Source organism: Methylothermaceae bacteria B42 (assembly GCA_001566965.1).
Taxonomy (GTDB): Bacteria; Pseudomonadota; Gammaproteobacteria; order Methylococcales; family Methylothermaceae; genus Methylohalobius.
Genome location: LSNW01000032.1, coordinates 1 through 114,471 on the forward strand (window position 1 = coordinate 1; position 114,471 = coordinate 114,471).

The 114,471-nt window shown below is 51.8% G+C and carries 110 protein-coding genes, 4 tRNA genes and 2 pseudogenes (1 of these 116 only partly in view); 67 read left to right on the top strand and 49 right to left on the bottom strand.

Going from position 1 to position 114,471, the window contains the following annotated elements; translation table 11 throughout:
* A pseudogene (locus tag AXA67_11145) lies at positions 1–184 on the bottom strand (hypothetical protein).
* A 14-nt stretch (positions 185–198) separates the two neighbouring features.
* Here AXA67_11145 and AXA67_11150 point away from each other — a divergent pair.
* Positions 199–2,007 carry a hypothetical protein gene (locus tag AXA67_11150; protein ID KXJ39622.1) on the top strand — a complete coding sequence of 603 codons (1,809 nt, stop codon included), beginning with the start codon at positions 199–201 and terminating at the stop codon, positions 2,005–2,007.
* Positions 2,008–2,034: 27 nt separating this feature from the next.
* Here AXA67_11150 and AXA67_11155 read toward each other — a convergent pair whose 3' ends face one another.
* Entirely contained in the window at positions 2,035–4,206 is a 2,172-nt protein-coding gene (locus AXA67_11155; GenBank protein KXJ39623.1) for a ribonuclease E, read from the bottom strand.
* 376 nt (positions 4,207–4,582) lie between these two features.
* Here AXA67_11155 and AXA67_11160 point away from each other — a divergent pair, with 376 nt between their 5' ends.
* Positions 4,583–5,548, top strand: coding sequence for a 23S rRNA pseudouridylate synthase (locus AXA67_11160; GenBank protein ID KXJ39624.1), 966 nt, complete (start codon positions 4,583–4,585; stop codon positions 5,546–5,548).
* A 4-nt stretch (positions 5,549–5,552) separates the two neighbouring features.
* On the opposite strand, the gene AXA67_11165 is transcribed toward AXA67_11160, so the two are convergent.
* Together AXA67_11165 and AXA67_11170 are read right to left on the bottom strand one after the other, a co-directional pair.
* A complete protein-coding gene (locus AXA67_11165; protein ID KXJ39625.1) occupies positions 5,553–6,521 on the bottom strand; it encodes a hypothetical protein in 969 nt (322 codons plus the stop codon).
* Positions 6,518–7,465, bottom strand: a complete 948-nt coding sequence (locus tag AXA67_11170) for a sulfotransferase (protein ID KXJ39626.1) — start codon at positions 7,463–7,465, stop codon at positions 6,518–6,520. The genes AXA67_11165 and AXA67_11170 overlap by 4 nt, the downstream gene beginning before the upstream one ends.
* Before the next feature lie 172 nt (positions 7,466–7,637).
* Between AXA67_11170 and AXA67_11175 the strand changes: the two genes are divergently transcribed.
* From AXA67_11175 to AXA67_11190, 4 genes are all read left to right on the top strand, one after another.
* On the top strand, positions 7,638–8,810 hold the full coding sequence (locus AXA67_11175; protein ID KXJ39627.1) for a hypothetical protein: 1,173 nt from the start codon (positions 7,638–7,640) through the stop codon (positions 8,808–8,810).
* A 373-nt stretch (positions 8,811–9,183) separates the two neighbouring features.
* Positions 9,184–10,752, top strand: a complete 1,569-nt coding sequence (gene pntA / locus AXA67_11180; GenBank protein ID KXJ39628.1) for an NAD(P) transhydrogenase subunit alpha — start codon at positions 9,184–9,186, stop codon at positions 10,750–10,752.
* Positions 10,753–10,765: 13 nt separating this feature from the next.
* Complete coding sequence (pntB, locus tag AXA67_11185; GenBank protein KXJ39629.1) at positions 10,766–12,163, top strand: NAD(P) transhydrogenase subunit beta; 1,398 nt, start codon at positions 10,766–10,768, stop codon at positions 12,161–12,163.
* Between the two features lie 7 nt (positions 12,164–12,170).
* Positions 12,171–12,374 (top strand): hypothetical protein, encoded by a 204-nt coding sequence (locus AXA67_11190; GenBank protein ID KXJ39630.1) that lies wholly within the window; start codon positions 12,171–12,173, stop codon positions 12,372–12,374.
* On the opposite strand, the gene AXA67_11195 is transcribed toward AXA67_11190, so the two are convergent.
* From AXA67_11195 to AXA67_11220, 6 genes are read right to left on the bottom strand one after another with little or no spacing between them, the layout of a single operon-like run.
* Positions 12,371–12,967 carry a hypothetical protein gene (locus tag AXA67_11195; protein KXJ39631.1) on the bottom strand — a complete coding sequence of 199 codons (597 nt, stop codon included), beginning with the start codon at positions 12,965–12,967 and terminating at the stop codon, positions 12,371–12,373. The two genes, AXA67_11190 and AXA67_11195, sit on opposite strands and share 4 nt — an antisense overlap.
* 14 nt (positions 12,968–12,981) lie before the next feature.
* A complete protein-coding gene (locus tag AXA67_11200; GenBank protein KXJ39632.1) occupies positions 12,982–13,749 on the bottom strand; it encodes an NGG1p interacting factor NIF3 in 768 nt (255 codons plus the stop codon).
* Positions 13,746–14,414 carry a hypothetical protein gene (locus AXA67_11205; GenBank protein KXJ39633.1) on the bottom strand — a complete coding sequence of 223 codons (669 nt, stop codon included), beginning with the start codon at positions 14,412–14,414 and terminating at the stop codon, positions 13,746–13,748. Before AXA67_11205 ends, AXA67_11200 begins: the two co-directional genes overlap by 4 nt.
* Positions 14,414–14,902 (bottom strand): flavin reductase, encoded by a 489-nt coding sequence (locus AXA67_11210; protein KXJ39634.1) that lies wholly within the window; start codon positions 14,900–14,902, stop codon positions 14,414–14,416. Before AXA67_11210 ends, AXA67_11205 begins: the two co-directional genes overlap by 1 nt.
* Positions 14,899–16,497, bottom strand: a complete 1,599-nt coding sequence (locus AXA67_11215) for a DNA mismatch repair protein MutS (GenBank protein ID KXJ39635.1) — start codon at positions 16,495–16,497, stop codon at positions 14,899–14,901. The genes AXA67_11210 and AXA67_11215 overlap by 4 nt, the downstream gene beginning before the upstream one ends.
* Positions 16,490–17,431, bottom strand: a complete 942-nt coding sequence (locus AXA67_11220; protein ID KXJ39636.1) for a hypothetical protein — start codon at positions 17,429–17,431, stop codon at positions 16,490–16,492. Before AXA67_11220 ends, AXA67_11215 begins: the two co-directional genes overlap by 8 nt.
* A gap of 213 nt (positions 17,432–17,644) precedes the next feature.
* On the opposite strand from AXA67_11220, the gene AXA67_11225 reads away from it, so the two are divergent.
* Positions 17,645–17,824: a hypothetical protein gene (locus tag AXA67_11225; protein KXJ39637.1), complete on the top strand. Its 180-nt coding sequence runs from the start codon at positions 17,645–17,647 to the stop codon at positions 17,822–17,824.
* A 169-nt stretch (positions 17,825–17,993) separates the two neighbouring features.
* On the opposite strand, the gene AXA67_11230 is transcribed toward AXA67_11225, so the two are convergent.
* The gene (locus AXA67_11230) at positions 17,994–18,806 is read right to left on the bottom strand and encodes a hypothetical protein (GenBank protein ID KXJ39638.1); all 813 of its coding nucleotides are present in this window, start codon (positions 18,804–18,806) and stop codon (positions 17,994–17,996) included.
* Here AXA67_11230 and AXA67_11235 point away from each other — a divergent pair.
* Together AXA67_11235 and AXA67_11240 are read left to right on the top strand one after the other, a co-directional pair.
* Positions 18,805–19,092 carry a hypothetical protein gene (locus tag AXA67_11235; GenBank protein KXJ39639.1) on the top strand — a complete coding sequence of 96 codons (288 nt, stop codon included), beginning with the start codon at positions 18,805–18,807 and terminating at the stop codon, positions 19,090–19,092. The two genes, AXA67_11230 and AXA67_11235, sit on opposite strands and share 2 nt — an antisense overlap.
* A 52-nt stretch (positions 19,093–19,144) precedes the next feature.
* Positions 19,145–20,500, top strand: a complete 1,356-nt coding sequence (locus AXA67_11240; GenBank protein KXJ39640.1) for a hypothetical protein — start codon at positions 19,145–19,147, stop codon at positions 20,498–20,500.
* On the opposite strand, the gene AXA67_11245 is transcribed toward AXA67_11240, so the two are convergent.
* The 3 genes from AXA67_11245 to AXA67_11255 are packed head-to-tail and all read right to left on the bottom strand — an operon-like array spanning position 20,476 to position 23,699.
* Positions 20,476–22,350, bottom strand: coding sequence for a hypothetical protein (locus AXA67_11245; protein ID KXJ39641.1), 1,875 nt, complete (start codon positions 22,348–22,350; stop codon positions 20,476–20,478). The genes AXA67_11240 and AXA67_11245 overlap by 25 nt on opposite strands.
* A gap of 3 nt (positions 22,351–22,353) precedes the next feature.
* Complete coding sequence (locus AXA67_11250) at positions 22,354–23,091, bottom strand: ABC transporter permease (GenBank protein ID KXJ39642.1); 738 nt, start codon at positions 23,089–23,091, stop codon at positions 22,354–22,356.
* Complete coding sequence (locus AXA67_11255) at positions 23,088–23,699, bottom strand: hypothetical protein (GenBank protein ID KXJ39643.1); 612 nt, start codon at positions 23,697–23,699, stop codon at positions 23,088–23,090. Before AXA67_11255 ends, AXA67_11250 begins: the two co-directional genes overlap by 4 nt.
* A gap of 186 nt (positions 23,700–23,885) precedes the next feature.
* Here AXA67_11255 and AXA67_11260 point away from each other — a divergent pair, with 186 nt between their 5' ends.
* The 6 genes from AXA67_11260 to AXA67_11285 all read left to right on the top strand — a co-directional run bounded on the left by AXA67_11260 (position 23,886) and on the right by AXA67_11285 (position 31,898).
* Positions 23,886–24,518: a hypothetical protein gene (locus tag AXA67_11260; protein KXJ39644.1), complete on the top strand. Its 633-nt coding sequence runs from the start codon at positions 23,886–23,888 to the stop codon at positions 24,516–24,518.
* Positions 24,508–26,877: a hypothetical protein gene (locus tag AXA67_11265; protein ID KXJ39645.1), complete on the top strand. Its 2,370-nt coding sequence runs from the start codon at positions 24,508–24,510 to the stop codon at positions 26,875–26,877. Before AXA67_11260 ends, AXA67_11265 begins: the two co-directional genes overlap by 11 nt.
* The gene (locus AXA67_11270) at positions 26,874–27,680 is read left to right on the top strand and encodes a hypothetical protein (GenBank protein KXJ39646.1); all 807 of its coding nucleotides are present in this window, start codon (positions 26,874–26,876) and stop codon (positions 27,678–27,680) included. Before AXA67_11265 ends, AXA67_11270 begins: the two co-directional genes overlap by 4 nt.
* 33 nt (positions 27,681–27,713) lie before the next feature.
* Positions 27,714–29,006: a hypothetical protein gene (locus AXA67_11275; protein KXJ39647.1), complete on the top strand. Its 1,293-nt coding sequence runs from the start codon at positions 27,714–27,716 to the stop codon at positions 29,004–29,006.
* A 22-nt stretch (positions 29,007–29,028) separates the two neighbouring features.
* Positions 29,029–29,880, top strand: a complete 852-nt coding sequence (locus tag AXA67_11280; GenBank protein ID KXJ39648.1) for a hypothetical protein — start codon at positions 29,029–29,031, stop codon at positions 29,878–29,880.
* 155 nt (positions 29,881–30,035) lie between these two features.
* The gene (locus AXA67_11285) at positions 30,036–31,898 is read left to right on the top strand and encodes a cell division protein FtsH (GenBank protein KXJ40168.1); all 1,863 of its coding nucleotides are present in this window, start codon (positions 30,036–30,038) and stop codon (positions 31,896–31,898) included.
* A gap of 208 nt (positions 31,899–32,106) precedes the next feature.
* On the opposite strand, the pseudogene AXA67_11290 reads toward AXA67_11285, so the two are convergent.
* The 5 genes and pseudogenes from AXA67_11290 to AXA67_11310 form a co-directional block, all read right to left on the bottom strand.
* Positions 32,107–32,637: pseudogene (locus tag AXA67_11290) on the bottom strand (hypothetical protein).
* Between the two features lie 38 nt (positions 32,638–32,675).
* A complete protein-coding gene (locus AXA67_11295) occupies positions 32,676–33,428 on the bottom strand; it encodes a hypothetical protein (GenBank protein ID KXJ39649.1) in 753 nt (250 codons plus the stop codon).
* The gene (locus AXA67_11300; protein ID KXJ39650.1) at positions 33,388–33,978 is read right to left on the bottom strand and encodes a histidinol-phosphatase; all 591 of its coding nucleotides are present in this window, start codon (positions 33,976–33,978) and stop codon (positions 33,388–33,390) included. Before AXA67_11300 ends, AXA67_11295 begins: the two co-directional genes overlap by 41 nt.
* Positions 33,975–36,047 (bottom strand): glycine--tRNA ligase subunit beta, encoded by a 2,073-nt coding sequence (gene glyS / locus AXA67_11305; protein ID KXJ39651.1) that lies wholly within the window; start codon positions 36,045–36,047, stop codon positions 33,975–33,977. Before glyS ends, AXA67_11300 begins: the two co-directional genes overlap by 4 nt.
* Positions 36,047–36,979: a glycine--tRNA ligase subunit alpha gene (locus AXA67_11310; GenBank protein KXJ39652.1), complete on the bottom strand. Its 933-nt coding sequence runs from the start codon at positions 36,977–36,979 to the stop codon at positions 36,047–36,049. Before AXA67_11310 ends, glyS begins: the two co-directional genes overlap by 1 nt.
* 25 nt (positions 36,980–37,004) lie before the next feature.
* Between AXA67_11310 and AXA67_11315 the strand changes: the two genes are divergently transcribed.
* The 8 genes from AXA67_11315 (at position 37,005) to AXA67_11350 (ending at position 43,196) form a co-directional block, all read left to right on the top strand.
* Positions 37,005–37,535 carry a hypothetical protein gene (locus AXA67_11315; protein ID KXJ39653.1) on the top strand — a complete coding sequence of 177 codons (531 nt, stop codon included), beginning with the start codon at positions 37,005–37,007 and terminating at the stop codon, positions 37,533–37,535.
* Entirely contained in the window at positions 37,525–38,565 is a 1,041-nt protein-coding gene (locus AXA67_11320; GenBank protein KXJ39654.1) for a hypothetical protein, read from the top strand. Before AXA67_11315 ends, AXA67_11320 begins: the two co-directional genes overlap by 11 nt.
* 14 nt (positions 38,566–38,579) lie before the next feature.
* Positions 38,580–38,804, top strand: a complete 225-nt coding sequence (locus AXA67_11325; protein ID KXJ39655.1) for an addiction module protein — start codon at positions 38,580–38,582, stop codon at positions 38,802–38,804.
* Positions 38,801–39,106 carry a plasmid stabilization protein gene (locus tag AXA67_11330; protein KXJ39656.1) on the top strand — a complete coding sequence of 102 codons (306 nt, stop codon included), beginning with the start codon at positions 38,801–38,803 and terminating at the stop codon, positions 39,104–39,106. Before AXA67_11325 ends, AXA67_11330 begins: the two co-directional genes overlap by 4 nt.
* 88 nt (positions 39,107–39,194) lie before the next feature.
* A complete protein-coding gene (locus AXA67_11335; protein KXJ40169.1) occupies positions 39,195–40,457 on the top strand; it encodes a gamma-glutamyl-phosphate reductase in 1,263 nt (420 codons plus the stop codon).
* Positions 40,457–41,074, top strand: a complete 618-nt coding sequence (locus tag AXA67_11340) for a nicotinic acid mononucleotide adenylyltransferase (protein KXJ39657.1) — start codon at positions 40,457–40,459, stop codon at positions 41,072–41,074. Before AXA67_11335 ends, AXA67_11340 begins: the two co-directional genes overlap by 1 nt.
* Before the next feature lie 486 nt (positions 41,075–41,560).
* Positions 41,561–42,499, top strand: coding sequence for a hypothetical protein (locus tag AXA67_11345; GenBank protein ID KXJ39658.1), 939 nt, complete (start codon positions 41,561–41,563; stop codon positions 42,497–42,499).
* 157 nt (positions 42,500–42,656) lie between these two features.
* A complete protein-coding gene (locus AXA67_11350; GenBank protein ID KXJ39659.1) occupies positions 42,657–43,196 on the top strand; it encodes a hypothetical protein in 540 nt (179 codons plus the stop codon).
* Positions 43,197–44,425: 1,229 nt separating this feature from the next.
* On the opposite strand, the gene AXA67_11355 is transcribed toward AXA67_11350, so the two are convergent.
* The 5 genes from AXA67_11355 to rpsU all read right to left on the bottom strand — a co-directional run bounded on the left by AXA67_11355 (position 44,426) and on the right by rpsU (position 48,849).
* Positions 44,426–44,502, bottom strand: a tRNA-Met gene (locus AXA67_11355).
* Positions 44,503–44,508: 6 nt separating this feature from the next.
* A complete protein-coding gene (locus AXA67_11360; GenBank protein KXJ39660.1) occupies positions 44,509–46,320 on the bottom strand; it encodes an RNA polymerase subunit sigma-70 in 1,812 nt (603 codons plus the stop codon).
* A 73-nt stretch (positions 46,321–46,393) separates the two neighbouring features.
* Positions 46,394–48,127: a hypothetical protein gene (locus tag AXA67_11365; GenBank protein KXJ39661.1), complete on the bottom strand. Its 1,734-nt coding sequence runs from the start codon at positions 48,125–48,127 to the stop codon at positions 46,394–46,396.
* A gap of 29 nt (positions 48,128–48,156) precedes the next feature.
* Positions 48,157–48,576: a glutamyl-tRNA amidotransferase gene (locus tag AXA67_11370; GenBank protein ID KXJ40170.1), complete on the bottom strand. Its 420-nt coding sequence runs from the start codon at positions 48,574–48,576 to the stop codon at positions 48,157–48,159.
* 39 nt (positions 48,577–48,615) lie between these two features.
* Positions 48,616–48,849: a 30S ribosomal protein S21 gene (gene rpsU, locus AXA67_11375; protein KXJ39662.1), complete on the bottom strand. Its 234-nt coding sequence runs from the start codon at positions 48,847–48,849 to the stop codon at positions 48,616–48,618.
* A gap of 398 nt (positions 48,850–49,247) precedes the next feature.
* Between rpsU and AXA67_11380 the strand changes: the two genes are divergently transcribed.
* Together AXA67_11380 and AXA67_11385 are read left to right on the top strand one after the other, a co-directional pair.
* Positions 49,248–49,323 (top strand) — tRNA-His (locus AXA67_11380).
* A 20-nt stretch (positions 49,324–49,343) separates the two neighbouring features.
* Positions 49,344–49,420, top strand: a tRNA-Lys gene (locus AXA67_11385).
* A 76-nt stretch (positions 49,421–49,496) separates the two neighbouring features.
* Here the strand turns inward: AXA67_11385 and AXA67_11390 are convergent.
* From AXA67_11390 to AXA67_11425, 8 genes are all read right to left on the bottom strand, one after another.
* Entirely contained in the window at positions 49,497–49,805 is a 309-nt protein-coding gene (locus AXA67_11390) for a hypothetical protein (GenBank protein ID KXJ39663.1), read from the bottom strand.
* A 73-nt stretch (positions 49,806–49,878) separates the two neighbouring features.
* Positions 49,879–50,346, bottom strand: a complete 468-nt coding sequence (locus AXA67_11395; protein KXJ39664.1) for a hypothetical protein — start codon at positions 50,344–50,346, stop codon at positions 49,879–49,881.
* Positions 50,347–50,586: 240 nt separating this feature from the next.
* Positions 50,587–52,980, bottom strand: coding sequence for a hypothetical protein (locus tag AXA67_11400; protein ID KXJ39665.1), 2,394 nt, complete (start codon positions 52,978–52,980; stop codon positions 50,587–50,589).
* Positions 52,977–53,177 carry an excisionase gene (locus AXA67_11405; GenBank protein ID KXJ39666.1) on the bottom strand — a complete coding sequence of 67 codons (201 nt, stop codon included), beginning with the start codon at positions 53,175–53,177 and terminating at the stop codon, positions 52,977–52,979. Before AXA67_11405 ends, AXA67_11400 begins: the two co-directional genes overlap by 4 nt.
* A gap of 150 nt (positions 53,178–53,327) precedes the next feature.
* A complete protein-coding gene (locus AXA67_11410; GenBank protein ID KXJ39667.1) occupies positions 53,328–53,903 on the bottom strand; it encodes a hypothetical protein in 576 nt (191 codons plus the stop codon).
* Positions 53,904–54,007: 104 nt separating this feature from the next.
* Positions 54,008–54,262: a toxin YoeB gene (locus AXA67_11415; GenBank protein KXJ39668.1), complete on the bottom strand. Its 255-nt coding sequence runs from the start codon at positions 54,260–54,262 to the stop codon at positions 54,008–54,010.
* The gene (locus tag AXA67_11420) at positions 54,255–54,491 is read right to left on the bottom strand and encodes a hypothetical protein (protein ID KXJ39669.1); all 237 of its coding nucleotides are present in this window, start codon (positions 54,489–54,491) and stop codon (positions 54,255–54,257) included. Before AXA67_11420 ends, AXA67_11415 begins: the two co-directional genes overlap by 8 nt.
* Before the next feature lie 2 nt (positions 54,492–54,493).
* Complete coding sequence (locus AXA67_11425; protein KXJ39670.1) at positions 54,494–55,708, bottom strand: hypothetical protein; 1,215 nt, start codon at positions 55,706–55,708, stop codon at positions 54,494–54,496.
* Between the two features lie 105 nt (positions 55,709–55,813).
* Between AXA67_11425 and AXA67_11430 the strand changes: the two genes are divergently transcribed.
* Positions 55,814–55,884: transfer RNA gene (locus AXA67_11430), tRNA-Ser, on the top strand.
* Positions 55,885–55,943: 59 nt separating this feature from the next.
* Here the strand turns inward: AXA67_11430 and AXA67_11435 are convergent.
* Entirely contained in the window at positions 55,944–56,747 is an 804-nt protein-coding gene (locus tag AXA67_11435; protein KXJ40171.1) for a hypothetical protein, read from the bottom strand.
* 64 nt (positions 56,748–56,811) lie between these two features.
* Between AXA67_11435 and AXA67_11440 the strand changes: the two genes are divergently transcribed.
* A complete protein-coding gene (locus tag AXA67_11440) occupies positions 56,812–57,360 on the top strand; it encodes an inorganic pyrophosphatase (GenBank protein KXJ39671.1) in 549 nt (182 codons plus the stop codon).
* Here the strand turns inward: AXA67_11440 and AXA67_11445 are convergent.
* Positions 57,357–57,791, bottom strand: a complete 435-nt coding sequence (locus AXA67_11445; protein KXJ39672.1) for a molybdopterin converting factor — start codon at positions 57,789–57,791, stop codon at positions 57,357–57,359. The two genes, AXA67_11440 and AXA67_11445, sit on opposite strands and share 4 nt — an antisense overlap.
* 3 nt (positions 57,792–57,794) lie before the next feature.
* A complete protein-coding gene (locus AXA67_11450; protein ID KXJ39673.1) occupies positions 57,795–58,025 on the bottom strand; it encodes a hypothetical protein in 231 nt (76 codons plus the stop codon).
* Between the two features lie 104 nt (positions 58,026–58,129).
* Here AXA67_11450 and moaC point away from each other — a divergent pair, with 104 nt between their 5' ends.
* Together moaC and AXA67_11460 are read left to right on the top strand one after the other, a co-directional pair.
* On the top strand, positions 58,130–58,606 hold the full coding sequence (gene moaC / locus AXA67_11455; protein KXJ39674.1) for a cyclic pyranopterin monophosphate synthase accessory protein: 477 nt from the start codon (positions 58,130–58,132) through the stop codon (positions 58,604–58,606).
* 65 nt (positions 58,607–58,671) lie between these two features.
* On the top strand, positions 58,672–59,580 hold the full coding sequence (locus AXA67_11460) for a hypothetical protein (protein KXJ39675.1): 909 nt from the start codon (positions 58,672–58,674) through the stop codon (positions 59,578–59,580).
* A gap of 272 nt (positions 59,581–59,852) precedes the next feature.
* On the opposite strand, the gene AXA67_11465 is transcribed toward AXA67_11460, so the two are convergent.
* The gene (locus AXA67_11465; GenBank protein KXJ39676.1) at positions 59,853–60,314 is read right to left on the bottom strand and encodes a hypothetical protein; all 462 of its coding nucleotides are present in this window, start codon (positions 60,312–60,314) and stop codon (positions 59,853–59,855) included.
* A gap of 207 nt (positions 60,315–60,521) precedes the next feature.
* Here AXA67_11465 and AXA67_11470 point away from each other — a divergent pair, with 207 nt between their 5' ends.
* Positions 60,522–61,295 (top strand): hypothetical protein, encoded by a 774-nt coding sequence (locus AXA67_11470; GenBank protein KXJ39677.1) that lies wholly within the window; start codon positions 60,522–60,524, stop codon positions 61,293–61,295.
* A gap of 110 nt (positions 61,296–61,405) precedes the next feature.
* Here the strand turns inward: AXA67_11470 and AXA67_11475 are convergent, their stop codons facing one another.
* Entirely contained in the window at positions 61,406–63,694 is a 2,289-nt protein-coding gene (locus tag AXA67_11475; protein ID KXJ39678.1) for a 5-methyltetrahydropteroyltriglutamate--homocysteine methyltransferase, read from the bottom strand.
* Between the two features lie 100 nt (positions 63,695–63,794).
* Here AXA67_11475 and AXA67_11480 point away from each other — a divergent pair, with 100 nt between their 5' ends.
* Together AXA67_11480 and AXA67_11485 are read left to right on the top strand one after the other, a co-directional pair.
* Positions 63,795–64,739 carry an XRE family transcriptional regulator gene (locus tag AXA67_11480; protein KXJ39679.1) on the top strand — a complete coding sequence of 315 codons (945 nt, stop codon included), beginning with the start codon at positions 63,795–63,797 and terminating at the stop codon, positions 64,737–64,739.
* A 102-nt stretch (positions 64,740–64,841) separates the two neighbouring features.
* The gene (locus AXA67_11485; protein ID KXJ39680.1) at positions 64,842–65,189 is read left to right on the top strand and encodes a hypothetical protein; all 348 of its coding nucleotides are present in this window, start codon (positions 64,842–64,844) and stop codon (positions 65,187–65,189) included.
* 240 nt (positions 65,190–65,429) lie between these two features.
* On the opposite strand, the gene AXA67_11490 is transcribed toward AXA67_11485, so the two are convergent.
* Genes AXA67_11490 through AXA67_11505 form a run of 4 tightly spaced genes read right to left on the bottom strand, consistent with a single transcriptional unit; the run spans position 65,430 to position 67,547 of the window.
* Entirely contained in the window at positions 65,430–65,723 is a 294-nt protein-coding gene (locus AXA67_11490) for a hypothetical protein (GenBank protein KXJ39681.1), read from the bottom strand.
* Positions 65,723–66,148: a hypothetical protein gene (locus tag AXA67_11495; GenBank protein ID KXJ39682.1), complete on the bottom strand. Its 426-nt coding sequence runs from the start codon at positions 66,146–66,148 to the stop codon at positions 65,723–65,725. The genes AXA67_11490 and AXA67_11495 overlap by 1 nt, the downstream gene beginning before the upstream one ends.
* Positions 66,145–66,774 carry a hypothetical protein gene (locus AXA67_11500; GenBank protein KXJ39683.1) on the bottom strand — a complete coding sequence of 210 codons (630 nt, stop codon included), beginning with the start codon at positions 66,772–66,774 and terminating at the stop codon, positions 66,145–66,147. The genes AXA67_11495 and AXA67_11500 overlap by 4 nt, the downstream gene beginning before the upstream one ends.
* Positions 66,774–67,547: a hydroxymethylpyrimidine/phosphomethylpyrimidine kinase gene (locus AXA67_11505; protein KXJ39684.1), complete on the bottom strand. Its 774-nt coding sequence runs from the start codon at positions 67,545–67,547 to the stop codon at positions 66,774–66,776. Before AXA67_11505 ends, AXA67_11500 begins: the two co-directional genes overlap by 1 nt.
* Positions 67,548–67,868: 321 nt before the next feature.
* On the opposite strand from AXA67_11505, the gene AXA67_11510 reads away from it, so the two are divergent.
* On the top strand, positions 67,869–68,345 hold the full coding sequence (locus AXA67_11510) for a hypothetical protein (GenBank protein ID KXJ39685.1): 477 nt from the start codon (positions 67,869–67,871) through the stop codon (positions 68,343–68,345).
* Positions 68,346–68,424: 79 nt separating this feature from the next.
* Here AXA67_11510 and AXA67_11515 read toward each other — a convergent pair whose 3' ends face one another.
* Together AXA67_11515 and sucA are read right to left on the bottom strand one after the other, a co-directional pair.
* Positions 68,425–69,636: a dihydrolipoamide succinyltransferase gene (locus tag AXA67_11515; protein KXJ39686.1), complete on the bottom strand. Its 1,212-nt coding sequence runs from the start codon at positions 69,634–69,636 to the stop codon at positions 68,425–68,427.
* A complete protein-coding gene (sucA, locus tag AXA67_11520; protein KXJ39687.1) occupies positions 69,637–72,474 on the bottom strand; it encodes a 2-oxoglutarate dehydrogenase subunit E1 in 2,838 nt (945 codons plus the stop codon).
* A gap of 429 nt (positions 72,475–72,903) precedes the next feature.
* Here sucA and AXA67_11525 point away from each other — a divergent pair, with 429 nt between their 5' ends.
* The 3 genes from AXA67_11525 to AXA67_11535 all read left to right on the top strand — a co-directional run bounded on the left by AXA67_11525 (position 72,904) and on the right by AXA67_11535 (position 79,131).
* Positions 72,904–74,025 (top strand): hypothetical protein, encoded by a 1,122-nt coding sequence (locus AXA67_11525; GenBank protein ID KXJ39688.1) that lies wholly within the window; start codon positions 72,904–72,906, stop codon positions 74,023–74,025.
* A gap of 1 nt (position 74,026) precedes the next feature.
* Positions 74,027–75,100, top strand: a complete 1,074-nt coding sequence (locus tag AXA67_11530; protein ID KXJ39689.1) for a hypothetical protein — start codon at positions 74,027–74,029, stop codon at positions 75,098–75,100.
* 887 nt (positions 75,101–75,987) lie between these two features.
* Positions 75,988–79,131 (top strand): hypothetical protein, encoded by a 3,144-nt coding sequence (locus AXA67_11535; GenBank protein KXJ39690.1) that lies wholly within the window; start codon positions 75,988–75,990, stop codon positions 79,129–79,131.
* A 718-nt stretch (positions 79,132–79,849) separates the two neighbouring features.
* On the opposite strand, the gene AXA67_11540 is transcribed toward AXA67_11535, so the two are convergent.
* A complete protein-coding gene (locus AXA67_11540; protein KXJ39691.1) occupies positions 79,850–80,821 on the bottom strand; it encodes a hypothetical protein in 972 nt (323 codons plus the stop codon).
* Here AXA67_11540 and AXA67_11545 point away from each other — a divergent pair.
* Positions 80,799–81,752 carry a hypothetical protein gene (locus tag AXA67_11545; GenBank protein ID KXJ39692.1) on the top strand — a complete coding sequence of 318 codons (954 nt, stop codon included), beginning with the start codon at positions 80,799–80,801 and terminating at the stop codon, positions 81,750–81,752. The genes AXA67_11540 and AXA67_11545 overlap by 23 nt on opposite strands.
* A gap of 69 nt (positions 81,753–81,821) precedes the next feature.
* Here AXA67_11545 and AXA67_11550 read toward each other — a convergent pair whose 3' ends face one another.
* Positions 81,822–82,247: a hypothetical protein gene (locus AXA67_11550; protein ID KXJ39693.1), complete on the bottom strand. Its 426-nt coding sequence runs from the start codon at positions 82,245–82,247 to the stop codon at positions 81,822–81,824.
* A gap of 303 nt (positions 82,248–82,550) precedes the next feature.
* Here AXA67_11550 and AXA67_11555 point away from each other — a divergent pair, with 303 nt between their 5' ends.
* Positions 82,551–82,946 (top strand): conjugal transfer protein TraR, encoded by a 396-nt coding sequence (locus tag AXA67_11555; GenBank protein ID KXJ39694.1) that lies wholly within the window; start codon positions 82,551–82,553, stop codon positions 82,944–82,946.
* Between the two features lie 75 nt (positions 82,947–83,021).
* Here AXA67_11555 and AXA67_11560 read toward each other — a convergent pair whose 3' ends face one another.
* Positions 83,022–83,276, bottom strand: a complete 255-nt coding sequence (locus tag AXA67_11560; protein KXJ39695.1) for a hypothetical protein — start codon at positions 83,274–83,276, stop codon at positions 83,022–83,024.
* Between the two features lie 102 nt (positions 83,277–83,378).
* Between AXA67_11560 and AXA67_11565 the strand changes: the two genes are divergently transcribed.
* From AXA67_11565 to AXA67_11600, 8 genes are all read left to right on the top strand, one after another.
* Entirely contained in the window at positions 83,379–86,252 is a 2,874-nt protein-coding gene (locus AXA67_11565) for a hypothetical protein (GenBank protein ID KXJ39696.1), read from the top strand.
* Positions 86,253–86,277: 25 nt separating this feature from the next.
* Positions 86,278–87,213, top strand: a complete 936-nt coding sequence (locus AXA67_11570) for a branched chain amino acid aminotransferase (protein KXJ39697.1) — start codon at positions 86,278–86,280, stop codon at positions 87,211–87,213.
* Positions 87,214–87,330: 117 nt separating this feature from the next.
* Positions 87,331–89,049, top strand: a complete 1,719-nt coding sequence (locus tag AXA67_11575; GenBank protein KXJ39698.1) for a type II secretion system protein GspE — start codon at positions 87,331–87,333, stop codon at positions 89,047–89,049.
* Positions 89,049–90,266: a general secretion pathway protein GspF gene (locus tag AXA67_11580; protein KXJ39699.1), complete on the top strand. Its 1,218-nt coding sequence runs from the start codon at positions 89,049–89,051 to the stop codon at positions 90,264–90,266. Before AXA67_11575 ends, AXA67_11580 begins: the two co-directional genes overlap by 1 nt.
* Positions 90,267–90,286: 20 nt before the next feature.
* Positions 90,287–90,757: a hypothetical protein gene (locus tag AXA67_11585; GenBank protein KXJ39700.1), complete on the top strand. Its 471-nt coding sequence runs from the start codon at positions 90,287–90,289 to the stop codon at positions 90,755–90,757.
* On the top strand, positions 90,744–91,295 hold the full coding sequence (locus AXA67_11590) for a hypothetical protein (GenBank protein KXJ39701.1): 552 nt from the start codon (positions 90,744–90,746) through the stop codon (positions 91,293–91,295). The genes AXA67_11585 and AXA67_11590 overlap by 14 nt, the downstream gene beginning before the upstream one ends.
* A 152-nt stretch (positions 91,296–91,447) precedes the next feature.
* Positions 91,448–92,125 carry a hypothetical protein gene (locus AXA67_11595; protein KXJ39702.1) on the top strand — a complete coding sequence of 226 codons (678 nt, stop codon included), beginning with the start codon at positions 91,448–91,450 and terminating at the stop codon, positions 92,123–92,125.
* Positions 92,115–93,062, top strand: a complete 948-nt coding sequence (locus AXA67_11600) for a hypothetical protein (protein ID KXJ39703.1) — start codon at positions 92,115–92,117, stop codon at positions 93,060–93,062. Before AXA67_11595 ends, AXA67_11600 begins: the two co-directional genes overlap by 11 nt.
* Before the next feature lie 694 nt (positions 93,063–93,756).
* Here the strand turns inward: AXA67_11600 and AXA67_11605 are convergent.
* Positions 93,757–94,965 (bottom strand): hypothetical protein, encoded by a 1,209-nt coding sequence (locus AXA67_11605; protein ID KXJ39704.1) that lies wholly within the window; start codon positions 94,963–94,965, stop codon positions 93,757–93,759.
* A 538-nt stretch (positions 94,966–95,503) separates the two neighbouring features.
* Between AXA67_11605 and pyrG the strand changes: the two genes are divergently transcribed.
* The 8 genes from pyrG to AXA67_11645 all read left to right on the top strand — a co-directional run bounded on the left by pyrG (position 95,504) and on the right by AXA67_11645 (position 103,036).
* Positions 95,504–97,147, top strand: a complete 1,644-nt coding sequence (gene pyrG / locus AXA67_11610; protein ID KXJ39705.1) for a CTP synthetase — start codon at positions 95,504–95,506, stop codon at positions 97,145–97,147.
* A complete protein-coding gene (locus AXA67_11615) occupies positions 97,144–97,977 on the top strand; it encodes a 2-dehydro-3-deoxyphosphooctonate aldolase (GenBank protein ID KXJ39706.1) in 834 nt (277 codons plus the stop codon). The genes pyrG and AXA67_11615 overlap by 4 nt, the downstream gene beginning before the upstream one ends.
* A gap of 31 nt (positions 97,978–98,008) precedes the next feature.
* On the top strand, positions 98,009–99,295 hold the full coding sequence (eno, locus tag AXA67_11620) for an enolase (GenBank protein ID KXJ39707.1): 1,287 nt from the start codon (positions 98,009–98,011) through the stop codon (positions 99,293–99,295).
* A gap of 181 nt (positions 99,296–99,476) precedes the next feature.
* Positions 99,477–99,758, top strand: coding sequence for a cell division protein FtsB (locus tag AXA67_11625; GenBank protein ID KXJ39708.1), 282 nt, complete (start codon positions 99,477–99,479; stop codon positions 99,756–99,758).
* A 50-nt stretch (positions 99,759–99,808) separates the two neighbouring features.
* Positions 99,809–100,447: a 2-C-methyl-D-erythritol 4-phosphate cytidylyltransferase gene (gene ispD, locus AXA67_11630; protein KXJ40172.1), complete on the top strand. Its 639-nt coding sequence runs from the start codon at positions 99,809–99,811 to the stop codon at positions 100,445–100,447.
* Positions 100,448–100,933 carry a 2-C-methyl-D-erythritol 2,4-cyclodiphosphate synthase gene (gene ispF / locus AXA67_11635; GenBank protein KXJ39709.1) on the top strand — a complete coding sequence of 162 codons (486 nt, stop codon included), beginning with the start codon at positions 100,448–100,450 and terminating at the stop codon, positions 100,931–100,933. It abuts the gene before it with no gap.
* Positions 100,934–100,947: 14 nt separating this feature from the next.
* The gene (locus AXA67_11640) at positions 100,948–101,964 is read left to right on the top strand and encodes a hypothetical protein (protein ID KXJ40173.1); all 1,017 of its coding nucleotides are present in this window, start codon (positions 100,948–100,950) and stop codon (positions 101,962–101,964) included.
* Between the two features lie 268 nt (positions 101,965–102,232).
* Entirely contained in the window at positions 102,233–103,036 is an 804-nt protein-coding gene (locus tag AXA67_11645) for an undecaprenyl-diphosphatase (GenBank protein ID KXJ39710.1), read from the top strand.
* Here AXA67_11645 and AXA67_11650 read toward each other — a convergent pair.
* Both AXA67_11650 and AXA67_11655 read right to left on the bottom strand, forming a co-directional pair.
* On the bottom strand, positions 103,030–103,539 hold the full coding sequence (locus AXA67_11650; protein ID KXJ39711.1) for a hypothetical protein: 510 nt from the start codon (positions 103,537–103,539) through the stop codon (positions 103,030–103,032). The two genes, AXA67_11645 and AXA67_11650, sit on opposite strands and share 7 nt — an antisense overlap.
* Positions 103,536–104,132: a septum formation inhibitor Maf gene (locus AXA67_11655; GenBank protein KXJ39712.1), complete on the bottom strand. Its 597-nt coding sequence runs from the start codon at positions 104,130–104,132 to the stop codon at positions 103,536–103,538. Before AXA67_11655 ends, AXA67_11650 begins: the two co-directional genes overlap by 4 nt.
* A gap of 76 nt (positions 104,133–104,208) precedes the next feature.
* On the opposite strand from AXA67_11655, the gene AXA67_11660 reads away from it, so the two are divergent.
* From AXA67_11660 to AXA67_11720, 13 genes are all read left to right on the top strand, one after another.
* Entirely contained in the window at positions 104,209–104,709 is a 501-nt protein-coding gene (locus tag AXA67_11660) for a hypothetical protein (GenBank protein KXJ39713.1), read from the top strand.
* A gap of 28 nt (positions 104,710–104,737) precedes the next feature.
* Positions 104,738–104,932 (top strand): 50S ribosomal protein L32, encoded by a 195-nt coding sequence (gene rpmF / locus AXA67_11665; GenBank protein KXJ39714.1) that lies wholly within the window; start codon positions 104,738–104,740, stop codon positions 104,930–104,932.
* Between the two features lie 71 nt (positions 104,933–105,003).
* Positions 105,004–106,035 (top strand): phosphate acyltransferase, encoded by a 1,032-nt coding sequence (locus AXA67_11670; GenBank protein ID KXJ39715.1) that lies wholly within the window; start codon positions 105,004–105,006, stop codon positions 106,033–106,035.
* Positions 106,032–106,991 carry a 3-oxoacyl-ACP synthase gene (locus tag AXA67_11675; protein ID KXJ39716.1) on the top strand — a complete coding sequence of 320 codons (960 nt, stop codon included), beginning with the start codon at positions 106,032–106,034 and terminating at the stop codon, positions 106,989–106,991. Before AXA67_11670 ends, AXA67_11675 begins: the two co-directional genes overlap by 4 nt.
* A gap of 34 nt (positions 106,992–107,025) precedes the next feature.
* A complete protein-coding gene (locus tag AXA67_11680; GenBank protein KXJ39717.1) occupies positions 107,026–107,973 on the top strand; it encodes a malonyl CoA-ACP transacylase in 948 nt (315 codons plus the stop codon).
* Entirely contained in the window at positions 107,966–108,703 is a 738-nt protein-coding gene (gene fabG / locus AXA67_11685; GenBank protein KXJ39718.1) for a beta-ketoacyl-ACP reductase, read from the top strand. Before AXA67_11680 ends, fabG begins: the two co-directional genes overlap by 8 nt.
* A gap of 292 nt (positions 108,704–108,995) precedes the next feature.
* Positions 108,996–109,229, top strand: coding sequence for an acyl carrier protein (locus AXA67_11690; GenBank protein KXJ39719.1), 234 nt, complete (start codon positions 108,996–108,998; stop codon positions 109,227–109,229).
* Between the two features lie 56 nt (positions 109,230–109,285).
* A complete protein-coding gene (locus AXA67_11695) occupies positions 109,286–110,530 on the top strand; it encodes a beta-ketoacyl-[acyl-carrier-protein] synthase II (GenBank protein KXJ39720.1) in 1,245 nt (414 codons plus the stop codon).
* 282 nt (positions 110,531–110,812) lie between these two features.
* Positions 110,813–111,655 carry a hypothetical protein gene (locus tag AXA67_11700; GenBank protein KXJ39721.1) on the top strand — a complete coding sequence of 281 codons (843 nt, stop codon included), beginning with the start codon at positions 110,813–110,815 and terminating at the stop codon, positions 111,653–111,655.
* Positions 111,652–112,662: an aminodeoxychorismate lyase gene (locus AXA67_11705; protein ID KXJ39722.1), complete on the top strand. Its 1,011-nt coding sequence runs from the start codon at positions 111,652–111,654 to the stop codon at positions 112,660–112,662. Before AXA67_11700 ends, AXA67_11705 begins: the two co-directional genes overlap by 4 nt.
* Entirely contained in the window at positions 112,659–113,291 is a 633-nt protein-coding gene (locus tag AXA67_11710) for a thymidylate kinase (protein KXJ39723.1), read from the top strand. The genes AXA67_11705 and AXA67_11710 overlap by 4 nt, the downstream gene beginning before the upstream one ends.
* Positions 113,288–114,247, top strand: coding sequence for a hypothetical protein (locus AXA67_11715; GenBank protein KXJ39724.1), 960 nt, complete (start codon positions 113,288–113,290; stop codon positions 114,245–114,247). The genes AXA67_11710 and AXA67_11715 overlap by 4 nt, the downstream gene beginning before the upstream one ends.
* Positions 114,244–114,471, top strand: the 5' portion of a protein-coding gene (locus AXA67_11720; GenBank protein KXJ39725.1) for a pilus assembly protein PilZ. 123 nt of this gene lie beyond the right edge of the window; the window shows 228 of its 351 coding nt (coding positions 1–228); it begins with the start codon at positions 114,244–114,246; the stop codon falls past the right edge of the window. The genes AXA67_11715 and AXA67_11720 overlap by 4 nt, the downstream gene beginning before the upstream one ends.

A 114,471-nucleotide genomic window follows, 5' to 3' on the forward strand; every position in this document is an offset into this window, starting at 1 on the left:
TCACCATCATGAACGCCATGATTAAAAATAACACCCCTTGGACGCCAAAAATGGCTTGACAGGGAACACGGTTGCTCTCCCTTTGGGAGAGGGGTTGGGGAGAGGGTGTGACGGCGCTGTCCTTGCCGTTACCGGAACAGACCAACCAAAGGGGTACCAGCAGTTGAGTTATTGTCAAAACCATAGGCGGATCAATTGATGCAGTTGAATTTAGGTGAGTTGCTACAATCGCTATTGTCTGATTTCTTGCCCGGTGGAAAGGGTGGATTCCACCCTCAAATTGAAACTCCTCCGCAGCAATCATTCCAGCAACTTCTTCAGGGGACACAAGAAGCCATCCAATCAACGCAGCCGGATATACCCTTAGCTTTAACGATTAAGCAACTGAAGCCGGTCCATGGCCTGCCAATGGAACCTCAAGACTTCAAACCTTTATCCTTGGAGACCCTTGAAACTACGGAAGTAAAGAAACCTTATTTCTTGACAGAGTTTCAGCGTCCCGGGACTGGGGAGTTCCATGAAGAAGCAGGGATATCAATGGCACAAGAACCAGGGGATCCAGCTCAGATCCTGTTGCCTGCCCCTCCCACTTTCTTACCCTCGGCAACGCTATCGGAGGAAGTCGGTGAATCCGTTCCGCTACCAATAAACGAGGCGCATATTCCAGATGATGGAGAGTTTGCTGAACTTGATTTAACGCAAATTGAGGACTGGGGTTCGGCGGCAGATGGTTTTCTTGATGAGACAGCATTGTCCTCTCGGTCAAATGAGTCGCATGTGTTGAAACTGGGTACGCCAGAGGCAAATCCTGAGCCGGAGCCGGGCAAGCTGGCTTCTAAGCTTATGCGAGAAGATACGGCATTGCCCGAACCGTTGAACAACAAGTTCTCCAATCTGGAACAGGCAACATCAGCTTCGAGGTTTGAGCCGGAAACAGGTAAGCCGGCTTCTAATCCCGTGCTGGAAGAAGCGGTATTGTACCATCAGTTGAAAAAGTTCAACCATTTGGACAGGGCGGTGCCAGCATCGGGTCCTGGGCCGGAAACTGGTAAATTCGTTTCTAACCCGGTACCGCAACCAGCGTTATCTGCGGAATCAAACAACCCGCCCGGTTTGAACATCCCAACACAAAACTCCCTTCCTGGAACGGAGGATAGTGCACCGGTTCCTGCAACTATGTCCGAAGAAGCGGCGTTACCGCAACAGTCCGATAAGCCATCTGTTCTAAAAAATAGGATGGCGCAAGTTTCAAGTCTGGCGCAGGAAATTGGACCGGATGCTAGTTCCGCACCGGAAGAGGTGGCCACGCCAGTGCAGTCAGACAAAATTTCTGATTTGAAAGTAACGGCTCAAGCGCTACATCCTGGGGCGGAATCCGGAAAGCCAGCATCAGATTTTGTGACTCCGGCAAATGCTGCTGCTATGCTGAATGGTGAGGAGGCGCCCGCGCAACAAGTTTCTCAGGTGACAGAAACTGCTGTGAAACAAACTGCCGAAACAGATGGCATGCCAATGCAATCTTCACCTGTTCCAAACCGGCAAGTGTCGCCATCGGAGAAGGGCAACTTTTTATCCTTGGAGCGCCCCTTGGGAGGGCAGGGATGGGCGGAGGAATTGGGTGAGCGTTTGTTGTGGATGCAGAATAAATCGGTACATGTGGCCGAGCTTCGCCTCAACCCGGCCCATTTGGGTCCGGTGGAAGTGAAAATTCAGGTGAATAAGGAGGAAACCCTGGTTCATTTCACCGCGCAACATGCGCCGGCACGGGAGGCAATTGACGCAGCGCTTCCCCGCTTAAGGGAGATGTTTAACGCGCAACAATTATCGCTTGCCCAAGTGGAGGTTTCTTCCCACAATGGCTCTGATCAGAAGCAACCACACCAAGAACAGCACCATTCTTCCGCGAGCCGATGGCCGAATTGGAGCGAAGAAGGGGAAGATTTCGCGCGGGAAAAAGAAGAAAGGCGGCTATCCCAAGGACACCGCCTTTTGAATATCTATGTTTGAAGTGCCTTGAGCCCCGGCAATTTCCGGTTATTCCTCTTCGCTGGAGGCTTTGGCAGGTTCTTGAGGTTTTGGTTTTTCGGCCTTGACTTCATTCGGCGGAGCGTTGTCCGCTTGGGGAGGAGGGAGCAACGCTGCCGGGGTTGGCGAAGGCTTTTTGTCCTGAGCAGGTTCTGAAACAGTCGGCTGCGCCGGGTTTTGAGTTTCGGGGCCGGTTTGTCTTGTTCCCTCGGAAGCAGAGTTCTTGTTTTGTCCTCCCTGAGTATGACGTCTTCCACCCCGACGGCGGCGGTTGGTGCCTCTGCGGTTGCTTTGGCGTTTGCGGGGCGGTTCATGTGCGGGTTGCTCTTCGGGAGAAGCGTCTTGCCTCGGTTCCAGGGTATTTTCCGCGGTTTTTCTGGGGCGGCGGGTTTGTCCGCGACGGCGTCCGCCACGGGTTGTGGGAGGCCGGCGTTGAGGTCTTTCAGCCGTTGTTGTTTCCTGCAGGGGCTGTTCGGCAGGTTTTTCTTCGGGTTGAGCCTCTGCGGTTTTGCCGCCACCTACCAGCTTGCGCCAGAAACGTTTGATTAAATCTTTTGAAGAAGCTTTGCTTTGCACCGGCGCGGGCGTTGTCGGCAGGAAGTCCTTGACCGCTGGTTGTTCGATTTTTTTGGCGGATTCGCTGGCAAAGTCGGGAATCTGGCTTTCTTCCTTGGGAATTTGTTCGTAGCTGATTTGCTCGACTTCTTCACCGTCGCGCATCCGCTGGATTTCATAGGCCGGCGTTTCCAGATGCTTGGAAGGCACAATGACAACACTGACTTCATGGCGTTTCTCAATCTGTTCCAGCATGTGCCTTTTTTCATTGAGCAGAAAGGTGGCTGGTTCCAGGGGCAGGTGGACTACCACTCGTCCAGTATTGGGCTTGATGGCTTCCTCCTCAATAATCCTGAGGATTGACAATGCCAAGGACTCTGTCCCGCGTATGGTTCCCTGGCCCTGACAGCGGGGGCATGGAATCAGGCTGGATTCTCCCAACGAAGGACGCAGCCGCTGGCGGGACATTTCCAGCAGGCCAAAGCGTGAAATGCGCCCAATTTGCACCCGGGCCCGGTCGCTTTTGACGGCTTCCCGCAATTTGTTTTCCACCGCTCTTTGATTACGGGAAGCGAGCATATCGATAAAATCGATCACAAATAACCCGCCCATGTCCCGCAACCGCAATTGGCGGGCGATTTCTTCGGCGGCTTCCAGGTTGGTGGTCAACGCGGTTTCTTCAATATTGCCGCCTTTGGTGGAGCGGGCCGAATTGATATCTATGGAGGTTAGGGCTTCAGTATGGTCGATGACAATGGCACCGCCCGAGGGGAGAGGCACTTCCCGGCGGTAAGCAAGCTCAATTTGGGATTCAATCTGGAACCGGCTGAACAATGGCACCGTATCTTCATACAGCTTGGCTTTGCCAATTAAGTTGGGCATGACCTGCTGCAGGAAGTTGCGTACCATGCGGTAGGTGGCCGGGTTATCGATGAGAATTTCGTCGATGTCGGCGCGCAAGTGATCGCGCAAGGCACGGATGATGACGTTACTTTCCTGGAAAATCAAAAAAGGGGCTTGTCTTTCCTGGGCTGAGCGCTCAATGGCGTCCCACAACTGCAGAAGATAGTTGAGATCCCATTGCAATTCCTCGGCGGTTTTGCCTTCCGCCGCGGTGCGGACAATCAGCCCCATGCCTTCGGGAATATCCAGGGAAGCAACTATATCTTTGAGATCACTGCGGGTTTCAGATTCAATCCGGCGGGAAATGCCGCCGGCCCTGGGGTTGTTGGGCATGAGCACCAGGTAACTGCCTGCCAGGGCGATATAGGTGGTCAATGCAGCGCCTTTGTTGCCGCGTTCTTCCTTTTCAATTTGGATAACCAATTCCTGGCCTTCCTGAATCAGCTCCTTGATTTGCGCCCGGCCTTCCTCCGGGTTTAAAGGCCGGGAGAAGTACATCGGGGCTATTTCCTTTAACGGCAAAAATCCGTGCCTGTCAGCGCCGTAATTGACGAAGACCGCTTCCAGGCTGGGCTCGATTCGAGTGATGATACCTTTGTAAATGTTGGCTTTTTTCTGTTCGCGGGAAGGAACCTCAATGTCAAAATCGTAAAGTTTTTGCCCTTCAACCAGAGCAACCCGTAGCTCCTCTGGTTGAGTGGCATTGATAAGCATTCTTTTCATGCAGATTATCCTTTTGCGTCCAGGGGAACGAGCGAGAAGTACTGCTAGTCACAGTTTGATGTTCCTTTATGCTGTTAAGGAGGGCAGTGAATGCGTCGGCATGAAGTAGCTTCGACGGATTGGTAGAACTGCCTGGACTTCTCAAGCTTCGTTCATTTTTATGTTTATTGTTCAGGCCACTCGTTTGAATGTTAGATCGTTTACAATGGCCTGATTGTAAATTGTTTTGTTTCTGTTATGACACGATTACCGGTGCATGGTTCAAGTATAGGGTATTGGCGGCAATCTTTATCCCAAGTGGGCGCTAAAAGAGTTTCCCCGGGGATTCAGGCTAGTGTCAAGCGTCACATTATAACGACAAGCATCGGTAAAATCCATGATTCATCAAATGTTTATGGAAAAAAATAAACCGCAGGTCCAGTTGCTGAAAATCAGCCCTGATGATGCTGGTCAGCGCATTGATAACTTTCTTTTTTCCCGTTTGAAAGGGGTGCCCAAAAGCCGGGTGTATCGCTTGCTTCGTAAAGGCGAAGTTCGCGTCAACAAAGGGCGGATCCGGGCCCATTACCGGATTCAAGCCGGGGATGTTATCCGGATACCCCCATTGCGGATGGTTCCAGAAGCACCGGCAGCCATTGCCCCTAAAAACGTGGAAAAATTTTTGGAAAGCCGGATTTTATACGAGGATGCGTATTTGCTCGCCCTGAATAAACCCGCTGGAATGGCGGTCCACGGTGGTAGTGGGCTGCAAGGCGGGGTGATTGAATATTTGCGCCATATCCGGCCAAGGGAAAAAAGTCTGGAGCTGGTACATCGGTTGGATAAGGATACTTCCGGCTGTCTTTTGATTGCCAGAAAAAAGCAAGTATTGCGTCAGCTGCACGAAATACTCAGGGAGGATTACATCGATAAACGCTATCAGGCATTACTCTCCGGCGCTTGGAAAGAGCGCTTTAAGCGTGTGGATGCCCCGCTGCGGAAATTTGTTCAGCGCGGCGGGGAACGGTTTGTCAAAGTGGATGGAAGCGGAAAGGCTTCAGTGACGGAATTCCGACGTCTGGAAGCTTTTGCTGACGCTACCTTGGTCGAAGCCCGGCTATTGACCGGCAGAACCCATCAAATCCGTGTCCACGCCGCCCATTTGGGGCATCCCATTGCCGGAGACGAGCGCTATGGCATGGAAGAAATTAACCGGGCGTGGCACCGTTTTGGGCTCAAACGGTTATTTCTTCATGCATGGCGATTGACTTTTAACCATCCTGTTACTGGCGCTAAGCTCCAGGTGGAAGCCCCCCTGGAGCCAGAATTGTTATCCTTGTTGACCCAGCTGGAAAAAGCGTAAACGGTTATGCTGCTTGTTGCTGAAATCTGCCAGTATTCATGGGATCGCCCGGTGGGCCAAGGGGTGGTGTCTTCTCCAGCACCTGGAAAGCGTCGTGACGAATATGATTGCGCCGCATTTCTTCCCGGAGCAGGTCTTCAGTGACAATGCCTTGTTCCAGGCATTCCCTGAGCAGGCCAAAAAACAGATTTTCCTGGTTTCGATCGGGGTGAAGCCGGTAGGTGCCCAAAAAAGCATGATCGCCAAACAGGCGGCGCCGGGTGCGCATGAGCCAACCAATGGGAGGGAACAGGCGAAACCGGTCCGCCGGCGTCCAGTCGATGGGCAGGCCGGTTTTCCAAGGTTGGGTCAGGCGGCGGGTGTTGTGCAAGAGTTTGGTGTTGGGTGTCAGGCGGTCAAAATCGTTCCATTCAGGTTCCAACAGGCCGATATTCTCTTTGGGTTCGTTGCGCAGTCCAATCCAGTCTACATAATCTAATTCAAAGGCAAACATGGCCCGGAATTGTTCCTCGCAGCGCCAATGGGTGAGCTTGGCGCAATCGAGGAGCATGACGCTGCTGGCGTAACATTTATCGATCCACCATTTGGGGCCGGAACGGGGGCGGCACCAAATGGTCTTGCCTTGCATATCCCGGGACAGCAACTCCCAAACATCAGAAACCGCGAAGATATCCGGATCCACAACCACTGCCTTGCCCTGATAATTCATCAGTTCCGGGGGCATGAAACGCAGTGGGGTAAAGGATTGCAGGTCTTCGTTATGCCATATCCGCTCCACGCCATCACGCAGAAAGGGTTTGCCCTCCATTTCCTGGAAGAAAGGATAATCCTTGTGATGGATGATGCGGACATCGAAGCGGTCGCCATGGGCGGAATTGCGCTTCATGGAATATTGAGAGACTAGCGCGCCAACCCATTGTTTGTGATTTGTGTGAATAAAAACACAATAATCGCTGGCCGTTGATTTGTTCATACGTTCACCACCTGTTTAGGTTGCATGGAAGAGGTATAGCCGAAGCTTGGGTCCAAAAGGCTTTCGACCAAGGCATTAATTTGAGCGCATTGATTATCATCAAAATAGTCCTGCCAGCCACCTACTTTGGCTCGGCGGACTTTATAGGAATTGAGGTTGGATTTATCCTTGGGCACTAGTCGGCTGCCGCTGAAGCGGAATTTCTTTTCCTGTTCCAGTTTGCGCATATTCTCAATGGATGAAAATTCAACCGCGTCCAAAATCGTCTTTTCATCGCCTGGGGTGCCGAGGAACTGGGTCATTCGTTTTAACTGATTGGCGGTATCGGCGCGCAGATCCTCATAACGAACAATTAGCAGATGTTCGATTTTAGAAACCTCCCGTGCCCAAAGATTCATGAAGTCAATGATTTTTGGCAGGCCGACATCGGTGTCCATGACAAAATCAAAGATGGAAATGTCTGCGCCGTGGGGTGGATAGCGGTTGAGCTTTTTCTTGCCCGGCCGCATCCGGTATTTCCATTGAAAGAACTGGGAGACGGCGACATCCCGGGGGTCGCGTACGAGCAAGATGGTTTTTTTGTGATAGTAATCGGACTTATTGCCGTGGTTGCCGGTATAGTCCTTTAAATAATTATCATGGGTAAAGAAAATCTTTGGAATTGCGGGCCGCAGCCGGTGCATGTTGTCAAAACCCAACAGTTGATAGCCAGGCAATTGATGCAAGGTCTGATAAAAACGCGACAACATGACTCGCAGCCAGGTTCTGCCGCTTTTGCCATAGGACACAATTACGGCGTCGCAACGCCTGAGTTTGCTTGCCTCATTCCTACCCCTGAGCCAGCGTTCCAATTGAATTCGCTGTTGGGAAGGAAGGAAGAAACAAGCGCCTAAGATGGCATTGCGAGTCAGAATTTTGCTCAAATTTTGTACAAGGGGATGCATGAATTATTTCGCCGAATAAGATTGTGGGTGGATATTAGCTTTTATTTTACACTTACTTTTTGTGAAATTGATGACAAGTTGTGGTGGATTTGCATAAAAAATACAATTTGTTGTTTTTTGTTTGCTATAATTTGGATGTGAAGAAATATGGTCTAGACGGGGTAAAGTGCCCATGTGGTTCTTGTTTGGCAATGCACTGAAGCGGGAGATCTCATTCAACCCATATCCCAAGGTATGGGTGCTGCTAAACCAGCGGGCTGGAGAAAACACCCAGGTTTTGGCGTTGGCGGAAGCTTTGGGCTGGCCATATGAAGTAAAACGCTTCACTTATCGCACAGGCGTTCCCTATTTGTGTTTACAAGCCTCCTTGGCAGGCATTATTAAGGCCAAATCCGATTCGCTTAACCCGCCCTGGCCCGATCTGATTATCAGCGCGGGCGCTCGTAACGAACCGATCTGCCGTTGGGTTCAGCAGGAGGCCAAAAAATTGGGCCATCAAGTACGGTTGATACATATTGGAAGGCCCTGGAACCGGCTTGACAAGTTTGATCTGGTCATCACTACCCCGCAATACCGTCTGCCCCAGCGGCCCAATGTTTTACACAACAGTTTGACGTTACATCGGGTGACGACAGCCCGTCTTGAAATAGAAGTTCAGCGCTGGCAATCGCGCTTGGCGCATCTGCCTCGCCCCAGAATTGCTGTTATGATTGGTGGTTCTAGCGGTCCATATGTCCTCGACGAAAAGGCAGCACGCCGGCTGGCAAACCAAGTCAATGAGTTGGCAAGGAAAATGGGTGCTTCTTTGTTGGTGACCACCAGTGCCAGGACCCGGCCTGGGATTTTAGATGCAATCAAAAACGTGGTGACGGTACCCACCTATTTTTTTGAGTGGTCACAGGGTCAAAAAGACAATCCTTACTACGCCTTTCTAGGGATGGCCGATCATATAATAGTTACGGGAGACAGCGTTTCCATGCTAACGGAAGCGGTGGCCACGGGCAAGCCGGTACATATCTTTGATCTGCTGGATGAGAGTGACTTTCCGTCGCTGCGTGACTGGAATCTTGAAACAATGCGTGCTTGTATTTACCGGTGGGCGATGCAATGGATGCCCAGGCGGTTAACCCGGGATGTTTCCCTGGTTCATCAACGGGTCATCAGGGAAGGACAGGCGGTTTGGTTGGGCCAAACTTTTGTAAACGGCCCCAGAGTCTCGAGTCTAAAGGATAAAGATCTGGCCATCGCCAGGGTTCGGTCTCTGTTTTACGATCGAGAATTCACTCCTGTTGGAAAAAGAGTCAAACCGGTAGTTCGGGAAACGAAACCGGCGATGACCGCCTGAGTGCCTGCTTTTATAGTGCCAAACTGGCTTTGCAGCCGCCAGTTTGGCATCGTTTTAATCCGTTTCTCCTCTATACTTAAAAAGCCATTCCTAAGCTAGCTTTTTCCTCTGCATCCTTAAGAGCTTACGCGACATTTTTAACCTGTCACCTCCTAGCTAACAAGACCACACCCGCCCTTCAATCAATCTTTTGCGTGTTTAAATGACGTGGTCCTGTCTTGGCTAACCAAAACCCTTGACCCTGGTTTGGGTTTCTGCTTACGATGGGAAGGGTTTGTTCTTTGCTGGCCACTGTCGTTTAGTTCTGGTAAAGAATGAGCTGGAAAGGAGAGAAAAACTTAAAAATCTGACAATAAAGAGGAGCAAGATCGCAATGAAAATCGGAGTTCCAAAAGAGGTACACGAGGGCGAACGCCGGGTGGCGACGACCCCTACCGTGGCCGAGCAGTTGCAGAAATTGGGCTTCACTGTAGCCATTGAAGCGGGCGCGGGCGCCGAGGCCAACTTTTCCGATGACGCTTACCGGGAGGTGGGGGTTGAGATTATCGACGACGCCCGCAAGCTCTGGGAAGCGTCGGACATCGTGCTTAAGGTTCGCCCCCCAGAGGTGCATCCTTTTTGCGGCCCGGAAGCCGAATTGCTGCGGGAAGGGGGTAATCTCATTAGTTTCATCTGGCCGGCCCAGCACCCCGAGTTACTGGAAAAATTCAAGGAAAGAAAGGCCACCGTACTGGCCATGGATTGTATTCCCCGGATTTCCCGTGCCCAGAAAATGGATGCTTTGAGCTCCATGGCCAATTGCGCGGGTTATCGTGCAGTGATTGAAGCCGCCGAACATTTCGGCAGTTTTTTTACCGGCCAGATTACCGCTGCTGGCAAAGTGCCCCCTGCCAAGGTCTTGATTATCGGCGCTGGCGTGGCTGGTCTGGCGGCTATTGGCGCGGCGGTCAGCCTGGGGGCGATTGTGCGGGCTTTCGATGTGCGGCCCGAGGTAAAAGACCAAGTGGAGAGCTTGGGCGCTGAATTCCTGCAAGTGGAAATGGAGGGAGAAAGCGGCACCGGCGTGGGCGGCTACGCCAAGGAAATGAGCGAAGAATTCATCAAAAAAGAAATGGAAATCTTCGCCCGCCAGGCGATGGAAGTGGATATCATCATCACCACGGCTTTGATTCCCGGCAAGCCGGCGCCAAAATTGATCACCAAGGGCATGGTGGAGTCCATGAAGGACGGCAGCGTGATTGTCGATCTGGCGGCGGAGCAGGGTGGCAACTGCGAGTTGACCGAGCCCGGCAAGGTGGTCAAGAAATTTGGCGCTACCATTATTGGCTACACGGATCTGCCCAGCCGCATGCCGACGACTTCCAGCCAGCTTTACGCTACCAATCTGCGCCATTTGTTGGCGGAGCTATGTCCCGAGAAGAATGGCGAAATCAACGTCAATATGGATGATGTGGTCATTCGCGGCGCGACGGTTGCCAAAGACGGTGAAATCACCTGGCCGCCGCCACCGATCCCCGTGTCCAAGGAAGAAAAGCCCGCCCCCGCCGCCGTGGCGCCTCCGGCAGCGGAAGAGAAAAAGGAGGAAAAGAAAAAACTGCCCAAAGAGTGGGTGACCGCTATTGTGATGGCCATTGGCGGTTTGGCGCTTTATGGTGTGGGCATGGTGGCGCCGCCGGAGTTTTTGTCGCACTTCACGGTATTCGTATTGGCTTGTTTTGTGGGTTACATGGTGATCTGGAATGTTACCCCCGCTTTACATACTCCCTTGATGAGCGTCACCAATGCCATCAGCGGCATTATCGTTATCGGCGCGTTGATACAAATTTCATCGCCTGGAATCCTGCTCAAGCTGTTGGCCGGGATTGCGGTACTGATAGCCAGCGTCAATATCTTCGGGGGCTTTTGGGTGACTCAACGCATGCTTGGCATGTTCAGAAAATAAGGGAGGAAGAAAAATGCCACAAGGCGTAATAATTGTTTCGTATATTGCCGCCACGATATTGTTTATCTTGGCGCTGGGGGGGTTGAGTCATCCTGAAACCGCTCGCCGGGGAAATCTATTCGGCATCATCGGGATGACCTTAGCCATTGTCGCCACTTTACTATCAGATCAGGTGACCTCGTATTCTTTCCTGATCATCATGATGGTGATTGGCGGCAGTGTCGGGATTTATGTGGCCCGCAAGGTGGAAATGACCCAGATGCCGGAGCTGGTGGCCATCCTCCACAGCTTGGTGGGTCTGGCCGCGGTCTTGATCGGGTTTGCCAACTTCATCGACCCGACGGCCGAGTTCGAAGGCGCCGCCAAGACCGTCCACGAAGTGGAGATCTATCTCGGCATCTTGATTGGGGCTGTCACCTTCACTGGGTCGGTGATTGCGTTTGGTAAATTATGCGGCAAGATTTCCGGAAAACCGGTTTTGTTGCCAAGTCGTCACTGGATCAATCTGGCTATGTTGGTGCTGGTTATTTTGCTGGGTAAGTGGTTCCTGGGCACGGAAAGCACCGGCGCCGGCATTATGGCGCTGATATTGATGACGTTGATCGGCTTTGCCTTTGGCGTGCACATGGTGATGGCCATCGGCGGTGCCGATATGCCGGTGGTGGTTTCCATGCTCAACAGCTACTCGGGATGGGCGGCATCGGCGACTGGATTCATGCTGTCCAATGACCTTTTGATTGTGACCGGCGCGTTGGTGGGTTCCAGCGGGGCCATCCTGAGTTACATCATGTGCCGGGCCATGAACCGGAATTTCCTCAGCGTGATAGCCGGTGGTTTTGGCACCGAGGGCGGTGCCCCTGCCGCGGCAGCCGGGGAAGCTGGGGAGGTGGTGTCCATCGATCCAGAGGAAACGGCTGAACTGTTGGAAAACGCTAAAAACGTCATTATCGTGCCGGGTTACGGTATGGCAGTGGCTCAAGCCCAATACACGGTTGCTGAAATCGTCAAAACCTTGCGCGACAAGGGCGTTAATGTGCGTTTTGCCATTCACCCGGTGGCGGGGCGGATGCCAGGCCACATGAACGTACTGCTGGCGGAGGCTAAAGTCCCCTACGATATCGTCTTCGAAATGGACGAAATCAACGAGGACTTTCCCGATACCGATGTGGCTATCGTGATTGGCGCCAACGATATCGTCAATCCTTCCGCCGAAGAAGATCCCAACAGCCCGATTGCCGGCATGCCGGTTCTGGAAGTATGGAAAGCCAAGACCTGTATCGTGCTCAAACGCAGCATGGCAACAGGATATGCCGGGGTGGATAATCCGCTGTTTTTCCGGGAAAACACCCGGATGTTGTTTGGGGACGCCAAGGACAGTCTGGAAAAAGTCTTGGCGGAACTTAAAAAATAATCGTCGTTTGATTGCTCTAAATCAGGGCGGGCCGGCAACGGCCCGCTTTTTAGTGGGCATCCGGCAAATGCCGGTTGCCGTGTTGGCCAGCTTTCAGGGAAAAAGGGAACGGAGGCGAATGGGCATGCTGGGTTTTCCAGACCCAGGCGATGAGCGCGGCAGCAAAGAGCAAGCCGACAATAATGCGGATTCTCCGGCCGGTCAAGGCTAATCTTCCGGAGGCGGCAGGCGTTCCACCAGGGAATCCCACTGGATGCTGACTTCCGGCAGAATGCTTATAGGCGTTTCTCCGGTCATTTCTTTTACCTCCGGCTTGCCGTACCGTCCTTGATTATCCAGGCGATAGACAAGTATCATCCGCTCGACGGGATCCACCAGCCAATATTCCTTGACCCCGGCCCGTTCATAAACCTCCCGTTTGCGCTGGTGATCGTGGTAAGCGGTAGAAGGGGAAAGCACTTCCACCACGAAGTCCGGCGCGCCCCGCACGCCGCGCCGCTCCAGTTTGGACTGGTCGCAGACGACCAGAACATCCGGTTGGACAATGGTATCGACTTGTTCGTTGGCTTCATCTTGCTTGGGAAGCAGCACATCCACGGGGGCGATATAGGGGCGGCAGGGTTTTCCCGCTAATTGATTCCCTAATTGGCGATAAATTTCCCCGGCGATATCCTGATGGTCCAGGGTAGGGGCGGGGGCCATCAAATAGGCCTTGCCGTCGATGAGTTCGTAACGGACATCCTCGGGCCAGGTGAGGTAATCGCGGTAAGTGTAGCGGGTTTGGTTGTCGAGTGCTGGTTGCATGGCGTCCTCCTGCTTCAGGCGGGATTATCGCACGGCAGATAAACGCATTCCACTTCGAAAGTATCGGCGATTTTAGCCATCAAGGCCTGAATGCCAAACTGTTCCGTGGCGTGGTGGCCCCCGGCAAACATGTGAATTCCGGCTTCCTGGCTTTCGTGCCAGTCGTGCTCGCTCATTTCCCCAGTTACATACGCGTCGAGTCCCGCTGCCAGGGCCTCCCGCCACTGGCTGTTGGCGCCTCCGGTAATAATGCCCAGGGAACGAATATGCGCGTCAGGATCGGGGCTGGCCAGGATAACCGGGTGATCCAGGATTTGTTCCAGCTGCTTCTGCAATACTTTTGCAATCACAGGTTGAGATAGCCTGCCCTGCACGCCTGTGGTAGCATCTTGATATTCACCAAAAGGTTCAAGATGCTGCAGTTTGATTTTTTGAGCCAAGGTGGCGGCATTCCCGATTTCCATATGGCCATCCAAGGGCAGATGATAGCCATAAAGATTGATCTGGTGGCGCACCAGGGGGAACACGCGGCGGGCGAAAGGGCCTATTAACGGCCTGGCCCCATGAAAACGCCAAAACAGGCCGTGATGAACGATGAGCGCTTGGGCTCCTTGTGCCACCGCGGCATGGGCGGATTGCACGGTTGCTGATACGGCAAAGGCGATTTTGGCAATGGTTTCCGTCCCTTCAATTTGCAGGCCATTGGGCCCGTAATCCTGGTAATTTTCGGGGGTGAGCAATTCGGTCAAAAAGCGGGTGAGGTCATCGCGCTTGATTGTCATGGGAATTTGGCGGTCAGTTGAGAAACCAGGGATTCTAGCGAAGGGAGCGTGGCAATGGCCAGCGCCTCGATTTCGCAGGCGACCGGAGCGGAATCGGGGATTAATACAGGTTTCGTGCCGGCCTGGTGAGCCGCGAGGATGCCGGGTCCTGAATCTTCCACAGCCAGGCAATGGACGGGAGGAGTTCCCAGCATTTTAGCGGCTTGTAGATAGATATCGGGGGCCGGTTTCCCCGACGCCACTTCATCCCGGGTGACGGTCAACGGAAAATCATCCAGTATGTCTGCCAGCGCCATGCATTTTTCCGCATATTGCCGCTGGCTGTTGGTGGCGAGGGCATAAGGGATTTGGGCGTTCTTAAGAAAATCCATCAATTCCCGGTAGCCGGGCTTGGTGGCGATACCGTGGGCTTCTACCCATTGACGCCATAAGCGGGTGCTTAAATCATGAAAAGCGGGGATGTCGAAGTCAGGTCCAAACGCTTGTTGCAACTGGTTTTGCACGGCTTCAATGTGACAGCCCTTGAGTGATTGGCAAAGGGAATCACTGAGATCAAAGCCCAGTTCCCGGGCCGCTTGTTGCCAGGCTCTGGCGTAGGTGGGTTCGGTGTCCAGTATCAGGCCATCGAGGTCAAGGATCACTGCTTCAAAGTGGGGTAGGGCCATCAGAAAGACTTGGGATACAGATTTTGGGCGCCGTCTAGATTGCCGGTATCGCGGTACAACAATGGTTCTCCCAGCCTCTGAATAGCGCCATTAAGAACCCGGCCAAACACTACAATATGATCCCCGGCGGGACACTCGTGATGGAAATCACAATCCAGCCATGCCAAGGCTTGTTCCAAAATGGGCGCGCCGCACTTGCCCGGCCGCCAGGGGATATTGGCGAGTTTATCGATATCTCCGCTCTGGCCAAAGTGGGCGGCGAGATCCAGTTGATCGGCGGCCAGTACATTAACGATGAATCCGCCTCCCGCTTTGAGGAGGGGAAAGGATCGGTGACGGGGGTTGATACTCAAGGCAATCAGCAGGGGATCAAAAGAAACCTGCATGACCCAGGCGGCGGTGAAGGCATTGTGTTTTTCGCCATCGGCCACGCCAATTACATAAACGCCGTGGGTGAGGGTGCGGCAAACCTCGGCGGGGCGGGTCATGATTTTTCTTCCTTCAGATAACGCTCAATATCTTCCTTGGAAAAGCCTACGGCTTTGGCGACCCGGTCCGCGTGGCTGACTCGGGAAATACCGTCAATCAAACGGTAGGTGGGATGATCCTGCACGAATTCCACCTGTTTGGCCTGGCCAATGCCTTGCTGCATGAATTTATCCACCAGTTCATGATTATGGGTGACAAGAATGGTGGTGCAGCCTTTTTTATGAAAGCCTTCCATGATGTTGTAAGAAATTTCCAGCCGTTCCTCATAGGTGGTGCCTTCCGCCAATTCGTCCAGAATTACCAGGCTTTTTGGGGTTGCGGCGAGGAAGATTTTTTTGGTGTGCTTGAGCTCGGTGGCAAAGCGTCCCTCGCCATCGACTAGTTGGTTAACTTCGGGCACTTGATAGAAAATACGGTCGGCAACGGTAAGTTTGGCTTCCTGTGCCGGGATATAGCAGCCAATCTGGGCCAGTAATTGAGACTGTCCCAGGGTTTTGCAAAAGGCTGTTTTCCCGCCGCTATTGGGGCCGGTGATAAAAGTGATCCGGTGTTCGTCCAACTGGATGTCATTGGGAACGTAATCCGGATTGCCTTTGCCCAGAATGGGATTGCGCAGCGCCTTGGCAATGAAGCGGTGGTGATGGTCTTTGAGTAATTCCGGCAGGGTGGCGGGATTGCCGAAGTGCCGGGCGAAATGGTCAAAGCCCAGGAGCTCGTCCAAATAGCCTAAAGCTTCCAAGGTAGTATGAATCTCTTCATCTTCCCGGAAAATGCGGCGCAGCGGATAAATGAATTTATCCCGGTCGAAATTCCCGACAATAGGCGGATAAGCGGCCACCAGCGGCAGCAAAAATAAGCCGAATATGCCGGGTGCTATGCCTAAAATGGGAGTTAATCCCGCCCAAAGCAGCAATAGTGCCCCTGTGGTGCCGGCAACCAGGAGCGGTTTGAATAACTGAGGCCGGAATCTAATGGCCGGGAGCCAAACCGGCTTTTCATCGGCGGTCATAATCCGCTTTTCGGTGCGATACACAGGACCGCGCATTAGGGCGTGGGAGCGAGTTTTGGAAAAATTGGCAAGGGTTTCGATAAGCTGTCGCAGATAGGCGCTTTGGGGTTTAGGCAGATTTAGGGCGTCTTCGGCCAGTTGCAGCATGAAACGGGTGCCCTGGTTATAGGCTTCGTACCCAAAGCCCTTGATTTCCCTGGGGGAGGCCGGGGAACCGATGGTGCCAAGGAAAATGCTGTAGAGAAGTTTGTAAAACTCAGGTTCCAGTTGCGCGGCATTTTCGATGAGTGCTTCAATATCCCGGCGAAGGTTCTCGTTTTCCGCCAGTTCTCGCAGAGCCTCTTGCCTGCCGCTAATCAATTCGTCGTCAGTCAATGGTTGGGATAATGAGCGGTGCAAGGTGGCTTGGCCTATCTGGGTGCGCGCTTCGTTGACCTTGTCAAACAAAGCTTCAACTTCCAACGCCTCGAAGGTAGATTGATCGATTACCCGATCCGGGGTTTCTGGTCGGCTGGTTTTTATGACCGGTCCTTCCCGCCATTGCTTTAGAAAAGGTGGATAAAGTTTGCGTAAACTCTCAAGCATAAATTCCTCCTCTAGCCTCATTAACTTTAATGTATTCTCCCGGCGCTTCCCGGCTGGCACCGACAATAAGACGCAAATCTCCCTCAGGGTTCTGTTCTAAATGTCCCGTGATTTCCACCCATTCTCCTTGTTTGGCCTGGCCAATATAAGTCGCAGTGAAACTAAAAGCTGTTTTGATTTGGGGGTGATTGAGCCTGTAACACGCAGGGGTGGCGAAGCTTTCCGAGTCATCGATAATTTGCGCTTGGATTGTTGTCAAGCCTATTTTACGCCAGGGTCGCGGGTCTGGTGCCTGTATTTTTTCTTCAACCAGGATCAGATCGAATTTTGTGCCTTCAATGGCGCCTTTATTGAATTTTCGGCGTTCATGCCAAACGTACTCCTCGAAGGACAGTGAACACCCCCGGCGACTGTAGGTTTCGCGCCAGTCCGGTTCTGCCAGGATTCCCTGCTGCAACAAGGTTTTGACCGCGCTGCGGGCTTGTTGAAACGCGGATTTTCCATACACCACCAAGTCGATATCCGATCCGATGCCGTGACAGCCAATGAGCAAGGATCCAGTGACACCCAAATAGGCGCTATCCAGGCCATTTTCATCGAATAAGCCAAGAAGAGTGGTTAATTTAGTGGTCACGGGATCGGGTCGGGTACGTTTTAAAAGTGCTTGCAATGCTTCCCGGGGCCGGATGTGATGGCGAATAGCTTCCACAGGTACCGCTTGCAAGAGTATGTCACGTTTGGAGGAATAATAGAGATAGTGGGGATAATGGGTTTTGAGTAATTGGCTGGCTGCTTCGGTGGGGGTTTTTTTATAATGATTCCCTTCGCGGATATAGCGCAAGCAGGCGATCACCCGGCCTTCTTCGACGCCATTTAGAGTGACTGCAAAGAGCAACCCTTCGTGGGTTTCAATAAAGTCGCGAGCCAAAAACATGGGAACGTGGTTTGCAGGATAGGATTGTTACGGCCATCGGTATAGGGTGATAAATTTTGTCAGTAAATTTGACAAAAATGGTCAGGTTGTACGTGAAATAACAGTAGATATTTTATAAACAATTGATTAATTGTGAGTGTTTGGATAAGGCATAAAACATGCTTAAGTTTCTGTGAGGAAGCGATTTCCACGTGATTTTCGGAGGATCCATTCATGAAAAACAATATCATTGCGCTTATTCGTTCTTTCCAAGGATACACCTATGAAGTTGCCGGTATACTAACCGCTTATTTTGACGATCCCGAACAAGCCCGTGCTTGCGCGGAAAAGATTCTGGAAGAATGGAAAAAACAGGTGGAAGTGAATGGTTCGAGTCTGACCGTGTATATTTAACATATTGTTTTAATAGCATATATTTTTATTTTTTGGTTTTCAAAATCTTTTCTTTTCGGAGGCGGCTTAGTTGATGCATGCCTAAATTGTCCTTAGTCTTCTTCCTCCTAAGGGCATGTTGACAATTTCTTCCCCACTTATATACGGAGGATGGAAATGTCAGAAAAATTTACATTCTCGGTGTTTGCTGGGATTGTAAATGTTCAAGATAGGCGCTCATTGCATGATCTTTCAGACCATCACTCCCGGGTTTCCCCAAATCATCCAACCGGCCACGAAGCCTGTCCCAGAACATTTCCCAAGGGGACATGCCAAAATGTAGCATGCCTTGGGCGTCAAAGTAACAAAGTTGCCCGACATGACGGTACCTGAGGGCGAAAATACCTGGAATTGGCACCCTTGTGACTACATCATTATTATTTCGGAAACGAAAGCAAACCTTTTTGCAGGCGCGATCAAAAGCACTGGCAAATTCATCGTCACCGACCCTAGGCGAGCCATAAGTATAAATTCCTTGAATCAGGACTTGGTCAACGGGGTCAAATTTCATTCTTGCCGCGCTCAAGGTTGCCAGGGCTGCACCAAGACTGTGGCCAGTGAGCCAGACGGGCTGGCCTTGATACATCCCATAGAAAAAATCAAGAAAAGCTGGCCAAACCTGATCCAGTGCATGTAAAAAACCAACATGAACCTGACCCACTGGTCCCGGATACAAAGCCACATTTGCATCAGCGAGGATATCTTCCAATTGATCTAATTCTGTCCCGCGAAAAGCAATCAGCAGCATTTTATCCTGGCTGGCCAGATAGCCTTGGGTGCCGCCCTGGTTAAGATAGCGAGATTCCGTAAACCCCCACAGGTCCAAGGTTTCCGAAATTTTATCATCGTCCTCATAAATTAGGTTGGCGGCATGCCCAAGTGCCAAAGCATTAGTGCTGTCATAGCTTTTGGCCAGTGGATTGAATTGACTGAAGACACCCATGGATTCCCCCCTGCAAGACTCATTGGCCCTGCATGTTAGCATTGTCCCGGGCAGTTTTGGTAGCCATTGTCCTAAACCCAAGCTGACTTTAGATCAGCCTGTTTTGATCATCATGGTGGAAACCCCTTGTCAGCCCTTTTGGTTAAGTGAAACGAAGCGCCAAAATATGAGAGAATTTAAAGATTCTGCTCAAATTTCATACCTAAATTATGCAAGTGATTCGAGCACCGAGGGCGTCAATCAAGATTTAGGCAATGCCGAATCACTTGCAGAATTTAGGTTATAGCAAACGGAATTTTTAATCTGCCATAAAAATAAATAAGTGAGGTACTTTTGTCGTGTCGACCTGGCTTTCTCTATTACCTGCGCTCGTTGCCATTCCGCTGGCATTTTTTACCCACCGGATTCTTCTGGCCCTGGGAATTTATGTGTTTTTGGGGGCGCTGATTATCGAGCAAGGGTGGTTGCCCGATGCTTCCGCCCGTTTCGTCCTGCTTTTTTGGCAAGTGATTTCGGATCGTGACAATTTATTCATTATCGTTTTCAGTTTGCTGATTGGCAGCTTGATCGGCGTGATCCAACGGGCTGGCGGGGTGGAAGGCTTTAACGCCTGGATCGACCGGCGCAATCTGGCGGATACCCCCCGCCATGTTTCTTTATTGACTCTGGCCACCAGCATGGTGCTGTTTGTGGAAACCTATTTTGGGGTGCTGGTTGCGGGGCTGCTGGGTTTATCGTTATTTGACCGTTTTAAGGTTCCCAGACTTCGTCTCAGTTATATCCTTGATACCACTTGTTCCCCCAAATGCATGATGATTCCCATTAATGCCTGGGGCGCTTATATCATCAGTATGTTTGTCGATGAAGGGGTCACCGAGCCGGTTTCCTTGTTAATACGGTCGCTGCCTTTTATTTTCTATGGTTGGGTTTCTTTATTATTAGTGGCCTTTGTTGCTACCACTGGTTGGGAGATACCCTGGAAACTGCCAGTATCGCCATCGTTGGCAGGGGAAGAGCCCATCCATTTCAGTGATTTGATTGAATCGGACCCCCATGCCCCAAAGCGGGCACGGCACTTATGGGGACCTATCGCCCTACTGGTGTCTTCTGTTTTGATCTTGCTGTTGATCACCGGCGATGCGCCCTTGGCAATTTTCACTGCCGTGGCGGTGACACTGATTGCGACCTTGGTTTGGTATCAAAAAGAAGGCGCCCTTTCGTGGCAATCGGCGATGAAACCCTTGGGTCAAGGCATCGTCATGATGTGGCCATTGATGCGCCTGTTGGTATTTGCGTTTACCGTCGGCGCGACGACCCGAGTGCTCGGAACGGGAGAATACATGGCTTCCGCCCTGCAGGGGGAAATCGCGGCTTTTTGGCTGCCCTTTCTGGTATTCGGGATTGGCTGTCTGGTTTCTTTTGCCACTGGCACGTCCTGGGGAACCTTTGCCATCATGATTCCCATTGTGATTCCCCTGGCCGAAGCCTTTCAAATTTCACCGGCATTACTCGTGGGCGCGGCATTGAGTGGCGGTTTGTTTGGCGATCACAGTTCTCCGGTCTCAGACAGCACCATGGTTGCCGCGTTGGCCGCGGGGGTAGAACCCATCGACCATATCCGCCACCAGCTTCCCTATGCGTTATTGGGGGCCGGGATTTCCTTGTTGCTTTATTTGCTGGTAGGAATGTTTTGAATCGCGGGAAGGCGGTACCGGTTTTTCCACCATCTTCCTAGCAGTAATAATGCCGTCAACATCAGAGGCAACAGCAAGATATTGATGAATTTCAGCCAATTGCCCAGGCGCTCGATATCTTCGTTCAATTGATGTTGCAGGTGGCGAAGGTCTTTGCGGATTTGTAACCGCTGTTGCTGGAAGGTTTCCAATGTTTGTTGCTGCTGTGGGGTAAGATTTTGATTGGGCGTTTGTTTGGCGGCTTCAAGGGCTGCCATCTTTTTTTCGGTGGCTTGCAGTTGCTGTTGAAGTTGGGCCACTTTTTCCCGTAGCGCCTTTTCCGCCTGCCGGCGCAGGTTTTCCACTTTCTCAAAGGGTTTGGCTAGGTTGGCGTGGCTGCGGATGGAAATCAGGTCGGGATTGCCGGTGAGATAATCAATCGCATTGATGACAAAGGGGCCATTATCGGCGACAGGCACAATCATCCGCTCACCGTCCGGGCTCTTTTGAATCTTGGCCCACAGGCGGTTGGCAAGCAGGTCAGAGTCCGCCACCACAATCAGTTGGGCGGATTGTTTGCCTTGGGATACATGGGTTGCGGTATTTTCCGGACTGGGAGGTTTTGCAAAGGCGCTGGGGAATTTTCCCTCAATCCGGGCCGCCAAAATGTGGTTTTTACCGTCTGCCTGGAAGGCGTCATAAAGAATGCCAGGATCAAACAGATAGTCCAGGGCCGCGGTTGGAATGAGCATGGCGTCCCGGCTGGAAGAGAGCAGGGGGAGAAAGTTCAGGTGGGAATCGTTCAAGGGGGAAAGCGCCCCGGCAGAGGAAAGCAGTAATTTATCCAGGTGCGCCAGGATAGGTTCATCGGCAAAGGCGCTGGAATCCAGCCCCAATAATCCAAGGTGGCGGACCGCAGGACGCCCCTCGGCCACTTTGACGGGCATGGCATATTTATTGTCGCCCACAAATCTGCCAGGAATCATTTCAAATCCCCAGGCTTTGAAGAGTGGGTTCAAATCGGAGTTCTTCTTGCGTCCGGGCTGCACAAACGCGGGCGGGCCGTCCAATTCCGCGTAAGGATCGACAAAAAACAGGCTGCGGCCGCCGCGGAGCAGATACTGGTCGATGGCATAGAGCGCAGGTTGTTCCAGGGATCTGGGATGAATCAGCAGCAATAGCTCCGTCTCCTTGGGGATGGCTTTGAAATCCTTTGGCAACCAGGTGACATCGTAAAACCGCTGAATTTGTTCTACGATCACCCAAGGTGGTTGCGGTTGGCGGTTGAAAGGATTGATACCCCCTTGAACCAGCAAGTCCGGTTCCGCATACAGCGCAATCTTGGGTTTGTGCTCCCGGGAGACCTGGACCAATAGCTCGCTGATGTCATACTCCAGATAGCTGTCCCGTTCCTGGTTGAAAAACGGGATAGTGGTTGATTTGTCCTTGCCGGCCAGCGCTACCAGACCAAAGTAAACTTCCGGCGCGCCAGGCGCCAGGCGCACCGGACGCAAACCCCGTTCAACGGCCTTATCTTCTGCTTCAGAAAAAGGTTCCGGGTTGATTACCCGCAGCCGTATTTTGCCATTGCCGATGCGATCATATTCTTGCAGCAGTTCCCGAATCCTTTGGGCGTAATTGCGCAGCAGCGGCATATCCCGGGTAGCTTGATTGGAAAAGTAAAATTCCAATATCACTGGCTGTTTCAGCGAAGCGATAATGTTGCGGGTACCCTTGGAAAGGGTGTATTGCTTGTCTTCCGTCAGATCCAGCCGTGCCCCCTGAAGCAGCCACTGATTGACAAACAGCGCCAGGACAGCGATGGCCGCAATCAAAAACAGACCCGGTTTCCCGGTGAGCCAAGACTTCATGACTTACCCTGCCTTTTTCATTTCGATGACCAGGGCGCAGGCGCTCAGCCAACCTGAAATCATGATCAGGAAAAACAAAATATCGCGCAAATCCAGTACACCCTTGCTGATGGTGTGAAAATGCGTCAGAAAACTCAATGAGGCGATACCGTCCACCAGCCAAGTGGGGGCCCAGTGATAAAACGCCTCCAGGACCAAGGGAAAACCGGCGGCAACAAATACGAAACACACTACTACCGTCAATATAAAGGCGATCACTTGGTTGGAGGTCGCCGCAGACAGGCATTCGCCAATGGCCAGATAGGCCCCGGCCATCAGCCAGCTTCCCAGATAAGCCGCCAGAATCACGCCATTATCCGGATTGCCGAGCCAATTCACCGTGATCCACAAAGGAAAAGTCAACACCAAGGCCAGCCCCACGAACAACCAGGCGGCGAGAAACTTACCAAGCACCGCGTCCCGCAAGGTCAAGGGGAGGGTGAGAAGCAATTCAATGGTGCCGGTTTTGCGTTCTTCCGCCCACAGGCGCATGGCCACGGCGGGGATCAGAAACAAATACAGCCAAGGGTGATAATCGAAGAAGGGCCTAAGATCGGCTTGATTACGCTCGTAAAAGCCCCCCAGATAAAAGGTGAACACCCCGCTCATAATGAGAAAGATCACCAAAAACACATAAGCAAGCGGCGTGGAAAAGTAGGAAGCCAATTCCCGCTGGCAGATAATCCATGTGCCCGCTCTCATGCTTGCGTGCTTCTAAGAGATTCCAAATAGCGTTTCAGTTCCCGTTTGCCGCGCTCGTAGACGGCTTTGTCCCGCTGGATTTTGGTCATACCCAGGATGCCTTCAATAACGGCAATGATAAATAAAGCAGAATCTTGGACATTAACGGAGGCATCGACGATTCCTTTTTCTTGACCTTTCTGTAACGCTTCGCCTGCGGCATTTTGCCAAAATTGGAAAAAACCCTCAATCCGTTTTCTGAAACCTTCGTCAATGGGAGACATTTCCTGGGCGAGTTTGTTCAAAGGGCAGCCTAGATAAAAAAAAGCATCCGGCCAGATTTGCCCAATGCTGTCAAACAGTTGATATAGTCCATCCAAAGGATCGTCATAGTTTTCTAAAGGATCGATCCATAATTCCTGGATTCGCTTTTCGATCAACTCCTCCAGTACCGCATAACCCAGGGCCTGTTTGCTAGGGAAATGATGATACATCGCGCCTTTTTTAAGGCCGGTCTTCTCTAATACCCGGTCCACCCGCATGCCTTGAAAGCCATGTTGATGCATTTCCTCGAAAGCGGCCTTGAGGATTTTGAGGCGGGTATTTTCAGGGTTGCGTTCCGTAGACATGGATGGTTCACCAAAGCGGCTTAGAGTTTAAAGGCGTATTTATAAAAATGCTAAAAATATTATAGACAGACCGGTTGGTCTGTGATAGCTTTATTGCAAACAGACTAGTTGGTTTGATATAGGTTCAACTTGGAACACGTCTTTAAATGTGCCTATCGGGACAGTCATTCAGCCACGGAGAAAATCATGTTCGATTTGTACACCTACGCCACCCCCAATGGCCAACGCGCCTCCATCATGTTGGAGGAAACCGGCCAGCCTTACACCGTACATTGGGTCAACCTTATCCAGGGCGAACAACAGCAACCGGCTTTTCTCAAGCTGAATCCCACTGGCCGCATTCCGGTTTTAGTCGATCACAACGCCAGTGGCGGGCAGCCGCTGGTGCTGACCCAATCGGTTGCCATCGTTCAGTATTTAGCGGAGAAAACGGGGACTTTGCTTCCAAAAGGCCAGGACATGAGAGCCCGGGTCTATGAATGGATGCAATTTCATGCCACTGATATCGGCGCTACTTTCTTAAGCGCCTTTTACTTGCAGCGGCGCAGCTTTCTCGGTTTGTCTCTCTCCGCTACCTTATTGAAAAAGCGGGCGTTCGAGTTGTACCGTCATTTCGACGCTCAGTTGACCAAGCATCCCTTCCTCGCCGGCCCCGAATACACCATTGCCGACGTTATCGCTTTTCCGGGTGTTTTGGCCCAGGAAAAGCGGCTGGGTGATTACCGCCACTTAAACCGCTGGCTACAAGCACTGAAACAACGTCCCCAAATACAACGGGGCCTGGCAGCTTCATCCCGGGAGGGCGGTCATGCGGGCTAGGCTTCCATTCTCCCAATATTTCTTTTTGGCTGTCACAGCCAAACCCAAAACTATCGTTTTTCTGGGTTTTGTATTTATCGCAATTTCGGCTTTTCTCATGCTCAAATTGCAGAAGGATACAAGGCTGGATGCTTTTATTCCCGTTTCGGACCCCTCTCTGCAATTGCGGGACCGAACCCGCGAGTTGTTCGGGCTCGAAGACCCCATGGTGATTGCGTTGATTGACGATGGCAAATTCGGGGTCTTCAATCCCTATGCCTTATTTTTACTGGACTGGCTCACCCGTGAGATCGGAAAGCTTCCCAACATTGATTCCGACCGCGTTACCAGCCTGGCCACGGAAAAAGACATCACCGGCACCGAAGAGGGCATGGAAGTAGCGCTTTTTTTCGATGAGCCTCCTACCAACCAGACTGACGCCGATAAGATCCGTGCGCAAGTAATGGATTTTCCCCTCTATCTCGGCAGTCTGGTTGCCAAAAACGGCAAAGGAACTCTGATCCTCGCCGAACTACAGGATCAGAAAAAGGCCCAGCAAACCTACCATGACCTCCTGGGTCTGGCGGCTCGTGCGCCTCTAAAGCCAGGGGAAAAGCTATATGTTGCCGGTGAAGGGGCGGTAGCGGGTTACATGGGGGCTTATATCGATGCAGACGCAGTAAGGCTTGATCCTATCGCCGCCATCGTAATTACCTTGATCTGTCTGTTGGCGTTCCGGACATTACGGGGGATGCTGCTGCCCAATCTGGTGGTTCTGGCCACTGCCGGCAGCGCCATTGGCCTGATGGCCGCTTTCGGTGTCCCTTTCTTCGTGATCACCAACGCTCTGCCGGTGGTATTGATCGGCATCGCCGTTGCCGATTCGATTCATATTCTCAGCGAATATTATCAGCGTCTGGCCGATCATCCGGATGCTGATCCGCGCTCTCTCACAGTGGCTACCATGGTGGCCATGTGGCGGCCCATCACCTTGACCTCCCTGACCACCATGGCGGGTTTTTTTGGGCTGACCCTCGCCTCGGTGATGCCGCCGATGAAATTTTTTAGTTTGTTTGCCCTGGTAGGGGTCTTCGTAGCCTGGGTCTATTCCCTGATTGTCGTGCCCGCATGGCTTGCTCTGCTTCGTCCCAGACTCAGTCGAGCCTACAGACTCGGCCAGGGTGTTGATAGTTTTGGTAAGGGGCTGTCCGGGTTGGCCCCCCTGGTGATCCGTTTTCCGAAGACCCTTATTTTGATTTCCCTGGGAATTATTATCATCGGTGGCATCGGTGCTTCGAAAATCAAACTGGATGAAAATCTGATTCGCACCTTCGATCCCGAAGAACCCCTATTCATCGCCGACAGTGTTCTGAACCGCTGGTTTGATGGCACCCATTACTTGGATATCTTGATTGAAACCCCAGCTCCGGAAGGCTTGTTCAAGCCGGAAAATCTCGAGCGCATCGAGGCACTGCAAGCCTTCGTGCAAACGCTTCCCCACGTTCAGGGCAGCACCTCGCTGGTCGATTACCTGAAACAAATGAACCGGGCCCTGAACGAAGGTCAACCACAAGCCTACCACCTTCCGGGGGAGGCTGATCTGGCCGCCCAATACTTTCTCCTCTACAGCGCCAGCGCGAGTCCGGACGATTTCAATGACATTACCGACTACGATTACCGCCTCGCCAATGTGCGGGTCCGGCTTAACGATGGCCGTTATTCGGTGGCCAAGGCCGTGGTTCAAGCCATTCAAGCCTATATTGATCATAATATCAATCAGCCAGGGATTCACGCAGCCTTGAGCGGCCGGGTGAATGTCGACGTCCATTGGATCCGGCGCCTGGGCGAAACCCATTTTATGAGCATGGCCATATCTCTTGGCCTGGTATGGCTGATGGCATCTTTAAGTTTCCGTTCGCTGGTGGCGGGTTTCATGGCCATGCTGCCGGTGGTGGTGACCATTCTGATGATCTATGCGGTGATGGGTTTCAACGGAATCTGGCTGTCGATCAGCACCACAATGTTTGCCGCCATCGCCATCGGGTTGGGTGTGGATTTTTCCATTCACACCCTGGAACGACTGCAAACCCTGATACGAAAGGGTAACACTCTTGATCAAGCCATCGCTAACCTTTATCCCTCTACGGGCCGGGCGTTGCTGTTCAATTTTGCCGCCCTTGCCCTAGGATTTGGTGTTCTATCTACCAGTAAGGTTGTCGTCCTACAGGAATTTGGCTTGCTGGTGGCAGTCGCCATCGCCACCAGTTTTCTCACCAGCATGACCCTGCTGCCAGCATTGGTCAAAGTACTCCGTCCCCGTTTCATGATCGGAAAAGATCGTGCTTTACCATTCATCAAACCCCAAGGAGATATCCCATGAATACCCTTCTTGCGCTTTTAGCCCTAACCTTGCTCATGGTTACCGATGACGCCGTTGGCACGGAATTGCCCAGTGGCGACGAAATCGCCCGCCGTATCAACGAACGGGACGAAGGCATTGCCGTCTCCCGCACGGTAACGATGGAAATGACGGAAGCCAGCGGCAAGACCCGGATCCGCGAAACCCAGGGGTTCAGGAAATATTATGGCGAGGAAAAACGGACCGTAATTTTTTATTTGAGCCCCAGGAGCATCCGAGACACCGCCTTTCTTACCTACGATTACGCCGATCCTGAACGGGACGACGATCAATGGTTGTACCTGCCAGCCTTGCGCAAAGTCCGCCGAATTTCGGCATCCGACCGGGGAGATTACTTTTTGGGTACCGACTTCACCTATGAGGATATCAAGCTGGAGACCCGGGTTTCACTCAAGGATTACCAGCGCAAAACCGTGGGAGAAGATCAAGTCGACGGTGCCCACTGCCTGCGCTTGGAGAGCCTGCCTGTTTCCCGGGAGATTGCCGAGGAACTGGGTTATAGCAAGGTATTGCAATGCGTCGACGACCAAATCTGGATGGTGCGGCGGGCAAAAATGTGGGATCTCAAGAATCAGCCATTGAAAACCATCCACTTTCGCGATATTCGTCAGGTACAGGGAATCTGGACGCCGCATTTGATCGAGGTGGTCAACCACAAGACCGGACACCAGACTCGCTTCCGTTTTGCCAACGTGGACTATCAAACGGGGGTAGAGGACCAGATCTTTACCCAAAATACCCTAAAACGCGGTTGGCGCCGCTGATTGGCGAGTGGCTGCGTGAAATACAATGTCGTCATGCTAGCGGGAATGCTTTGGCCATTGGCAACGACGGCCGTTGACATGGCGGCTTCGCTAACGGCAACTGGACAGTGGGCGCAAGGAATCGGCACAGGCGAGACCCAGGCCCTGAACGGGAGCCTACGGCCGGAACTCGACTTATTCTTCTTGGATGACTGGCGTTTCACTGTGTCCGTGCGTTTGCGCTCGGAAGCCAGGGACGGCATGCAGCCAGGTGACATCGGGCGTGGTGCTTACAGCCCTTATAGCAAGCCTGCCTTGCTCCATGAGACGACAGAACTGGCGCTGCGTCAATTTTTTTTCCAGGGTCAAATCGGCGATACCCACCTCACTATCGGCAAACAACAGGTAGTCTGGGGTAAGGCAGACGGACTCAAAGTGCTCGATGTCGTCGATCCCCAGTCATTTCGGGAGTTCATCCTGGAGGATTTTGACGACTCGCGGATCCCTTTGTGGACAGTGAATATTGAAAGGCAAATCGGTGACTGGACATGGCAATTGCTTTGGATTCCCGACCCCACCTTTCATGCGATTCCCAAACCAAGCGCCACTTATGCCTTTACTTCTCCCGAGCTGGTTCCCACCGCTCCACCCGGCGTCACCGTGAAGCTGAACGATCCCAAACGCCCGAGCCGGTCTCTGAAGGATTCCGATGCCGGCCTGCGGGTGACAACCTTTTGGCAGGGCTGGGACCTCACCTTGAACTATCTCTATCAGTACGACAATCTGCCCGTGCTTCGCCAGAGCATTGCCTGGGTGGAAGGAAAGCCAGTGGTAACGATCACGCCGGAATACGAACGCACCCATGTCCTGGGGACTACCTTCAGCACCGCCATGGGCGACTGGGTGATCCGCGGAGAAATGGGCTACTTCAGCCGTAAGTTTTTTATCGGCAGAGATACTGCGCACCGCGGGGTGGTGAAAAGCCCGCTTTTGCACTACGTGCTAGGGCTGGACTGGAATGGGCCGGCCGATATTTTCTTCAGTGGCCAGTTGATTCAAAGCTGGATGCTGAAACGCGCCCATCGATCTACCCGCGACCAGCTGGACACCAGCTTGACGCTGTTGATGCGTCGGCTTTTTTTATACGACACCCTGACCGCCGAGGTTTTGGTCATCGCCAACCTCAATCATGGCGATGGCATCGTCAGGCCGAAACTCGGCTATCAGTGGCTAGACAATCTTGAAATCTGGCTCGGTGCCGATGTGTTCTTCGGTGACCGTGACGGAGTTTTCGGCCAGTTTGGCGCTAACGACCGGTTGGTGCTGGGCATTGAGGCCGCATTTTAACCCACCTTGAGAGGTTATCACTATGAAACGAAAGCAATTATTTGCCGGCCGGGTCGCCATTGTCACCGGTGCTTCCAGCGGCATTGGCCGGGCCACCGCCTTGAAATTCGCCCGCCAGGGGGCGACCACCATTTTGGCCGCCCGTTCCCGCAACAAACTCGACCGGCTAGCCGAGGAAATCGCATCCTTTGGAGCGCCCGTCCGCGTCATTCCCACCGATGTCGCTTCCAAAGAACAGGTTGATGCCATGACTCAAGCAGTGGAAAAGGAGTTTGGCCGGATTGACATTCTGATCAACAATGCCGGTGGTGGCGCGGTGGGAACCGTGGAAGACAGCCAGTTCGCCGATCAGACCAGGGAATTGCTGGAGGTGGATTTTTTTGGCAAGGTGTATTGTTGCCAGGCGGTTCTCCCCATTATGCGCCGCCAGGGTCAGGGGGCGATCGTCAATCTGTCTTCGGTAGTGGGCAGGAAGGCATTTCCTCGGTTTGGTGCCTATTCCAGCTCCATGCATGCGGTCAGCGCCTTTTCAGATGCCCTCAGGCAGGAACTTCACGGCAGTGGCATCCGAGTCACCACGGTTTATCCAGCGCTGACCCAAACGGACTTTTTCTCGAGATTTCCCAAGGCCAGGATGCCGGTCCAGTTCTCCCATATGAAGCCGCTTGCCCCGGAAACGGTAGCTCAGGCAATTGTACGTGCCGTGCGCAAAGGCTCCCCCAGAGTGATCCTTCCCTGGCAGCCACCCCTCATGCTATTGGGTGACACCGTTTCTGCAAGATTTGGCGACTGGTTCGTGCGTATGCTGGACAAAGGCTGGTTTATGCGTTTGATTTGGATGTATGGCCAAGGTCCACGCTCAACTCTAAGATAGGCTTGAAGCCTTTAAAAACCATCCCCATAACAATTAGTAGTTAAACAACATGAGGCAGGGGGATGAAAAAGGATGTGCGAAAACAAAGCACCCATGGCGGTCTTCTTGATATCCTGGTCAAATTAGGACAAACCATACAGAAAGGATGGCGGAACATGCAAAAGAAACCTGAAATAGAAATCAACAAGCCAGGCAAGCTGCCGTTTTGGCAGGATCCCCGTTACAACTGGATCGCTTATTTTATCTTGGCGATGCTGTTGCTTTCCCTGTGGCAGAACTACAATCAGGTCCGGCAAATCGAGATTCCCTATAACCAGTTCCTTGAGTATGTGGAGCAGGGCAAAGTGGAAAAGGTGGTGATTGAGGAGAAAAAGATCACCGGTTTGCTCAAGCCCGAGGCACCCGAGGAAGAACCGCAGCCCTTCATCACGATTCCCCTTTGGGATGACAAGTTGGCAGAGAAACTGAAAGAGCACGGCGTGGAATTTGTGGTTCGCCCCCAGACCACCAACTGGTTTGCCTATTTATTTTTTAGCTGGATTCTTCCCCTGGCGTTGCTGTTTTTGTTCTGGAGTTGGATGGCCCAGCGCATGGCCGGTGGCCGCAGTATTTTGAGCCTGGGGAAACGGGCGAAGATTTATGCCGAGGCCGATGTCAAGGTGACCTTTGACGATGTGGCGGGGTGCGATGAAGCCAAGCAGGAGCTGAAAGAAGTTATCGAGTTTCTCAAAGATCCGAAAAAAATCCAGCGCTTGGGCGGACGCATGCCCAAGGGGGTTTTGCTGGTGGGACCACCGGGAACAGGGAAAACCCTGTTGGCACGGGCGGTTGCCGGGGAAGCCGGAGTGCCGTTTTTCAGCATTACCGGTTCCGAATTCATTGAAATGTTCGTTGGGGTGGGCGCGGCCCGGGTGCGGGATTTATTCGAACAGGCGCGGCAGAAAGCCCCCTGCATTATCTTCATCGATGAAATCGACGCCATCGGCCGATCCCGGGGCGCTTCTCCTATCAGCCATGAAGAACGGGAACAAACCTTGAACCAACTTTTGGCCGAGATGGATGGTTTTGATCCGTCTTCTGGGGTAGTGGTCATGGCGGCCACCAACCGGCCCGAGATATTGGACAAAGCATTGCTGCGCCCGGGGCGCTTCGATCGTCAGATTGTGGTGGACAAGCCAGATGTGGATGGCCGCGTCGGGATTCTCAAGATCCACACCCGCAAAATGAAATTATGCAGTGATGTGGATTTGCATACCGTGGCTTTACGCACGCCTGGGTTCGTGGGGGCCGAATTGGAGAATGTCTGTAACGAGGCGGCCATCATCGCGGTGCGGAAAAACCACGATTGCGTTTCGATGGAGGATTTTGAAGCGGCCATCGACCGGGTGATCGCCGGGCCGGAAAAGAAAACCCGCGCCTTGAACCCCCAAGAAAAGGAGCGGGTGGCCTATCACGAATCCGGGCACACTTTGGTGGCTGAATGTGTGCCGACGGGTGAGCCGGTACATAAGGTTTCCATTATTCCTCGCGGGATTGGTGCCTTGGGTTATACCCTGCAACTGCCCGTGGAGGAAAAATTCTTGGCCACCGAACAGGAACTCAAGGATCAATTGGCGATTCTCCTGGGCGGCAGAAGCGCGGAAGAAATCATCTACGGCGATGTCTCCACCGGCGCCCAAAATGACCTGGAAAAGGCCACGGAAATCGCCCGCAACATGGTGTGCTACCTGGGCATGAGTGACAAGCTGGGTCCGGCCACCTGGGGGCAGCGGCAACAACTGGCTTTTTTGGAAAACGCCCCGGCGCAGGAGGTCAAGAATTACAGTGAGGAAACCGCGCGGGTGATTGATACCGAGGTCAGACAGTTGATTGAACAGGCCCATCAGCGGGCGATCAATATACTCAAGGAGAGAAAGGAAACACTCGATGCGTTAGCCAGGTTATTGCAGGAAAAAGAAGTCCTCAGTGGCGAGGAGGTCAAGCAGGTGCTGAGCAAACATGGAAAAGCAAAGGATTGATTAATCCACATCACCCCAGCTAGGAGTCGGCTGGGGTGATTCCACATTAAAAGGCCTGCATCGATCCAATCATTTTTTTTGAAGATTGTGTCGAGTGTCTTCTGGGAGCAGACCATCTGCCCTAGCAATCAATACCTTACGTGTTTAAATGACGCGGTTCTGCTTCTGGAAGTTCGTAGCTGTCATAAGCACTCAAGGTCAGGTTACAATTTTGCAGCACTTGGCGTTCAATTTCGCCCGCAGTGAGGCGGGCCTGTTCATCGATATCGCCCACTAAATCCTGGCGGATTTTGACGGTCAGGCGGGCCAATGCGGCGTGCAGGTCGTCTCTTTCCCGGTGGCTGAATTGATGGTCTTTGGCGCTTTGGGCAAAGATTTGCAATAGCTGTTGATAGGAATGAAGCACTTCATGACTGGCGGAAATAGCCAGTTTGTGGGTGAGGAATTGGAGTGTGATAATGTCATCGCCCGCAATATTCGGACGGTGAAAAAGCTCTTCCAAATAGTTAAGCAGCTCTGTGTAAAGTGCCGCTTTTAGTTCGATAAATTTAATGCTTTGTTCTTTTGTCAGCTCCACTTCCGTTTGTTTGTTGAGCAAGATAGCGGTAATAAGAATTGTCGCAAGCGTGCCCAAAACGACCAGAACGATTTCCTGGGCGAAGGGGGCGGGTTCGGACACATAGTAGGCGTAGCGTAGATAAATATAACCGCCGATAAAAATAACAGCGGTCAGCAGCATATACAATAGATTCTGTCTGGTGAGTTTTGCCACGGCTTTTATTGCTCTTTTGGCAGCGTGGAAATTTCGGTCATGGTGCTTTCGATCCAGTCTTCCGCCTGCCGATTGATTTCGTCTATCTCCATGGAAGCGCCGTCCAGGGGCGGGCCGATTCGCATTTTGATGGTGCCCGGGTATTTTAAAAAGCTATTCCGTGGCCAGAATTCGCCGGCATTGTGGGCAACCGGCACCACCGGCACTTTGGCCCGGCAGGCCAGGATGCCACCGCTGCCGGCATAGCGCCGTCTTTGTCCGGGCGCGACCCGGGTGCCTTCGGGAAAAATAATAATCCAGTGGCCTTCCTTCAGCCGCTTCAATCCCTGCTTCAATAAGGACCGCATGGCGGCGCGCCGGTTGCCGCGGTCGATGGCGATATGGTGGTAACGGCTCAAACACCAGCCGAAGAAAGGGATGCGCAGGAGTTCTTGCTTGAGTACATAAATGGCCCGGGGAAAGATCAAGAACAGCATCAGGGTTTCCCAGGCGGATTGATGTTTGCTCAAGACGATGCCGTTAGTCTCTGGAATATGCTCCAGACCTTCGATTTCATAGTCCAGATGGCAAATCCATCGCACCAATAGAATTTGCCAGCGGGCCCATAACCGGGCCAGCCGGTAACGGTACTCGTATTGCGGCAGCAGGGAAACCAGCAAGACTATTGGCGTCAGAACAACGGTAAGCGCGGACTGCAGAAACAGGCACAGGCCGGATCTAAGATAAAGGCTGAGGGATTTTGTTTTTTGTGAGGACATAGGTGGCTTGGTAAAGGTTATCGAAAACAGGAATGCCGGGATTGGGCTGTTGTTTGAGGGCCTCTTGGCCCTTGCCGGTTTTGACCAGCACTGCTTTGGCGCCCGCCGCGCGGGCGGCTTCCACGTCGCGCCAGCTATCGCCAATCAGCAAGGCCCGGTTCAAATCGGCATGGAAATCAGCGGCAAATTGGTGGAGCAGGCCGGGCTTGGGTTTGCGGCACGGACAGTCATCGTCCGGGCCGTGGGGGCAGTAATAAATGGCCTCAATGTGTCCGCCAGCGCAAGATACTTCCCGAAGCATTTTGTCGTGGATGGCATCGAGGGTTTTCTGGTCAAGCAGCCCCCGCGCCAGCCCGGATTGATTGCTGATGACAATGATTTTGTAGCCCGCTTGGCTTAACCGGGCGATGGCTTCCAGACTGCCGGGGAGCGGGCGCCATTCCTCCGGGGACTTGATAAAGTCAGGCGAGTCTTGATTAATCACCCCGTCCCGGTCCAGGAGGATCGTGTCAATCGCCTCAAAGCCTGGAAGCCCGATCCCGGCCGTCATCCTTGCAGGCGTGAAATATCAGCGATTTGCAGGAACAAGGCCGCGGTTTCATGGAGTAAATTGAGACGGTTTTGGCGCACGGACTCGTCCTCCACCATGACCATGACGTGGTCGAAAAAGGCATCCACCGTTTGTTTCAATTGCGCGAGCCGCTGTAATGCCTGGGTATAATCCCGCCGATGAAGAAAAGGATTGATTTCCTTCCGGGCTTGATCGACCGCCGTCAAGAGCGCCTTTTCTTCTGGCGCTTGCAGCCGGTCTGAATCGACAGCGGCAAAGGTGGTTAGTCCCGATTTGCGCAGTATGTTGCGAATACGCTTGTTGGCAGCCGCCAGGCTTTCTGCTTCCGGCAACTGACGGAAGGCGTGAACGGCTTCGATACGGTGGAGAAAATCCAGCAGGTTCAAGATTTTCAGCGCCGCCACGGCTTCAAATTCATCGGCGGTAAAGCCTTTTTCCAGCAAATAGCCCTTCAGCCGGTCAAAAATGAAATTTTCCAGCGTTGCCAACACCTGAGGGTGGTCAAAGTCATGGCTATAGTTTTCGGCGCTGGCTTGCAACAACGCTTTGAGATCCAGATCCAGCTGTTTTTCAATCAAGATACGGATGATGCCCAAGGCCGCCCGGCGCAGGGCGTATGGGTCCTTGGCGCCGGTAGGAATCTGGCCGATACTGAAAATCCCCACCAGGGTGTCCAGTTTGTCCGCCAGCGCCAGGATTTCCCCACAGCGGGTTTCCGGCAACGGTCCGCCGGCAAAACGGGGGCGGTATTGCTCTTCCAGGGCGGCGGCGATTTCTTCATGTTCTCCCTGGGCCTGGGCGTAATAGCGGCCCATGATGCCTTGCAGTTCCGGGAATTCACCCACCATTTCCGTGGTCAGGTCGGTTTTGGATAATTGCGCCGCCCGCAGGGCCGTGCCGCTATCGCTGTGGAGTTTATCGGCCAGGAGAACGGCCAGTTTTTCCAGGCGCCGGGTTTTATCCAGCAGGGTGCCGAGTTTGTGCTGGAAAATAATCCCGGCCAGTTGCGCCAGCCTTTGCTCCAGGGGAATTTTCAGATCCTGGTGCCAGAAGAACTCGGCATCCGCCAGGCGGGGACGGATGACTCGTTCGTTGCCTTCCCGCACCGATTCCAGGCGTTTGCTGTCCAGGTTGGCCATGGTGATGAAACAGGGCAGCAGCGCATGATTGTCGTCCCTGACCGGAAAATATTTTTGATGGGACTGCATCACGGTAATCAAAACTTCCGGCGGCAATTGCAGGAAACGCTCGTCAAAATTGCCCATCACCGCTACCGGCCACTCCACCAGGGCGGTGACCTCCTGGAGCAGCGCCGAGTCGATATGGGCCCGCCCGCCTGCCTGGTTCGCTAATTTGTTGGCCTGTTCTTCAATCCGCGCTTGACGTTCGTCGAAATCGGCAATCACCCAGCCCTCGCTGAAGAGCAATTGCGCGTAATGATCTGGGTTGGCGATGGTCAAAGGTTCCGGGCTGTGGAAACGGTGACCGAAAGTGATGTTTCCGGCCTTTAAATTGAGGATTTGGGTTGGGATGACTTCTTCCCCAAACAACAATACCGCCCAATGGGCCGGGCGGACGAATTCCACTTCCAAATCGCTCCAGCGCATCCGTTTGGGGATGGGCAGGGCCGCCAGGCTTTGTTGGAGGACATCGCCAATCAAATCCTGGGTGCGAGCGCCAGGGGTATGGATCTGGCAGCACAGCCATTCGCCCTTGGCGTTTTTCAGAGTTTCCAGATCCGCCACCTCGACGCCGCAACTTTTGGCAAACCCCAGCGCGGCGGGGGTAGGTTCACCGCCGGGCCCGAAAGCGGCCTGGAGGGCAGGTCCCCGGCGGACTTCGCTCTTGTCTGGTTGGGTTTCGGCCAAGCCGTGGACAATCAGCGCCAGGCGTCTTGGGGTGGCGTAGGCTTTGATGGATTCAAAGCGCAAATGCGCTTTTTCCAGGCGGGCGGCGGTCTCGTCCCTAAGCGCGGTCATCAGCGGGTGCAGGGCCTTGGGAGGTAGTTCTTCGGTGCCCAGTTCAAAGAGTAAATCGCGGCTGGCCATTATTGATCCTCCTTGCGCAACATGGGGAACCCCAGCTTTTCACGGCTTTCGTAATAGCATTGGGCGACGCCGCGGGCCAGTTCCCGGACTCTGAGGATATAGCGTTGCCGTTCGGTGACTGAAATGGCGTGGCGGGCATCGAGCAAGTTGAACGTATGGGATGCCTTCAGCACCTGGTCGTAAGCGGGCAGGGGCAGATTTTGTTCAAGCAATTGCTGGCATTCGGCGGCATAGTGGTCGAAGCTTTGCAAAAGAAAATCCACGTTGGCGTGTTCGAAATTGTAAGCGGACATTTCCACTTCGTTTTGGTGGAAGACATCACCGTAGGTGATCACTTCATTGCCGTTGCGGCTCCAGACGAGATCGAAAACGCTTTCGACCCCTTGCAGGGCCATGGCGATTCTTTCCAGCCCATAGGTGATTTCGCCGCTGACTGGGCGGCAGTCGAGCCCGCCTACTTGCTGGAAATAGGTGAATTGAGTGATTTCCATGCCGTCCAGCCAGACCTCCCAGCCCAGTCCCCAGGCGCCCAGGGTGGGGGATTCCCAGTTGTCTTCCACGAAGCGGACATCATGCTCCAACAAATCGAACCCCAATTGGCGCAACGACTCCAAGTATAATTCCTGGATTTCCAGGGGGGACGGTTTGAGCAGCACCTGGAATTGATAATAATGTTGCAGGCGGTTGGGGTTTTCCCCATAGCGGCCATCGGTCGGCCGGCGGGAGGGTTGCACATAGGCAGTGCGCCAGGGTTCGGGTCCGATCGCCCGGAGAAAGGTGCCGGGATGAAAGGTGCCGGCGCCTACTTCCATGTCCATGGGTTGGAGCAGGGCGCATCCTTTGCCGGCCCAATAATGCTGCAAGGCCAAAATGAGGTCTTGAAAGGTTTCGATGGTTGGAACAGTTTCCGCCACGGTGTCTCGCTGATGGATTAAAAAGCGGTATTATACGTCAGTTATGGACCAAACATCTCGCCTAAATTTGATGAAATTTTTACTGATCGCATGGTTATTGTTATTGACTGGCTGCGGTTTCCACTTGCGGGGCGCGGTGGAACTGCCCCAGGATAAGCGCCGGATTGCACTGCAAGGCATTCCCATGAACCACCCGGTAGCCCGGGATTTGAGCCAAATGTTGGCTTTTTCCAAGGCCCGGTTGGTGGCAGATCCCGCCAAGGCCGACGTGGTGCTCAGAATTTTGGAGATTCGCCAGGATCGGCGGGTGTTGTCTCTGGACGAGAACGGCAAGGCCATCGAATTTGAGTTGATTTACCGGATACGCTTCAATTTGCTTACCCCGGATAACAAAACAATTCTGCCGCCCCAGTTGGTGGATTTGCACCGTAATTATCTCAATACTCAGTTGCAAGTGATTGGCAAGGCCCAGGAAGAAAGCCTCTTGCGCCAGGAAATGCGGCGGGAGGCGGTGAGAACGATTTTGCGCCGGATGCAAACGGCGCTGAGCGCTCAGCCTTCCCATGCAAGTTAAGCCTGAACAATTGCCAAATTTGTTGCGCAAGGGCTTGGCGCCGGTTTATCTCCTTTATGGCGATGAACCTTTGCAATTGACCGAAGCAGCCGATGCCGTGCGTAGTGCCTGCCGCGAGCAAGGCTGTGAGGACCGGCAAGTGCATACGGTGATGCCGGGGTTTGACTGGAATCTTTTGGCCGCGGACAGCGACACCTTGTCCCTTTTCGGCGGCAAACGCTTGCTGGATTTGCGTGTGCCGGAAGGCAAGGTAGGCAACGAGGGCGCCCGGTTTTTAAGCGCCTACGCCAAGAGTCCGCCTGCCGATACTGTTTTGCTGGTGACTGCCGAAAACCCACCCTCGGCCATTTCAAAGGCACAGTGGTTCAAGCGCCTGGAAAGCTGTGGCGTGGCTGTCAGGGTCTGGCCGCTGTCGGGCCAGGCCTTGATAGCCTGGTTGCGCAATCGGGCGTCGGAAAAGGGTTTGCAACTGGCGCACGAAGCGTTGCAGTTGTTGGCCCAACGGACCGAAGGCAATCTGCTGGCTGCGGCCCAGGAAATTGACAAAATCCACGTGCTTCACGGCCCTGGCCTGATTGATGAGGCGGCGGTCAGAGACATGGTTGCCGACAGCGCCCGCTATGATGTTTTCGACTTGACCGAAGCTGTTTTGGCGGGTCAGGTGGCCCGGGTGGACCGTACCCTGGCCGGTTTGGCCTCGGAAGGGATCGCCAGCGCTGTGGTATTATGGGCCATTACCCGTGAAATCCGCTTGCTGCTGCAATTTTCAGACGCGCGCAAGCAAGGTGTGTCGATGATTGACACCGCCCGCAAATTGCGGGTATGGGATCAACGCCGCCGGCTGGTGGAAAAAGCCCTTGGCCGCCTGGATGTGAAGCGATTGCACGAGGCGCTGCTGACCGCCGCCAGGATTGACAGAATCATCAAGGGCCAGATGCCGGGCAGTCCGTGGGATGGCCTGCGGGGATTGTGTCTGATGCTGGCCTCGGGAAATTCAAGATCATGTCCAAGTCAGGCAATAGCTATATAGCAAAAGGTAAATCCATGAATACCAAACATCTGATTGATGAAGCAATATCCCTTCCTGTGGAAAAACGCGTATTGATGGTTGATTTACTGCTCCGTAGCTTAAATCAACCGGAATCTGAAATTGATGAAATCTGGGCTGAAGAGGCAAAACGTCGTCTTGCAGATCTTAGATCCAAGCGAGTAGAGGCGATACCGGGAGACGAGGTTTTCAAGAAGGTCTGGAAAAGATTCGAGAAATGAACTTTTCCTTTCACCCCGAAGCAGAGGAAGAATTAAATGAAGCAATAGATTACTATGAGGAAATTGAACCTGGTTTGGGTTATGACTTCGCATTGGAAGTTTTTTCAGCTATCAGCCGGGCGGTTGAATTTCCAAAGGCTTGGGCGGTCCTGGAAGGAGATGTCAGAAGGTCTTTGGTAAGCCGGTTTCCCTATGGGGTTCTGTATTCAGAGGTTGATAACGAGATATTCGTATTGGCAGTGATGAATCTGCATCGGGAACCGGGATATTGGAAGAAAAGGAAGGAGGGCAGACAGGAATGACTTACAATATTAAGTGACCGGATATCCGGATCAAGAAGGTATTCCCATAGTAGGTAATGTCCTAATTAAGCAGGTGCTAATCAAAAAAATGATTGAAGACATCCAAAACTACATGACCGCCGTTGGCGAGAAAGCCAAAAGGGCATCCCGCGCCATGGACCGGGCGGAAACTGGGCATAAGGATCAAGCGCTATTGGCGATAGCGGACCAGATAGAATCCGGCCGGGATCGGATAAAGGCCGAAAACGCCAAGGATTTGGCCGCCGGCAAAGCGCGGGGCTTGAGCGCCGCCATGCTCGACCGCCTGGAACTGACCGACAGCCGCATCGACGCCATGGCCGAAGGACTGCGCCAGATCGCCGCGCTTGCGGACCCGGTGGGGCAAGTCTCGGATTTGAATTACCGCCCGTCCGGCATTCAGGTGGGAAAAATGCGAGTGCCTTTGGGGGTCATCGGCATCATTTACGAATCCCGTCCCAATGTCACCGTGGATGCGGCGGGCTTGTGCCTCAAGTCCGGCAATGCCTGTATTCTCCGGGGAGGCTCCGAATCCCTGCATTCCAACCAGGCCCTGGCCGCCTGCATCCGCGAAGGTCTGGAACAGGCGGGACTGCCCCAGGCAGCGGTGCAGGTGATCGAAACCACGGACCGGGCCGCCGTTGGCAAGCTGTTGAAGATGGACCAGTACGTGGACGTGATTGTGCCCAGGGGCGGCAAGGGACTGATAGAAAGAATCATCGCCGAATCCCGGATTCCAGTGATCAAGCATCTGGACGGCATCTGCCACGTTTACATCGATGACCGGGCGGATTTGCAAAAGGCGCTGGATATCGCCTTCAACGCCAAAACCCAGCGCTTTGGCGTTTGCAATGCCATGGAAACCCTGCTGGTGGCAGAAGGCATTGCCCCTCAAGTGTTGCCCCGGCTGGCGGACAGATTCCAGGAAGCCGGCGTGGAACTTCGCGGCTGTGAAAAAACCAGGGGATTGATTCCCCAGTGCCTTCCCGCCACCGACGAAGATTGGGCCACCGAATATCTGGCACCGATCCTCTCTATTCGCGTGGTTTCCGGCTTGGATGAAGCGATGGATCACATTTACCGCTATAGCTCCAGCCACACCGAAGCCATTGTCACCGAGGATTACACCCGCGCCCGGCGTTTCTTGCGGGAGGTGGATTCCAGTTCGGTCATGGTCAACGCCTCCACCCGCTTTGCCGACGGTTTTGAGTATGGCCTGGGGGCTGAAATCGGCATCAGCACCGACAAACTCCACGCCCGGGGCCCGGTGGGGCTGGAAGGGCTGACCACGCAGAAATTCATCGTCCTGGGAGACGGCCAGATCCGCACCTGATGATCGGCATTTACGGCGGCACGTTCGATCCGGTTCACTTCGGCCACCTGCGCACGGCGCTGGAAGTCAAGGAAGCCCTCGAACTGGAGCAAGTCCGTTTTATCCCCTGCCGCCTTCCCCCCCATCGCAACCCCCCGTTCTTCTCTCCGGAGCAGCGATTAAACTTTCTCCAAACCGCTACAGCAGATGAACCGGGATTCGTTGTGGACACCCGCGAACTCGACCGCCCCGGCCCTTCCTACATGGTGGAAACGCTGGAATCCCTGCGACAGGATTTGGGCGAAACGCCCATTTGCCTGATTCTAGGATTGGACGCCTTTTTGGGTCTGCCCGGTTGGCACCGCTGGGAATCTTTGTTCGAACTGGCCCATCTGGTGGTGATGGACCGGCCGGGTTACCGCCCTGAATGGAAGAACCCTTTACGTTCTCATGTGACACAACGGACGGAAAGTCAAGCACTTTCCCTGCATGAAATAGCTGCCGGAAAAATCTTCTTTCAGCCTGTCACCCACTTGGAAATTTCCGGGACTCAAATCCGCCAATGTCTCAAACAAGGGAGAAGTCCCCGCTTTTTGACGCCGGATAAGGTGTTGTTGTTGATGTATCACCCGACCTGACCGCCCTGGGTGGATGGGGGTAATACACCTGTCATGATGTTGCCTTTTGGGGTAGGCAAAAGCGTGTTTTAAACGCTGAATTGAAGTCAGTGCAACCATCCACCTGCGCGCGAGAAGGCGAAATGACTCAACGCCGAGCCAGCCCTGGATCAAGTTTATGGGTGTTCCTGTTAAGCGCCTTGGGCTTGAAGCCAATAGGCGATGTGCGGTGATAATTCGCCGTCGGTTAAAAGGCGGCCTGAATGGCCACCCCTCCTTACTCACAAATGCCAGCAGCCGCCAATAGCCTTTAGGGTCTACAATCATCAGATCCCCCAGAAGTCCCTGGGCCATATCTCACCCGTACAGGCCCTCAAACACTGGCAGGCCAAACGGTCAGAACTGTTCAAAAATCGTGTATATTTAATCTCACGGGGGCTTGATAAGTAATAAAATAAATGATCTAAACAGATCAAAACGGAATGCGATTAGAAAGATGAGATTAATATGCAGGTAGATAGTGAATTACTTCCCGAAATTGAGTATGAACCTCCGCATTTCAATAAAGAGGGCCGCTTGATATGCTATTTCGGGTGGAACAATGACACCACTAAAGCCCTTCTCTCCAAAGTATTCACGACGTTGGATCTGCGTGGAGGAGAGAGGTATGACTTCCGTATACCTAAGCTGGGGGCTAAAGCGCACGAATTGAAGGCACTGTCCCTGCATTGCAATGGTTTTCTAGAAGGGCTGGAGCAGTTCAGTAACATCGAAAGCTTGAGCGTTGGATCGTGGCCCAAAAATGGTCTTGATCTGACAATGTTCGGCAAGCTGAAATCGCTTTATATTGATGCCGAAAAAAAGGCGGACAGGCAGTTATCCCGGCTGCCTTATCTTGAAGCTGTCTCGATTATTGGATACAGCGAGCAGGATTGTTTGGCTTTTTCTGGCATGAAATGCCTGCGCTCTCTTTTCTTTTCTCAAGGACGGCTGCGCACTTTGCAGGGACTTGAATCCTGCCCGTCACTTTCAAGCCTTGAGCTCGCATACATCAGGAATCTCGAAGACTTAGAAACCATTCATGGGCTCGGCACGCTCGAGAACATCTGGTTGGAGAATCTTCCCAAAGTGGCGGGCAACCTGTCACTCCAAAACTATCCAGGCATGAAATCGTTCTATGCATCAAAGGTTGATCTGGTCGTCGACCTGTCCGGTTTGCGCAACCTGAGAAGCGTGCAAAAATTATGGCTGAATGTGCCTTTTGAGGGCTTGGACTGGGAAGAGATTTTCATGTTGCCCGACATGAAGCTGGTCGGCATCAGTACGGAAGAGGGAATTCCAGGAGATGAGGAATTCCATCTCTATGCTGAGCGACATGGAAAGCCGCTCAAGGAAATAGTACGGATTGGAAAAAGAAAGCCGAAAGGTGTCCAGTTGAAATTTTGAGAAAGCATGCTCCGGTCTTTGCGAATGAAAATAATTTTGTTTGAAGAACACAGCCCGCTTGCAAGTTCTATACAGCATATTTATGGGTTTACTGGGTTAATTCAGTGGGCAAGAATGTTTTTCCATCCGATACCATAGATCTAATGTAAATATCCAGATGAGAAAAGAATTTGCCAAAGTATTACGGGATAAATTTGTTAAAGCAATGAAGGAACGATTTACTGAATTCGAAGCTATTAGTTTAAAAGGAAATCCGTATGTTTGGCCTGGAGAGCGTGTTTTTCTATGGAAGCCTACAGATTCTCTTCACTGCTATGTAATACTTTCTGTGAGCCCGCAGTATGACGAATTTTATGTCCATGTGGGTTGGTCGAAGCTAGGTAGATTCCCTCACTTAGGGCGTGGCGTTTTTCGACCGACGAGAGAAAGACAAGAGTTCAACGAGGAGGAGTATCTCGTGAAGCTGTCCATGCTGTGTGGTGAGAATGATGGGTGGAGTGTTTCCGATATGACAGCACTTGGGGATTCCGAAACGCTGCCTGATTTTGAGAAGCTTGTAGAATCCCAGGTTAGAAATATACCGGCTACCACGGCAAGAGCGATTGTATATCCGGTAGTCGAGAAAGCTCTTGATTGTTTGGAAAAAAAAGGTATCCCATATCTAAACGACTTCCTGGCTTATACAATCGAAAAGTGATGTCGCGGCCGAGTAGAAGGAATACAAACAGCAGATGGAGCGACGTCGCAAGCTCTACTTTTGCGCGCATATAGAAATAGGGGATTTCGCGGTATTGCGATGAACATCCACCAGCCGGGCCACCGAGAGTCAAGGGTCAGGTCTCACATTACAACATCCATAGGCCGTTATTTCAGGCGAGCCATATGGCATGATTATGGGAGACTTGCCCCTTGATTCCAGCCGAATGGATCATGCCCGGCGCCCCATGCTTATCGGTTCCCCGGATACTTTATTCCCGCTTGCGCGGGAATGACATTCGAGATATTACAAAATGTTTTAGCGGGAATGACGGTGGAGAAGATTTCAGCCATTGCTGACAATGGCAAGGATGAAAGTATCCAACGGCGTAAAGCCTTCCTCCGTCATCCCGGGCGAATTCCCGCAAAGCGGGGGGAACGCCTGGAATCCAGAACATGAACAGTCCAGCAGCAATTGTGTGGGGGACGCTTTCTAGATACGTTGGTACTGGCGGCGTAATTGGGTAAGAATTTTTCCGTTATTTGCTTCCTCGGTGCCGGTGCGCAAAATGATTTATACCACCAACGCGATTGAGAGTCTCCATAACCGGATAAAAGGCCATTTTCCAGCGATGAAGCGGCAGCCAAACTTATCTTGCTGGCGCTCAGACACATCACGGCGGAATGGAAAAGCCCGTGGGAGGCTGGGCAGATGCCAAGGCACAGCTTGCTGCTTTGCTATGTCTCCCGGCCTAACCGCCGGGAGCGGATTGAAACTCAAGGGCAATGAACTCTTCTAATACTTTAATACCTGGCCAAGTATTTCCCGGTTTGATCACAGGAGCGGTTTGAAACTACATCCAGATCGACATACTGCGGAGAGAGGTGCCATGAAAAAACTCATGCTGCTCATCACACTTTTCGTAGCCACGCTCCAAGCGGAAGAAGGTTGGTTGCTGGAGGGAGTCAAAATCCTTGAGGTTAGCACGGCGAATCAAGGGTATGTGGTCAATGGTTACCGGTTGGCGAGTTGGGAACCGCCGCCTTTTAACGTGACCGATTGGTTGGATTTCTGGCAGGACCGTTTGGAATTTGACCGGGAGAAGCTATGTTTGCGGCGTGTGGTTGCCAAGGTGGAAGGCAAAACAGTTCCAATCTGCTACCTTGTTACCTCTATTCAGCCAAAACAAAAATGGCCTAGCCGAATGACGACTAAGCCGTTGAATTTTATGGTGGGCCCTGTAGGACTCGAACCTACGACCAAGGGATTATGAGTCCCCTGCTCTAACCAACTGAGCTAAGGGCCCGGAGAGTTAATCGGCATCCAAAAAGCTGCGCAGCCCGTCGGAACGGGTAGGGTGGCGCAGTTTACGCAGGGCCTTGGCTTCTATTTGCCTGATCCGCTCGCGGGTGACATCGAATTGTTTGCCAACTTCTTCTAACGTATGATCGGTGTTCATGTCAATCCCGAAACGCATGCGCAAGACTTTGGCCTCCCGCGCCGTCAGGCTGGAGAGGACGCTTTGCATGGCTTCCCGCAGGCCTTCGATGGTAGCGGCTTCCACGGGAGAGAGCACCTTTGCGTCTTCAATGAAATCTCCCAAATGAGAATCTTCGTCATCACCGATGGGCGTTTCCATTGAGATCGGCTCCTTGGCGATTTTCAGTACCTTCCTGACTTTATCTTCCGGCATTTCCATTCTTTCCGCCAGTTCCTCAGGCGTGGGTTCTCTGCCCATTTCCTGCAGCATTTGCCGGGATACCCGATTGAGTTTGTTGATGGTTTCAATCATGTGTACCGGAATTCGGATGGTACGCGCCTGATCTGCAATGGAGCGCGTAATGGCCTGACGAATCCACCAAGTGGCGTAAGTTGAGAATTTATAACCCCGGCGGTATTCGAATTTATCCACGGCTTTCATTAAACCGATGTTGCCTTCCTGGATCAGGTCAAGGAATTGCAGACCCCGGTTGGTGTATTTTTTGGCAATAGAAATAACAAGGCGCAAGTTAGCCTCAATCATTTCTTTCTTCGCCCGCCGCGCTTTTGCTTCGCCAATGGAAACCCGGCGATTAATGTCTTTAATTTGTTCTATGCCCAGGAAATTGTCTTTTTCGACGACAGCTAGTTTGTGCTGAGCCTTTTTAATTTCTTCTTGGAATTCTTTGAGTACTTCGGCATACGGTTTTCCGGACTCAAGGTGTTGTTTCAACCACTGCGGGTCGCTTTCGTGGCCGATAAAGGTTTCAATAAACAACTTCCGGGGCATTCGCGCCTTTTTAACGCAAATATCGAGAATCATTTTCTCCTGGGCACGAATTTCACTTACCACCCGCGCAAGAATGGCGGACAACTCTTTGAAAAACTGTGGCGTTCTGCGGAATTCCATGAAGACTTTGGCCAAGTCGTCGTAAGCCTTCTGGGTTTTCTTGTCTTCATAGCCGTGTTGTTTCAGGCTTTTCAGTACCTTGTTGTAATGTTTCTTAAGTTGCTTCAACTTGTCTTTGACTTCGTCTGGGTCGGGCCCGGTATCCACCTCTGCAACTTCATCATCCTCATCCGCATCAGCCTCCGAAGAGGGTTTTGTCGGCACGATTGTCTCTACCGGTTGAGACAAATCAATAAAGCCGGAAATCAAGTCGGTCATCTTGGCTTCGCCCGCCAAAGCCAATTCCAAAGAAGCAATGAAATGTTCGATGATGGCAGGAAAACGGGAAAGCGCTTCGGCAACCTGGTTTTGGCCTTCCTCGATGCGCATGGCGATTTCCAGCTCGTCCTCGCGGGTGAGCAATTCCACCGTTCCCATTTCCCGCATGTACATGCGCACAGGGTCCGTGGTCCGGCCATATTCGTTATCCACTGACACTAGGGCAGCCGCCACCTCGGCGGCTTCTTCTTCGTCGCCAGTCACGACAACTTCCGGCAAGATCTCCGCATTCTCAGGGGGTTCTTCGAGAACTTCGATCCCCATGTCATTGATCATACTGATGATATCTTCCACCTGCTCAGGGTCGACGATTTCGCTGGGCAAGTGATCGTTGACTTCCACATAGGTCAAATAACCCTGCAGCTTGCCTCTGGCAATGAGTTCTTTAATTTGTGACTGTTGCTGTTCTCGATTCATATATCTAGATCTACCCTAAGGATGAAGCCGTCTCAGCAGAGAAACGGTAAATAATAACCTGACCATGGCCCATTTACAATTCCGGTTTTGCGGATTGTTTGGCCATTAATTCCCTAAGTTCTTGTTTTTCAAGTTCGCTCAACCTTCCGGCATCGGCTTTTCTGGTTAAAATTTCTAATCGTTTTTGCAGGTTGCGTTTTTGCAGCAAATCAATAGCATCTTGAATTTCAGCGGATGGATTTGCCAGCGAGCGATATTCGTTTTGTGATAACAATGCCTGGACATATTCCCGATGGGGACTGCTTTGAAACCTTTCAACCACCAACGTCGGGGTCCAATCAATCTTTTCCCCCAAAACGTTAAGGATTTGCGCCAGCACTTCGCCATGGATTCCCGCGCGAACCTGCTCAACAAAGGTTTCGGGAAGCGAAGAATACAATTGAGGATGGTGTATAAGCAAAGCTGCCATTCTATCGTAGAGACGCGGTTGAACCAGGCGCGAACGAGGCCGGCGATACCCAATTTGAGAATCGTTGGATTTGACGCTTTGGATCCCTGTGAGTTCCTTCAAACGAGCGTGCATCATCTGGCGGAACGCCCCTTGTGGCAACTGGCGTAAATAGGGCGTTGCCCGTTTCAGCAGCGCCGCTTTATTTTCCATTTGACTTAAATCCAAATCCTCGGTCAAAGACTGGAAAAAATATTCAGACAGCGGTGTCGCCGTCGACAATCTTACCTCAAATGCTTTTGTGCCTTCCTTCCTGATCAATGAGTCTGGATCATGCTTTTCCGGTAGCGGCAAAAACCTGATGCGCCGGCCTTCCTCTAATTGTGGCAAGGCCGATTCCAGTGCCCGCCAGGAAGCTTTGCGTCCCGCGGCATCACCATCAAAACAGAAAATCAATTCGTCGCAATAGCGAAACAGCAAACGGATATGGTCAGGCGTTGCCGCCGTTCCCAATGTGGCAACCGTGTTTGTCAGGCCATGTTGGGCCAAGGCAATGACATCCATATAGCCTTCCACTACCACAATGCGCCCGGGTCTGAGCGAAGTTTGCAGCATCTCATAGAGCCCATAGACCTCCTTGCCTTTATGGAATATAGAGGTTTCTGGAGAGTTTAAATACTTAGGTCCCTCTCCGTTCAAAATCCGCCCGCCAAACCCCACAATCTGTCCACGCCGATTTCGAATCGGGAACATGATCCGGTTACGAAAGCGGTCATAAGTGCCGCCCTTATCCTTTTTACTAACCAAACCGGCTTCCAGCAGCAATTCGGCGTTGAAATGCTGGGATAATGTCTCCCATCCGGGTGGAGCAAACCCTATGCCAAAGCGGCTGGCGATAGCGCCATCAACGCCTCTTTGGCGTAAATAAGCTACGGCTTTGTCAGCTTGAGGCTGCCGTAACTGCCGCGCATAGAAAACCGCCACTTCTTGATTGAGGCGATAAAGTGGCTCATAACGGCCGCGTTGTTGTGATGACTGAATATCCGCGCCGGTTTTGGACTCATAAGGGACTTCCAAGCCATATTGAGAAGCCAAGGTTTCAACTGCTTCAGGAAAGGTAAGGTGATCGTGCGCCATCAAAAAGCCAATGGCCGATCCGCTCACCCCGCAACCGAAGCAATAATAAAATTGTTTTTGCGGGCTAACGGTGAAGCTGGGGGTTTTTTCGTCGTGAAAAGGACAGCGGGCCACATAATTGCGGCCCGCTTTTTTTAGAGGTAGGCGGGGCTGGATAACTTCGACGATATCTGCCCGCGCTAACAAGTCATCAATAAAGGACTGCGGGATTTTCCCCGACATTAGAACTAAACTAGCCTGACGGACTCAAGCTATTTCCCGCTCAAGATGGCCTTGACTTTGGCACTGACCTGGCCCATATCGGCGCGGCCCTGAATCTTCGGTTTTAGTAGCGCCATGACTTTACCCATCTCTTTTAAACTATTAGCGCCTGATTCTTCAATGGCTGACTGCACCAGCGCTTCTATTTCGGAATCTTCCAGAGGCTGAGGCAGGTAGGATAAGATAATTTCCAGTTCTGCCTGCTCTTTTTGCGCCAAATCGTTCCTGTTGGCTGCTTGATATTGGGTAATGGATTCCCGGCGTTGTTTCGCCATTTTATCTAGCACAGCAATGACTTGAGCATCATCCAGCTCAATGCGTTCATCGACTTCGCGCTGTTTGATGGCCGCCAAAATCAAGCGGATGGTTCCCAAACGGGCTTTGTCGCCGCTTTTCATCGCGGCTTTCATATCTTGCTGGATTTGTTCTTTTAATGACACAGCAGGCACTTAAACGATCGAACGTCCCTTACGCAAATTCTCTAGGGCATACCGTTCCCGGGACAAACGTTTGAGATGACGTTTGACTGCGGCGGCCGCTTTGCGCTTGCGAGCTTCGGTGGGCTTTTCGTAATATTCACGGCGGCGTACTTCAGATAAAACACCCGCTTTCTCACAGGCGCGTTTGAATCTACGCAGGGCGATATCGAAAGGTTCGTTCTCTTTTACACGGATTTGAGGCATTGACTCTCCTTAAAATTCAAATGGTAACAATTAAATTCACAACTAAACATATAAACGAGTAATTATACGCATAAAACCACCTTATAGAAACCAAATGACTAACTGATGTTACGCAACCACCGGCAGATAGGCGCAGGCTTACGCAATCCTTGGCTGTCATTTCGATCGGAGGGAGAAATCTTGACGCATCAGCATCCATTTTGGGCCGATTGAAAGATTTCTCGCTACGCTCGAAATGACAGTGCGTAACATCAGTGACTAATTCCCATCACATTTGATGGCTCATTAAGATCCAGTCACGATCTTTCTGGAAAATACCGTTTTTTGACTTTGATATCAGAACGGGCGAACAATTCCATTTTTTAACGAATTCGGTATAATTAAGTTTCTATCCGACGGTGGGCGTAGCTCAGTTGGTAGAGCCCCGGGTTGTGATCCCGGTGGTCGCCGGTTCGAGTCCGGTCGCCCACCCCATTTCCAATTGCCTTTCTCTTGGGCCGTTAGCTCAGTCTGGTAGAGCAGCGGACTCTTAATCCGTCGGTCGAAGGTTCGAATCCTTCACGGCCCATCAATATAATCAAGGTGTTAGATCAATACAGGCCAATCCTTTTTCATTCGGGCCTACTCCGGGCCTACCTCTGAAAAGCTCAAAAGGGAAATAGGTCATTCAAGGGTTCTGCTTTGGTAACTTCTTGCTTCTGTTTCCTTCCTGGCCTTACCGTCCTTGCAGACACCAGAGAATCAGCCACCAGGGTAAATCCTGTCCTGTCTTCGCCGGTGATTTTGTCCTTCCATCTCGATTGGGTAAGCCTGCCAGTAAGCGCCACCAACTCGCCTTTTTCATGATTGGCCAGGACTTCGGCCACCTTGCCAAACGCCATCACAGAAAACCACACGGTTTCTTGTTCTTCGGAATTGTTTGGCGTCACGTCCACGGCTACAGATACCGTTGTCATCGGACTTCCCTTTTTCGTTTGCCGCTCAGTGGGGGTGCCACCCAGCCGCCCATATATGCTCGCGTGCATCATGTCATTTACTCTCTGGTGTTACGTTTGCAGATTCTATCTGGCCATTAAAAGCCGCCTTCATTGCGTGTAGCTCGCGCATTCCCTCTGGTGTCATACCCTTGCATGCCAGGATTTCGGCTTCGGTATAAATCGGTTTACCGTCGTACCAGTCAGTCCTGGCAATACGTCCAGCCATGGCGTCATCGGCCGCTATCCATATATCAGCATTTAATACTTTGCTGAAAAGTTTGGTGGTGTAGCCCTTGCGCACCAGCGCTATGGCCTCGGAAATGGTGGTGGGTGATGGGTTATTTTCCTTCCTGGCTGATTCATCATTGACGGCCAGCAGCTCGGCGATGATTTCCGCCTTGTGGTGCTTGATGAAAGCGCGCTGGCGGTCGGTGAGTTTGCTGAACGGTTCCACCAGTAACTTGCCATCTGCCAAGCGAAGGCGGAATCCAGCCCTTTGGATCGGTTCCAGGTAGGTCATGGAGCAGCCCTCACTCAAATTTCCCCAATGTCACGGCCGTCATACCCGGGCAGGCGGTCGGCCTCATTTCCGACTAAACCGGAAAAATCCGGCTCGGCACTTTTTTCTCTTGCCCGGTGTCCCGGTTTTTCATCCGCGACACCGCGACAACCCGCTTGTGGCGCGGCTTCCGGCGATTTTTCATCCGCGACAGGATTTTTTTCTGTCGCGGTTTGAAAATCGCTGTATCCCGCATGGTTGCTAGCTTGTCGCGGTTTGAAAAGGGTGGTCTGGGGAAGACTCCTGTTTTTCGCCGTTTGTCTCGGTTCGGTCATCGATGTATCGAGCAAATGCATCGAGAAATTGATCCAGTTCGTAACCTTTCGCATGATCCGGCCCGATGCGGATTTCGTGTGGCCGAATCCCGAAAGGTTTGAGCAGCCGGGCCAGGCTGTTCTGGGTCAGCGGCTTGCCCCGTTGCCATTCCGCCCACGGCGACTCTTCAATTTCAGTCAGGGCGTCTACCAACTCGCGGGAAAACATTCGTTCGATACGGCGTTCTGTGAAAACAGTGCGGATGTCCCGCAGAATCAACGGCCCAATCCCGTCATCCTCGTCCAATGTCTCCAGACCATTGAACGCCAAACGGACTTTAACCGTCCACTCGCCGCCCGCAGCCTCAGCGATGGCGAATAATGGCAGCCAATTGTCCAACGCCCGGTCATTGCCGTGTTGCGGCATATCAGGAACGGCCCTTTTGAGTTTTTCTTCGTTATCTTCGGCCCAACGCACGCAGCGGCGGCGGATGGGGAGGCAACGCTCATCGAGGTCCTGCGGCAAACGCTCCACCCGCTCACCTGGCAGTTTGCGGCGCAACTGGATCACGATGGAACGGTCAACGATGGTGTCAGCCGGCAGTTTAATCATGAATATGACCATGGGTGCCCAGGTGGAAAACCGTTTCGGCTGGTTGTCGTCTCCGTCACAGCGAATCACGAACGCACCTTTACGTGCATGCCCGCTATTGATGATGCCGCGCAGATCATCGTTGTCTGTCAGGAAAGTATCTGCTTCGTCGATTGTGATGGTGGGTTTGGCCAGGTCGATAGTGCGAAACAGGGCGGCGGGCGTGATATTGCTGGTGGGCATGGCCTGACGCGCCATTGCCTCCATGGTTTCCCGTAGGGTGGATTTGCCGCAGCGTTTCTCTGGCGACGTGACCAGTAGTTTGGGCCAGATGCGGAAAACGTCATAAACATAGGTGCCCAGGGTCCACAGCGCCAGCGCCTCGGCGGCATGGTCCGGCAGCACCAAATAGCGCTCATAGTAAGCTCTGATTTCATCCAGCAGGGCAGCGCCGTCCACAGGATCGGTCCAAGGCTCCGGCAGCGGGGCCAGTATGTCATTGCCGGTCTGGGCCTCTTCCAGCTCCCGGCGACGATCCTCGACGACAGTATCCAGGGTGGAGGATCTAATATCGAGTTGTTTGGCGATGGGTTTTCGATAGGGGTCATATTCAATTGGTTTCAGCTCAGCCAGGGCATCGATGACACGATCCAGGTTCGTCACCTTCTCGAATCCCGGCTTTTCCCACACGGTGGTTCGGGTGGTGGTGATTTTTTTGGCGTGCTTGATCTGCTCGCGGATAACCTCCAGCCCTTGATCCTTCGCCAGGTCATTGAAATCCGTTTGTGCCTCGCTCCGATCCACCCCAAAATCCGGCACTGCCAGGCGGCCACCTATAGCCTTGGCGGCCTCTTCGGCCTTGCCTTGGCCGTTGCCGAGGTCTGCCAGAATGATGATTTTGGTTTCCGGGTAGCGCTGCCGCATGGCCTGGGCCACTGATTTCAGATTGCCGCAGCTCAGGGCGGCGACACCGGGCCAGCCGGTGGCTTCGCAGGCGCTCAATACAGTCGCAATTCCTTCACCTATTAATAAATGAGTGGGAGCTTCCGGCATGGCCTGGGCGGCCCACCAGCAGCCAGCTTTTTTGCTGCCGGACAGGATGGATTTGCGGCCGGTTTCATCAATCATTTCCAGGGTCGTGATTCCGTCCCAATCCCCTACGGGAGCGATGAGAATTGTCCCGTCCAGGTGGCCGGCGCGGCCCTTGGGGTGGTAGCCGATGAGTTCGACCAACTTTTTGATTGGTATTTGATACAGGGTGGGGAACGGGTTTGCCGGGGTTTGTTCATCCCTCTGGCTGGGGAGTTGTTTGGTGATTAAATAGGGGTGGGAGATTTCAGCCAGGGGCGCGGCATTAATCACCGTCCGTGCCAATCTGGCCGCCTCGGCTTGTCTGATTTGGCGGCCATTATCCAGCGGTTTCGCGGGCGCTTTCCTGGGCGGCGGTGGTTCCGTCCCATCGGTCAGCCCCAGCGTTTCCGCCACCGCCTTGAATGATTCTGCCCGGCTCCAACCATAAACATGCTCGAGCAGTTGGAAACCATCCCCCGCCTGCTCCTGGCCGCTACCGCCACAAACCCAGGTGCCGCGTCCCGCCAGATTATCGAACCGGAACCGGTCCCGGCCGCCACAGCCAGGGCACGGCCCGTGCCGGTTTTTCAAATGGGAAACATCGATGCCCAGGTGGGTGAGGATTTCCGTCCAGCGGCCTTGGGCGGCAGCTTTGACATGGGAAAGCTCGATGGTCATGCAGCATCTCCCGGGTGCTCGCTGGTACGGCTCTCAATAAACGCCTCGATGTCTTCCATGCGGTAGCGGACAAGGCGGCCAACCTTGACATAAGGCAGGTTATAGCGACCAGTGCAACGCCACACCATCAGCGTTCCTGGCGCGACGTTAAGAATTGCAGCGGCTTCCTCTGGACTCAGTAACTTCTTGGTTTCCATAGCTTTCTCCCGTAGGTGTTAAACGTAGGGAATAGCTTAGGGAAATGTCGGGGCAAAGTCGGGGACTACTCACGGCAATTTTCTGTGTCGAGTAGTCCCCTTCGAGAGGGGGCGCGTAACCTGAGGGGTTGCCGCTTTGCCGCTGTGCGGTTACTCCTTGGCTATCTTCTCCACATGATCTTCGGACACACCTTGGGGATCGTCCAGAAGTTCACTGGCTATGTCCGCTATGATCTTGTAGGTACAAGGAAGGGGTCTAGGGAGGCGGGAAAGGAAGGCACGGAGAAAGGCTGACTTGTCCGCGTGCTGGCGGGGTTCTATTTCTGGTGTCAAAAGGTACTCGGTCCAACGCTCCCCTTGTGTCGGAGCAGCCAAGATGTCGCGGATTTGTTCATATGTCGGTGGCAGGCCCATGGGGTGCTGCTCTTCATATTTATCTAGGGCTTTGCTGAGTTCCGCGATTTTCTCTTCCACCTCCTTTCGCGCCTGCTCACACCGCCGGTAACATTCCCGCGATTCTTTTATATCGTAGCAGGCGAAATAGGCGGCCTCGATCACGTCATCGTCAGCGCCGTGCCGAGTTTTTATGTCCCGGAGTTTGTCCAGTAACTCCCGCTCCTGATTCAGCCTCTCGGGTGATGGCAGTTTGCCGCTCCCCCACACAGCCCGCGCATAGGCATTTTCCAGAATCTCTAAGTCGGCGCGCGCTTTATCGATGAATCCCATCGGCTTTCCCTCCGAGCCAGTCCCTCAAAAAAGGAAGCCGCGCCAGCCAGGTGAGGGATTCTCCCGGTTTTCGGGGGCCAGCCTAGGCGCGGCTTAACAGTCAATCAGTCATAGTGATACCGGCATTGGGCAATGATGAGATGATCCCCCTGCACTGTATAAACCAAACGGTGCTCATTGTCGATTCGGCGGGACCAGAATCCGGCCAACTCATGCTTGAGCGGTTCCGGTTTCCCCAAACCATCGAATGGATCGCGCTGGATGTCCCGGATCAACTGGTTGATGCGCTTTAGCTTGGCCTTGTCGTGTTTCTGCCAGTACAGATAATCCTCCCAAGCCTGGCGCTCGAAGCTAATCATCAGGCAGCAGCTCCTTGGCCTCGACGTGCTGTCCTTTGCGGATGTTTTCTACCGCTTCGAGCAACCGGCGGCGGTTGGCCGGTTCCTTCAATAGATAGGCGGTTTCGTCTTCCCCGGCCAGACGCCGGAAGCGCAGGAACTCGATGAATTTTAGCACCTCGCGGGCTTCCTCTTCGGGTAGCTCCCTTACAACTTCTATGATTTTTTCAGTAGTCTCTTCAGAGCACATGGTTAACCCTCCTTTCGTTGCAATGGGGTGATTGTGGCAGTATCCCGTACCCCCGCCGCCTTTAGGATGAAGTCGGTTATCCTCTGCATTGGCTCCCGCAAACGCTCAACATCCGCAATGATGTATCCGGCGGTAACGTCTCCCGTCATAGAATGATTCAGCAGCCGCTTCAGGGCGTAAGCGGGAATGTCTAGCGATTCAGCAATGGTGGCAAACGTCCGGCGTAGGTCGTAGGGGCTGAACTCGATCCCCACCAGGCGGGCAATCTTCTCCCTGGAGTAACGGAAATTGGTCGGTATCCGCCCTCTATCGTCCGCAAAGACGTATTCCCAGTCAGCGGGAAGGAGGGATTTCAGCAGGTCCATGAGGTAATCGGACAAGGGGAGGGTATGCGGCCTGTGGGCCTTTGTCTCAGGCAGGATAAATGTCCCGGCTTTCAGTTCCACATCCTGCCAGCGCAACCGCGCCGCCTCTGAAGGCCGGAGGCCGGTGAGAAGCTGGAAGCGAAACAGGGCGGCATGGTGCGGGTTAATCTCGTCCAGGGCCTGCCAGAAGGCAGGGAGTTCATGGGGTTTGATATAACGTTGGCGCCGTTGCGGCCGCTTCCAGGCACGGGTATCGGAGAGAATCTGAACTGGGTTATAGAGCAGCAGCGGCGTTCCGTCCTCCCACCGGTGCCGGTTGGCGGCAAAATTCAGCACTGCCCGAAGGTTACGCATCCACAGGCTGGCGGCCGCCCCGCTTGTGCCCCGCTCACATAGTTGACGGTATCTCCTTAGCACCATCTCCGGGGTGAGGGAAAGGATTGGTTTGTCGATCCAGTCCCCCCAGCCGTAGCGCATGGAAGCCTCCAAGTCCTTCAGGCTCCGTGCGGAAAGGGGGCGGGTGTTGCGGTACTCCTCAACCGCCTCGCGCAAAGTCAGGGCTTCGGCCTGGCGGCGGCGCTTTTCCTTCACGGGATTCTTCCCTTCTGCGATTTCACCAAGGAGTTTCTGGGCCTCCCGCCGCGCCTGCTCTACGGTCATGGCAGGGAAGCGGCCTAGCGTGATGTCAAGCGGTTTGCCGTTAACTTTACGGTATAGCCTGAAGGTCTTTGTACCGGTGGGGGTGATACGCAGCGTCAGCCCAGGGGTCTTGGTGTCATAATAACGAACCCGCCCCTTTTCTGGGACGGGGAGCGATTCCAGGGAGCGCTTGGTGAAGTTGATCTTTTTCATCGGGCCTACCTCGGGCCTACCTCAGAGGGTAATTTCAGGGAAATTTCGTTAAGGTAGCGTAGAGTATAAGCCATTGATGCGCTTAGGTAAAGTAGATGACAATAAGGGATGTTAAGTTGCGAGGGAAAGGACTCTTAATCCGTCGGTCGAAGGTTCGAATCCTTCACGGCCCATCAATCACGGTTCCCGCTTTTGGCCAATAGAAGCGTAGTCGGTTAAAGAAGCTTTGATTTAATCAAAGCTTCTTTAAGTCAACTTCATAACCGGCAAATTTGCGAATATTGATGACGCCGCCGTCAAAAATTAAATATTGTCCTTTGATGCCAAGCAGTTTCCCCGCCGCTTCAGGGGCCTTATCAAAATTAAAGGCCTTTATTTTTGCAGGGTATTCCAACACCGGATAATGAATAGCCGTTGTGACAGCTTCCGGCAGCCATCGGATGGCATTTGTTTCGAATGAAGTAGCCGCTTGTTCTATTTCTTGTCCGCAAAGTGTCAACAACCGGTCCCGTTGACCTTCCAAATCTAATGCTTCCGCCTGGCTTTTGAGCATTTTCTGCCAGTGGGTGCGGTCGCTGACATGTTGTTTCAGAATGACTTCCAACAGTCCCGCCAAATAACGGGAAGTCACCTCCAAAATAGGGAGGGCTTGCACTGCGCCTTGGTCAATCCAGCGGGTTGGAATTTGTCCCCGCCGGGTAATGCCGACTTTAAGGCCCGAAGAATTGGCCAGATAAACGATATGAGGCTGAAAGCAATGGCTTTCTCCCCACTCAGGCTCGCGGCAAGTGCCTTGATGGTAATGACACAACTCGGGCTTGATAATACAGGTATCGCAGCGGGCCAGTTTGCGGAAGCAGGGGAAACAGTAGCCTTGATTGAAACTCTTGGAAGTTTTCCGGCCACAGTGGATACAGTTAATGGTACCTGAGTAAGTCAGTTTGAATTGTTGGCCCAGCAGCGGATTGAGATCGATGATTTGATCGCTCAGGGGCAAGGCATAAAGGGCATTTCCACGATCATCCAAAGCCGTGTGCATTTTGCGCAAATTGCCGAGGTATTTCATAATGAATAGTTTTGTTAATTCTTGAAGGAGAGACTTTATGGCCTTGATGCGCGTCAGCTCTGGCACCAATCTGCCCCACGATATCAACGTTGTTATCGAAATTCCAGCCTACAGCGATCCGGTCAAATATGAAATCGACAAAGAAACCGGCGCTTTGTTTGTGGATCGTTTCATGGGCACCGCCATGCAGTACCCTTGTAATTACGGCTACGTTCCCCATACGTTGTCCGATGATGGGGATCCTGTGGATGTCCTGGTAATTGCGCCGTGGAAACTGATTTCAGGTTCCGTCGTCCATTGTCGCCCCATTGGCATGTTGGAGATGGAGGATGAATCTGGTATTGACGCCAAAGTCCTGGCAGTCCCGGTGGATAAACTAACTCCACTTTACACCCATATCAGCTCTTTCCGGGACGTTCCCAAGGCGCAACTGGATCAGATCGCTCACTTTTTCGAACATTACAAGGATCTGGAACCTGGCAAATGGGTCAAGGTAAAAGATTGGCTGGGGCCGGAAGAAGCCAAGGAGGAAATCATAAACAGCATTAAGTGTTATCAAGAAGCGGCAGAGAAACCTCAATTTTAAACAGCATTATTGTTGCTGACCCAGCGCTCACCACTGGGAAGTTTTTCCTTTTTCCAGAACGGGGCCCGGCTTTTGAGTGCTTCCATGATATATCGGCAAGCATCGAATGCAGGCCCCCGATGGGCGGACCAAACCACGACTAAAACAATAGGCTCGCCGGGATGAATTTCACCCACCCGGTGTGCTACCAATGCTTCCAGGAATTGCCATCGTTCCTTGGCTTCCGCGATGATTTTTTCCAATTCCCGTTCGGTCATTCCAGGGTAATGCTCGAGAAATAACCGCTCGACCGAATCGCCTTGGTTGAAATCCCGCATGGTGCCAACAAAGCTTGCGGTTGCGCCATAACTTCCAGGCTCTAGATAAGATGCCTGATGGTTAAGAAGCAACTGGAATGGATCGAAAGGTTGGGGTTTCAATTGAACCGTCATTACTTAGCCTCCAGTGACAGGGGGGAAAAACGCCACTTCATCGCCCGCTTTGACCACTGTATCAGGCTTTGCGTATTCCATGTTGACTGCCATCAGGATGTTATCCGGCAAGGACTCGCCGGTGAGCTCCTGCCAGACTGATGCCACTGTCTGCTCCGGTTTGGGAGAGAGGGTCTTTTGTTCAATTTGCCATTGTTCGCTGAGGCTGGCAAATAACCGTACTTGAATTGTCACATTCTTTCCTCTTTTGAATTTGATACGACCATGAGACAAAAATCCAAGGTTAGAGTTGAAGCCTACTATACAATAAGGATCTCCCTTAATTTTTGGAATAACCGATGTCGAAACTGACTCATTTTAATACAGCAGGTGAAGCCCGCATGGTTGACGTTGGCGAGAAACCGCCAACCCGGCGCCGGGCGGTTGCGGAAGGGTTCATTGAAATGCAGCCAGCCACCCTGGAGCTGATTCTGAAAGGAGGCCACAAAAAAGGGGACGTGCTCGGGATTGCAAGAATTGCGGGGATCATGGCTAGCAAAAAAACCGCCGACTTGATCCCCTTGTGCCACCCCATCGCTTTGACGAAAGTGGAAATTGATTTTCAACCTGAAACCGCCACTCGCCGCATCCGCTGTCTATCAACCGTAGAGACGACAGGACCCACCGGGGTGGAAATGGAAGCGCTCACCGCCGTTCAAATAGCGTTGCTGACCATCTACGACATGTGCAAAGCCGTCGACCGGGAGATGACCATGCTGTCTATTCGGTTATTGGAAAAGAGCGGCGGCCGTAGCGGTCATTGGACCCGGGAATGATGGGCAAAATATTTGTCTAATCTCACAGAGAATTTTTAACCCCAACGTATTTTAAGGAAAAGAATATGTTTCGATACAGCAAGTTTTTTCTATTGTTCTCAACCGCGCTCATTCTTGCGCTTTCTTCTATCGGCGGCGCCGAAGCGAAACGCTTTGGCGGCGGCCGGTCATTTGGCGGTAAATCCTTTTATAGCCAACCTTTCAAACGGTCCCAGCTGCAACGGCAACGCACCTTCAACCAACAAAAAGCCATTCAACGCAATCAAACCAGCCGTCAATCCTGGCGCAACCGGGGCGGCCTTTTGGGATGGCTGGCGCCATTCGCCATCGGCGGATTGTTGGGGGCGTTATTTTTCGGCGGCGCTTTCGAACATTTGAATTTAATGGATATCTTGGTATTCGGAGGGCTGGCGTTGTTGGCTTTTAAGTTACTTTCGCGCCGTTCAGGCGCCGCCGCGGAAACCCCGGTGGGCGCCATGGGGGATTATGCCAACGCTGGCTTTCGCGAAAAAACCAGCGCGCCGTTTGATACCGATATCCTTGGTAAAAAAGACCGTAGCCAGCCTTTATCAAGCCATGACTTGCCGGCGGAAATTGAAATTCCTTCGGATTTCGATCTGCAGGGATTTTTGGAAGGGGCCAAACGGGCATTCAGACAGCTTCAGGAAGCCTGGAATCGAAATGAATTGGCCGAGATCCGCGGACTGACCACCGATGAAGTATTCATCGAAATCAAACGGCAAAAAGCAATGGCCGATCATGATTTGCCTGTCAAAATCCTGGATTTGGATGCTGAGCTGGTGGGTTTTGAGGAAGATGCCCACTACCAACAGGCAAGTGTTCTGTTTACTGCCAGAATCCAGGAGGGCTCACACTCGCCTGAAACTATCCAAGAGGTCTGGCATTTTGTTCGTCCACGACGGGGATTCAATGCCACCTGGCAATTGGACGGGATCCAGCAAGTGGAAGACTAAATCTCCCACTGCGCCTTCCCAATTGGGATGAATTCCAAGCAGTACCGGAACATGCCAAAACCACAGGCATGTTCCGGTTTTAACGTTTTACCTAAATTTTGCAAGTGATTCGAGCTCCGAGGGTGTCAAGCAAGGTTTTAGGCAAGGCGGCAAACCAATTTTCGCGCAGGAGTAGCAGCGCTACTTCGAGCATAAAATTGGTGCAGCCAACGCAGCATAAAGGCTTGATTTGGCAGCCAAATGCCGAAACATTTGCATAACTTAGGTTTCAATTATTGGGATTGCGGAACCTGGACATCGTTCAAGGTCAGTCCTCCGAGATCCCAATTGTCAATATCAGCCATATCACCGCCTTCATGCTTGATTTGGCACACATAATTCTTTCGCACCATGGGATCTCCGGGATGCGGCCGCACATCTACATGGGATTTGATAATAAAACGGCCAAATCCGATATCCCAGGAATCATAATCCCTGTCGGAAAAAATCAACGTGGCATCATCGTCAAATTTGTCCTTGACGAATTGATTACATTGGAGCAGTGCCATGGCGGTTCGGGAGTCATGCACTTCAGTCATTTGTCCGGACTGTTTTGGATCGCCCGTAAACACGCTGCTATCTAGCACCTTAAAGACAAACGGCACGATTGCCTTATTGAGTAACACGTACAATGCCACCACGTAAACCGCTAGCATGACAAGGGAATATTTATTTTGAATCAACTTTTGAAACATGGTCACCTCTTCTGTTCGAAGCCATCATCCTAATTCTATTAGGGAAGTTCACGTTTTTGACGAACATATATCACTATAGTTCTACCGTACCCTCGCCTTGGAAATCATACTGTCTTCAAGGGTTTTTGGCTAGACAATGGTTGTACTAGCCAAAATTAGTGTGTAATTTAGATTATTGAATTTCACCAACTAGAAAAACGGTTCAAAATGACTGTGGGGAAAGCACTGCTTGACAGTAAAAAAGATTTACTGATCTCTGGAATCACCTTTGTCGGTATTGCGCTTTGTCTGTATTTGGATTCACTAGCAGACTTGAAGTTACAAAACGCGCTGGGGCAATGCGCCTGGGTGGCTTTGTTTGGGTTACTTATCTGGGAATCCAACCTGGTACGGTTGCAGGTATTGATTGCCGTACTGTTCGCCACTGCGGGAGAACATTTCGCCTCAGGTTATATGGGCGGTTATATTTACCAATTCCATAACATTCCCGCTTATATTCCGCCAGGCCACGGTATGGTGTATCTAACCGCAGTAGCATTGGCCCGTTCCCCGATATTTCAACTATTTCAACGCCCTATAATTTGGAGTGTCTTGCTGATAATGGGGCTTTGGTCGTTATGGGGCGTCACCTTTGCCGGGCGCGGTGACTGGATTGGCATGATCTTGTTTTTAGTCTATTTACCCTGGGTGCTATGGGGACGGGCGCCATTGGTTTACACTGCCGCGTTCTTTGTCACCACCCATCTTGAATTGATAGGCACCTCTCTGGGAACTTGGACTTGGGTACCCCTGGATCCCATTTTATCTCTCCCCCAAGGCAACCCTCCCAGCGGCGTGGCCGCCTGGTATTGCTTGGTCGATGCCGTTGCCTTAGGTGGCGCTACCTATATCTTGAACAGTCTCTCTTGGGTGAACTCTCTGTCTTCTTCGCTGTTTACCCATGAAACCGGGGACTGGGTTAGTGTTGTTGCTGAGGATTAGATAGGGCCAATATTAAGGCAGACTGTTTTTTGTCTGAAGTAAATGCCCACATAACTTGGTATGAGTTGAATACACGGCACCGCTTAAAATCGGTGCCGTGTTTTTTCATTTTAACGGGATGCTTTTTCCCGTAATAGTTTGGCTGCCGTTACCATCCGTGTCAGGGCTGCATCCACTTCTGGCCACTGGCGGGTTTTCAGACCGCAGTCGGGGTTGACCCAAAGCCTGCCTACGGGGATTTTTGTCATTGCCGCTTCCAGCAGAGTAACGATTTCCTCTACTGTCGGAATATTTGGCGAATGAATGTCATAGACGCCTGGCCCGATTTCGTTGGGATATTCGAAATTGGCAAAGGCGTCCAAAAGCTCCATTTTGGAACGCGAGGTTTCGATAGTGATGACATCGGCATCAAGCGCCGCGATGGATTCAATAATGTCGTTGAATTCGGCGTAGCACATATGGGTATGGATTTGGGTTTCATCCTTGACGCAGGAGGCGGCGATGCGAAAACTACGCACCGCCCATTCCAGATAGGCGGGCCAGTCCTTTTTCCGTAGCGGCAAGCCTTCCCGCAGGGCGGGTTCGTCGATTTGAATCACGCCGATACCGGCCTTTTCCAGATCAGACACTTCATCCCGCAGCGCCAGGGCGATTTGCAGGCAGGTATCACTGCGGGGCTGGTCATCACGCACAAATGACCATTGCAACATGGTGACAGGACCGGTCAACATGCCTTTCATGGGCTTATCAGTCAAGGATTGGGCGTACACGATCCATGCCACCGTCATGGCCTGGGGGCGTGTCACATCGCCATAAATAACCGGGGGCTTGACGCAACGAGAGCCGTAGGATTGGACCCAGCCATTTTCCGTAAAAGCGTAGCCGGACAATTGTTCGCCAAAATATTCCACCATGTCGTTGCGTTCCGGTTCACCGTGTACCAAAACATCCAGTTCATATTCCTCCTGTTTTTTCACCATGTAGGCGATTTGCTCCCGAAGAAAGGCAAGATACTCCGGTTCCGGCAACTCCCCATTTTTAAATGCCCGCCGTTTGCTTCGGATTTCCTGGGTTTGAGGGAAAGAACCAATTGTCGTCGTCGGCAGCAATGGCAGCCGTAGTTTTTGCCGTTGGGCCTGGCGGCGGATAGGGTAGGGACTGGTGCGCTTGTCATAGTTTTCAGGAATTTCCGAGATACGCTTGCGTACTACGGGATTGGTGACCCGCTTGGAATGCCGGCGTGACTCAAGGGCGCTGCGGCATAGCCTTAATTTTTCAGCGGCGCTTTCGGTATCTTCGGACAAGGCTTGCTTTAAGATGACGATTTCCTCCAATTTCTGGGCGGAAAACGCCAGCCAGCTTTTCAGTTCCGGATCCAGTTTGGTTTCTTCGGATAAGTCCACGGGGGAATGCAGTAAAGAGCACGAAGGTGCCAGCCACAGATTTTCCCCTCGGCGTTGATATAAAGGCGTCAGTTTTTCCAGAATGTGATCCAGGTCGGCGCGCCATATATTTCGGCCGTCAATGATGCCAGCGGACAGGACTTTGTGGGTGGGCAGCCAATCGTCCACCCGGCCTAATTCATCGGCGCCGCGCACGCCGTCCACATGCAGGCCGGCCACTGGCAGGTCACACGCCAGCTTGAGATTTTCTTCCAGTGGGCCGAAATAGACCGTCAGCAATAGATTCAGCCCGCGAATCTGAAGCTTGTTGTAAGCGTTTTCAAATGCGGTCTGCCATTCGGTGGGCAAATCCAGTGCCAGAATGGGTTCGTCAATTTGCACCCAACTGATCCCTTGTGCCAGTAATCTGGCCAGTATTTCGCCATAAACAGGAAGTAATTGCGGAAGCAGTTCCAGCTTGTTGAATTCCTTGCCCTGGCATTTTCCCAGCCAAAGCCAGGACAAGGGGCCGAGGATGACGGGTTTGACGCCGGTTTTCAGGAATGACTGGGCCTGGGCCGTTTCCTGGAATAGCTTATCGGAGGAGAGCGCAAAGGTTTGATTGGGCTTCAGTTCCGGGACAATGTAGTGATAATTGGTATCAAACCATTTGGTCATTTCACAGGCCGGTTGCGGATCACCGCTGGGGGCACGGCCTCGGGCCATGCGGAAATAGGTATCCAGGGACACATTGCCGCCGTTGTGCTGGAATCGCTCGGGAACACAGCCCAACAGGCAGCTTATATCCAGCACGTGGTCGTACCAGGAGAAATCTCCCACGGGTATCCAGTCCAGTCCGGCTTGCTGTTGCAATTGCCAATGTCGTTGGCGTAGCTGCTGGCCGGTGTGTTCGAGTTCCTGGGCGTTAATTTTGCCTTGCCAATAGGCTTCAACGGCTTTTTTCATTTCCCGCTTCAGGCCGATGCGGGGAAATCCCAAATTGTGGGCGATGGTCATGGGAATGAACTCCTTATTTGAAAAATTGACAGGGTGAAGTATGGCGGGGTAGGTTTATGAATTCAATTGATGAATATTCAACGATTCTTGAGATAAATTCATGAATATAGAAATCAAGCATCTTCGAACTTTGAAGATGCTGCAACAAACCGGCAGTTTGGTGGGCGCGGCGCAGCGGCTTCATCTGACACAATCCGCCCTGTCCCATCAACTCAAGGCGCTGGAGGATATTTGTGGCAGCGCCTTGTTTATACGCAAAAGCAGGCCCTTGGTTTTTACGCCCGCTGGTAAGCGATTATTGGCCCTGGCGGATCTGGTATTACCCGCACTGCAAGCAGCTGAACGGGATCTCTCCCGATTGAACGGAGGGCAAAGCGGGCGGCTGTTTATTGTAATTGAGTGCCACAGTTGTTTTGAGTGGCTGCTCCCGGCCATGGATGTTTACCGGGAAGCCTGGCCGGAAGTGGAAATGGATCTCACTTTGGGGTTTAGTTTTGAGCCGATTCCGGCACTGCTGCGGGGAGATGTGGATTTTGTCGTCAGCTCCGACCCTGTTTCTATTCCTGGCGTGGCCTATGAACCGTTGTTTGCTTTCCAGGTAATGCTGGCGTTGGCCAAGAATCATCCCTTGCTGGAGAAATCCGTCATTGTCCCTTCAGATCTGCAGGATCAAACCTTGATTACCTATCCGGTGGAACGGGAGCGTCTCGATATCTTCAAAAACTTTCTCGATCCTGCTGGCATCAATCCCGCTGGCCACAGAACCTGCGAATTGACCGCGATGATGCTGCAACTGGTGGCCAGCCGCCGCGGTGTATGCGCCTTGCCCAACTGGGCTCTGGCGGAATACCTGGTCCGGGATTATGTGGCGACGCGGCCGCTGGGGCCACAGCCAATGTGGGGCACGCTATATGCCGCCATCCGGCAAGACGAGCGCGATCTCAGTTACATGAAAGAGTTTCTGGAAACCGCGCGGGAGGTATCTTTCAAAAATCTCAAAGGAATCCGCGTTGCTCCTGGAGAGATTGGGAATGAACTCAATTGATAATCAAAGACTGTTTGATAAGCATCGCTTGAATCTAGCTTGTGATAACATTTACACCCATCAAAATTGTGTTTTCCCCTTATTTCATAAAGGTATGTGCATGTGACAACTGCTCAAGACTTGCTCCAGTACGTCCTAGATGCCCTGGATGAATTGAAAGCCCAGGACCTTACCGTGATTGATGTCCGTAATAAAACCAGCGTGACTGACTACATGGTCATTGCTTCCGGGACGTCTGACCGCCATGTCCATAGTTTGGCCAAAAACGTGGTGGAAAAACTCGCCGAGCGAAAAATCAAGCCCTTGGGCGTTGAAGGGGAGCACGCCCGGGATTGGGTGCTGGTGGATTTAGGGGATGTGGTGGTGCATGTGATGTTGCCCCAGACTCGGGAGCATTATCAGCTAGAGAAATTGTGGCAAGTGGATTTTGCCGAAGAAGCCAGTGGTTAATAAAAAAACTTGCCTATGAATTTATGCAGCCAAGGTGCTGGGGTATTTCTTCCGTGGGACGTCGTAAACTCTTCCCTGAGGACTTGATGGCGGCCATCCAGGCCGCCAACACCCACGGAAGAAATACCCCAGCACCTCTAGAATCTTAAACTGCTAAATCTTTATAGGCATGATAAAAAAAGCTTAAAGATTCATTCGTGAATTCTCATCGTATAAGAAACGAAAACAGCAACCTCTGGGCTAGGGCAGCCGGATAACCAACTGGCCTTTTTTGTCCGAGGTGTCCAACCAGGTAATTTCCAGGCGGTCGCCGGGACTGCTTTCCTTAATCTTAAAAGTGAAGAATGGATCAGGCGCCAGCCCGGGTTCTAATTGTCCCTCGAAAATCAGCTCTCCATTCAAAACCAGGTTGAGCCTTTGAATATACGCCTTGGGCCACGGTGCTTGCGTATCGAGTTCGGCTGAAGCGGACATCAATAAACGTACTTCGACGCTGCCATCGGCAAAGCGTTTACTTCGATGCTCCACCTGCATCAATCGCAACCTTTTGTCACGCTGATTTTTGCCTCCTGACGGTAATAGCGGCCGTTGGCCCGGACGATAGCAATGATAGTGCTGTCCATGAGTACCCTAACACGGGTACGGAAATAGGGGGCCATGATTTTGGGGTTCAGATTGATTCGGGCGACCAAGGGGTTGGGGTTGTTATCTACCAATACTGCCATAAAGTCCGTTTGTTTCAATTGGCAATCTATTTTTATGGGCACCGCCATCCGGCTTTCCGCGGTAGTGGGGGCGATTAAGCCAACCCCTAGGTGAGAGATGGGTTTTTGACCGTGTAATAGTTGTTGCAAAGTTTGTTCCAACGCAGATGTGGCGCTGATTGCTTTTGGGAGCCATAAACCGCCTGCCAACCACAAGTTATATTGCACAAACTTTCGCCGTGAAAACCCTGTCATCGGTTTCCCTCAAACAAAGCGTTATAGTTCATTGCCGCTAATTTTGGATTTGGTTGGCCGAAAATGCCGTTTATCACCGCCAAAAGGTCAGTGCCGGCTTGAAGCAAAGCTTTGCCATTGGTTGGGGTGATGCCGCCAATGGCGACTACCGGGCATTGAACTTTCTGTTTTGCCTGCTGCAATATTTCTTTGGAAACGCGAGGGGCCTGCGGTTTCGTGGAAGAGGGAAAAAAAGCGCCAAAAGCCACGTATGTTGCATGATTTTCACACGCAGTAATCGCTCTTTGCAGATCTCCGTAACAGGAAATGCCAATGATGGCTTCCGGGCCTAGATACTGGCGGCCTGCTTGAATGGAAAGGTCTTCCTTCCCCAGGTGCACCCCGTCCGCGCCTATGCGTAGGGCCAAATCCAGATCATCATTGATAATTAACGGCACACCGTAAGCGTGACACAATTGCAATAATTCCTGGGCTTGGGAGTCGGATGCCCGGCGCTGCTTATCGCGCAATTGCAATACCCGAATGCCGCCTTGCAAGACCAGTTCCACCTGCTTGATAAGCTGGTCGAAACCCTCAAATGGCGGGGTGATGGCATAGGTTCCGGAAGCAGGGAAGGGTAAAGCCATTATAATCCGCGCCTGGGGAATAGTTGGCCGTGGCCTGGGCGAAAGGAATGGCGTAATGTCTCCCAAGTATATTGTTGGGCTTGTTCGACCGCTTGTTGCAGTTTCATCCCTCGGGCTAGCAGGGCAGCGATGGCTGAAGCCAAGGTACAGCCGGAACCATGGGCGCCTTCCGGTAAGCGCTCCCAAGTGTAGGTTTGGCAATTTTCCTCGTCATAAAAAATATTCTCCACTTGGAGTGTCTCTTCATCGCCACTGGTGATGAGAATCGATTGGCACCCTTTTGTTAAAAGGGTTTGGGCGCACTGTTCTATTTGGTCACTATTCACTAACCTGCGGGCTTCTTGAAGATTAGGGGTCAAAATGGTTGTCAGAGGCAAGAGATGGTTGATCAGCGTTTCAAGTAATTTATCATTCGCCAAATTGGTTCCGCCACCGGCTTTCAGTACAGGATCCAGTACAATGGGAACTTCCGGCAGGGAAGAAAGCCTATCAGCAATCACTGAAGCAATTTCGGCAGAGCCAAGCATGCCGATTTTAATTGCCTGGAAAGAAATATCTGCCAGCAAAGTATCCAGCTGGCATTGAAAATGCTCGGGCCGTTGAGGAAAAACTTGCGCCACATTTTTGCTATCTTGTGCAGTCAAGGCGGTAATCACGCTGCAAGGATGGCATCGGTGGTGAACGATTGTTTCAATATCGGCCTGAATGCCAGCGCCACCAGTAGGGTCGTGGCCTGAGATAGTTAAGACGCAAGGGGGAGACGACTTATTCATGGCAACAAAACTTTGGACAGCACATTTGTGTGTACTTTGCGGTTTTTTGTACGAAGAGGAACCACCTGGCGTTTTTGCTAAAGTTTCAGAAAATCAACCACGGTGGGAAGAGCTTCCCGATAGTTGGCGTTGTCCAGATTGCGGTGCACGAAAAAGTTTTTTTGAGAAGATAGAAATCAACTTGCCTACAGAAGAGAGTCAAATTAGTCTGTAATTTCACCGGGTTTAATAGAGGCGGAAAAAAATTGTAAAGTGCAGCGTTCCGACCATTGATTTCTACTAAACTTGAGTCATATCATTCAAAGCTGCTCTTTCCCCAGTATGAAGTCCGGCAAAAAAAATTATAACACCCTCATCAGCCACATCCGCGGTTTCTGTGACATCATCAGGGGAATTGAAGCCCATCCCAGCGGTAACTTAAAGCCGGATTTGTTCAGGATTCTGTCGTTGATTTCCGAAGAAATGATGTCTCTGAAAGTTGCAAAGGACAGCCATTTCGTTGCCCTCCCGGATTTGGATTATCGCTATGAAATGTTCTGCCGCCTGCTCGAAGTTTTAGCACCCCGGATTAACAACGCCGATGCTGAAAAGCGGGAAACTTTGGTGAGCAACTTGGCGGATGATCTAACTGATTTATATTTCGAACTGAAACGGGGTCTTGATCTTCTTGCTCTGGATCCCGCGCACCCGCTTTCCGCTTTGTCCTTGTGGCGCACAGGATACGAACTCCACTGGAAGGAGCATTTAGAAAGTGCACTGGTGCTGTTGAATCAATATTCTTATGGCCATTTGAATTAAATTTATTGCATAGAGCAATGCTCGAATTTAACTCTCTTCCATTATTAGAAATGACAAGAGTAGGAGAAGAGGGTTTAGGTTAAACCCCTAAAAACAGCCGCTCCGGTGCTTCCAGAATTTCCTTGATGGTGCGCAAAAACAGGACGGCTTCGCGCCCGTCGATGATGCGGTGGTCGTAGGTTAGGGCCAGATACATCATTGGCCGGATGGCGATTTCGCCATTTTCCACGACTGGCCTTTCTTTGATGGCGTGCATGCCCAGGATAGCGCTTTGGGGTGGGTTGAGCAGTGGCGTGGAGAGCATGGAACCGAAAATGCCGCCATTGGTGATGGTGAAAGTTCCGCCTTCCAGTTCCTCGAAAGAGAGCGTGCCTTCGCGGGCTTTGTTGGCGAATTCAACGATTTTTTGTTCAATGGTGGCAAAATCCATTTGATCGGCGTCCCGCAAGATAGGGACAATCAATCCCCGCTCCGTTGAAACCGCGATGCCAATATCAAAATAACCATGATAGATAATGTCCTTGCCGTCAATGCTGGCATTGACAATCGGGAATCGTTTTAAGGCTTCCACCGAGGCTTTGACAAAAAAACTCATAAATCCGAGTTTAATCCCGAATTGTTTTTCAAATGCCTGCTTGTAGTGTTGCCGTAGCGCCATGACTTGGGAGAGGTCCACCTCGTTGAATGTGGTGAGCATGGCGGTATTGCGCTGCGCTTCCAATAGCCGCTCTGCAATGCGGGCGCGGATACGGGTCATGGGAACGCGTTTTTCCGGGCGCTGGCCTACGGGTGTGGGAGCAGGGGGCGGGGTCTCAGCTTCGGTGATGGGCGGCGCGGTGGTTTTTTTGGCTTGTTCGGCTTTCTGACGGGCTAGATATTCGAGCACGTCGGCTTTGGTAATGCGGCCATCTTTGCCGGTGCCGGGAATTTGGCTGGGATCGAGATTGTATTCTGCAATGAGCCTTCTTACCGCGGGGCTCAAAGGCGGGGCGGTTTCCACCTTTTCCAGGGGAGCGGCAGGTTGAGCCGGTTTTTGGGGTTCCGTGGATGGCTGGGCAGAGGACAGGGTGGCCAATAATTCGCCGCTGGTAACGGTGTCGCCTTCGGGATGGTGGACTTTTTCCAATATCCCATCTTCCGGCGCTGGAATCTCCAAGACTACTTTGTCAGTTTCCAGATCGACCAATTTTTCATCTTTCTTGACCGGTTCGCCCGGTTGTTTGTGCCAGGCAGCGACGGTGGCGTCTGCTACTGATTCTGGAAGCGAAGGAACCCGGATTTCTGTGCTCATTTAACCTGTGGCTTGCAGTTTGATTTCAGGATGCAGGGCGGCGTTTATGATAGCGCGTTGTTGTTCAACGTGCATGTGGAAATAACCTTCGGCCGGTGCGGCATGCAGGGGCCGGCCCACATAGGTCAGTTTTACCTTGGGCTGCAGTGCTTGCAGGAAGCGGTGGCGGATCTGATACCACGCCCCCTGGTTTTGGGGTTCTTCCTGACACCAGACCAGTTCTTTGAGGTTCGGATATTGGGCCAAGGCTTCTTGCAATGCTTCGGTAGGAAAGGGATAAAGTTGCTCCAGACGCAGAATGGCAATGTCGTCAATATCTTCCTGGCGTCTCGATTCAAGCAATTCATAGTAGATTTTTCCGCTGCAAAGGATGACCCGGTAAACCTTTTGTTTTTCAATAGGGTCGATTTCGTCGATGACCAGTTGGTAGCGTCCCTCGCATAATTCATCCAGGTTCGAGACAGCGAGCCGGTGACGAAGCAAGCTTTTAGGCGTTAACGTAATCAATGGTTTACGATAAGGGCGCAGCATTTGCCGGCGCAGCAGATGGAAAATCTGTGCCGGAGTGGTGGGGATGCAGACCTGCAAGTTATCCTCGGCGCATAATTGCAGAAAACGTTCCAGGCGGGCGGAAGAATGCTCCGGGCCTTGGCCTTCATAGCCGTGGGGCAAGAACAGTACCAATCCGCTCAATCGTCCCCATTTGGCTTCGCCAGAGCTGATGAATTGATCGATGACCACTTGCGCCACATTAGCGAAATCGCCAAATTGCGCTTCCCAAATCACCAGGCTTTCAGGTTCCGCGGTACTGTAGCCAAATTCAAAACCTAATACCCCTTCTTCAGACAACAGAGAGTCATAGAGAAAAAACCGGGTTTGATAGTGATAAGCGATTTTTTTCAAAGGGATGTAGGGTTCGCCGGTGTGGTGGTGGTAAATAATGCCGTGGCGATGAAAAAACGTGCCGCGGCCAGCGTCTTGTCCCGACAGGCGGACTGCCTTGCGGTCCGCCAGCAAGGTAGCATAGGCCATGTTTTCGGCATAACCCCAATCGACGGGCAATGCGCCAGCGGTCATTTTACGGCGATTTTCCCAGATTTTAGCGACCCTAGGATGAAGCTCGAACCCTTGGGGCAATTCCAGCCACATCTCAGCCAGTTCCCGCAGTTTCGCCAAGGGCACCGACGAGTCATAAGGCACGTTCCAGCGGCTGTGCAGATATTGGCTCCAGGCTACCTTATGGGTGTTGAATGAGTTCTCAAGCATTGGCCTGAGCACTGGGCCGCCTTTTTCCAAAGCGGAGATATATTCCTGTTCCATCTCTTCAGGTTCGTCAGCGGAGATGATGCCTTCTTCAATCAGTTTTTTCGCATAAAGTTGCCGAACACTGGGATGTTTGCGAATCATGGAATACATCACCGGCTGGGTCACCGCCGGTTCATCCGCCTCGTTGTGACCGTGGCGGCGATAGCAAATCAGATCGATGACCACATCTCGGTTGAAGGTCATGCGGTAATCCAGGGCTAGCTGGACGACATAGAGCACGGCTTCAGGATCATCGCCGTTGACATGGAAAATCGGTGCTTCCACCATTTTGGCCACATCCGTGGCATAGGTGGTGGAGCGGGCGTCAAAGGGATTGCTGATGGTAAAGCCGATCTGGTTGTTGACCACAATATGGACCGTGCCGCCCGTATGAAATGCCCGGGTTTGGGCCATTTGCAGGGTTTCCATGACCACTCCTTGGGCGGCGAAAGCGGCGTCGCCGTGAACCAGCAGCGGCAGGATTTGATTGTGTGCGTTTTTGCCGATCCGGTCTTGCCGGGCCCGGACCGAACCTTCCACTACCGGATCGATGACCTCCAAATGCGAAGGGTTGAAAGCCAGCGCCAAATGAACTGGCCCACCCGGCGTAGCGACATCGGAAGAGAAGCCCATATGGTATTTCACATCCCCGCTGGTGCCTTCGCTGGGCTTGGCTTTGCCTTCGAATTCTTCGAATAGCGCGGAGGGCTGTTTGCCGAGAATATTGATTAAGACATTGAGCCGTCCCCGGTGCGCCATCCCTAGGACCACTTCCCGGATGCCGGCTTCGCCGCCGTGCTGAATAATTTCATCCAACAGTGGAATCAAGCTTTCTCCGCCTTCCAAAGAAAATCGTTTTTGCCCAACGTAGCGGCGGTGGAGATATTTTTCGATTCCTTCGGCAGCGGTCAAAAGCTTTAACAACCAGCGTTTTTGTTCTGGAGACAGCTCGATTTGCGCTTGGGAGGTTTCCAATCTCTCCTGGAGCCAGGCGCGGATTTCGGACTCCAGAATATGCATGGTTTCGCTGCCGATGGCGCCGCAGTAAGTCCGTTTCAAGCGCTGGAGAATATCGCGCAAGGTGAGTGTATGGCAGCCTGCCAGAAGCGACGCGTCGAATTCGGTATCGAGATCGGCGTCATTCAGTCCGTAAAAGGTAGGGTCCAGTTCCGGAAGATAGGGTTTGGGACTCAAAGGCAGGGGATTGTTATCCGCAATCAGGTGACCGAGCAGCCGGTATTGATCAATCAACCGGTTAACCGCGATTTGTTTTTGGCAAAGGGTTTCAGGTACAGCTTCAAGTACTGTTGTCGGCCGATGGCGGACTAGCTGCCGGAATTGCTCTTGGATTTCCCGGTGGGGAACGTCTGTAATCCCCGGAATTTGCCTTTGCAGGGTTTGAAAGCGCTCCCGCCACTGGGCTGGCACTTTGTCGGGATCTTTTAAAAAGCGTTCGTAAAGTTCTTCCAGAAAAGCGGCATTAGTACCATAGTAGGGCGAGGTTTCTTGAAATTTTCGCAGAATATCGTTCATCTGATATGTGAAGTCTGAAAGCAATCTCGTTAAAACTTAGGTAAAGATGCCCATCCGCCAGGAGATTCGTTACAATTTCATGTTTAGCTAGGTTTTGGTACCAATCTATTCCAATGAAGGGTGTGAGTTGTATCTCTGCAGCAACTTATCCGTGTTCTTTTGCAACAGATATCCTACCCTATTAAGGGAATTATAGGCATATTATTGTCGCATTGACGGTATTTTTACCCTCGGTTGGCTTTTTTCCGGGAAAGATGCCGCTATTTTCTGTTTCGGTTCGCAGCTGCCTTTTCCCTCTGAATTTGTATAAAGTCAATAAGTCGTCCCGTGTCCGTGAAAAACATACTCCTATAGGTTTTTATGAAGTTAAGATTAAATCTGCATGGTGATTAGCAAATTGTTTTACCAAGTCCGGGGCTGGGCCTTTCGATGATGCGCCTTATTAAGTTTTTTTTACTAGACCGTTATCTAATCCGGGAAGTTCTCAAACCATTCATTGCCATCTGTATGCTGTTTATTCTTATGTTTGGTGGATACAGCACGGCCAAAATCCTCTCTGATGCAGTGGCTGGATTATTGCCGGTGGATATTGTCACTCAATTGATTGCCCTAAAGGTGGTCATTGCTCTGGAAGTGCTGTTGCCCATAGGTTTGTATTTGTCCGTGGTAATGGGCTTGGGGCGGTTGCATACGGATTCCGAGGTGGTTGCCATGGCGGCGTGTGGTTACAGTGAAGGGAGGATTTTGTGGACGGTATTTAGATTAGGGGTATTAATAGCATTGATCGTAGGCTTTTTTTCTATGATGCTGCGTCCTTTGGCTTATGAAAAAAGCTTTACCCTTAAAAACCGTGCAGAGGCCCAATTTGACATTAACAAGCTGGAAGCAGGACGCTTCTACGCCAGCGAATCCTCTGATTACGTCATTTTCGCCGAAGCTGTGGACCGCAAACAAAAACGACTGGAAAAAGTGTTTTTCAGTCGGGGGTTGAAAAGCAATCAAAAAGTAAAAACCGTCTATGCGCAAATCCTGTTCCAGGAAGAAAAAAAATCCAATGGTGATACGCTGTTAAAATTTGAGGACGGGTATGCCTATGAGCTAGCGTCTAAAGGCACCGGAGACTTTGTTCTCAAGTTTCACCATTTGACTTTGACCTTGGCAGGGGCGCCAGAACCCATGGGATACAAAAGCAAAGCAGCTGAAATGAAACAGTTATGGGGCTCCAGCAATCCCAAAGATATTGCTGAGCTGCAATGGCGGTTGTTGCGTCCAGTTTCCACTGTTATTTTGGCTATGCTGGCGGTGCCTTTGAGCCGTACTGAGCCTCGCAAAGGGCGCTATGGAAAGACCATCCTTGCCATCGTGTTGTTTGCGGTGTACTACAACTTGAGCGGGATGGCCAAAACCTGGGTTAAGGAGGGCGTGATAGGTCCTATTCCTGGCGTTTGGTGGCCTGATTGCCTGTTGCTGGCGATCTTGTGTGTTTACTATTGGCCAGCCTGGCGCAGTTGGTGGCGGGCGCGGCAATTGAAAGCTGCGCCTTTGCATTGATATGAATCTTTTAGAGCGTTATTTAGGACGGGAATTTGCCAAGGGCTATCTGATTGTGCTCTTGGTGCTTTTGGGACTGTTTGGGTTCTTGGACTTGGTAGATGAACTAAGCGAAGTGGGTGAAGGCAATTACCGGCTCAGGGATGCCTTTATATTCGTCGGATTGACTTTTCCCACCAAGATGCTTGATTTTGCCGCTATTTGCACCTTGATGGGCGGTAGTTTTGGATTGGCTGGCTTGGCCAAGGGAAGCGAGTTGCTGGCGGTGCGCAGTTCCGGTATGTCAATGGCGCAGATGGTTGTGGCATTACTAAAAAGTGTGCTGATTATGGCGGCGTTATTGGTGGTGATTGCCCAATTCATCGCTCCCCGATGTGAACGCTGGGCATTTCTCCATCGCCATCAGGCACTGGTAGGGAGTGACAGCCTGCGTACCGAACAGGGTTTTTGGTCCCGGAACCGGCTGCAGTATTTAAATGTCGGCATCATACGGCATAGCCGGATACCGGAGGATCTGAATATCTACCAGTTCGATACCGATGGCCGTTTACAGGAGTTCATCCATGCCAGGCGTGCGGATATCAGCGACCGCGCTCACTGGATTCTGCAGGACGTTTACATCAAGAGCTGGAACCGTGGCTTGTTGAACACCCAGTATCGCAAGCAATGGCGTTGGGATTCATTTTTGACTGCAGATCAACTGCAGGCTTTGGAACTCCCTGCTGAAACGCTTTCGGTAACTGAGTTATTCAGTTACATCCATTATCTCATCAATACCGGTCAAAACGCCGAACGCTACGAGTTGTTGTTTTGGCAGCGGCTGTTATTGCCTGTCACCATGGCCGTGATGGTTTTGCTGCTGGTTCCTATTATGGTTTCTAGTCCCCGAGCGCAAAGTTTTGGGTTGCAGGTGGCGTTGGCGGTGGTAGTGGGGCTACTGTATTTCCTGGCAACACAGGTGGTTGCCAATGCTGGATTATTATTGGGGATTGCGCCGCTGACGACAGCGCTGGTACCGACACTGACCGTCTTAGTTCTAGCCCTATTCCTTTCCCGGCGGGCTATCCGGCAATAGGCTTTGGCATTTCCACGATAAAGCTGCCTTCCTTGGCAAAAGTCAGGTTTTCGCCCAAACCCCGGATTTCCACGGAAAGCTGCCAGCCTTTCCTGCTCTTTTCTATTCGGTAGAGATGATAGCGGGCTCGGTAGCCTCAGCCTCGCTTTTACTTCGGCACTGATAGGCTCGTGGGCCACCGGTTTCGCGGTTTCTGGGCCTGGGTTTCCTGAGCGGTTTCTGCCATGACAGTATCCTCCTAAAACATGGTTGAAATGGACCTTAATCGTTTAATGGGGACACCACCATTTTTTCTTGCAATTTTTATGTCTTTATTCAATAACTAGAGTTTCAGCAATTCGGAGATAAAAACTCGAGATAAATATCAACTGTTTTTTGACATTTATTAAGTGGGCGCCCTCCATAGAAGCTGAATCTCTCGCTCGGGCAGATAGCTGTTGCGTACCCCGGCGGCTTTGCTATCGTCACTCTTGTGGTTCAGCGTTTTGTGCTAATAGCGTTTGCAGTTCGGCTTCAACGGTTTGTTGGATGAATTGCCTGGTTCCGCTTCTTATCAGCCCGGCCAACGGATCGATTGCCTGCATTCTATCTGGCAGCTCGACTACGTTACTCTGAGTCATGGTGGCAAATCTCCCCAGGCTGTTTGATTGTCTTGCACCATCAAATCAATACGCCGCCTCTATGAAAATCTTCATACACCAAATTTGGTTATAACTCGCAGTCATACAAAATATTCTCATAAACAATGGGGATTTAGTCTCCACTTCACAAATTTTCCGTGTAATAGTTCATAGATTTTATTAATCTACCTCCAATAAAATTGGCCTAAAAAAGGAATACGATTTTTTCTTTTTTCTCGATTCCATTTTATTCAGGAGATAAGAATCATGAAAAATCATGTTTTGATTACCGGAAAACTACTTATGACAGGCATTATTTTGGCTAATTTAACTCATGTAGCATGGGCAAAATCAGATTTGTTTGCCTTGCCGTTTTATGCCGAAGATCTTAAACCCGGTGAACGATGGTCCACCGACAATCACGCTAAAACCAAAACCCAAAAATTCGGTTATGACCTGGGCGTTAAAAGATATCTAGGCAACAACGAGTGGTCTCATCTTGTCACAGGTGGTGTCAACAGTAAAAATGAGGATTATCTAGTTTATGGCAAACCGGTTTATGCCATGGCAGATGGCATGGTGATCGGGTGCTGGCGAAATGCGCCTGAAAATCCGGCTCCTCGTCAACGTCATGTTAAGAAAAACTGGATGCCTGGGGGTGGGAATATGTTGTGGATTCAGCACAACGCAGGCGAACGAACTCTCTATGCTCACTTTCAGCCTGGTACAATTCCCAAGGAACTGTGCCCGAATGAGAATATGTTTTTTTCAAAAGAAAAGAACGAAAATGAAGTTTTTCTCCCAAAGGGAAAACAGGTCCCTGTCACTAAGGGCACATTTCTCGGGCTTGTCGGTAATTCCGGCAGTTCGTCCGCACCTCATCTTCATATCCATACAGAAAAAGTGGACAACAACGGAAATGGCGTCGCCGCCATCAAGATGTCCTATGAAAAAGGGCTTTTCACCCATCATTACAACAAAACAAGCGACATCAACAAATGGTCCAAATTTCCAAATAACAAGATTCCGGCAGGTCCTGTTTTGATCTGGCCTCCGCGTCGAGTTGGTGAGGAATACTCACGACATGGAGTGCCCGCAGGGATATTCCAGCGTCTTTTCGACCATCTCAACGATTCCGGATACATGCCGGTATGGATTGATGGCTACAGCGTTGGCGGTAAGACTTTCTACAACATGGTATGGAAGCCGGCAACGGTAAGTTGGCGTGCTTATTTTGGGCTCACCAGTCAGTCTTATCAAAACAAATTTGATCAGTCTGTCAATAAAGGATATAGGCTCATGCATGTGGACAGTTACCTATCCAATGGCAAAGTCCGCTACGCTGCAATTTTCCGTAAAGAAAATTTAGCGTTTCGAGCTTACCACGGTCTGTCCTATAACCAGCATGTCTCGAAAATGAACAGTGCTGTGGCGGCAGGATACCGGCCAACTGTGGTTTCGGTAGTCTCGGTTAATGGAGAACGGCGTTATACGGTGCTTTACCATAAAAAAAACATAGGCAGTTGGCGGCTTAAGTCACGCCTGTCTGCATCTCAGTATCAACAAGCGGTTAACGCCAACAAAAATGCCGGACGTATACAAATGTATATCAATGCATACATGCACAAGGGACGGCCTTATTTTAGCGCTATTTTCGCCAGCAAACCCCATGGCAAGTGGAAAGCGCGGCATGGTTTGACCAGTTCCCAATATCAGCACGAATTTAATAGCGCGATGCAGCAAGGACTACTGACCCGTGTGGTTTCCGGGTATGACGGCGCAAAAAGCAATCACCGTTTCGTTGGCGTGTGGCGGTCGGGAAACAAGGTTTCTGCCGTAGTAGGCAATCTTGGTTCTGTCCCGGCTGGTTTTGTTCCTGCCAATTCAAAATCCTATAAACTTCAGTCTGAGTTCGAAGATATCGAACTGGGCGGTACTTCAATTCCACGGACCAAAGCTCAAGCGGACTCGCCAGCCCATGGCAGAGCATTCCCCGGTCCAGTGGTTTTAACCGCCCGCCCCCAAGTCATCAACGTAACTGATTTTGGCGCAACTCCCGATGATGATGGTGATGATGATTGTTTTCCTATCCAGGCAGCAATTAATAGCGCCCAAGGGAATCTTGTATTTTTTCCACAGGGAACCTATCACATCGGCTGCACTATCAACGTGCCAAGCAACTCGCATTTATACGGTCAACCAGGTTTGTCAGTCATCGAGGTGACGAGCGCAGAATTGACGGCCTTCCAGATTGTCGACGTCAGCAACGTGAAATTCCGTGACCTAACTATTAAACTAAAAGGCAATGGTATCAATTTAAACCGGCTTTTACTCCGGGGTACAGGCATTTATCTTACAGAAGCTGAGAATGTCACCATCGAGAATATGCGGATTAATGATGGTTGGGCCGGGATTATTCTTAATGACAAAGCCGATATGTTATACAAGGCTGTTGAAGCGAACAGCGAGCTTTGCGGATTGCCAAATCCGAACCGGAATATTATCATCCGTAAAAACAGGATAAACGGGCAACGCAAGGCCGGAATTTTCATTCTGAATGTAGAAAACAGCCAATTCAGCTACAACCATATCGGGCATACTGAATTTGACGGTATTAAACTCGGTTGCGGGCCGGTAAGAAACAACAGGTTTGTTGGAAATTACCTGCATCATAACAAAAGGGATGGACTGGATGGCGCACTTGCCGGGGCCACGGATCCCTTTCAAGCTGCAGCTTTTGGCGGTATCTCCCGGAACATATTTAAGGGAAATTTGTTATACGACAATGGGCATTTTGGATTGGAGCTCAAAACAAATACCAGCGATGTGGACAGGAATAATTATTCGCCGTGCGAACTTCCCGGTCATTATTCTGTGGGGACCAACCGGATCATTTCCAATATTATCATCCGTAATCGATCTAGCGGCATTTCGTTACAAAAAACATGGCCTGATGGTTATCAATGTAAATCTTCTTGGCCTGCCCCGTTGAAACTGCAAACCCGAATTGTCCGTAATGTGATTTACGGCAATTCAAGTCCTGACGCGAATCATCAGGGCGGCATTTTCATGAACAAATCAAGATATATCTCCATTACCGGTAATTGGGTGGATGGGAACGAAGGCGACTGCGAGGTTTGTGCTATAAACAAAACCCGGCAGGTATCTGTAAAAAGGAATTTTGTTGAAGATAACAGGATTGACTTGTGGGTTGAAGACGATGTAAACCAGTTCAACCCAACTTGGGGACAGCACATCGGCCCAAATCAGCCGCCAGCTCAGAATATATTAAACAATATGGTAAGCAATATTTTCAGTACCTATCCTTACCATATGCAGGATAATGATAATGACTTCATTCCCAATGGCGAGGAAGTGCTTTTGGGAACCGATCCCAATATTCCTAATTAAAACACTTTAAAACAATAACGGGAAATCTCCTCGTCTTTGCCGGGTGACAGTAAAAGTTTGGCAGCTCCGGGAGTCCATCGGAAAAACGCTCAGTTGTGAGCTGCCAAGCACACGACAAAGGAGAATCTGATTGGGGGTACAAGAGTTTAAGCCACTTCAGATGGAAGTATAAGTATCGGTAGCGTTCATTACAAAATGACGAAGGAAGACGTTATCGACCGATTGAGGAGGCTTTTGGGAGAATTGTTTCACCGGTTGGCTGCGTAGAAGGAGAGCCGGATAAAAGCAGGGCATTTGATGATGGATCATGTGCATATGCTGATCAGTATACCGCCCACAAGTATGCGGTCTCGCAGGTGGGGTATATCGAGGGCAAGAGTGCAATCCCCGTGGCCAGGGTCTACGGAAAGCGCAAAAGGAACTTCGTAGGACAGCATTTTTGGCGCCGGGGGTTATTTTGTTTCCACGGAGGGTAGAGACGAGGAGTTGATCTGGGAGTATATTCAAGTATCAAGAGCAGGAAGACAAACGACTGGGATGAAAGTTGTTCAGTTGATAGTCGCCTTCAGGCGTCTCTTGAAACTGCCGCCTTGAGCGGCTCACAAAATTAAAGCCCCCGGTTTTGCTGGGAGGATACTTACTGGGTATTGCATCGCTTTTCACGGCTCTGGTACCGACACTGACCGTCTTGATTCTAGCTTGTTCCTCTCCCGGTGGGCTATCCGGCAATTGGCTTTGGCATTTCCACGATAAAGCTGCCTTCCTTGGCAAAAGTCAGGTTTTCGCCCAAGCCCCGGATTTCCACGGAAAGCTGCCAGCCTTTCCTGCTCTTTTCTATTCGGTAGAGGTGATAGCGGGCCCGGTAGCCGCGCTTGTGACCGATGGCCGAGGCGGAAGGGACGCCAATCATGGGAATATTGGTTTTATTGGGTCCTGGCAGCCAATGTAGTTGCCAAAGATGGGTATGGCCGTGGAGGATCAATTCACACCCGTATTGGCGCAGCAAGGTTTGAACCGGCTTGCTGTCGGTCAAGCGTTTTCTGGCTTTGATGGCTTCCGGGTGTGGCGGATGGTGAATCAGGATAATTCGAAAAAGATTCTGCTTAGCGGTTGCTTCCAGCAAGGCCGTTAGCCTTTGAATTTGCTCTTCGCCTACCATTCCGGTTGCCAGGAAGGGCGCGCTGGGAACCGCCGAATTGATACCGATAAGAGCCACTGGCCCACGGCGGCGGAAAAAGGGAAAAGTGATTTCGGTGGCAGAATCGGAAGTCATGTAATTTTGCCAATAGGCTAAAGATTCGTGCCAGGCCAGGGGAATGTATGTATCGTGATTACCGGGAACGACGCTGATTTGATCGGGAGCACCCAATCGTGTCAACCACTGAGCGGCCTGTTGGAATTCGCGATCCAGGCTGATTTGTGTGAGATCGCCGGTAATCGTGATATGATCCGGCTCCTGACGGTGAAGGTCGGCAATTAGAGCCGCTAAAACTTCAGGCCGGTGTTCATGGCGGCGCCTGAGTTGCCAGGAAAGATAACCCAGGATGCGTTTATTCAATAAAGATTGAGGTTGAACGCCTGTTAGTGGCGTTAAATGGGGATCGGTTAAATGGGCGAGCGTAAAGTTTTCTTGTGGCATGACAACATTTGTTAGCGGAGAATCATTATTGAAATGGATGGAAAAGACCATCACCCAGCCATTTCCAGAACCAGTGCAATCTCTGGTGGAAGCCATCCGGAGAAGTTACGGCGAGCATGTCGTGGCAGTGCTGATGTATGGTTCGTGTTTGCGTAGCGGCGATCCCTTCGATGGCCTGGTGGATCTATACGTTTTGGTGGACGATTATAACAAGGCGTATCGCAAACGCTGGCTATCCTGGGCAAACCGGCTTTTGCCGCCCAATGTGTTTTATTTGGAAGCAAATTACCAGGGCCGTACCCTGCGGGCCAAATATGCGGTAATCACGGCGAAAGATTTCGAGCGGGGGATGAGGTGGTTTCACTCCTATTTGTGGGGGCGTTTTTCCCAACCGTGTCTTATTCTTCATATCGGCGAATTGGATAAAGTAGACGCTGTTTTGCCGAAGGCAGAACAGTCAATTCCTCAATGGGTTGCCAAGGTCCTGATTAAAGCCGCTGCCACTTTTGTCACCAACACGGTGCCCATGTTGCCGCCCTGTTTTGATGTTCGTACTTTGTGGACGACGGGATTACAGTTGAGTTATGGTGCTGAGCTGCGGGCGGAAATGGGGGAAAGCCGGGCGAACCAGTTGTTTGACTATGCCAAAAATTACTACCAAACTTTGACACCGTTTTTAATCCAGCAATTGCCTTACGCCAAGAAAAAGGAAACCGAATCCTATTGTCTAGAAATCCCGGAAACAAAGCGGCTTAGATGCCGAATTCTTTGGAAGGTGAGGCGCTTGCAAGGCAAGATTCTATCATTGTTGAGACTTATCAAAGCGCTGTTCACTTTCCAGGGAGGGGTGGACTATATAATCTGGAAACTAGAACGCCATTCGGGGAGAACGATCGAGGTCCCCCCCAAAGTACGCCGACATCCCTTGGTTTTTGGCTGGGTGATGCTTTGGCGATTATATCGGCAAGGAATATTTAGGTAGTTACTAAAGAGTAGCTATAACATTCTCGCATACGCATTCTTCAAACCAGTAACCAGTATCGAGAGTTTATTATTCGTAAGCTTTTTGTGGGCGTTCAGAGCCTAATACTTTGGGAGTGTCTTTGGTTAATTGTTTGACCATATCCTCCCAGGATTGATATTTTGCAAATTGCTTATCTCCACTAGCGATTTTGGCGTTCACTTCCTGCCGCGCCAGTTCGATAACTTCTTCTGCGGTTTTGCCGTCCACCGCATCCAAAAAGGCGTCTTCCCCCCCTTCTTCGGTTTTGAGTTTTTGCAGGGTGCCAAAAGCGATTTGAAATTCTAGTCGCTTGCTATCATCGCGAAGGTAGTTTTTGATGATTTTGGCGGAACGATAAGCATTTTGCAGGGAATTAGCATGAACCTTGCGGGTGCTGGAACAAGTTGCAGGCAAGAAAAACATTGCGGCAACGACAATCAGCACAATAATTCCGGCTTTGATTTTGGTGTCCATAATTTGCAGGCGTTTGATTGAAAACCTGCAAATTATACCTGATTTTGAGGTTATGTCTGATAGTCTGTTTAAGCATTGGTTGATTTGGCTGGATTATTGAAGGCACAGGTGTTTAGTGCAGCCAGATTTAGAATGTTGGTTGAAGCTGCCTTTTAGGGACCACATTTTAGTTGCTGAACCAAAGAATTCCTGCAATAAAATTTTGGATTTGTTAAATTCCAACCAAAGCGTGATGTAGGTGGCTTAGCTGAAAATTGTGAAACTGAAAAGCGGTATTATTTTGATTAAAAAAAGGAGCAACTTATGGCGGAAGGCTTGACTGAGCAGCAATTGAACGAATTCACACGTTGCCTGAAGGAACGTTATTGGCAGCTTCGCCAAGAAATTCGTGATGAATTATTACGAACCGATGAAGAGCAATATATTGAATTGGCTGGGCGAGTTCATGACCCAGAAGAAGAAGCCGTGGCTGACTTGTTAGTGGATTTGAATCTTGCGTCAATCTCCAGGCATATTCAGGAGCTGCGTGAAATTGACGATGCGTTAATCCGAATGGCCAAAGGTACTTATGGATTTTGCGTAGATTGTGATCAGCCAATCCGTCTGGAACGTTTGAAGGCAAGTCCCACGGCAAAACGCTGCATTACCTGTCAGGATCTTTACGAGAAAACCCATGGCGTCAATGCGCCATCAATCTAAAGATTATGCCAAAAAACGATGGGTGGCCGCCTTTGGGGAGCGGTGGCGGCCCCATCAAAAAACCGGCTTCGGTATTTAGATTCCGCAGGCCCCTATGGGGGATGAACCTGGAAGGCTTGCTTCACAAATTTTGGCTTGGGGCGAGAAATAACGTCTTTTGCCGAGCATCCATGGGCTACCAGCCAAAACATCTAAAATCAAGGCGGAGGCCGGATCCATTTTTTCCAGAAAATATTCTTCGGTAGCAAATTTTTGTCCAACCGGTAAATTGGCAAATTCCATGGATTCACACAATTGTACTTGGCGAAATTTTTCAAATCGTTCCCGCATTAGTCAGGCTCCTTAAATTTAACATGTGAATTCTAGTAATAGTCTGTTTTTGCTTGAATTTCAGCCCCAATTTTGGAAAACGTGGCGGGGATCACAAGACCTATGGCAAATTCATTGGAGAAAAGCGGTTTACCTGCACCATTACAGGCGGCAGTGGAGAAATCTTGGCAGCAATTTCTTGAGCGATTGGAAGCCGAGAATATCGGACAACTGCCCAATGATGTGAATCTACGGCAATCCTTGCCTTTAGTTTGGGCCGTCAGCTCGTTTGTGGTGAGCCAATGCCTTAGGCGCCCCAAGCTGTTGCTCGATTTGGTGGAAAGCGGGGATTTGTTTTCTCAGCAGCGGCGCGGCTGTTATCTCGCTGAATTGCAAACCCTGCTGCAAGCGGCGGAAGATGAAAAATCCCTTCACCAAATTTTACGTCGTTTCCGCAATCGGGAGATGGTACGCATCGCCTGGCGCGACATTGCCGGCTGGGCGCCGTTGGAAGATGTTTTGTGCGACCTTTCCCTGTTGGTGGAGGCATGTATTCAAGCTTCTCTGGTGTGGCTTTTCGACAAGGCTTGTCTTCGTTACGGGGTGCCTGTGGGGCCTGATGGCTTACCGCAACTGCCGGTCATCATAGGGATGGGCAAACTGGGAGCGTGGGAGCTTAATTTTTCTTCGGATATCGATCTGATTTTCGCGTTTGAACAGGATGGGGTGCTGGATGACAAACGCGGCACCTCCTATCAAGAATTTTATCTGCGTCTTTGCCGCGCCCTGGTCAAGGCGCTCAATGCTCAAACCGAAGATGGTTTTGTCTTCCGCGTGGATACCCGCTTGCGGCCCTTTGGGGAGAGCGGGCCGTTGGTCATGAGTTTTGAGGCCATGGATATTTATTACCAGTCCCAGGCACGGGATTGGGAGCGCTATGCCATGATTAAAGCCCGCCCCGTGGCGGGAGATCTTGGTGCGGGGGAGCGCTGGATGGCAATGATCAAGCCCTTTGTCTATCGTCGTTATCTGGATTACCGGGCGCTGGCAGCATTGCGGGATTTAAAAAGCAAAATCATGCAAGAACTAAAACGCCGTGACCGAATGGAGGATATTAAGCTGGGCCCCGGTGGCATCCGGGAGATCGAATTTATCGCCCAGGTCTTCCAGTTGATTCGCGGAGGCCAGGAACCGGCCTTGCAAGAGCGGCGGGTATTGGTGGTGCTGGCCCGTTTGGCGATGTTGGGGCAATTGCCCCAGGTTGATGCTAACAAACTGATCGATTTTTATCGTTTTTTGCGTCTGGTGGAAAACCGGCTCCAAGAATATGCCGATCAGCAGACCCAGCAGTTACCCGAGGACGAAGAAGGCAAAGAGCGTCTTGCGTACAGTTTGGGTTTTGAGAATTGGCCTGCTTTCTACGCCCATTTGCAAACCGTGCGCGAGCAAGTGCAGAGCATGTTTGAGCAGGTATTCGCCGGGCCTGAAACCGAGGATAAAGAGTCTCCGGCTAAGCTTGTCTGGCAGTTGGAAGGGGATGACGAGTCCTTGAAGCTGCAGCTGGAACATTTGGGATTTTCACAAGCAGCTCAGGTGCTCTCCCAGTTGAAGGTATTCCGCCAATCCCGCGTCATCCATGCATTGCCATCCCAGGCCGAGCAGGAGTTGGACAGGTTGATGCCCGCGGTGATTGAGTTGGCAGGACAGTGCGATAATTCAGAAGTCCTGTTGCAGCGGTTATTGAGCGTCATTGAAGCCATTGCCAGCCGTACGGCTTATCTTACTTTGCTGGCTGAAAACCCGGATGCCTTGGCGCAATTGGCCAAATTGGCGGCGGCAAGCCCCTGGATTGCCCATTTCCTGGCCCGTCAACCCATCTTGCTGGACGAGTTGCTCGATCCACGCACCCTATATGCGCCATTGACCCGCCAGGCGCTGGAAGAAGACCTGGAGCGGCGTCTGTCGGCTGTGGATGACAAGGATGACGAGGGCCAGCTCAACGCCCTCAGACATTTCAAGCAATCACAGGTACTGCGGGTAGCGGCGGCGGATATTGTAGGCGCTATTCCTACCCGGATTGTGAGTGATTATTTGACCGATATCGCCGAGGTAGTGTTAAACAAAGCCGCCGAATTGGCATGGCGGCATCTGGCTAGAAAACATGGCCCGCCTCCGGGAGGAAACCCGCAACAGGTCAAAGATTTTGCCATGATTGGTTACGGCAAACTGGGCGGTATCGAACTTGGCTATGCTTCTGATTTGGATCTGGTGTTTTTATTCGATGGCGATCCCAGCGCTGAAACCACAGGTCCCAGGCCATTGCCACTGGCGCAGTTTTATATTCGCTTGGGACAGCGGGTGATTCATATTCTGACCACGCCTATGTTGTCTGGCATATTGTACGAAGTGGATATGCGTTTGCGTCCCAGCGGTAACGCCGGCCTGCTTGTGAGCAGCATGGCGGCTTTTGCCCGCTATCAACGGGAATCGGCTTGGGTCTGGGAGCATCAGGCGCTGGTGCGGGCCAGGTGGGTTGCCGGGAATAAAACATTGGCGCCAACTTTTGCCCAGATTCGCATGGATATTCTGTGTTTGGAGCGGCATCCCGAGCATCTGCGCCAGGAAGTGGTGAAAATGCGCCGGAAAATGCGCGACCATCTGGACAAATCCGACTCGTCCCATTTTGATTTGAAGCAAGGGGCCGGCGGTATGGTGGATATCGAGTTTATAGTACAATTTGGCTGTTTGCTGCATGCAAAATTGGATCGCGAGGCTTTCCAATTTACGGATAACCTGCGTTTGCTGGATGCCTTGGCCAAAGTGAAATGGTTAACGGAGAAAGAAGCCGCCTTTTTGCAGGAAACCTACCTGTATTATCGGGAGCGGGGTCATCGCTTGGCGCTTCAAGAATGCGAAACCCTGGTGCCGGCAAATGAGTTTCAGCAGCAGCGGGCGGGTGTCAAAGAGATTTGGCAACGCTTAGTTGGCGAGTTTTGAATTTTGATTGCGGAGAATTATCGGAATGTCAACCTACGACAATGATGGAGAGATTTGGCTGGATGGGCAGTGGCTGCCCTGGCGGGAGGCCAAAGTCCACGTTTTGACCCACACCTTGCACTATGGCGGTGGCGTTTTCGAAGGGGTGCGGGCCTATTATGGCCAGCAAGGGACGGCGATTTTTCGCTTGCAAGACCACACCGAAAGATTGTTCCAGTCCGCCCATATCATCCGCATGAAAATCCCCTTTGACCGGGAAACCTTGAACCGGGTGCAATGCGAGGCGGTGGCCCGCAATCATCTCGACAGTGCCTATATCCGTCCCATGTGTTTTTATGGCGCGGAAGGGATGGGACTGCGGGCGGATAATTTAAGGGTCCACGTGATGGTGGCAGCCTGGGAATGGGGGGCCTATTTGGGGGCGGAGAGCTTGAAACAAGGCATCCGGATCCGTACTTCCTCCTTTACCCGCAATCATGTCAACAGCTTGATGTGCAAGGCCAAGGTCAATGGTAATTACGTTAATTCCATTCTCGCCCTCCAGGAGGCATTGGATACCGGGTACGATGAGGCGCTGCTATTGGATCATGAAGGCTACGTGGCGGAAGGCAGTGGCGAGAACATTTTTATCATTCGCCGCGGCAAGTTGTACACCCCGGATTTAACCTCTGTTCTCGAAGGGATCACCCGTGATACGGTGATGGTGATTGCCGAGGAAATGGGCCTGGAAGTGATTGAAAAACGGATTACCCGGGATGAGGTTTATACTGCAGATGAAGCCTTTTTTACCGGGACCGCCGCGGAAATTACCCCCATCCGGGAGTTGGATGGACGCCAAATCGGTTGCGGCAGCCGGGGACCCATTACAGAAAAGCTGCAAGCGCTATACTTTGATTATGTCCATGGCCGCCGCAGTGAACATCTGGACTGGCTGGCGCCGGTTGAAAAATTCCGGGAATAATTTGCTTGCTCGATTAGCGGGCGTTTCAATCCATTGCCGGGCAATTTGCAACTTCTATGATGTTGGGAGGTCAGGGATATGAATACTTTAATGAAATTAAATCTCCGAAGGAGTGGTATGGTAGCTGTTCCCGATCTCTCAATGAATCGGCCCGCTTCAAGTTATGAGGATTTCGCATCCGCATTGCTGCAAACCGGCAAACTGCGCCAGATGGATTTGGTCCGCGCCCGCCGTTTGCTCGAAGAAACCGATGAGGACACATTGCCCACCTTGCTGATCCGGTTGGGTTTGGTGGCGGAACGGGATGTGGCGGAAACCTTGTCGGAACTGACCGGCCTGGAATGCGTCAGCCCTGAGGAATATCCTGATATATCGCCGTTGCCGGAATCCATCTCCGCGCGCTTTCTCCGTTGCCGTCATGTGGCCGGGCTGTCCGAGGAAGAAGATTGCTTTATCGTTGCCGCGGCTGACCCTTTGGATGAATATATTCATGAGGCCCTGGAGCTCGCCTGCGAAAAGCCCGTCAGGTTTAAAGTAGGCTTATTGTCGGAAACCGACAATGCCCTACAGCGCCAGTTTGATCGCAACGAGGATGACTCCGGCGTCCAATCGTTGGAGGCGGATTTGGATGATGAGGATGTCGAACACCTCAAGGACATGGCCTCCGAGGCGCCGGTCATCCGCACCGTCAACCAGATTCTGCAACAGGCAGTGGATTTGAAGGCGTCTGATATCCACGTCGAGCCTTTTGAAGACCAGCTCCAGGTACGTCTGCGGGTGGATGGTATTTTGCGGGAAGTGGATGCGCCACCGGTGCGTTCCACCGCGGCGGTGATTTCCCGGATCAAATTAATGGCCAACCTCAATATTGCCGAAAGGCGCTTGCCCCAAGACGGACGGATCAAGGTTCAGGTCCAGGGCAAGGAGCTGGATTTGCGGGTTTCCACCGTCCCCACTTTATATGGCGAGAGCGTGGTCATCCGTTTGCTGGACAAGGAACAAGTCACGCTGGATTTTTCCGCGCTGGGATTTGAAGGCAAAGTGCTGGAGCGGTTTCTGAAAGTCCTGTCACTGCCCCATGGCATTATTTTGATTACCGGTCCCACCGGGAGCGGTAAAAGTACCACTTTGTACACCGCCCTGGACAAATTAAATACCCCCGAACGCAAAATCATCACGGTAGAAGATCCGGTGGAATATCAACTGGCCGGCGTCAATCAGATCCAGGTCAAAAGCGAGATCGGCCTGACTTTTGCCGGCGCCTTGCGTTCCATCGTCCGCCAGGACCCAGATGTCATCATGATCGGGGAAATGCGGGATCTGGAAACCGCCAGAATCGCCGTGCAATCGGCCCTCACCGGCCACTTGGTATTATCCACCCTGCATACCAACGATGCGGCGGGGGGCGTTACCCGGCTCTTGGATATGGGCCTGGAAGATTATTTGATTACTTCCACCGTCAACGGGATTTTAGGTCAGCGGTTGGTGCGCCGTCTTTGCGATCACTGCAAGGAAGCTTATCCGGTCATGCCCGAGGTGATTGAGGAAACCGGGATGGCGAAATTTCTTTTTCAAGGCCAAAAACCGGTCCTCTACAAGCCGGTGGGTTGCGAGCATTGCAATGGCATCGGTTATCGGGGGCGCCAGGCGATCATGGAGTTTCTGGTGATGAGCGATGAAATCCGGCGCTTGGTGCTCAATCATGCCCAGGCCCGGGAAATCGAACAGACAGCCATTAATGAGGGGATGCTGACCATGTACCAGGATGGCCTGCAAAAGGCTCTGGCCGGCAAAACCACCTTGGAAGAAGTTCTGCGCGTCACGACGGAAGCCTGATGCCTGCATTCTTTGTCAAAGCCGTCAACCGTGACGGGGAAATGGTCGAAACCCTGCGCGAGGCAGATAACGAAAATGCCTTGGTGCGGTTGCTGCAAGAGGAGGGCTGGGTGCCGATTCGGGTCACGCCCGCGGAAAGTCAGCCGTTTCGTTGGCTGCGTCCTGAATTCAGGCAAACCCACGTCAAGCAGAAAGACATCGGGGTATTTACCCGCGAATTGGCCACGCTGTTGAGCGCTGGTTTGCCTTTGGACCGTTCCCTGCGGGTGATGTTGGAGTTATTTCCCGAAGGCTCTCCCTTGCATGCCATGTGCGACCGCATCCTGGAGAAGGTCAAAGGCGGTTCGCAACTTTCTGCCGCTCTGGAAGCGGAGGGAAAATCCTTTTCCAAACTTTATGTCAATATGATTCGCGCCGGAGAAGCCGGTGGCGCATTGGCTACCGTGCTGGAACGCCTGGCGGATTACTTGGAACGTTCTCAGGCGCTGCGCGGCAGTGTCATGACCGCGATGATTTATCCCGCCATTCTGGTGGTAATGGCGGTGGGATCGCTGTTGGTGCTGTTGACCTTTGTGGTGCCCCAGTTTGAAGAGATGTTCGCCAATGCTGGTAAAGAGCTACCGGTACCGACGCAAATCGTCATGGGTTTGGCCGACGGGCTTAAAAATTACGGTTGGATTTTGTTACTGCTCGTCATTTTGGGCATGAACTGGGGCCGGCGGATGCTGGCCGATCCCGAGCGCCGCTACCGGTTCCATCGCTGGCTGTTGCGGTTGCCGCTGCTGGGGGATTTGATCGTCAAGCTGGAGGTAGCCCGCTTCAGTCAGACCTTGGCCGCGTTGTTGACCGCTGGCGTCCCATTGCTCGGCGCGTTGAATATCGTCAAGGATACCTTGGCCAATGACGTGTTAAGTGAATCAGTGGGTGAGGCGGCGAGCCGGCTGAAGGAAGGGGGCGATATGTCGGTGGCTCTGCAAGAGGCCGGTCATTTCCCGGTGATGGCGTTGCAAATGATCAAACTTGGTGAAGAAACCGGCCAGCTACCGAAGATGCTAGCGCGAATGGCGGAAATTTATGAGGAAGAGGTCAAAACCACCGTTCACCGTTTGCTGACCTTGCTGGAACCGGTGCTCATTGTGGGCCTGGGGATTGCCATCGCCGGGATTATCATGTCAATCCTGGTTGCCGTGGTCAGCGTGAATGATTTGGCATTTTGATACATAGGCGCTTCTTTCCCATGTTACAAAGCGGGAAACATTGCCAGAATGGATTCTCTCTTCTTGAACTGATTATTGTCATGGCCATCATGGCCTTGGGTTTTGCCTTTGTCGCTCCCAACTTTGCCCGGACTTTGGATGGCGTGCGCTTTAAAAGCGCGGTACGGGAAATCGCCTCGGGATTGCGCCAGACCCGGGGTATCGCCTTGTCCCAGACCAAGGAAGCGGTATTTTTTGTGGATGTGGAAGAACGGATTTATAGGGTTGACCAGCGGGGCAAAACCCATTCTTTGCCCAAATCCCTCGAATTGACCCTGGAGACTTCGGAATCGGAAATGACCGGCCCCAACCAGGGTAACATCCGTTTCTTCCCCGATGGATCGTCAACGGGCGGGCGCATTATCCTCAAATGGGGCAACCGTAAGCGCCGGGTGGATATTAATTGGCTTACCGGGCGGGTCACGCTGGGAGATGTCAATGAAGATGTCTGATTTTACCACCTATCAATTTACTTTTTCGGAGGCGGGGAAGGGGTTGCCGGACCGAAATACGTCCATGAATTTAGGCCCGGAGCAGCCATCCGTGTCCGCCAGCAGCCCCTTCCCCGCCTCCTCTGCGGAACTGATAGGTGGCAAGATGTCTGATCAACGCGGTTTCACCCTGTTGGAAATCATGGTGGCCTTTACCATCATGGCGCTATCCGTGGCAGTGCTGTTGCGTGCCTTTGGCGGGAGCGTGCGCCTGATTGGCGATGCTGGCGAGATGGCAAAAGCCGTCACCCTGGCGCAATCCAAACTGGCAGAGGTGGGAAGAATTATTCCTGTAGAGGAAAGTGAGGAGTCAGGGGAATGGCAACAAAACTATCACTGGACATTGTCCATTCAACCCTTCGAACCTTTTCAGCCCGTGGCTGATAATCCCAGGCTGGCCATGTATCGGGTTGAGGTGACCGTGACATGGGAGGATGGCAGGCACCAGCGCAGCTATTCCCTGAGTACTTTGCGCCTGGCTCGAAAAGACCGGCTATGAAATGGGTGCACCACCTATCAATTTATTTTTTCGGAGGCGGGGAAGGGGCTGCCGGACCGAAATACGTCCATATATTTAGGCCCGGAGCGGCCGTCCATGGCCGCCAGCAGCCCCTTCCCCGCCTCCTCTGCCGGAACTGTTAGGTTAGTAAGATGAAACGGGTTCACTCGGGTTTTACTTTGGTGGAGGTGCTGATAGCGCTGGCGCTGTTCAGTATCATGCTCAGTCTGTTGTTTGCCACTCTGCAAATGGTGTCTCGTAATTGGGAGGCAGGGGAAAAAAGAGCCGATACCGTGACGGAGCGGGTGGTTGTGGAACGCTTTCTGCGCCGCACCCTGGGCGCCGCCAGAACCTGGGATGGGGTTAAAAATGAGGAAGAAGAGATTGAATTTGACGATGGTATCGATATCTATCTTGAGGGCACCAATCACACTTTGGAATATATCGCGCCTTTGCCGCTGACTTTGGGCGTCAAGGGGCCTCAGCGTTTTACTTTGTACCTGGGTAAAAATGAGGCGGGTGACAAAGCCCTCAAGGTCAAGGTGGTTCCTCTATTTGGCGAAGTCAGCGAGGCAGAGGCGAAAACCCGCGATCTTGTCCTGATGGAAAATATCCAGCAAATCAAATTCCAATATTGGCATGAGAATGATAATGGCGGGGGGCAATGGCGGGAGGCCTGGGAGGAGCCAGGTTTGCCGCGGGCTGTGCAAATAGAAATCGTGCCCACGGATGGCATGCCCTCGCCGCCTATTGTAGTGGGTTTGCGGTTTCGAGGAGCGCAGCAAGGCTTCGGTGGTGGTGGCGTTTGGGGGGGTATTCGTGGCAATTAATACGCAGCAACGAGGGGTTGCCTTGGTTTTGGTGCTCTGGTCCATCGCGCTGTTGAGTTTGATGGCGGCAAGCTTTGGGCTTGGGGTGCGCCGTGAAGCCATGTTGACTTCCAATCTGGCCCAATCAGCCCGTCTGGAGGCGGCGGCTGAGGCGGCGATTCACTATGCGGCGTTCATGCTCAGCCAGAGCGACCCCCAGTTCAAATGGCGGACAGAAGGGGCTGTCTATGAGATTCAATGGGAACAGATTCCCGTTCGTATCCAATTGCTTGATGAAACCGGGAAAGTGGATCTGAATCGCGCCAATGAACAATTATTGCAAGCGGTGCTGCAAGGCATTGGCCTTGAAAGCGAGCAGGCGGTGGCGTTAAGCGATGCTATCTTGGATTGGCGGGACCGGGATAACTTGCGTCGTGTCAACGGAGCGGAAGAAGACGAATACCGGGCCGAGGGATTATCCTATGTCCCTCCCAACAAGCCTTTTCAATCCATAGAAGAAGTGGCGTTGGTATTGGGCATGAAGCCGCAGTGGTTCAAAAAGCTCTTGCCCTTGGTGACGGTGCATGGCAAGCGGCCGGGAATCAACCCCGCCAAGGCTCCCAAGGCTTTATTGAAGGCATTGCCTGGAATGGATCCAGAAATGGTTGAAACGTATATCCAGGCCCGTTCCGCGGTCGCGCTTACCGGCGAAGCGCCACCACCTCTGCCGGCTCCCCAGGGAATCCAGTTTCATCGTTTCCAGGGGCGCGCAATTGGCATTACGGTGCAAGCCAAAAATGGCAATAGCATCGCTTCCTATCAAACGGTGATTCAACTCAACCGGGGAAGCGGAAAGCGCAGTCCTTTTAATTATTTGGAATGGCGCCAGGCCCCGCCACCGAAATCGCTCTTTGAGTATGAAGAAGTGATTTCAGCAGAGGCGCAAACAGAAGGTTGACAGAACAACAAGGCTTGCAGAGCCTTTTCCCCGGCGCTCATGACCCGGGCGTGATTCCAGATAAATACCGGCCGGGCAATGGGGGCCAACAGGTTCATCCAATATTTTGTGGTATGTACATGCCAGTCGAAACGAACCAGCGTGACCTGTCCTGCTGCTCTTAACCGGCAGCGCCCAATGCCTTGCAGATCACCTGTTACTTTAGTCTCGACAAATGAGGGAATTTTCGTTCGAGTCGTTTCCAGGGTGAATTGAAGCCGGTATGGCAGGCAGGTTTTCCAGCGGTGGACATGAATCGCGCCTAGTCCTATGTCATCTCCAGGACATTCCATGCTCACTTGTTCTACATAGTGCCACCACTCCGGCCACTGATGAGGGTTTGAGAGAATCTCCCACACCGCCATCAATTCCCCATGGAGGCGCCAATGGGTGGTCAAATTATAGGTTTGTAAGCCTATCATGGCCTATGGTTTGATTATTCTTTACTTCCTATATTGCACGAGTCGTCTCAATGATGCCAGAGCAGCTTGGGCATCCTGCAGTGCTCCATCATCTATTCAAGCCGGGTAGGCTCCACGCCGACCTCTCTGCCGGCGAGGTTTTCGAATCCGACCACCTGCGCCGGCAATCAATACATTACGTGATCAAATGCCGCACTCATGGGACATCCCGTTTGATAGGGAAGGAGAAAAGATTAGTGTAATTCACTCAGAATTTGCTGAGCCCAACGGATGCTTTGTAGATACAAATCGCCGATTGCCGAAATTTCGAGAGAGTCGAATGCCGCGTTGTCCAGATCCCAAAGCTCGTAATTGACAGCACACCGCAAGGCTTCTCCCATCTCGCCATTAAAACTAAGACCTTGCTTGATGGGGTCTGCCAGGGGCAAGTCAGAAATGATATTTTCCATGGGCTGTTCCAGCATCTGTTCCAGGTTGGAAAAAAGGCCCGTGAGAAAGAAAGCCTCTGGGTCGCAGTGATCAACGCGGCGTGCCAACAATTCGCACATTTTCGCCCGGATCAGGGAAATGCGGAGAATTTCCAGGGGGCAATTTTCCGAAACTTGGGTTAAGGTGATCAGGTTGATCCAGCGCTTTAGTTCCAACAGACCCATTAAAACAATGGCTTGCTCTATGGATCGAATTTTGCGGGGGAGGGAAAAATGCGCGGAATTGATAAATTTGAGTAATTTATAGCTCAATCCCACTTCCTGGCTGATCAGCGCCGAAATTCTATGAATATCCACATCTTCCCGGTTGATTTCCCCCAGCACCCGGAACAAATGCTGTTGGTTGGTTTTAAGACGCTTGCCAGAGACGAGATTGGGTTTGTGGAAAAAATAGCCTTGAAAGTAATCACAACCCAGGTCGAGAAAATGCTGATATTGTTCGGGGGTTTCAATTTTTTCCGCCAGGATTCGTAGTGGATATCGTTGCAGTTTTTGAATTAGCTGGATGAGTGCTTGTTCATCTGGCTGTGCCAAAACATCAATTTTAATAATGGAGGCAAGTTCCACCAGGGGTTGCCATTGGGGGTCGAAGACAAAATCATCCAGGGCGATGAGATAACCCTGATTGGCCAGGTTGGTGACGGCTTCAACAAGTAGTGGCGTAACAGGTGCATCTTCAAGAATTTCTATGACGACTTTATCCCTCGGTAGCAATTGCGCTACCCCTTGCAAAACATTTTCCGCAGTCAGATTAATGAAGGCGCGGTTGCCGTTGGTCAGGTTTTCCAGACCGCATTCCAGCAAGGCGTCGACAATCAGGTGATTGGTGGCAACGGTGCCATCGACGATTTGGGCGTGATTTTGTTGCTGGCAGGAACGGAACAAAAGTTCATAACCATAGACATTGAGTTTGCGGTCAAAAATTTGTTGCCGCCCTAGGATAAAGTCAGCCATAAGTTATGTTATTGAGGTCAAGGAAGCGTGTGAAAGTCTTGTCATTGCCCTATAAAACCTTGTGATCAATGCAAGGTCTTAAATTTAATTGATTGATGCTCCAAATCTGGACCAACCTGAATTTGTTTTTGGTCTTACATAAAAGGTAGACGTTTTTGGGCAAGTGTGAATTGATTCAGGGCTCCGTCATCTATTCAAGTCGGGGCAGGTGGTCTGCTTCGAAAAATACCGTTAATACTTTCTTGCTGCGCAATCCTGTTCTGCAAGAAAGCCCTGCCCAAACTTCCCTGTTTGGGCGCTCGGCCGGCTGCGAAAGTTCACTGGACTTTCGGTCCGGCTCGCCCCTGTAGGCTCCACACCAGCTTCCCTGCCGGCGAGGTTTTCGAAGCAGACTACCTGCCCCGGCAATCAGTATTTTACGTGTTTAAATGACGTGATCCTGTGAATTGATTTGTCAACGGTGACGGGAGAAGGCGGGTTCAGTAGAATAGTGGGTTTATGCAATGCTAGGCCATAGTAGGGTAATAAATTATTTTTCATGACTAAATTTATTTTTATCACGGGTGGGGTGGTCTCTTCCCTGGGCAAGGGGATTGCCTCGTCTTCCCTGGGAGCGATTCTGGAAGCGAGAGGATTGAAGGTCACATTGACCAAACTGGATCCCTACATTAATGTCGATCCAGGCACCATGAGCCCGTTTCAACATGGTGAGGTGTTTGTCACCGAAGATGGCGCCGAGACTGACCTGGACCTGGGGCATTATGAACGCTTCGTACGCGCTATCATGCACCGGGAAAACAATTGGACCACTGGTCGTATTTACGAAAATGTCATCCATAAGGAGCGCCGTGGTGATTATTTGGGCGCTACGGTTCAGGTTATTCCTCATATCACCGATGAGATCAAACAGGCGATCGTTGATAGCGCCAAGGGTTATGACGTGGCTCTTATCGAAATCGGTGGTACGGTTGGGGATATAGAATCATTGCCGTTTCTGGAGGCGATTCGTCAATTGGGCGTGGAATTAGGGCACGACCGGGCGGTGTTTATTCATTTGACCTTGGTGCCTTTTATTGCCTCGGCGGGGGAATTAAAAACCAAACCGACCCAGCACTCGGTGAAGGAATTGAGAGCCATCGGTATTCAACCGGATATACTGTTATGCCGTTCGGAAAAAGGCCTGCCCAAATCCGAAAGACGTAAAATTGCTTTATTTACCAACGTAGCTGAAGAGGCGGTAATTTCCGCGGTAGACGCGGATTCAATCTACAGGATTCCACTGTTGCTGCACGACCAAAAACTGGATGAAATTGTATTAAAGAAACTGCACTTATCCGCGCCACCGGCAGATTTGAGCGAATGGGAACAGGTGGTAGGTGCCTTGGAAAATCCAGAAAATGAAGTGGTTGTCACGATTGTTGGCAAATATGTGGAACACACCGATGCCTATAAATCCTTGCATGAGGCATTGGTCCACGCCGGCATTCAAACCAGAACCAAAGTCGTGATTCGCTATGTGGATTCAGAAGATGTGGAAAAAGAAGGTCCTGTTTGCCTTAAGGGCAGCGACGCTATTTTGGTGCCGGGTGGTTTTGGTCAGCGGGGCGTGGAAGGTAAAATTGCCACGGTGCGTTTCGCCCGGGAAGAGAAAATTCCCTATTTGGGTATTTGTTTAGGCATGCAGGTGGCGGTGATTGAATTTGCCCGCCACCAAGCCGATTTAACTGGCGCCCACAGCACTGAATTCGATCTAGAAACGCCGCATCCCGTGATTGCCTTGATTACCGAGTGGCAAGACCGTACCGGAAGGGTCGAGCGTCGTGATGCCACTATGGATCTCGGAGGTACTATGAGATTGGGCGCTCAAGATTGTAGATTGATACCTGGAAGCTTGGCCCATCGCCTTTATGGCCAGGAGGTGATCAAGGAACGCCACCGTCACCGCTACGAATTCAATGAATGCTACCGAGGTGCTCTAGAGCAAGCGGGCTTGAAAGTTTCCGGCGTTTCCGTGGATGGCCAATTAGTGGAAATTATCGAAATTCCAGAGCATCCCTGGTTTTTAGGCTGTCAGTTCCATCCAGAATTCAGCTCGACGCCGAGGCAGGGGCATCCCCTTTTTACCGGGTTTATCCAAGCGGCGTTATCTCATCAATCCAGACATCAGCAGGCAACCCTATGAAGCTATGTGGATTCGAAGCGGGCTTGGATCAGCCCATTTTTCTGATTGCCGGCCCTTGCGTCATTGAAAGCGAACAACTTGCTTTGGATACCGCCGGGGCATTGAAGGAAATTACCGGCAAGCTGGGAGTTTCTTTTATCTATAAATCATCCTTTGATAAAGCGAATCGTTCTTCTTTGGAGAGTTTTCGTGGTTTGGGTTTTGAGCGGGGATTGGAGATTTTGGCAAAGGTCAAGGAAAACATCGGCGTTTCCGTATTGACTGACGTCCACGAATACACGCCACTGGAGGAAGTCGCTTCCGTGGTGGATGTGCTGCAAACGCCCGCGTTTTTATGCCGGCAAACGGACTTTATTCAAAATGTGGCCCGTCAGGGATTGCCAGTGAATATCAAGAAAGGCCAGTTTCTCGCTCCTTGGGATATGAAACACGTGGTAGCCAAGGCCAAAGCCACGGGAAATGATGCGATCATGGTTTGTGAGCGGGGCTATACCTTTGGTTACAACAACCTGGTGGTGGATATGCGCTCCCTGGCGGTGATGCGCGAGACCGGCTGCCCCGTCGTTTTTGACGCAACCCATTCCGTGCAATTGCCGGGCGGTCAGGGCAAGGCTTCCGGCGGGCAGCGGGAATTTATTCCCACGTTGGCGCGGGCGGCGGTTGGCGCCGGGGTGGCTGGGATATTCATGGAAACCCATCCCGATCCGGACAAAGCACTGAGCGATGGGCCCAACGCTTGGCCCTTGCACCGCATAGAAGCACTGCTGGAATCGTTGCTGGCTTTGGATCAAGTTGTAAAATCCAAGCCCCTAATCGAATTATCGCTATAAAAGTTACAACTGACTTCTAAGAGGAAAAAACATGGCAAAAATTACAGAAATTCACGCCCGCGAAATTCTGGACTCAAGGGGGAATCCTACCGTTGAGGCTGAGGTTAAACTGGCTTCCGGCATTATCGGTTGCGCAAAAGTGCCTTCCGGGGCTTCGACTGGCGCCCGGGAAGCGGTGGAACTTCGCGATGGCGATCCCAAGCGTTATCTCGGCAAAGGGGTACTCAAGGCGGTGGCCAATGTCAACGGTGAAATCCGTGAAGCCTTGCTCGGCATGGACGCGGCCAAACAAAAGGAATTGGATGCCAAGATGATTGAACTGGATGGCACGGATAATAAAGGGCGTTTGGGCGCCAACGCCATTTTGGCGGTTTCCTTGGCTGCCGCTCACGCCGCAGCGCAAGATGGCAATGTCCCTTTGTATGTTTATTTGAAGAATACCGATCAATGGAAATTGCCGGTACCGATGATGAATATCATCAACGGTGGCGCCCACGCCGATAATAACGTGGATTTCCAGGAATTTATGATCCTGCCTGTGGGCGCGCCAACCTTTAGCGAAGCTATCCGGTACGGAGCAGAAGTGTTTCACCATCTCAAAGAGGTCCTCAAACAGCGGGGTTTGAATACGGCGGTGGGAGACGAAGGGGGATTTGCCCCCAATCTGGCATCCAACGAGGAAGCGCTTCAAGTGATTTTGGAAGCGATTGAAAAAGCCGGTTACAAGGCGGGGGAAGATATTGCCCTGGGATTGGACGTGGCCAGTTCTGAATTTTATGAAAAGGGCGAATATGTCTTGGCGTCGGAAAATCAGCGTTATGACTCTGCTGGTTTTGCCGATTATCTGGCGGACTGGGTGGCCCGCTATCCCATTATTTCCATTGAAGACGGCATGGATGAAAACGATTGGAATGGCTGGAAGCTTTTGACCGACAAGTTGGGCAGCCAGATTCAGCTGGTGGGGGATGATTTATTCGTGACCAATCCCGCGATTCTGCAGGAAGGGATTGACAAACATATCGCCAACTCCATTCTCATCAAGGTGAATCAAATCGGCACCTTGTCGGAAACCCTGGATGCCGTGCAGTTGGCCCACAATGCGGATTATACGGCTGTTATTTCCCATCGTTCCGGGGAGACCGAAGATGTCACCATTGCCGATTTGGCGGTAGCGTGGGGTACCGGTCAAATCAAGACAGGCTCGCTTAGCCGCTCTGATCGGATTGCAAAATACAATCGGCTGCTGAAAATCGAGGAAATGCTGGGCGATGATGCAATTTATCCCGGCCGGGATGCTTTTAAACGCATGAAATTTTGATACCTGCATGCTTCTATTGGCAGCTATGGCATTGGGGGGATGCTATTCGGGGACGCTGTGAACCCATCCTTGGGTGCTTGAACGCGACCGTCCAGGTCGCGTACACCCTGAATAGCTTTCCCCCAATGCCAGCCGACCAGCATCGTGATACTGGAGTGATGGTTTTTTTCACTGATACGATATGCGCTTCAAAATTATTGTTGGACTCTTGACAATTCTGGTATTGGCACTGCAATTTAGATTGTGGTTTGGTAACGGCGGTTTTACCGAATACCAGGATTTGAAAAGGCGGCAACAAAAACTGGAAGGGCAAATAGCCAGGAAAATTGAGCGTAACGACGCGCTCTACGCCGAGGTTCGGGATTTGAAAAGCGGGTTGGCTGCAATCGAAGAACGGGCCCGGCGGGATCTTGGCATGATCAAGGAAGGGGAGAGCTTTTTCATGGTGGTCAAAAAGCCGTGACGCAGCCAAGTTATTGGGCAGTGGTGCCGGCGGCTGGCGTTGGCAAGCGCATGGGCACCGATATTCCAAAGCAATATCTGGCTATTGCCGGCAAGCCGGTATTGCAGCACACCCTCGAGCGATTGCTGGCTTTTCCTCTTTTCAAGAGCGTGGTGGTGGCGTTATCTCCGAAGGATCCCTTCTGGCCGAAATTGCCCGTTGCCTCCAACCCCCGGATAACCGTTGTGCCAGGCGGCAAGGAAAGGGGCGATTCCGTGCTTGCCGGATTGCTTGGATTGGATGGCATAGCCGCTGACGGAGATTGGGTATTAGTGCATGACGCCGCCCGGCCGTGCCTGCAAGAATCGGATTTGCACAAGCTCACCGAAACCCTGGGGCAGGATGCTGTAGGTGGCATTTTGGCGCTGCCTTGTCACGATACATTGAAAAAAATTGAGGGTGACAAAATCCTCGAAACCCTGGATCGCAATGTCATTTGGCGCGCGTTGACGCCGCAAATGTTTCGCTACCGGTTACTGCGGGATGCTTTGTCCCGGGCACTTGAGCGAGGAATTGAAATTACCGATGAGGCCAGCGCCATTGAGTCCGCAGGTTACCACCCAAAAATTGTCGAAGGGCGACCGGATAATATTAAAATCACCCGGCCGGAAGATTTGTCCTTGGCGGAATTCTTTTTGGAGCACCAATAAATGACGTACCGAATTGGCCAGGGTTACGATGCCCACCGGTTTAAAGAAGGCGATCATATTATCGTGGGAGGCGTCAAGATTCCCTTTGATAAGGGAATGGCGGCTCATTCCGACGGTGATGTAGCCCTTCATGCCCTGTGTGATGCGCTACTTGGCGCGGCTGCCCTGGGCGATATTGGCAAGCACTTCCCTGATACCGATCCACAACTTAAAGGCGTTGATAGCCGGTTGTTGTTGCGTCAGGTCAGGGAGTTGATTGCTTCCGAAGGTTATGCGCCGGTAAATGTGGACTTGACCATTGTTGCCCAGGCGCCCCGGCTGGCGCCTCATATTGCTGCCATGCGGGAGAATATTGCCCAGGATCTTGGATTGCCGGCAGAGTGTGTCAATGTCAAGGCCACCACCACGGAAAAAATGGGCTTCGAAGGCCGGGAAGAGGGGATTTCCGCCCAGGCAGTGGCGCTACTGCAATCGGCCCACCAGTGAACGAACACCTCAGCATGATGGCGAGGTGGCCATATGCTTTTGGCATGCCCGAAGCCCAGGGGTACGTCAAGTCAATTCCCGAGGATTTTATCGTGGAAGAAATACTCGGCTTCGATCTTTCCGGGGAAGGGGAGCATTTGTTTTTGTGGGTGGAGAAAACGAATGAAAATACCGAGACTGTCGCCAGGCAATTGGCCGATTTGGCGGGAATTCCACGTCGGCAGATCAGTTACGCGGGTTTGAAAGACCGCCAAGCTGTGACTCGTCAGTGGTTTAGCTTGCACTTGCCGGGCAAAAAGAATCCGGATTGGCGCCTGTGGGGTAATTTTGGGTTTTCGGTATTGAAGGCGGTGCGGCACCATCGCAAGCTCAAAAAAGGCGCCCTCACGGGGAATCGGTTCCGGTTGCGAGTGCGAGATATCACCGGTGACTGTGACGGCGTGGAAGCCCGGATTTGCCAGCTTGCCGAGCTGGGTATACCAAATTATTTTGGTTCTCAACGCTTTGGCTATGAGGGTGAGAATGTAAAGCATGCAACGGCGTGGTTCCAGGGGGAGCTCACCGTCAAAAGCCGACATCTTCAAGGCATTTATCTTTCCGCGGCGCGGGCGTGGCTATTTAATCAGGTATTGGCCGCCCGGATTTCAAAGCAGGCATGGAATCAGCCGCTCAACGGAGATTTGCTGATGTTTGATGGCAGCGGCGCTTTTTTTCGGGCAGAGAAGTTGGATGAAGCCATAGGCACACGAGTACGGCAACAGCACCTTCATCCCTCGGGACCGTTGTGGGGTGTTGGTGACGACAAGGCTTCACATGAGGCCGGAGAGATAGAATTGCAAGCAATCAAGGAATATCCGCAGCTTGCCCAGGGTTTGGAAAAATATCGGGTTAAACTGTCCCGGCGTCCTTTGCGGGCCAGGCTTCAGGATTTTGAGTGGGAATGGCGTGACAAGGATCTGCAACTCAGCTTTTCTTTGCCGTCAGGTAGCTATGCGACAGCCGTACTCCGGGAACTAGTGTTAGTTAATTAGAAAATTGAAGTTGGTGGAATGCCCTTTAGAGCATGCGCTTGTGAATTAAACCGCCTAAAATTTAAAAGAGACTTGCCTATCCATTCTACTCAGCTTAGTGCCGAGGTATTTCTTCCGTGGGTGTTGGTGGCCTGGATGACCGCCATCAAGTCCTCGGGGAAGAGTTTACGACGTCCCACGGAAGAAATACCCCGGCACCTACAGAAATATCCAGTTGCCAAATCTTTATAGGCATGAAAAGAAATAACCCACAAAGGGAGACAGTTTGATGGAGTGTATCCACGCCTTTTGGCTGGCATTGTTGCAAGGACTGACGGAATTTTTACCGATTTCAAGTTCCGCGCACTTGATTCTTGTGCCGGTTCTGCTTGGCTGGAAAGATCAGGGATTGGCTTTTGATATCGCGGTCCACGTGGGGACTTTGCTCGCAGTGGTTACTTATTTTCGCAAGGATTTGCTGGTAATTGTCCGCGACTGGTTTCTATCCCTCACTGGCAAGGCACTCAATCACAACGCGGTTTTGGGCTGGGGAGTGATTCTGGGCACAGTGCCGGTGGGTATCGTGGGATTGCTGGCCAAGGACTGGATTGAAACGGTCTTGAGATCGCCACTGGTGATTGCCGTGGCTACCATTGTTTTCGGGTTGCTGCTCTGGGTGGCGGAAAAATGGAGCAGGCGCAGCCGGACCATTGAGCAGTTGACCATGTGGGATGCCTTGATAATCGGCGTTTTTCAGGCGGTTGCCTTGATTCCAGGTACTTCCCGCTCAGGGATTACCATCACGGGAGGGTTGTTTTTAGGCTTGGACGGAAAAAGCGCGGCCCGGTTTTCGTTTCTGTTGTCTATTCCGGTGATATTTCTGGCCGGTTCACTGGAAACCCTGGACTTGATTCAAGCCGGCCATTCGGTGGATTGGTATGCGTTACTGTTGGGGGTGGCGGTTTCCGGCTTGAGTGCTTATGGCTGTATCAGTTGGTTCATGAAGCTGCTGGATTGGACCGGCATGTGGCCGTTCGTGGTCTACCGGCTGTTTTTGGGAGGCTTTTTGCTGTATATGTTTTGGCCTCAGTAATCCAGTAGTACATAAGCCGCTCCCATGCCGCCGTGTTTGGGTTTGGCGGTACAGAATGCGACGACTTCCGGGAAGCCTGGCAGCCAGCGGTTCAATTGATTTTTCAATACCGGTTTGAACCCTTCTGACCGCCATCCTTTGCCATGGATAATCAAGGCGCAGCGGATACGATCTTCCCGGCAATGGCGCAAAAATTGCTCCAGGATTAAACGGGCCTCGGAAACCGTGTGTCCGTGCAGGTCCAGTTCCGCTTGAGGTGGTATCTCGCCCCGGCGGAGTTTTTTTAACAGGCGCTGATCGCTACCGCCACGGCTAAAAGACAATGGGTCGCCAATGGTTAACTCATCAGTAGGGATCTGAGGGGCTATAGAATGGCTTGTTTTCTTCCGCGGTGTTTTTTTAGGGTGAGGATTGGCTGGAATTTTTGTTTCTTTTTGAGCTAATGGCCTGGCACCGGTGACCGCTCGGCGAAACAAATCTTTGTCTTTCTCGTCTATAGTCATGACCCAAGCACCCGGATGCCAAATTTTCGGAGCATGGTTGTCAGTTTGATCAATGGCAGGCCGATTAATGCGGTGGGATCAGAACTTTCAATACGCTCAAATAGCGCGATTCCCAGTCCTTCCGCCTTGAAAGCGCCGACGCAGTCATAGGGTTGTTCCCGGCGAAGGTAATCCTCAATTTCTGAGTCGGAAAGCCGGCGGAAATAGACTTTGCAGATTTCTACTTCATTGATTTTACGGCTGCTTTTGGCATTGAGAAGGCAAATTCCAGTATAGAAAGTCATGCAATGGCCCGAGGCTGCATGCAATTGGGTGCGGGCGGATTCGAAATCGCCCGGTTTTTGTAATTTACGTCCGCCCAGCAGCGCTACTTGGTCGGCGCCAATAATCAAGCTATCGGGGAACTGCTCAACCAATGCCTGGGCCTTGGCGGCCGCAAGGCGCATGGCCAAATGTTCCGGAGATTCGTTGAAACGTTGGCTTTCATCAATTTTTGGATCGGCGTATTGAAAAGCTAGTTGCAGCTTTTCAAGCAGCGCTGTCCGGTATGGCGAGCTGGAGGCCAAAATTAGAGGGATGCTTTGATTGTCCATATCGGCATTAAAACTAATGATTTAATTTCATAATATTTTGACAGGTTTTACTTAAAATCGATATCATTTCTCAATTATGCCAGCGCGATTACCCGATTTGATTGATCCTTTGCACTGTGTGGACAAGGGCAGGCATTGGCAAGGCGAAATTCCTTTGTCCCGCATGACTCGGTTGGCCACGATGATTGTCAATCCAGAGGAAAAGGCTGTGATTAATTTAACCTTTTCCCGCGAGGGGAAGGTGGCGGCTGTGACAGGATCTGTGCGTGCGACATTGGCATTGACCTGCCAGCGCTGTCTTGAACCGGTGTTTATGACCGTGGATCAACCGATTCAGCTTGGGATAGTCACTTCGATAGAAGAAGGCGAGGCGCTGCCTGAACCTTATGAACCCTTGTTGCTTGAAGACGAGCAAATTCGGTTGGGTTCCATTGTGGAAGACGAATTGATACTGGTCATCCCCAATGTGCCCAGGCACGATGACTGTCGGGTACTTCAGGTTCAGACAGGTTCAGGCGAGAAAGGCCGTCGTGACAACCCTTTTGAAGTGCTGGCAAATTGGAAAAGTAAACATTAATTTTGGCAAGTTAGGAGCAAACTATCCCATGGCGGTACAACAAAATCGTAAAACCCGATCCAAACGTGGCATGCGCCGCGCTCACGATTCCTTGAAATCCCCCGCGTTATCTCAGGATCCGTTAACGGGTGAAACCCATCTGCGCCACCATGTTAGCCCCGATGGTTATTATCGTGGCAAGCGCGTCATTGAAATCAAAGAAGAAGAGATGGAAGAAGAGTAGCCATTGTTTTTGTTTTCTTTGCTGACGCAGGGAAGGGGGAAGCGTGTCCGCAACAATCACAGGTACTTTGAATGAGTAGGCAGGCTCCAGTGGTTGCCTTGGATGCCATGGGCGGCGACCATGGCCCGGAAGTTACCGTGCCCGCGGCATTGGACTGCTTGCAGGACTTTCCCGGTTTGCGTTTGATACTCGTGGGCCAGCAGCAGGTGTTATCCGACTATCTCGGCCGGTATGATAGCCCCCATAAAGACAGAATAAGCATTCACCATGCTTCCCAAGTAGTGGCCATGGACGATTTGCCCTCCAAGGCCATGCGCAACAAAAAAGATTCTTCCATGCGGGTGGCCATCAATCTGGTGGAGAAAGGCGACGCCGATGCCTGTGTCAGCGCCGGGAACACCGGTGCTTTAATGGCCACCGCGCGGTTTGTTTTGAAGACCATCCCTGGGATTGACCGCCCTGCGATTATTGTGGCGCTTCCCTCCGTTCACGGCCATACCCATATTTTGGATATGGGCGCGAATGTGGACTGCAGCGCCGAGCATTTGTTTCAATTCGCGGTCATGGGCTACGAATTGGTGCGCGCGGTAAAAAACATAGAGTCGCCAAGAGTAGGCTTGCTCAATATCGGTGAAGAAGAAATTAAAGGCAATGAGCAGGTCAAACAGGCAGCTAAGCTACTGTCCAATTCATATATGAATTTCATCGGTTATGTGGAAGGTGACGACGTTTTTACCGGAGATGTGGATATTGTGGTCACCGATGGATTTGTGGGGAATGTGTCCTTGAAAACCACGGAAGGTCTTGCCCGGATGCTCGGTCAGGCACTCAAGGATGCATTCAATCAGAATCTTTATGCCAAGCTGATTGGTCTGATGGCGTTGCCGGTTCTTAAATCCTTCAAAAAGCGTTTTGACCCCCGTCAATATAACGGTGCCACCTTATTGGGGTTGCGTGGCATCGTCATCAAAAGCCACGGTAACGCGGACCGCTTTGCGTTTGCCAATGCCATCAAAATGGCAATGCTGGAAATCGATAAAGCCGTGCCAGAGCACATTGGTGAACGGGTCGCCACCATTTTTGCCAATAGGAAAAGCGCGTGACTCAATATGCCCGCATTGTTGGCACTGGCGGATATTTGCCCGCCACCGTGCGAACAAATGATGAGATAGCCAAGCGCGTTGACACTTCTGATACCTGGATTCGCGAGCGGACAGGCATTCGACAGCGCTGTATTGCCAGCCCGGAGGAAACCGCGTCCAGCATGGGTGAAATTGCAGCCTTGCAGGCAATCGAAGCAGCAGGCTGTTCTCCGGAGTCGATTGATTTGATTATCATGGCTACCAGTACGCCGGACCGGGTATTCCCCAGTGCTGCTTGCCTTTTGCAGAAGCGGTTGGGTATCGGAGAGTGCGGTGCATTTGATGTCCAAGCGGCCTGTTCAGGATTCATTTACGCCCTGAGCATTGCCGATCAATTCATCCGTTCCGGTAATTGTAAAAGGGTATTGATCGTTGGAAGCGAGATCAATTCCCGTATCGTCGATTGGAATGATCGCACCACTTGTATTTTGTTCGGTGATGGTGCCGGCGCGGTGGTTTTGGAAGCCTCCGAGGAAGCGGGCATTTTGTCCACGCATATTCATGCCGATGGCCGTTTTAGTGAACTTTTATACTTGCCCAACCCTGAAACCGGTATTCATGAGGAGTCTGCTTGGGTGAAGATGCAAGGCAATGAGGTTTTTAAAATAGCGGTGAATACCCTGGGCCGTATCGTGGATGAAACGCTGGCGGCCAATGGCATGCAAAAATCCGATATCGACTGGTTGGTCCCGCATCAGGCCAATATTCGTATCATTGCTGCCACGGCGCGCAAATTGGGTATGTCCATGGACCGGGTTGTGGTAACCATTGAGAAGCAAGGCAATACCTCTTCCGCCTCCGTGCCTCTGGCATTGCATGAGGCGGTTCAAGATGGCCGTATCCAGCGTGGCCAAATCGTCTTAATGGAAGCATTTGGCGGTGGTTTTACCTGGGGTTCCGCTTTGATTAGGTATTGAAGTAAATTATAAAAGTTAACGAGCCGAGTGATTCATGAAGCGTAGCGATCTTGCATTTTTATTTCCCGGCCAAGGCTCTCAGTCAGTAGGCATGTTGCAGGCATTGGCCCAGGTTTATCCCCAGGTGGAAGAAACCTTTGTCCAGGCGTCGGAAGTGCTGGATTTGAACCTATGGGAATTGGTCAGGGAAGGTCCTTCTGAGTTATTGAATCAAACCGTCAACACACAGCCTGCCATGCTGGCGGCAGGCGTGGCCACGTGGCGGATTTGGCGTGACAAGACGGAAACCTTGCCAAATTGGTTGGCCGGCCATAGTTTGGGGGAATACACAGCGCTGGTTTGCGCGGGAAGCATGCATTTTGAAGATGCGGTCAAAGTGGTTGCTGAGCGGGGGCGCTTGATGCAAACCGCGGTTTCGCCCGGAGAAGGGGCCATGGCGGCAATTTTGGGTTTGGAAGATTCACAAGTCGTTGCCCTTTGTCAGCAGATTTCCAAGCCGGATTCCGTGGTGGCGGCAGCTAATTTTAATGCCCCCGGACAAGTGGTAATCGCCGGTCACGCCGGGGCAGTGCAAATTGCTTGCGACCAAGCCAAGGCGCTTGGCGCCAGGCGGGCGGTGATTCTACCTGTGAGTGTGCCTTCCCATTGTGTGTTAATGAAACCCGCGGCGGACAAATTGAAACTCATTCTCGAGAGTATTTCGATTCAGTCCCCAAATATTCCGGTAGTCCACAACGTGGATGTCAGTACCCACTCCTCCCCGGAGGTCATCCGCTCATTGTTGGTGGAGCAGTTGTATTCTCCAGTACGCTGGAGCGAAGGTATTCGCTTCATGGGTGATCAAGGCGTTGGGGTTTTTGTTGAATGTGGGCCCGGGAAGGTATTGGCGGGCCTGAACAAAAGAATTTTAAAAAATAAACAGATTTTGCCGGTTTATGATCCCGGTTCTCTGGATAAGGCGTTGGAGGAGTTGGATGGATGAAAGAGTCGCGCTGGTAACTGGCGCTAGTCGAGGTATTGGTCGGGCTATTGCCTTGCAGTTGGCCAAAGATGGGTTGGTTGTGATAGGCACTGCAACTACGGATCAGGGGGCGGAAAAGATTTCCCAGGCCATTAGCGAAGCTGGCGGCAAGGGCGAAGGCAAAGTCCTTAATGTGACCGATGCGGATCAAATGCATGCACTGATACAAGCGATAGGGAAAGAGTACGGCGCGCCCACGGTATTGGTAAATAATGCCGGCATTACCCGGGATAATCTATTGATGCGGATGAAGGACGAAGAATGGGAAGCTGTCATCAATACCAACCTTTCTTCTGTGTTTCGACTTTGTAAGGCATGTCTTCGTGGCATGATGAAATCCCGCTGGGGCCGTATTGTCAATATCGGCTCGGTTGTTGGCGCGACTGGCAATGCCGGTCAGGCCAACTACGCCGCCGCCAAGGCGGGTTTGGTGGGTTTCACCAAGTCTCTGGCAAAAGAAGTGGGCTCGCGCAATATCACGGCCAATACGGTGGCGCCTGGATTCATCGATACCGATATGACCCGTGAATTGCCGGAAGAGCAACGCCAAGCGCTGCTTCAATCCATCCCTCTGGGTCGATTGGGGGATGTGCAAGAAATTGCCGACGTGGTATCTTTTTTGTGCTCTGACAAGGCAGGATATATTACGGGGGAAACCCTGCATGTTAACGGCGGGATGTATATGCCGTAACGGTAGCTAACCCGGATATTTCACCAGCCGAATCCGGGCTTTCTTAATAATTAAATAAGTTTTAAACATAAAATGCGCAGGTTTTATGATTTCCACGAAATCCAATTTGGATTCAGCCCGAATCCTATCCCGGCCCTGGCTTGTCCAAGCCCAGCCGCACCTGTCCTGCGCCATTATCCGGGATGCTGGTGAAATATCCGGGCTAAAAAAATTTTGTATTTGCCGGAATTCGCATTTAAAATGCCCGGCCTGACAGGTATAACTATAACTTTACTGAGGTAAGGAAAAAATCATGAGTGATGTGGCAGAACGTGTAAAAAAGATTGTGGCTGAACAGCTAGGTGTCAAGGAAGAAGTCTCCAACGATGCTTCTTTTGTGGATGATTTGGGCGCCGACTCTTTGGATACCGTCGAGTTGGTGATGGCTTTGGAGGAGGAGTTTGATTGCGAAATTCCAGATGAAGAAGCAGAAAAAATCACTACGGTCCAAGAGGCCATTGACTACATCGAAAGCCATCTGGGCTAATATTTTTCGGTTTATAGATTTTCAGATCTTTCCTTCCAGGATCCAGGTACATACTTTTGAGTGATAGAAGGGTTGTCATCACCGGCTTGGGGATTGTTTCTCCCGTAGGGAATACCATTTCCGAGGCGTGGGAAAACATATTGGCGGGGCGTAGCGGCATCGGTCCCATCGAGTATTTTGATGTGAGTGACTTTTCCACCCGTTTTGGTGGCTTGGTAAAAGGATTTGACGTAACCGAGTACATTCCCGCCAAGGAAGCTCGAAAAATGGACCCTTTTATCCATTATGGCATCGCCGCTGCCTGCCAGGCTTTTGATGATGCGGGTCTGGAAGTCACCGAAGCAAACTCAGAATGGATGGGGGTGGCTATTGGCGCTGGCATTGGTGGAATTACCGGGATTGAGAATGGCCACAGCGCTTTTGTGAAAGGCGGCCCCCGCCGGATTACGCCTTTTTTTGTGCCCGCCAATATCATCAACATGATTTCCGGAAATTTTTCCGTCATGAAGGGCATGCGCGGGCCGAATTTTGCCGTGGTGTCCGCGTGTGCCACCGCCAATCACAATATTGGCGAATCGGCGCGGATCATTCGTACCGGCGATGCCGAAGTGATGATTGCCGGAGGCGCGGAGTATCCCATATCCCCCACCGGGCTGGGGGGATTCGCTGCCGCCAGGGCGCTGTCGCGCCGCAATGACGATCCGCAGCGGGCGAGCCGCCCTTGGGATAAAGACAGGGACGGTTTTGTGCTTTCTGAAGGGGCAGGCGTTGTCGTGCTGGAATCCTTGGAACACGCCCAGAAGCGCGGCGCCGAGATCTACGCCGAATTGATCGGCTACGGCGCCAGCGCGGATGCCTATCACATGACTCAGCCCCCACCAGAAGGCAGCGGTGCCGCGCTTTGCATGAGGCGGGCGCTGCGTTCTGCAGGGATTGATCCCAGCCAGGTGGATTATATCAATGCCCACGGGACTTCCACGCCAGCGGGTGATTTGGCGGAAACCCGGGCAATCAAAAATGCTTTTGGAGAAGCCGCCTATCAAATCCCGGTGAGCTCGACCAAGTCCATGACCGGACATTTATTGGGCGCGGCTGGCGGTATCGAGGCTATCTTCTCAATCCTGGCGATTCGCGACCAGGTGGCCCCTCCCACCATTAATCTAGATGAACCCGATCCCGAATGTGATTTGGATTACATCCCCCATCAAGCACGGGAATTGAAAATAGACATTACCATTTCCAATTCCTTTGGTTTTGGCGGTACTAATTCCTCACTCATTTTCAAGAAATTTACCGGCTGAGCTGGTTTATGTAACCTGGATATTTCACCAGCCGGTTTCGGGCTTTTTTGCAATTAACTGATTTTTAAACATCAAATGCGCAAGATTGATGATTTCTACGAAATCCATTTTGGATTCAGCCCGAACCTTATCCCGGCCCTGGCTTGTCCAGGCACGCCTGGGCTTGGGCTTCCTTCAAGCCGTAAGCTTAAGGCTATGCCTTTCAGTCCAGCCCGGCGCCCAGCCGCACCTGTCCTGCGCCATCATCCGGGATGCTGGTGAAATATCCAGGTTAAATTTCCGATGAACGCCTCTCCGGTTTTGATTAATGGTCAGCCGGGCAATTTGATTGACATTTCAGACCGTGGTTTCCAATACGGAGACGGTTTGTTTGAAACGATACTTTTTTTTCGAGACCGGCTGGTTCTCTTTTCCTGTCATATGGATCGTCTGCAACAAGGGTGCTCTCGTCTAGGGATACCTTTCCCCGGCATGGATCGCTTAGCCAAGGAATCAAACGCAGTAGCCCAGGCGGGGGAAGGCGTGGTTAAAATCTTATTGACCCGGGGATGCGGAGGACGAGGATATAATGTTCCTGCTGAATCAAAACCTAACCGCGTTGTCAGCTGGCACCCTTTTCCAGACAATTTATCTGCAGCCTGCAATGGCATCGAGCTTCAGCGCTGCCAAACGGCTTTAAGTATTCAGCCCTTGCTCGCTGGCATTAAACACTGCAACCGCCTCGAACAAGTTCTTGCCAGCCGCGAATTAGCTAATCCAGCCATCAGCGAAGGTCTGATGTTGGATACGGAAGGATTTGTGGTGGAAGGGACGCGGATGAATCTATTCTTTGTAAAGGCAGATACACTTTATACCCCGCTGCTGGATCGCTGCGGCGTGGAAGGTATTGCCAAAGGATGGATTCTGGAACAGGCAAAAAAAGCAGGTATTGAAACCCGCGAAAAAAGAATCCGTCTTGAGTCGCTGGTTCAGGCAGACGAAATATTCATGACCAATAGTATTTATGGTGTCATGCCGGTGGTGAAATTCCAGGCGAATGCTTCTATAAAAGATTACCCTATCGGGGTGATGACCCTATCGTTCCAAAAAGCCTGGGAAAAGCTATTGCAAAGCGGGGCGGAATGAAATTTTGGACTATTTTCCTGCCCATTGCCGCTCTCATAGGAATGGCCGCTGGCGCTTTTTGGCTGTGGCATCAATACCAACAAGGCTTGCAAAGCCCGCTCGCCAACACCCAAACCGTGGTATTTGAAGTTCGCAAAGGCGACAATTTAAAAGCGGTTGCCGCCCGCTTGCAACAACGGGGGTGGTTGAAGCAACCTCTGTGGTTGCAAGCCTGGGCCTATCAACAAAAAGCAGCCCAAAAGATCAAAGCCGGCGAATATCAGATTCCGCCAGGCACCACTGTCAAAGAGCTGCTTGCCATGATGGTGGCAGGTAAAGTGAAACAATATAAAATCACCTTGGTGGAGGGATGGACGGTGAAACAAGCCCTCTCAGCCCTACAGTCTCATCCAGCACTCCAATACACGCTCCAAGGGGTTCCCTTGGAGAAATTACTGGCAGAGCTTGGTTTGCCTTCGGGACATCCTGAGGGGCGATTTTTTCCCGATACCTATTTTTTCGTCAAAAACACTTCCGACCGGGAAATTCTGCGCCGTGCCTATGAGAAAATGACTAAGGTCATGACGGAAGAGTGGCAAAACCGGCAACCGGATTTGCCCTTGAAAAATACCTACGAGGCCTTGATTCTGGCTTCCATTGTCGAGAAGGAAACCGGTAAACTGGCTGAACAACCTCAAATCGCCGGCGTCTTTATCCGCCGCTTGAAAATAGGAATGCGTTTGCAATCCGATCCCACAGTGATTTATGGCATGGGAGATGCTTATCAGGGTGATATCCGTTACCGGGATTTACGCCAGGACACGCCTTACAATACCTATATCCATGCCGGACTGCCGCCGACTCCCATCGCCATGCCGGGGCGCAGCGCCATTCATGCGGTTTTGCATCCCCACCCAGGCAAGGCCTTGTATTTTGTGGCAAACGGGGATGGTGGCCATGTTTTTTCCGCCACCTTGAAAGAACACAACCGGGCAGTGGCCCGTTTTCTGAAGCGGACAAGACGATGAAGCGGGGTAAATTTATCACCCTGGAAGGCGGGGAAGGGGTCGGCAAGACCACGAACCTTCAATACATTCAGCAGTTTTTGCTGGAACAGCAGATTGAAGTGGTGGTCACCCGGGAGCCTGGCGGCGTGTCGGTGGCGGAAAAACTGCGGTCCCTGATTGTAGAGGAAACCTCCCTGTACCCGGAAGCGGAACTGCTTTTATTGTTCGCCGGCCGGGTCCATCACATCCAGGAATTGATCTTGCCGTCGTTGAACCAGGGGAAATGGGTGATATGCGATCGCTTTACCGATGCCAGCTACGCCTATCAAGGGGAAGGCAGGGGCATTGCCTGGCGCCGTATTGAATACCTGGAAGACTGGCTGCAAAAGGGATTGAAACCGGATTTGACTTTGTTGTTGGACGCGCCCGTGGAAGTAGGGCTGAACAGGACCCGGCAACGAACAGATAACAATCGCTTTGAAAAAGAAAGCCTGGCATTTATGCAACGGGTCAGGCGGGGATATTTGTTACTCAGTCAGCTGCATCCAGAGCGAATACGCCGGATTGATGCTACCCGGCCTTTGAGCCAGGTGCAGGCCCAAATTGGAGGGATTTTGCAGGAGCTGATAACATCGTGGCGGCAAAGTTGAGCCTCTACCCTTGGCAGGATGCCATTTGGTCCCATTTACAAGCTTATCAAGCGCAAAACCGGTTGCCTCAAGGGTTATTGTTAAGTGGTCCCAAAGGCATCGGCAAAACCCGGCTCGCCCATTATTTCGCCCACGGTACGCTTTGTGAAAAAGGGCGCCATTGCGGCCAGTGTGCTTCCTGTAAATTGCTTGCTGGGGGCACTCATCCCGATCTTCTTATTATTGCCCCGGAACCTGGAAAAATCCTGACTGTGGAAAGCATCCGTTCTTTAATTGAACGGTTGGAACTCAAGCCGCAGTATGGAAAGGGGCGGGTGGTGATTATTGAATCGGCGGACCGGATGAATATCGCTTCGGCCAACAGCTTTCTCAAAACCTTGGAAGAACCAGGTCCTGGCACCCAGATCTTTCTGATTTGCGAGAATCCGGCGCTTTTGCCCGCCACTATTCGCAGCCGCTGCCAGCATATCAAGCTTGCTCCGCCAGCCGAGAAAGTATCGCTTGATTGGCTGCAATCTCAAGGATTTGACTTGGAGCCTTCCCAACTGGCATTGGCGTTGAATCACGGTGCGCCCCTGCTGGCAAAATCCTGGCTGGAAAGCGATGCGTCCACCCGAAGACAAAAGTTCTTGCATCACTGGCAAGCATTGATGGAAAGCCGCCAAGATCCCGTTGTACTCGCCGAGCAATGGAAAGACGAGCCCTTGGAAGCGTTATTATCCTGGTCCACGGCGTTGGCTGCTGATCTGATACGGTTGGCTTTCGGCATGGGCGGTCGGGTCATGAATCCAGATTGTCAGGCCCTGTTGCAGAAATATGGCGAGCAACTAAACTTAAGGAAATTAATGGATTACTGGCAGCAGCTGTTGGCCGCCAAACGGGATTGTCATTCCCAGGTCAATCGCCAACTGATGCTGGAAACTTTGTTTATTGAAACCTATCGGTTGACACCATGACGCAAACCAAATCGAAACAAGGCATCCTTTCCTTGACCATCAAGGATAAAAACGCGCTTTACGCGGCCTATATGCCGTTTTTGAAGAACGGTGGGCTTTTTATTCCCACCACCCGGCAATATGAACTGGGTGATGAGGTCTTTATGTTGCTGAGCTTGATGGAAGAAACCGAACGCATTCCCGTCGCCGGTAAAATTGTCTGGATTACCCCCAAGGGCGCGGAA

Coding starts and splice junctions, on each gene's coding strand:
- AXA67_11150 (KXJ39622.1), top strand. CDS start 199: ATGCAGTTGAATTTAGGTGAGTTGCTACAATCGCTATTGTCTGATTTC.
- AXA67_11155 (KXJ39623.1), bottom strand. CDS start 4,206: ATGAAAAGAATGCTTATCAATGCCACTCAACCAGAGGAGCTACGGGTT.
- AXA67_11160 (KXJ39624.1), top strand. CDS start 4,583: ATGATTCATCAAATGTTTATGGAAAAAAATAAACCGCAGGTCCAGTTG.
- AXA67_11165 (KXJ39625.1), bottom strand. CDS start 6,521: ATGAACAAATCAACGGCCAGCGATTATTGTGTTTTTATTCACACAAAT.
- AXA67_11170 (KXJ39626.1), bottom strand. CDS start 7,465: ATGCATCCCCTTGTACAAAATTTGAGCAAAATTCTGACTCGCAATGCC.
- AXA67_11175 (KXJ39627.1), top strand. CDS start 7,638: ATGTGGTTCTTGTTTGGCAATGCACTGAAGCGGGAGATCTCATTCAAC.
- pntA (KXJ39628.1), top strand. CDS start 9,184: ATGAAAATCGGAGTTCCAAAAGAGGTACACGAGGGCGAACGCCGGGTG.
- pntB (KXJ39629.1), top strand. CDS start 10,766: ATGCCACAAGGCGTAATAATTGTTTCGTATATTGCCGCCACGATATTG.
- AXA67_11195 (KXJ39631.1), bottom strand. CDS start 12,967: ATGCAACCAGCACTCGACAACCAAACCCGCTACACTTACCGCGATTAC.
- AXA67_11200 (KXJ39632.1), bottom strand. CDS start 13,749: ATGACAATCAAGCGCGATGACCTCACCCGCTTTTTGACCGAATTGCTC.
- AXA67_11205 (KXJ39633.1), bottom strand. CDS start 14,414: ATGGCCCTACCCCACTTTGAAGCAGTGATCCTTGACCTCGATGGCCTG.
- AXA67_11210 (KXJ39634.1), bottom strand. CDS start 14,902: ATGACCCGCCCCGCCGAGGTTTGCCGCACCCTCACCCACGGCGTTTAT.
- AXA67_11215 (KXJ39635.1), bottom strand. CDS start 16,497: ATGCTTGAGAGTTTACGCAAACTTTATCCACCTTTTCTAAAGCAATGG.
- AXA67_11220 (KXJ39636.1), bottom strand. CDS start 17,431: ATGTTTTTGGCTCGCGACTTTATTGAAACCCACGAAGGGTTGCTCTTT.
- AXA67_11225 (KXJ39637.1), top strand. CDS start 17,645: ATGAAAAACAATATCATTGCGCTTATTCGTTCTTTCCAAGGATACACC.
- AXA67_11235 (KXJ39639.1), top strand. CDS start 18,805: ATGGATTCCCCCCTGCAAGACTCATTGGCCCTGCATGTTAGCATTGTC.
- AXA67_11230 (KXJ39638.1), bottom strand. CDS start 18,806: ATGGGTGTCTTCAGTCAATTCAATCCACTGGCCAAAAGCTATGACAGC.
- AXA67_11245 (KXJ39641.1), bottom strand. CDS start 22,350: ATGAAGTCTTGGCTCACCGGGAAACCGGGTCTGTTTTTGATTGCGGCC.
- AXA67_11250 (KXJ39642.1), bottom strand. CDS start 23,091: ATGAGAGCGGGCACATGGATTATCTGCCAGCGGGAATTGGCTTCCTAC.
- AXA67_11255 (KXJ39643.1), bottom strand. CDS start 23,699: ATGTCTACGGAACGCAACCCTGAAAATACCCGCCTCAAAATCCTCAAG.
- AXA67_11260 (KXJ39644.1), top strand. CDS start 23,886: ATGTTCGATTTGTACACCTACGCCACCCCCAATGGCCAACGCGCCTCC.
- AXA67_11265 (KXJ39645.1), top strand. CDS start 24,508: ATGCGGGCTAGGCTTCCATTCTCCCAATATTTCTTTTTGGCTGTCACA.
- AXA67_11270 (KXJ39646.1), top strand. CDS start 26,874: ATGAATACCCTTCTTGCGCTTTTAGCCCTAACCTTGCTCATGGTTACC.
- AXA67_11275 (KXJ39647.1), top strand. CDS start 27,714: ATGCTAGCGGGAATGCTTTGGCCATTGGCAACGACGGCCGTTGACATG.
- AXA67_11280 (KXJ39648.1), top strand. CDS start 29,029: ATGAAACGAAAGCAATTATTTGCCGGCCGGGTCGCCATTGTCACCGGT.
- AXA67_11285 (KXJ40168.1), top strand. CDS start 30,036: ATGCAAAAGAAACCTGAAATAGAAATCAACAAGCCAGGCAAGCTGCCG.
- AXA67_11295 (KXJ39649.1), bottom strand. CDS start 33,428: ATGTCCTCACAAAAAACAAAATCCCTCAGCCTTTATCTTAGATCCGGC.
- AXA67_11300 (KXJ39650.1), bottom strand. CDS start 33,978: ATGACGGCCGGGATCGGGCTTCCAGGCTTTGAGGCGATTGACACGATC.
- glyS (KXJ39651.1), bottom strand. CDS start 36,047: ATGGCCAGCCGCGATTTACTCTTTGAACTGGGCACCGAAGAACTACCT.
- AXA67_11315 (KXJ39653.1), top strand. CDS start 37,005: ATGGACCAAACATCTCGCCTAAATTTGATGAAATTTTTACTGATCGCA.
- AXA67_11320 (KXJ39654.1), top strand. CDS start 37,525: ATGCAAGTTAAGCCTGAACAATTGCCAAATTTGTTGCGCAAGGGCTTG.
- AXA67_11325 (KXJ39655.1), top strand. CDS start 38,580: ATGAATACCAAACATCTGATTGATGAAGCAATATCCCTTCCTGTGGAA.
- AXA67_11330 (KXJ39656.1), top strand. CDS start 38,801: ATGAACTTTTCCTTTCACCCCGAAGCAGAGGAAGAATTAAATGAAGCA.
- AXA67_11335 (KXJ40169.1), top strand. CDS start 39,195: ATGATTGAAGACATCCAAAACTACATGACCGCCGTTGGCGAGAAAGCC.
- AXA67_11340 (KXJ39657.1), top strand. CDS start 40,457: ATGATCGGCATTTACGGCGGCACGTTCGATCCGGTTCACTTCGGCCAC.
- AXA67_11345 (KXJ39658.1), top strand. CDS start 41,561: ATGCAGGTAGATAGTGAATTACTTCCCGAAATTGAGTATGAACCTCCG.
- AXA67_11350 (KXJ39659.1), top strand. CDS start 42,657: ATGAGAAAAGAATTTGCCAAAGTATTACGGGATAAATTTGTTAAAGCA.
- AXA67_11360 (KXJ39660.1), bottom strand. CDS start 46,320: ATGAATCGAGAACAGCAACAGTCACAAATTAAAGAACTCATTGCCAGA.
- AXA67_11365 (KXJ39661.1), bottom strand. CDS start 48,127: ATGTCGGGGAAAATCCCGCAGTCCTTTATTGATGACTTGTTAGCGCGG.
- AXA67_11370 (KXJ40170.1), bottom strand. CDS start 48,576: ATGAAAGCCGCGATGAAAAGCGGCGACAAAGCCCGTTTGGGAACCATC.
- rpsU (KXJ39662.1), bottom strand. CDS start 48,849: ATGCCTCAAATCCGTGTAAAAGAGAACGAACCTTTCGATATCGCCCTG.
- AXA67_11390 (KXJ39663.1), bottom strand. CDS start 49,805: ATGACAACGGTATCTGTAGCCGTGGACGTGACGCCAAACAATTCCGAA.
- AXA67_11395 (KXJ39664.1), bottom strand. CDS start 50,346: ATGACCTACCTGGAACCGATCCAAAGGGCTGGATTCCGCCTTCGCTTG.
- AXA67_11400 (KXJ39665.1), bottom strand. CDS start 52,980: ATGACCATCGAGCTTTCCCATGTCAAAGCTGCCGCCCAAGGCCGCTGG.
- AXA67_11405 (KXJ39666.1), bottom strand. CDS start 53,177: ATGGAAACCAAGAAGTTACTGAGTCCAGAGGAAGCCGCTGCAATTCTT.
- AXA67_11410 (KXJ39667.1), bottom strand. CDS start 53,903: ATGGGATTCATCGATAAAGCGCGCGCCGACTTAGAGATTCTGGAAAAT.
- AXA67_11415 (KXJ39668.1), bottom strand. CDS start 54,262: ATGATTAGCTTCGAGCGCCAGGCTTGGGAGGATTATCTGTACTGGCAG.
- AXA67_11420 (KXJ39669.1), bottom strand. CDS start 54,491: ATGTGCTCTGAAGAGACTACTGAAAAAATCATAGAAGTTGTAAGGGAG.
- AXA67_11425 (KXJ39670.1), bottom strand. CDS start 55,708: ATGAAAAAGATCAACTTCACCAAGCGCTCCCTGGAATCGCTCCCCGTC.
- AXA67_11435 (KXJ40171.1), bottom strand. CDS start 56,747: ATGCACACGGCTTTGGATGATCGTGGAAATGCCCTTTATGCCTTGCCC.
- AXA67_11440 (KXJ39671.1), top strand. CDS start 56,812: ATGGCCTTGATGCGCGTCAGCTCTGGCACCAATCTGCCCCACGATATC.
- AXA67_11445 (KXJ39672.1), bottom strand. CDS start 57,791: ATGACGGTTCAATTGAAACCCCAACCTTTCGATCCATTCCAGTTGCTT.
- moaC (KXJ39674.1), top strand. CDS start 58,130: ATGTCGAAACTGACTCATTTTAATACAGCAGGTGAAGCCCGCATGGTT.
- AXA67_11460 (KXJ39675.1), top strand. CDS start 58,672: ATGTTTCGATACAGCAAGTTTTTTCTATTGTTCTCAACCGCGCTCATT.
- AXA67_11465 (KXJ39676.1), bottom strand. CDS start 60,314: ATGTTTCAAAAGTTGATTCAAAATAAATATTCCCTTGTCATGCTAGCG.
- AXA67_11470 (KXJ39677.1), top strand. CDS start 60,522: ATGACTGTGGGGAAAGCACTGCTTGACAGTAAAAAAGATTTACTGATC.
- AXA67_11475 (KXJ39678.1), bottom strand. CDS start 63,694: ATGACCATCGCCCACAATTTGGGATTTCCCCGCATCGGCCTGAAGCGG.
- AXA67_11480 (KXJ39679.1), top strand. CDS start 63,795: ATGAATATAGAAATCAAGCATCTTCGAACTTTGAAGATGCTGCAACAA.
- AXA67_11490 (KXJ39681.1), bottom strand. CDS start 65,723: ATGCAGGTGGAGCATCGAAGTAAACGCTTTGCCGATGGCAGCGTCGAA.
- AXA67_11495 (KXJ39682.1), bottom strand. CDS start 66,148: ATGACAGGGTTTTCACGGCGAAAGTTTGTGCAATATAACTTGTGGTTG.
- AXA67_11500 (KXJ39683.1), bottom strand. CDS start 66,774: ATGGCTTTACCCTTCCCTGCTTCCGGAACCTATGCCATCACCCCGCCA.
- AXA67_11505 (KXJ39684.1), bottom strand. CDS start 67,547: ATGAATAAGTCGTCTCCCCCTTGCGTCTTAACTATCTCAGGCCACGAC.
- AXA67_11510 (KXJ39685.1), top strand. CDS start 67,869: ATGAAGTCCGGCAAAAAAAATTATAACACCCTCATCAGCCACATCCGC.
- AXA67_11515 (KXJ39686.1), bottom strand. CDS start 69,636: ATGAGCACAGAAATCCGGGTTCCTTCGCTTCCAGAATCAGTAGCAGAC.
- sucA (KXJ39687.1), bottom strand. CDS start 72,474: ATGAACGATATTCTGCGAAAATTTCAAGAAACCTCGCCCTACTATGGT.
- AXA67_11525 (KXJ39688.1), top strand. CDS start 72,904: ATGATGCGCCTTATTAAGTTTTTTTTACTAGACCGTTATCTAATCCGG.
- AXA67_11530 (KXJ39689.1), top strand. CDS start 74,027: ATGAATCTTTTAGAGCGTTATTTAGGACGGGAATTTGCCAAGGGCTAT.
- AXA67_11535 (KXJ39690.1), top strand. CDS start 75,988: ATGAAAAATCATGTTTTGATTACCGGAAAACTACTTATGACAGGCATT.
- AXA67_11540 (KXJ39691.1), bottom strand. CDS start 80,821: ATGGTCTTTTCCATCCATTTCAATAATGATTCTCCGCTAACAAATGTT.
- AXA67_11550 (KXJ39693.1), bottom strand. CDS start 82,247: ATGGACACCAAAATCAAAGCCGGAATTATTGTGCTGATTGTCGTTGCC.
- AXA67_11555 (KXJ39694.1), top strand. CDS start 82,551: ATGGCGGAAGGCTTGACTGAGCAGCAATTGAACGAATTCACACGTTGC.
- AXA67_11560 (KXJ39695.1), bottom strand. CDS start 83,276: ATGCGGGAACGATTTGAAAAATTTCGCCAAGTACAATTGTGTGAATCC.
- AXA67_11565 (KXJ39696.1), top strand. CDS start 83,379: ATGGCAAATTCATTGGAGAAAAGCGGTTTACCTGCACCATTACAGGCG.
- AXA67_11570 (KXJ39697.1), top strand. CDS start 86,278: ATGTCAACCTACGACAATGATGGAGAGATTTGGCTGGATGGGCAGTGG.
- AXA67_11575 (KXJ39698.1), top strand. CDS start 87,331: ATGGTAGCTGTTCCCGATCTCTCAATGAATCGGCCCGCTTCAAGTTAT.
- AXA67_11580 (KXJ39699.1), top strand. CDS start 89,049: ATGCCTGCATTCTTTGTCAAAGCCGTCAACCGTGACGGGGAAATGGTC.
- AXA67_11585 (KXJ39700.1), top strand. CDS start 90,287: ATGTTACAAAGCGGGAAACATTGCCAGAATGGATTCTCTCTTCTTGAA.
- AXA67_11590 (KXJ39701.1), top strand. CDS start 90,744: ATGAAGATGTCTGATTTTACCACCTATCAATTTACTTTTTCGGAGGCG.
- AXA67_11595 (KXJ39702.1), top strand. CDS start 91,448: ATGAAACGGGTTCACTCGGGTTTTACTTTGGTGGAGGTGCTGATAGCG.
- AXA67_11605 (KXJ39704.1), bottom strand. CDS start 94,965: ATGGCTGACTTTATCCTAGGGCGGCAACAAATTTTTGACCGCAAACTC.
- pyrG (KXJ39705.1), top strand. CDS start 95,504: ATGACTAAATTTATTTTTATCACGGGTGGGGTGGTCTCTTCCCTGGGC.
- AXA67_11615 (KXJ39706.1), top strand. CDS start 97,144: ATGAAGCTATGTGGATTCGAAGCGGGCTTGGATCAGCCCATTTTTCTG.
- eno (KXJ39707.1), top strand. CDS start 98,009: ATGGCAAAAATTACAGAAATTCACGCCCGCGAAATTCTGGACTCAAGG.
- AXA67_11625 (KXJ39708.1), top strand. CDS start 99,477: ATGCGCTTCAAAATTATTGTTGGACTCTTGACAATTCTGGTATTGGCA.
- ispD (KXJ40172.1), top strand. CDS start 99,809: ATGGGCACCGATATTCCAAAGCAATATCTGGCTATTGCCGGCAAGCCG.
- ispF (KXJ39709.1), top strand. CDS start 100,448: ATGACGTACCGAATTGGCCAGGGTTACGATGCCCACCGGTTTAAAGAA.
- AXA67_11640 (KXJ40173.1), top strand. CDS start 100,948: ATGATGGCGAGGTGGCCATATGCTTTTGGCATGCCCGAAGCCCAGGGG.
- AXA67_11645 (KXJ39710.1), top strand. CDS start 102,233: ATGGAGTGTATCCACGCCTTTTGGCTGGCATTGTTGCAAGGACTGACG.
- AXA67_11650 (KXJ39711.1), bottom strand. CDS start 103,539: ATGACTATAGACGAGAAAGACAAAGATTTGTTTCGCCGAGCGGTCACC.
- AXA67_11655 (KXJ39712.1), bottom strand. CDS start 104,132: ATGGACAATCAAAGCATCCCTCTAATTTTGGCCTCCAGCTCGCCATAC.
- AXA67_11660 (KXJ39713.1), top strand. CDS start 104,209: ATGCCAGCGCGATTACCCGATTTGATTGATCCTTTGCACTGTGTGGAC.
- rpmF (KXJ39714.1), top strand. CDS start 104,738: ATGGCGGTACAACAAAATCGTAAAACCCGATCCAAACGTGGCATGCGC.
- AXA67_11670 (KXJ39715.1), top strand. CDS start 105,004: ATGAGTAGGCAGGCTCCAGTGGTTGCCTTGGATGCCATGGGCGGCGAC.
- AXA67_11680 (KXJ39717.1), top strand. CDS start 107,026: ATGAAGCGTAGCGATCTTGCATTTTTATTTCCCGGCCAAGGCTCTCAG.
- fabG (KXJ39718.1), top strand. CDS start 107,966: ATGGATGAAAGAGTCGCGCTGGTAACTGGCGCTAGTCGAGGTATTGGT.
- AXA67_11690 (KXJ39719.1), top strand. CDS start 108,996: ATGAGTGATGTGGCAGAACGTGTAAAAAAGATTGTGGCTGAACAGCTA.
- AXA67_11700 (KXJ39721.1), top strand. CDS start 110,813: ATGAACGCCTCTCCGGTTTTGATTAATGGTCAGCCGGGCAATTTGATT.
- AXA67_11705 (KXJ39722.1), top strand. CDS start 111,652: ATGAAATTTTGGACTATTTTCCTGCCCATTGCCGCTCTCATAGGAATG.
- AXA67_11710 (KXJ39723.1), top strand. CDS start 112,659: ATGAAGCGGGGTAAATTTATCACCCTGGAAGGCGGGGAAGGGGTCGGC.